Annotated in this window: 106 protein-coding genes, 4 pseudogenes and 3 riboswitches; of the genes and pseudogenes, 35 read left to right on the top strand and 75 right to left on the bottom strand. The window is 34.5% G+C overall.

What is annotated here, in order from left to right; translation table 11 throughout:
• Positions 1–650 precede the first annotated feature (650 nt).
• From NKG37_RS16060 to NKG37_RS16015, 10 genes are all read right to left on the bottom strand, one after another.
• Entirely contained in the window at positions 651–926 is a 276-nt protein-coding gene (locus tag NKG37_RS16060; protein WP_016200985.1) for a YlbG family protein, read from the bottom strand.
• Positions 927–1,072: 146 nt separating this feature from the next.
• Positions 1,073–1,522: a YlbF/YmcA family competence regulator gene (locus NKG37_RS16055; protein ID WP_302183186.1), complete on the bottom strand. Its 450-nt coding sequence runs from the start codon at positions 1,520–1,522 to the stop codon at positions 1,073–1,075.
• Positions 1,523–1,598: 76 nt separating this feature from the next.
• Positions 1,599–2,021, bottom strand: a complete 423-nt coding sequence (locus NKG37_RS16050) for a hypothetical protein (protein WP_254414932.1) — start codon at positions 2,019–2,021, stop codon at positions 1,599–1,601.
• Positions 2,022–2,108: 87 nt separating this feature from the next.
• Complete coding sequence (locus NKG37_RS16045; RefSeq protein ID WP_016200982.1) at positions 2,109–2,348, bottom strand: YlbE-like family protein; 240 nt, start codon at positions 2,346–2,348, stop codon at positions 2,109–2,111.
• Between the two features lie 14 nt (positions 2,349–2,362).
• Complete coding sequence (locus tag NKG37_RS16040; RefSeq protein ID WP_254414931.1) at positions 2,363–2,782, bottom strand: YlbD family protein; 420 nt, start codon at positions 2,780–2,782, stop codon at positions 2,363–2,365.
• A 344-nt stretch (positions 2,783–3,126) separates the two neighbouring features.
• Positions 3,127–4,185: a CAP domain-containing protein gene (locus NKG37_RS16035; protein WP_254416406.1), complete on the bottom strand. Its 1,059-nt coding sequence runs from the start codon at positions 4,183–4,185 to the stop codon at positions 3,127–3,129.
• 204 nt (positions 4,186–4,389) lie between these two features.
• Positions 4,390–4,857 (bottom strand): DUF420 domain-containing protein, encoded by a 468-nt coding sequence (locus NKG37_RS16030; protein WP_016200979.1) that lies wholly within the window; start codon positions 4,855–4,857, stop codon positions 4,390–4,392.
• 208 nt (positions 4,858–5,065) lie between these two features.
• Complete coding sequence (cyoE, locus tag NKG37_RS16025; RefSeq protein ID WP_254414930.1) at positions 5,066–5,983, bottom strand: heme o synthase; 918 nt, start codon at positions 5,981–5,983, stop codon at positions 5,066–5,068.
• A gap of 581 nt (positions 5,984–6,564) precedes the next feature.
• Entirely contained in the window at positions 6,565–7,803 is a 1,239-nt protein-coding gene (locus tag NKG37_RS16020) for an FtsW/RodA/SpoVE family cell cycle protein (RefSeq protein WP_016200977.1), read from the bottom strand.
• 341 nt (positions 7,804–8,144) lie between these two features.
• Positions 8,145–8,426, bottom strand: a complete 282-nt coding sequence (locus NKG37_RS16015; RefSeq protein WP_016200976.1) for an Fpa/YlaN family protein — start codon at positions 8,424–8,426, stop codon at positions 8,145–8,147.
• A 261-nt stretch (positions 8,427–8,687) separates the two neighbouring features.
• Between NKG37_RS16015 and NKG37_RS16010 the strand changes: the two genes are divergently transcribed.
• A complete protein-coding gene (locus tag NKG37_RS16010) occupies positions 8,688–9,176 on the top strand; it encodes a peptidyl-prolyl cis-trans isomerase (RefSeq protein ID WP_169188334.1) in 489 nt (162 codons plus the stop codon).
• 61 nt (positions 9,177–9,237) lie between these two features.
• On the opposite strand, the gene NKG37_RS16005 is transcribed toward NKG37_RS16010, so the two are convergent.
• Positions 9,238–10,572, bottom strand: a complete 1,335-nt coding sequence (locus NKG37_RS16005) for a PhoH family protein (protein ID WP_224427507.1) — start codon at positions 10,570–10,572, stop codon at positions 9,238–9,240.
• A gap of 217 nt (positions 10,573–10,789) precedes the next feature.
• Here NKG37_RS16005 and NKG37_RS16000 point away from each other — a divergent pair, with 217 nt between their 5' ends.
• Positions 10,790–11,398, top strand: a complete 609-nt coding sequence (locus tag NKG37_RS16000; RefSeq protein ID WP_016200973.1) for a YhcN/YlaJ family sporulation lipoprotein — start codon at positions 10,790–10,792, stop codon at positions 11,396–11,398.
• A gap of 81 nt (positions 11,399–11,479) precedes the next feature.
• A complete protein-coding gene (locus NKG37_RS15995; protein ID WP_016200972.1) occupies positions 11,480–11,680 on the top strand; it encodes a YlaI family protein in 201 nt (66 codons plus the stop codon).
• 594 nt (positions 11,681–12,274) lie between these two features.
• On the opposite strand, the gene NKG37_RS15990 is transcribed toward NKG37_RS15995, so the two are convergent.
• Positions 12,275–12,424, bottom strand: a complete 150-nt coding sequence (locus NKG37_RS15990; RefSeq protein WP_254414929.1) for a hypothetical protein — start codon at positions 12,422–12,424, stop codon at positions 12,275–12,277.
• Positions 12,425–13,046: 622 nt separating this feature from the next.
• A complete protein-coding gene (typA, locus tag NKG37_RS15985) occupies positions 13,047–14,879 on the bottom strand; it encodes a translational GTPase TypA (RefSeq protein ID WP_016200971.1) in 1,833 nt (610 codons plus the stop codon).
• Positions 14,880–15,217: 338 nt separating this feature from the next.
• Between typA and NKG37_RS15980 the strand changes: the two genes are divergently transcribed.
• Positions 15,218–15,412 carry a hypothetical protein gene (locus NKG37_RS15980; protein WP_040342482.1) on the top strand — a complete coding sequence of 65 codons (195 nt, stop codon included), beginning with the start codon at positions 15,218–15,220 and terminating at the stop codon, positions 15,410–15,412.
• 13 nt (positions 15,413–15,425) lie between these two features.
• Here NKG37_RS15980 and NKG37_RS15975 read toward each other — a convergent pair whose 3' ends face one another.
• Both NKG37_RS15975 and NKG37_RS15970 read right to left on the bottom strand, forming a co-directional pair.
• Positions 15,426–16,226, bottom strand: a complete 801-nt coding sequence (locus tag NKG37_RS15975; RefSeq protein WP_040342485.1) for an inositol monophosphatase family protein — start codon at positions 16,224–16,226, stop codon at positions 15,426–15,428.
• A 220-nt stretch (positions 16,227–16,446) separates the two neighbouring features.
• The gene (locus tag NKG37_RS15970) at positions 16,447–16,641 is read right to left on the bottom strand and encodes a hypothetical protein (RefSeq protein ID WP_016200969.1); all 195 of its coding nucleotides are present in this window, start codon (positions 16,639–16,641) and stop codon (positions 16,447–16,449) included.
• A 262-nt stretch (positions 16,642–16,903) separates the two neighbouring features.
• On the opposite strand from NKG37_RS15970, the gene NKG37_RS15965 reads away from it, so the two are divergent.
• Entirely contained in the window at positions 16,904–17,524 is a 621-nt protein-coding gene (locus NKG37_RS15965; RefSeq protein ID WP_212118673.1) for a YktB family protein, read from the top strand.
• Between the two features lie 282 nt (positions 17,525–17,806).
• Here the strand turns inward: NKG37_RS15965 and NKG37_RS15960 are convergent, their stop codons facing one another.
• Together NKG37_RS15960 and NKG37_RS15955 are read right to left on the bottom strand one after the other, a co-directional pair.
• Positions 17,807–18,079, bottom strand: coding sequence for a UPF0223 family protein (locus NKG37_RS15960; protein WP_169188332.1), 273 nt, complete (start codon positions 18,077–18,079; stop codon positions 17,807–17,809).
• 204 nt (positions 18,080–18,283) lie between these two features.
• Positions 18,284–19,536 (bottom strand): annotated as a pseudogene (locus tag NKG37_RS15955) (ISLre2 family transposase).
• A 553-nt stretch (positions 19,537–20,089) separates the two neighbouring features.
• On the opposite strand from NKG37_RS15955, the gene NKG37_RS15950 reads away from it, so the two are divergent.
• Positions 20,090–21,559, top strand: a complete 1,470-nt coding sequence (locus NKG37_RS15950; protein WP_101730078.1) for an aminotransferase class I/II-fold pyridoxal phosphate-dependent enzyme — start codon at positions 20,090–20,092, stop codon at positions 21,557–21,559.
• Between the two features lie 114 nt (positions 21,560–21,673).
• On the top strand, positions 21,674–22,009 hold the full coding sequence (locus tag NKG37_RS15945) for a hypothetical protein (RefSeq protein ID WP_101730079.1): 336 nt from the start codon (positions 21,674–21,676) through the stop codon (positions 22,007–22,009).
• Positions 22,010–22,472: 463 nt separating this feature from the next.
• On the opposite strand, the gene NKG37_RS15940 is transcribed toward NKG37_RS15945, so the two are convergent.
• The 6 genes from NKG37_RS15940 to NKG37_RS15915 all read right to left on the bottom strand — a co-directional run bounded on the left by NKG37_RS15940 (position 22,473) and on the right by NKG37_RS15915 (position 29,251).
• Positions 22,473–22,718: a hypothetical protein gene (locus NKG37_RS15940; RefSeq protein ID WP_016200964.1), complete on the bottom strand. Its 246-nt coding sequence runs from the start codon at positions 22,716–22,718 to the stop codon at positions 22,473–22,475.
• Between the two features lie 209 nt (positions 22,719–22,927).
• On the bottom strand, positions 22,928–24,337 hold the full coding sequence (lpdA, locus tag NKG37_RS15935; protein WP_016200961.1) for a dihydrolipoyl dehydrogenase: 1,410 nt from the start codon (positions 24,335–24,337) through the stop codon (positions 22,928–22,930).
• Between the two features lie 4 nt (positions 24,338–24,341).
• The gene (locus NKG37_RS15930; RefSeq protein ID WP_016200960.1) at positions 24,342–25,619 is read right to left on the bottom strand and encodes a dihydrolipoamide acetyltransferase family protein; all 1,278 of its coding nucleotides are present in this window, start codon (positions 25,617–25,619) and stop codon (positions 24,342–24,344) included.
• Between the two features lie 90 nt (positions 25,620–25,709).
• Positions 25,710–26,687 carry an alpha-ketoacid dehydrogenase subunit beta gene (locus NKG37_RS15925; RefSeq protein WP_016200959.1) on the bottom strand — a complete coding sequence of 326 codons (978 nt, stop codon included), beginning with the start codon at positions 26,685–26,687 and terminating at the stop codon, positions 25,710–25,712.
• A gap of 3 nt (positions 26,688–26,690) precedes the next feature.
• A complete protein-coding gene (gene pdhA, locus NKG37_RS15920) occupies positions 26,691–27,806 on the bottom strand; it encodes a pyruvate dehydrogenase (acetyl-transferring) E1 component subunit alpha (RefSeq protein ID WP_016200958.1) in 1,116 nt (371 codons plus the stop codon).
• Positions 27,807–28,567: 761 nt separating this feature from the next.
• Positions 28,568–29,251, bottom strand: a complete 684-nt coding sequence (locus NKG37_RS15915) for a YkyA family protein (RefSeq protein ID WP_169188330.1) — start codon at positions 29,249–29,251, stop codon at positions 28,568–28,570.
• 524 nt (positions 29,252–29,775) lie between these two features.
• Here NKG37_RS15915 and def point away from each other — a divergent pair.
• The 3 genes from def (at position 29,776) to rnjA (ending at position 33,224) form a co-directional block, all read left to right on the top strand.
• A complete protein-coding gene (def, locus tag NKG37_RS15910; protein ID WP_016200956.1) occupies positions 29,776–30,330 on the top strand; it encodes a peptide deformylase in 555 nt (184 codons plus the stop codon).
• Between the two features lie 1,014 nt (positions 30,331–31,344).
• A complete protein-coding gene (locus NKG37_RS15905; protein WP_016200955.1) occupies positions 31,345–31,557 on the top strand; it encodes a DNA-dependent RNA polymerase subunit epsilon in 213 nt (70 codons plus the stop codon).
• Positions 31,557–33,224 carry a ribonuclease J1 gene (gene rnjA, locus NKG37_RS15900; protein ID WP_016200954.1) on the top strand — a complete coding sequence of 556 codons (1,668 nt, stop codon included), beginning with the start codon at positions 31,557–31,559 and terminating at the stop codon, positions 33,222–33,224. The genes NKG37_RS15905 and rnjA overlap by 1 nt, the downstream gene beginning before the upstream one ends.
• Positions 33,225–33,283: 59 nt before the next feature.
• On the opposite strand, the gene NKG37_RS15895 is transcribed toward rnjA, so the two are convergent.
• The gene (locus NKG37_RS15895; RefSeq protein ID WP_016200951.1) at positions 33,284–33,943 is read right to left on the bottom strand and encodes a potassium channel family protein; all 660 of its coding nucleotides are present in this window, start codon (positions 33,941–33,943) and stop codon (positions 33,284–33,286) included.
• A gap of 124 nt (positions 33,944–34,067) precedes the next feature.
• Positions 34,068–34,472 carry a TlpA family protein disulfide reductase gene (locus tag NKG37_RS15890; RefSeq protein ID WP_254414928.1) on the bottom strand — a complete coding sequence of 135 codons (405 nt, stop codon included), beginning with the start codon at positions 34,470–34,472 and terminating at the stop codon, positions 34,068–34,070.
• A gap of 169 nt (positions 34,473–34,641) precedes the next feature.
• Here NKG37_RS15890 and NKG37_RS15885 point away from each other — a divergent pair, with 169 nt between their 5' ends.
• Positions 34,642–35,493, top strand: a complete 852-nt coding sequence (locus NKG37_RS15885) for a mechanosensitive ion channel family protein (protein ID WP_016200949.1) — start codon at positions 34,642–34,644, stop codon at positions 35,491–35,493.
• Positions 35,494–35,908: 415 nt separating this feature from the next.
• Here the strand turns inward: NKG37_RS15885 and NKG37_RS15880 are convergent, their stop codons facing one another.
• The 5 genes from NKG37_RS15880 to NKG37_RS15860 all read right to left on the bottom strand — a co-directional run bounded on the left by NKG37_RS15880 (position 35,909) and on the right by NKG37_RS15860 (position 40,092).
• The gene (locus tag NKG37_RS15880) at positions 35,909–37,036 is read right to left on the bottom strand and encodes an N-acetyldiaminopimelate deacetylase (RefSeq protein WP_016200948.1); all 1,128 of its coding nucleotides are present in this window, start codon (positions 37,034–37,036) and stop codon (positions 35,909–35,911) included.
• A gap of 104 nt (positions 37,037–37,140) precedes the next feature.
• The gene (gene dapD, locus NKG37_RS15875) at positions 37,141–37,851 is read right to left on the bottom strand and encodes a 2,3,4,5-tetrahydropyridine-2,6-dicarboxylate N-acetyltransferase (protein WP_016200947.1); all 711 of its coding nucleotides are present in this window, start codon (positions 37,849–37,851) and stop codon (positions 37,141–37,143) included.
• A gap of 89 nt (positions 37,852–37,940) precedes the next feature.
• A complete protein-coding gene (locus tag NKG37_RS15870) occupies positions 37,941–38,843 on the bottom strand; it encodes a transcriptional regulator CcpC (RefSeq protein WP_101730083.1) in 903 nt (300 codons plus the stop codon).
• Positions 38,844–38,949: 106 nt separating this feature from the next.
• Positions 38,950–39,396, bottom strand: coding sequence for a cyclic-di-AMP-binding protein CbpB (gene cbpB / locus NKG37_RS15865; RefSeq protein ID WP_016200945.1), 447 nt, complete (start codon positions 39,394–39,396; stop codon positions 38,950–38,952).
• A gap of 459 nt (positions 39,397–39,855) precedes the next feature.
• Complete coding sequence (locus tag NKG37_RS15860; protein WP_016200943.1) at positions 39,856–40,092, bottom strand: YkuJ family protein; 237 nt, start codon at positions 40,090–40,092, stop codon at positions 39,856–39,858.
• Between the two features lie 378 nt (positions 40,093–40,470).
• Between NKG37_RS15860 and NKG37_RS15855 the strand changes: the two genes are divergently transcribed.
• Positions 40,471–40,710, top strand: coding sequence for a glutaredoxin family protein (locus NKG37_RS15855; protein WP_101730084.1), 240 nt, complete (start codon positions 40,471–40,473; stop codon positions 40,708–40,710).
• 98 nt (positions 40,711–40,808) lie between these two features.
• On the opposite strand, the gene NKG37_RS15850 is transcribed toward NKG37_RS15855, so the two are convergent.
• Together NKG37_RS15850 and NKG37_RS15845 are read right to left on the bottom strand one after the other, a co-directional pair.
• Complete coding sequence (locus NKG37_RS15850; RefSeq protein ID WP_254414927.1) at positions 40,809–41,423, bottom strand: DUF3993 domain-containing protein; 615 nt, start codon at positions 41,421–41,423, stop codon at positions 40,809–40,811.
• A 105-nt stretch (positions 41,424–41,528) separates the two neighbouring features.
• Positions 41,529–42,749 carry an EAL domain-containing protein gene (locus tag NKG37_RS15845; RefSeq protein WP_169188328.1) on the bottom strand — a complete coding sequence of 407 codons (1,221 nt, stop codon included), beginning with the start codon at positions 42,747–42,749 and terminating at the stop codon, positions 41,529–41,531.
• Between the two features lie 389 nt (positions 42,750–43,138).
• Between NKG37_RS15845 and NKG37_RS15840 the strand changes: the two genes are divergently transcribed.
• Positions 43,139–43,861 (top strand): C39 family peptidase, encoded by a 723-nt coding sequence (locus NKG37_RS15840; protein ID WP_101730087.1) that lies wholly within the window; start codon positions 43,139–43,141, stop codon positions 43,859–43,861.
• A gap of 323 nt (positions 43,862–44,184) precedes the next feature.
• Here NKG37_RS15840 and NKG37_RS15835 read toward each other — a convergent pair.
• A pseudogene (locus NKG37_RS15835) lies at positions 44,185–44,514 on the bottom strand (EAL domain-containing protein); the annotation flags it as partial.
• 87 nt (positions 44,515–44,601) lie between these two features.
• On the opposite strand from NKG37_RS15835, the pseudogene NKG37_RS15830 reads away from it, so the two are divergent.
• Positions 44,602–46,163, top strand: a pseudogene (locus tag NKG37_RS15830) (IS3 family transposase).
• A gap of 105 nt (positions 46,164–46,268) precedes the next feature.
• Here the strand turns inward: NKG37_RS15830 and NKG37_RS15825 are convergent.
• A complete protein-coding gene (locus tag NKG37_RS15825) occupies positions 46,269–48,083 on the bottom strand; it encodes a sensor domain-containing protein (RefSeq protein ID WP_254414926.1) in 1,815 nt (604 codons plus the stop codon).
• A 345-nt stretch (positions 48,084–48,428) separates the two neighbouring features.
• Here NKG37_RS15825 and NKG37_RS15820 point away from each other — a divergent pair, with 345 nt between their 5' ends.
• Positions 48,429–48,896 (top strand): YkyB family protein, encoded by a 468-nt coding sequence (locus NKG37_RS15820; RefSeq protein ID WP_101730088.1) that lies wholly within the window; start codon positions 48,429–48,431, stop codon positions 48,894–48,896.
• Between the two features lie 167 nt (positions 48,897–49,063).
• Here the strand turns inward: NKG37_RS15820 and NKG37_RS15815 are convergent, their stop codons facing one another.
• The 3 genes from NKG37_RS15815 to NKG37_RS15805 all read right to left on the bottom strand — a co-directional run bounded on the left by NKG37_RS15815 (position 49,064) and on the right by NKG37_RS15805 (position 52,193).
• On the bottom strand, positions 49,064–49,969 hold the full coding sequence (locus tag NKG37_RS15815; RefSeq protein WP_101730089.1) for a chemotaxis protein: 906 nt from the start codon (positions 49,967–49,969) through the stop codon (positions 49,064–49,066).
• Between the two features lie 253 nt (positions 49,970–50,222).
• Positions 50,223–51,524 (bottom strand): MFS transporter, encoded by a 1,302-nt coding sequence (locus NKG37_RS15810; RefSeq protein WP_101730090.1) that lies wholly within the window; start codon positions 51,522–51,524, stop codon positions 50,223–50,225.
• Between the two features lie 141 nt (positions 51,525–51,665).
• A complete protein-coding gene (locus NKG37_RS15805) occupies positions 51,666–52,193 on the bottom strand; it encodes an RDD family protein (RefSeq protein ID WP_101730091.1) in 528 nt (175 codons plus the stop codon).
• A 265-nt stretch (positions 52,194–52,458) separates the two neighbouring features.
• On the opposite strand from NKG37_RS15805, the gene NKG37_RS15800 reads away from it, so the two are divergent.
• Positions 52,459–52,650: a hypothetical protein gene (locus NKG37_RS15800; RefSeq protein ID WP_016200933.1), complete on the top strand. Its 192-nt coding sequence runs from the start codon at positions 52,459–52,461 to the stop codon at positions 52,648–52,650.
• 127 nt (positions 52,651–52,777) lie between these two features.
• The gene (locus NKG37_RS15795; protein WP_169188325.1) at positions 52,778–53,935 is read left to right on the top strand and encodes an aminotransferase A; all 1,158 of its coding nucleotides are present in this window, start codon (positions 52,778–52,780) and stop codon (positions 53,933–53,935) included.
• A gap of 48 nt (positions 53,936–53,983) precedes the next feature.
• Here the strand turns inward: NKG37_RS15795 and NKG37_RS15790 are convergent, their stop codons facing one another.
• From NKG37_RS15790 to NKG37_RS15775, 4 genes are all read right to left on the bottom strand, one after another.
• On the bottom strand, positions 53,984–54,862 hold the full coding sequence (locus NKG37_RS15790; RefSeq protein ID WP_254414925.1) for an NAD(P)-dependent oxidoreductase: 879 nt from the start codon (positions 54,860–54,862) through the stop codon (positions 53,984–53,986).
• A 167-nt stretch (positions 54,863–55,029) separates the two neighbouring features.
• The gene (locus NKG37_RS15785; RefSeq protein WP_169188323.1) at positions 55,030–57,675 is read right to left on the bottom strand and encodes a cation-translocating P-type ATPase; all 2,646 of its coding nucleotides are present in this window, start codon (positions 57,673–57,675) and stop codon (positions 55,030–55,032) included.
• A gap of 515 nt (positions 57,676–58,190) precedes the next feature.
• Positions 58,191–58,285, bottom strand: a riboswitch (yybP-ykoY riboswitch).
• Between the two features lie 313 nt (positions 58,286–58,598).
• Positions 58,599–60,317, bottom strand: coding sequence for a phosphoenolpyruvate--protein phosphotransferase (gene ptsP, locus NKG37_RS15780; protein WP_016200928.1), 1,719 nt, complete (start codon positions 60,315–60,317; stop codon positions 58,599–58,601).
• Positions 60,317–60,583 (bottom strand): phosphocarrier protein HPr, encoded by a 267-nt coding sequence (locus NKG37_RS15775; RefSeq protein ID WP_016200927.1) that lies wholly within the window; start codon positions 60,581–60,583, stop codon positions 60,317–60,319. The genes ptsP and NKG37_RS15775 overlap by 1 nt, the downstream gene beginning before the upstream one ends.
• A 742-nt stretch (positions 60,584–61,325) precedes the next feature.
• On the opposite strand from NKG37_RS15775, the gene NKG37_RS15770 reads away from it, so the two are divergent.
• Positions 61,326–61,694, top strand: a complete 369-nt coding sequence (locus NKG37_RS15770) for a PilZ domain-containing protein (RefSeq protein WP_016200926.1) — start codon at positions 61,326–61,328, stop codon at positions 61,692–61,694.
• Between the two features lie 91 nt (positions 61,695–61,785).
• On the opposite strand, the gene NKG37_RS15765 is transcribed toward NKG37_RS15770, so the two are convergent.
• Complete coding sequence (locus NKG37_RS15765) at positions 61,786–61,980, bottom strand: hypothetical protein (protein WP_169188321.1); 195 nt, start codon at positions 61,978–61,980, stop codon at positions 61,786–61,788.
• Between the two features lie 492 nt (positions 61,981–62,472).
• Between NKG37_RS15765 and NKG37_RS15760 the strand changes: the two genes are divergently transcribed.
• Positions 62,473–62,646: a YkvS family protein gene (locus NKG37_RS15760; RefSeq protein ID WP_065429081.1), complete on the top strand. Its 174-nt coding sequence runs from the start codon at positions 62,473–62,475 to the stop codon at positions 62,644–62,646.
• Between the two features lie 99 nt (positions 62,647–62,745).
• Here the strand turns inward: NKG37_RS15760 and NKG37_RS15755 are convergent, their stop codons facing one another.
• Positions 62,746–62,850, bottom strand: a complete 105-nt coding sequence (locus NKG37_RS15755) for a DUF6254 family protein (protein WP_220040981.1) — start codon at positions 62,848–62,850, stop codon at positions 62,746–62,748.
• Between the two features lie 210 nt (positions 62,851–63,060).
• Positions 63,061–63,144, top strand: a riboswitch (glycine riboswitch).
• Positions 63,145–63,281: 137 nt separating this feature from the next.
• Here NKG37_RS15755 and NKG37_RS15750 point away from each other — a divergent pair.
• A complete protein-coding gene (locus NKG37_RS15750; protein ID WP_016200923.1) occupies positions 63,282–63,560 on the top strand; it encodes an ACT domain-containing protein in 279 nt (92 codons plus the stop codon).
• 18 nt (positions 63,561–63,578) lie between these two features.
• Positions 63,579–64,940, top strand: a complete 1,362-nt coding sequence (locus NKG37_RS15745; protein ID WP_016200922.1) for a PFL family protein — start codon at positions 63,579–63,581, stop codon at positions 64,938–64,940.
• A gap of 227 nt (positions 64,941–65,167) precedes the next feature.
• Here NKG37_RS15745 and NKG37_RS15740 read toward each other — a convergent pair whose 3' ends face one another.
• Positions 65,168–66,199, bottom strand: coding sequence for a YkvI family membrane protein (locus NKG37_RS15740; protein ID WP_169188320.1), 1,032 nt, complete (start codon positions 66,197–66,199; stop codon positions 65,168–65,170).
• Positions 66,200–66,432: 233 nt separating this feature from the next.
• On the opposite strand from NKG37_RS15740, the gene NKG37_RS15735 reads away from it, so the two are divergent.
• Complete coding sequence (locus NKG37_RS15735; RefSeq protein WP_254414924.1) at positions 66,433–68,595, top strand: ATP-dependent Clp protease ATP-binding subunit; 2,163 nt, start codon at positions 66,433–66,435, stop codon at positions 68,593–68,595.
• A 44-nt stretch (positions 68,596–68,639) separates the two neighbouring features.
• Here NKG37_RS15735 and NKG37_RS15730 read toward each other — a convergent pair whose 3' ends face one another.
• On the bottom strand, positions 68,640–70,334 hold the full coding sequence (locus NKG37_RS15730; RefSeq protein ID WP_016200919.1) for a M3 family oligoendopeptidase: 1,695 nt from the start codon (positions 70,332–70,334) through the stop codon (positions 68,640–68,642).
• Positions 70,335–70,491: 157 nt separating this feature from the next.
• Positions 70,492–70,932: a MarR family winged helix-turn-helix transcriptional regulator gene (locus NKG37_RS15725; RefSeq protein ID WP_101730097.1), complete on the bottom strand. Its 441-nt coding sequence runs from the start codon at positions 70,930–70,932 to the stop codon at positions 70,492–70,494.
• A 307-nt stretch (positions 70,933–71,239) separates the two neighbouring features.
• Here NKG37_RS15725 and NKG37_RS15720 point away from each other — a divergent pair, with 307 nt between their 5' ends.
• Positions 71,240–72,727 (top strand): ATP-binding protein, encoded by a 1,488-nt coding sequence (locus NKG37_RS15720; RefSeq protein ID WP_254414923.1) that lies wholly within the window; start codon positions 71,240–71,242, stop codon positions 72,725–72,727.
• A gap of 238 nt (positions 72,728–72,965) precedes the next feature.
• Here NKG37_RS15720 and NKG37_RS15715 read toward each other — a convergent pair whose 3' ends face one another.
• On the bottom strand, positions 72,966–73,235 hold the full coding sequence (locus NKG37_RS15715; protein WP_254414922.1) for an aspartyl-phosphate phosphatase Spo0E family protein: 270 nt from the start codon (positions 73,233–73,235) through the stop codon (positions 72,966–72,968).
• A gap of 375 nt (positions 73,236–73,610) precedes the next feature.
• Positions 73,611–74,786 (bottom strand): pyridoxal phosphate-dependent aminotransferase, encoded by a 1,176-nt coding sequence (locus NKG37_RS15710; protein ID WP_169188316.1) that lies wholly within the window; start codon positions 74,784–74,786, stop codon positions 73,611–73,613.
• A 211-nt stretch (positions 74,787–74,997) separates the two neighbouring features.
• Here NKG37_RS15710 and NKG37_RS15705 point away from each other — a divergent pair, with 211 nt between their 5' ends.
• On the top strand, positions 74,998–75,783 hold the full coding sequence (locus NKG37_RS15705) for a carbon-nitrogen family hydrolase (protein ID WP_254414921.1): 786 nt from the start codon (positions 74,998–75,000) through the stop codon (positions 75,781–75,783).
• Positions 75,784–76,292: 509 nt separating this feature from the next.
• Here NKG37_RS15705 and NKG37_RS15700 read toward each other — a convergent pair.
• Both NKG37_RS15700 and NKG37_RS15695 read right to left on the bottom strand, forming a co-directional pair.
• Positions 76,293–76,865, bottom strand: coding sequence for a DUF2087 domain-containing protein (locus NKG37_RS15700; RefSeq protein ID WP_016200913.1), 573 nt, complete (start codon positions 76,863–76,865; stop codon positions 76,293–76,295).
• Between the two features lie 271 nt (positions 76,866–77,136).
• The gene (locus NKG37_RS15695; protein WP_254414920.1) at positions 77,137–79,011 is read right to left on the bottom strand and encodes an ATP-binding protein; all 1,875 of its coding nucleotides are present in this window, start codon (positions 79,009–79,011) and stop codon (positions 77,137–77,139) included.
• 393 nt (positions 79,012–79,404) lie between these two features.
• Here NKG37_RS15695 and NKG37_RS15690 point away from each other — a divergent pair, with 393 nt between their 5' ends.
• On the top strand, positions 79,405–80,430 hold the full coding sequence (locus NKG37_RS15690) for an acyltransferase family protein (RefSeq protein ID WP_169188315.1): 1,026 nt from the start codon (positions 79,405–79,407) through the stop codon (positions 80,428–80,430).
• 44 nt (positions 80,431–80,474) lie between these two features.
• Here NKG37_RS15690 and NKG37_RS15685 read toward each other — a convergent pair whose 3' ends face one another.
• The 3 genes from NKG37_RS15685 to NKG37_RS15675 all read right to left on the bottom strand — a co-directional run bounded on the left by NKG37_RS15685 (position 80,475) and on the right by NKG37_RS15675 (position 82,528).
• Entirely contained in the window at positions 80,475–80,621 is a 147-nt protein-coding gene (locus NKG37_RS15685) for a hypothetical protein (RefSeq protein WP_169188314.1), read from the bottom strand.
• 1 nt (position 80,622) lies between these two features.
• A complete protein-coding gene (locus NKG37_RS15680) occupies positions 80,623–80,781 on the bottom strand; it encodes a hypothetical protein (protein ID WP_016200909.1) in 159 nt (52 codons plus the stop codon).
• Positions 80,782–81,172: 391 nt separating this feature from the next.
• Positions 81,173–82,528 carry a TrkH family potassium uptake protein gene (locus NKG37_RS15675; protein WP_101730102.1) on the bottom strand — a complete coding sequence of 452 codons (1,356 nt, stop codon included), beginning with the start codon at positions 82,526–82,528 and terminating at the stop codon, positions 81,173–81,175.
• Between the two features lie 377 nt (positions 82,529–82,905).
• On the opposite strand from NKG37_RS15675, the gene NKG37_RS15670 reads away from it, so the two are divergent.
• The gene (locus tag NKG37_RS15670; protein WP_016200907.1) at positions 82,906–83,100 is read left to right on the top strand and encodes an alpha/beta-type small acid-soluble spore protein; all 195 of its coding nucleotides are present in this window, start codon (positions 82,906–82,908) and stop codon (positions 83,098–83,100) included.
• A gap of 488 nt (positions 83,101–83,588) precedes the next feature.
• Here NKG37_RS15670 and NKG37_RS15665 read toward each other — a convergent pair whose 3' ends face one another.
• From NKG37_RS15665 to NKG37_RS15620, 10 genes and pseudogenes are all read right to left on the bottom strand, one after another.
• On the bottom strand, positions 83,589–84,362 hold the full coding sequence (locus NKG37_RS15665) for a TerC family protein (RefSeq protein WP_016200906.1): 774 nt from the start codon (positions 84,360–84,362) through the stop codon (positions 83,589–83,591).
• Between the two features lie 124 nt (positions 84,363–84,486).
• A riboswitch (yybP-ykoY riboswitch) is annotated at positions 84,487–84,581 on the bottom strand.
• 140 nt (positions 84,582–84,721) lie between these two features.
• Positions 84,722–85,193, bottom strand: a pseudogene (locus NKG37_RS15660) (hypothetical protein).
• Positions 85,194–85,404: 211 nt separating this feature from the next.
• Positions 85,405–86,520, bottom strand: coding sequence for an IS4 family transposase (locus tag NKG37_RS15655; protein WP_100525938.1), 1,116 nt, complete (start codon positions 86,518–86,520; stop codon positions 85,405–85,407).
• Positions 86,521–86,827: 307 nt separating this feature from the next.
• Positions 86,828–87,289, bottom strand: coding sequence for an IS200/IS605 family transposase (gene tnpA / locus NKG37_RS15650; protein WP_098796075.1), 462 nt, complete (start codon positions 87,287–87,289; stop codon positions 86,828–86,830).
• A gap of 180 nt (positions 87,290–87,469) precedes the next feature.
• Complete coding sequence (locus NKG37_RS15645) at positions 87,470–88,249, bottom strand: amino acid ABC transporter ATP-binding protein (RefSeq protein ID WP_016200904.1); 780 nt, start codon at positions 88,247–88,249, stop codon at positions 87,470–87,472.
• Positions 88,250–88,265: 16 nt separating this feature from the next.
• Positions 88,266–89,465, bottom strand: coding sequence for an amino acid ABC transporter permease (locus tag NKG37_RS15640; RefSeq protein ID WP_101730105.1), 1,200 nt, complete (start codon positions 89,463–89,465; stop codon positions 88,266–88,268).
• A gap of 8 nt (positions 89,466–89,473) precedes the next feature.
• Positions 89,474–90,640 (bottom strand): amino acid ABC transporter permease, encoded by a 1,167-nt coding sequence (locus NKG37_RS15635; RefSeq protein WP_040342448.1) that lies wholly within the window; start codon positions 90,638–90,640, stop codon positions 89,474–89,476.
• Positions 90,641–90,750: 110 nt separating this feature from the next.
• Positions 90,751–91,824, bottom strand: a complete 1,074-nt coding sequence (locus NKG37_RS15630; protein ID WP_169188313.1) for an amino acid ABC transporter substrate-binding protein — start codon at positions 91,822–91,824, stop codon at positions 90,751–90,753.
• A gap of 625 nt (positions 91,825–92,449) precedes the next feature.
• The gene (locus NKG37_RS15625) at positions 92,450–94,030 is read right to left on the bottom strand and encodes a peptide chain release factor 3 (protein WP_016200900.1); all 1,581 of its coding nucleotides are present in this window, start codon (positions 94,028–94,030) and stop codon (positions 92,450–92,452) included.
• Positions 94,031–94,232: 202 nt separating this feature from the next.
• Entirely contained in the window at positions 94,233–94,949 is a 717-nt protein-coding gene (locus NKG37_RS15620; RefSeq protein ID WP_169188312.1) for an NAD-dependent deacylase, read from the bottom strand.
• 290 nt (positions 94,950–95,239) lie between these two features.
• Between NKG37_RS15620 and NKG37_RS15615 the strand changes: the two genes are divergently transcribed.
• Positions 95,240–96,028, top strand: coding sequence for a TatD family hydrolase (locus NKG37_RS15615; protein WP_169188311.1), 789 nt, complete (start codon positions 95,240–95,242; stop codon positions 96,026–96,028).
• A gap of 32 nt (positions 96,029–96,060) precedes the next feature.
• Here the strand turns inward: NKG37_RS15615 and NKG37_RS15610 are convergent, their stop codons facing one another.
• The 3 genes from NKG37_RS15610 to NKG37_RS15600 all read right to left on the bottom strand — a co-directional run bounded on the left by NKG37_RS15610 (position 96,061) and on the right by NKG37_RS15600 (position 97,164).
• Positions 96,061–96,189, bottom strand: coding sequence for a YjcZ family sporulation protein (locus tag NKG37_RS15610; RefSeq protein ID WP_101730108.1), 129 nt, complete (start codon positions 96,187–96,189; stop codon positions 96,061–96,063).
• 38 nt (positions 96,190–96,227) lie between these two features.
• Entirely contained in the window at positions 96,228–96,332 is a 105-nt protein-coding gene (locus tag NKG37_RS15605) for a YjcZ family sporulation protein (RefSeq protein ID WP_081836530.1), read from the bottom strand.
• 295 nt (positions 96,333–96,627) lie between these two features.
• Positions 96,628–97,164 carry a GbsR/MarR family transcriptional regulator gene (locus NKG37_RS15600; RefSeq protein WP_101730109.1) on the bottom strand — a complete coding sequence of 179 codons (537 nt, stop codon included), beginning with the start codon at positions 97,162–97,164 and terminating at the stop codon, positions 96,628–96,630.
• Between the two features lie 329 nt (positions 97,165–97,493).
• Here NKG37_RS15600 and NKG37_RS15595 point away from each other — a divergent pair, with 329 nt between their 5' ends.
• The 4 genes from NKG37_RS15595 to NKG37_RS15580 are packed head-to-tail and all read left to right on the top strand — an operon-like array spanning position 97,494 to position 101,549.
• Positions 97,494–98,732 carry a quaternary amine ABC transporter ATP-binding protein gene (locus tag NKG37_RS15595; RefSeq protein WP_254414919.1) on the top strand — a complete coding sequence of 413 codons (1,239 nt, stop codon included), beginning with the start codon at positions 97,494–97,496 and terminating at the stop codon, positions 98,730–98,732.
• On the top strand, positions 98,732–99,577 hold the full coding sequence (locus NKG37_RS15590; protein ID WP_224427996.1) for an ABC transporter permease: 846 nt from the start codon (positions 98,732–98,734) through the stop codon (positions 99,575–99,577). Before NKG37_RS15595 ends, NKG37_RS15590 begins: the two co-directional genes overlap by 1 nt.
• Position 99,578: 1 nt before the next feature.
• Entirely contained in the window at positions 99,579–100,460 is an 882-nt protein-coding gene (locus tag NKG37_RS15585) for a glycine betaine ABC transporter substrate-binding protein (protein WP_101730110.1), read from the top strand.
• Between the two features lie 18 nt (positions 100,461–100,478).
• Positions 100,479–101,549 (top strand): MFS transporter, encoded by a 1,071-nt coding sequence (locus NKG37_RS15580; RefSeq protein WP_254414918.1) that lies wholly within the window; start codon positions 100,479–100,481, stop codon positions 101,547–101,549.
• 263 nt (positions 101,550–101,812) lie between these two features.
• On the opposite strand, the gene NKG37_RS15575 is transcribed toward NKG37_RS15580, so the two are convergent.
• The 3 genes from NKG37_RS15575 to NKG37_RS15565 all read right to left on the bottom strand — a co-directional run bounded on the left by NKG37_RS15575 (position 101,813) and on the right by NKG37_RS15565 (position 104,582).
• Entirely contained in the window at positions 101,813–102,310 is a 498-nt protein-coding gene (locus tag NKG37_RS15575) for a heme-binding protein (protein ID WP_169188308.1), read from the bottom strand.
• Between the two features lie 205 nt (positions 102,311–102,515).
• Positions 102,516–104,033 (bottom strand): flotillin lipid rafts scaffold protein FloT, encoded by a 1,518-nt coding sequence (locus NKG37_RS15570; RefSeq protein ID WP_254414917.1) that lies wholly within the window; start codon positions 104,031–104,033, stop codon positions 102,516–102,518.
• Between the two features lie 27 nt (positions 104,034–104,060).
• A complete protein-coding gene (locus NKG37_RS15565; RefSeq protein WP_051993802.1) occupies positions 104,061–104,582 on the bottom strand; it encodes an NfeD family membrane protein in 522 nt (173 codons plus the stop codon).
• Positions 104,583–105,129: 547 nt separating this feature from the next.
• On the opposite strand from NKG37_RS15565, the gene NKG37_RS15560 reads away from it, so the two are divergent.
• Complete coding sequence (locus NKG37_RS15560) at positions 105,130–105,456, top strand: hypothetical protein (protein ID WP_016200887.1); 327 nt, start codon at positions 105,130–105,132, stop codon at positions 105,454–105,456.
• Between the two features lie 200 nt (positions 105,457–105,656).
• Here the strand turns inward: NKG37_RS15560 and tnpA (NKG37_RS15555) are convergent, their stop codons facing one another.
• The 4 genes from tnpA (NKG37_RS15555) to NKG37_RS15540 form a co-directional block, all read right to left on the bottom strand.
• Positions 105,657–106,124 carry an IS200/IS605 family transposase gene (gene tnpA, locus NKG37_RS15555; RefSeq protein ID WP_100525941.1) on the bottom strand — a complete coding sequence of 156 codons (468 nt, stop codon included), beginning with the start codon at positions 106,122–106,124 and terminating at the stop codon, positions 105,657–105,659.
• Between the two features lie 204 nt (positions 106,125–106,328).
• Entirely contained in the window at positions 106,329–107,105 is a 777-nt protein-coding gene (locus NKG37_RS15550) for a Cof-type HAD-IIB family hydrolase (RefSeq protein ID WP_169188307.1), read from the bottom strand.
• Positions 107,106–107,128: 23 nt separating this feature from the next.
• Positions 107,129–107,917 (bottom strand): ABC transporter ATP-binding protein, encoded by a 789-nt coding sequence (locus tag NKG37_RS15545; RefSeq protein WP_016200886.1) that lies wholly within the window; start codon positions 107,915–107,917, stop codon positions 107,129–107,131.
• A 551-nt stretch (positions 107,918–108,468) separates the two neighbouring features.
• A complete protein-coding gene (locus NKG37_RS15540; RefSeq protein WP_016200885.1) occupies positions 108,469–108,735 on the bottom strand; it encodes a phosphocarrier protein HPr in 267 nt (88 codons plus the stop codon).
• Positions 108,736–108,982: 247 nt separating this feature from the next.
• Here NKG37_RS15540 and NKG37_RS15535 point away from each other — a divergent pair, with 247 nt between their 5' ends.
• Entirely contained in the window at positions 108,983–110,098 is a 1,116-nt protein-coding gene (locus tag NKG37_RS15535; RefSeq protein WP_169187985.1) for an IS4 family transposase, read from the top strand.
• A gap of 371 nt (positions 110,099–110,469) precedes the next feature.
• On the opposite strand, the gene NKG37_RS15530 is transcribed toward NKG37_RS15535, so the two are convergent.
• Together NKG37_RS15530 and NKG37_RS15525 are read right to left on the bottom strand one after the other, a co-directional pair.
• Entirely contained in the window at positions 110,470–111,183 is a 714-nt protein-coding gene (locus NKG37_RS15530) for a gamma-glutamyl-gamma-aminobutyrate hydrolase family protein (RefSeq protein ID WP_169188306.1), read from the bottom strand.
• A gap of 176 nt (positions 111,184–111,359) precedes the next feature.
• Positions 111,360–112,916, bottom strand: coding sequence for a bifunctional metallophosphatase/5'-nucleotidase (locus NKG37_RS15525; protein ID WP_016200883.1), 1,557 nt, complete (start codon positions 112,914–112,916; stop codon positions 111,360–111,362).
• Between the two features lie 256 nt (positions 112,917–113,172).
• Here NKG37_RS15525 and NKG37_RS15520 point away from each other — a divergent pair, with 256 nt between their 5' ends.
• Both NKG37_RS15520 and NKG37_RS15515 read left to right on the top strand, forming a co-directional pair.
• On the top strand, positions 113,173–114,135 hold the full coding sequence (locus NKG37_RS15520; protein WP_169188305.1) for a D-2-hydroxyacid dehydrogenase: 963 nt from the start codon (positions 113,173–113,175) through the stop codon (positions 114,133–114,135).
• Between the two features lie 659 nt (positions 114,136–114,794).
• Positions 114,795–115,142, top strand: coding sequence for a hypothetical protein (locus NKG37_RS15515; protein WP_254414916.1), 348 nt, complete (start codon positions 114,795–114,797; stop codon positions 115,140–115,142).
• The last annotated feature ends 201 nt before the right edge of the window (positions 115,143–115,343 follow it).

Raw genomic sequence — 115,343 nt, 5'->3', positions numbered from 1 at the left:
CCTTGATGGGGATAATGTAATTAACAGCATCTATTCGAGGATGTTGTTGCCAACCGCGGAGAAGACTTACGTTTCCCCATAAGTTCTTCCTCCGGTTTCTCCTCTCCCTTTACCTTCTTTCCTTATGAAAATAAGGATGTGGAAGGAGCCTGCAGGTACATGCCTGCAGGCTTTTTTTGATTTGCACTTCCTTTTTCACATAAAAAAACAGTATCTATGAATGATTTAGTGGAAAAGCGATACTCCAACAAATTTCATCAAAAATACTGTTTTTATTTATCGGCTCATAAAGGAAACTTCCATGAGTCGGGGGTTCTTCATCTCCCCACTCATGGTTACTTGAACCAATCGGACCTTTACGGACAGTTGCTCTCCCACCTATCTTCCTCGTATTTTCATAAGCTTGAGGGGGAGGCTTACTGGCCGTTAAGAGTGGGATAAAGTGAAACTTCTATCAGTGGGGGGTTCCTTCCTCCCCCACTGATAGTTAGTTGAACCAATCGGACCTTTACGGACAGTTGTTCTCCCACCTATCTTCCTCGTATTTTCATAAGCTTGAGGGGGAGGCTTACTGGCCGTTAAGAGTGGGATAAACTCAGGCTATTTCTTACCAAGCACTGATAATCATGAAATAGAAACTACTCTCTTAATTAAATCCCCATTTTATAATCGTATTCTTTCGCTTTATCTGGTCGCGAATTTTCAAATTCCATCTTTAAAAATGGCTTATAAGACGGCTCTACTTTTTTAACAAAAGAATGAGCATCAATTTTTTCCATTATGCTTTCTACATCACTTTGATTCGTGTAGAGCACAACATATTTTAACTTTTTGGAAATAAAATGAACATTCCCATATCTTCTTAACATTTTTGCTTGTTTTAGTGAAAATAACCAAACAATAATTCCCTGCCGTTGCCCTAGCATAATTTAACCCCTTTAAATTCCATTATTTATCATCATAGCATAGGCAAAGAAAATAGAAAAGCTAGAATCAGCATTTATGGCCAAACTAGTAATCGATGCTAGTAAAAAAGCAATGATCGTAAATTCGATCATTGCTTTTTAGTATATTATGCAGAACAACTACAGCTTCCACCACTTCCACAACCACCAGAAGAACAACCAGAAAGTTCATCAAAAAATGGATTACCTGTTGGGACTTTAATAAAAGTAGAAACAGAACGTCCGATAATGACACTAACATCGTCTAGGAGCTTTTGTAAACCATTCTCCGCTACTTTAAATGCTGCTACATTATCATCTAAATCCATATCGCGTTTAAGCTGTCTAATGTCCATCATCACTTTTTTGTATTCAGGATGGTATTTTCCAAAACGCTGAACTTCTTCATATAATTCTTTCATTTGGTTAAAAGAATGAATTTTTTGCTGTGTTTCCTTATTTGAATGTAGATTGGACAAACAAATACGGTATTGTTCTGCAACATCTGACTCTAGTATCATTTCTGCAATCTCTTCTGCTTCCTCTTGAATAAGGAATATTTCAGTTGTCGCAAGCACGTATTCGCTCACCTCCAACTCTTATTTTACATGAAAGATAAAAGAAAGAAAAGGTTTGCGTTTTCCTTTTTCCACTCTATTCTTTAATCATTATTGGAAATGCCTTTTTATATTTCGTTGTTTCGTTAGCAACATCAACTATGGATAGATTGATCGTATGTTTTCCTGGTTTTAGTCCTTCGATTACAAATGCCGCCGAAGAATATTCTTTTTTTGCACCGTCAACCTCTACTATTACTTTTCCTAATTTTCCGTTACTGTCTTCTCTGAACGAATAATCCTTTACTCTACATTCAACGAACACTTTGTTTCCTTTTACAATATGATGAACATCCATATTATCTTTTCCTGTATAGGATAAGGAGGCTTGTACAGCCGCATTAGTTGGGATTAAATAATTCGCTTCTTTTTTTGGTTTTACTTCTGGATCAGGTATATCGTTTCCACACCCAGCAAAAAGAAGAAAAGCAGGAATACAAATCAATCGAATTTTTTTCACTGTAAACACTCCTAGTAATTAATGAATTTTCTTTTAGTATTACCATTCATGTTTTTTTTACTCTAAGTATCAGTTATTACAGTATGATTAAGATTGAGCATTCATTGCTTGAAACATGCTAACCATCATCGAAGCCATTTGGACACCATTTGAAAACTTTTGTACATGATCTGGAATGGTTTTCTTATAATAATGGAGTGAGGCAATCTCAAAGGCTTCTAATTGATTCGGATTTCTGCTTAATTGTCTATACCATTGTGGCTGTTCCCGGATAAATTGTTGCAATTCTGAATTTTGCGCAATATATTCTTTTATACTTTGTCTCATATTATCCCCCTATTTTAATCTTGTCTAAATGAAAATGGGCCAGAAGGTTTTTGTTCTGTTGACGCAGAAGATCCGCTTGAACCACTATTCGGGGCAAATTGAAAAATGACTCCTTGTATTGTTCCTAAAGCCTGATTTAAATTTGCTAAATAGCCCTGAATTTGATTTTGATCCATATTTTTTAATGTATCAACGATATTAGACATCCAGACAGTTCGATTAGATGATGTCTCTTCCTCCTTTTTTGTGGAGTTTATCGTACTACCATCTAATAATCCTTCCCATCTCGCATCATTTGGACCTAATAAATACCAATCTTCATATAATTCCTGCAAAGTCACCTTCCCACTTCTCGCTTCTTTCAATACGTTAGGATTTTCTTTTACAAATGCTTTAAATTCTTCTACAGAAGGATGAAGTTTTTTATTAGCCATTATTAATTCACCTCTAATTTGATACATCTGCCTATGTTACTGTATGATAGCACGATAATAAATGTGCATTTTCCTTTCAAAATTCCCTCTGTGGTCTAAATGAGGCAAGTGTAAGGATAGATAAAGTGAAACTTCCATCAGTGGGGGTTTTCCTTCATCCCCCACTGATGGTTAGTTGAACCAATCGGACCTTTACGGACAGTTGATCTCCCACCTATCTTCCTCCTATACTCATAAGCTTTGGGGGAATCTTACTGTCCATTAAGAGTGGGATAAATTCTGTCAAAAAAAAAACTGCCAACCACTCCTTTACTGAGTTTGTCGACAGTTATGTGTATATCCCATTACCATTTTTCAATAAAATTCTGCGTATAATATTTATCAAATACCCCTACCCCAAGATGAGTAAATTTGTCATTTAATAAACATTCACGATGACCTTTGCTGTTTAGCCAACCTTCCATTACAGATGGTGCATCTGAATAACCTGCTGCGATATTCTCTCCAGCAACTTGATAAAATACATCTCCTGCTTTTAGACGATCCTCTAAATCTCCATACTTCTCAGAAGTATGGGAAAAGTCTTCTGTATCAAACATATCCTTACTATGACCTAAAGCTACCTCAGCAGTAGGTTGATCCCATTCCACAGTGTTGAGTTGAAATCTTTTTCTTAACACATTCGTCATATCTAATATTTGTCGTTCATTGCCCTCTTGAATTGCTTCACTATCTTCCACACTATTCTGTGTCTCTAATAGTTCTCCTCGATAAACTAATTCGTATGGTCTTAAATGAAGTAATGTACGGGCATCCATATAGCGAATACTTGATAAAGTACCGTTAAATTTATCAAAGTATAGCTGTGCATAATAATCGCCAATTTGAATCAATGGACGGTTATTTATTTCATCCTCTGATAACTCAAATCGATAGGAGGAGTTTTCATAATTAAAACTAATATTTGTTTCAATTGGCGTCATCGTATAAATCTCTCCAACTTCTTGTCCAATTTTATAAGGAGTAATATTCACTGAGTTGCCAATTGCGTAAACAGTAACGACTTTATCCTCTAGGATTCCAACTTGAAAATACTTAGAGTCATCCTTATTGTAAATCCACCAATCATATTCATATGCAGATGGATCAATTCTAGCTGGTTCTCCGTATTTCTTTTTTAGTTCACTTGTACTTTTACCGATTAAAGTTCCCAAACCTTCTTTAGGAACTGAAAGAACTTGCGTATTTTCCTTCGCTTCTTTGAGATTATCCTCCACTTTTGTAGGATTATCACCATTTTCAACTAGTACATCTGGCTGATTATTGTCATCTGTTATACTAAAATAGAATCCAATCGCTGATAACACTGCAATAATTACAACAGTTCTTAATAAAATTTTCAGAGGATTCCCCCCTCTCTAGCATTGTTTCTATTAATATATGTGGCTTTCTTACTAAATAGTATAACTTACTTTAAATAATTTTAATAGAATAAGTATTTTTTCAATTATGTAAAGTAAGTTAATTTTTAAAGCAATCCATCTCCTCAATAAAAGTGCAATAAAAAAATGCTTCTATTTTTTGTAGAAGCATTTTTCCTTTTCCTATTAAAAGCCTAATATTGCTTTTATAACAGATGTTGTTTCGCCACCATGGTAGAAAACATAAAGCAGTAAATAAACTGCTGTTCCTGTAATGGCTGTAATAAACCAGATAATACTTGTCATTGGACCTAACTTTCGATGCTTTGCATACTGTTTCTTATACCCTGTATACAACATGATAATCCCTAATACAGCACCTATTGTTGCCAAAGTGATATGAAAGATCAGAAAAATGGTATAGTAGATTTTAATATCATCAGGTCCACCGAAAGAAGTGTTACCAATAAAAATCGTTCTTGAAGCGTAAATGATGAAAAAGATTACTGCAAAAATTGCTGCAAAAAGCATGACGGTCTGATGCTCTTTTCTTTTTCTTTTCTTAATTAATCCCCAACCAATTGCTACAAAAATGGCACTTAAAATGATAAATGAAGTACTAATTGTTGGCAAAATCGGTAATGTAAATTCCATTAAACTACCCACTCCATAAAGTATTTACCTCTTTGTTTAACAAACTCCCAAATTCCCTTTAAATAAGGTTGTTTTCGTAAAGTTTGCTGCTAGTAACCCGCAGCCGGAATACACTTCGCTTTCCACTTATAAAAAAGTAACAACCTTTAATAAATTCTAAATCAAACATTATTCTCCTCGAAATGTTCTCCCCTTATGATAATTCCTTTTAGAATAATGTAAATACTACCATTGAAACAAATAGAACCGTTAAATATTGGATGGAATAAATAAACATCGCTGTAGCCCATTTATATTCATCTTGTTTTTTGCTTGCACGAATTCCTGTAATAACCCAACCGATATTTAGTAAAGTTCCTAATATTAAAAATGGAATACCGATTTGGTATAACAAAAATGGCAGTGGAAATAATGCGACAATCCATATATACGTATGTTTTTTTGTTACTTCAAACCCTTTAACAACAGGAAGCATTGGAATCCCTGCTGCACGGTACTCTTCCACTCTTCGAATTGCTAACGAGTAAAAATGCGGAGGCTGCCAAACAAACATAATTAAAAACAAGCTCCAAGCCATTACATGAAGTCCAGGATCAATTGCAGCCCATCCAATTAGTGGTGGAACGGCTCCTGAAAAACTTCCAATAACGGTATTTGATACAAGTCGACGCTTCGACCACATTGTATATATCACAACATAGCTAAATGCACCTACTAAAGCAATAACTGTTGCGGTAATGGTAGTTAATAATAAAAATAGTGTTCCAATTAACAGAAAGCCAAAACCTAAAACAGCAACTCTTACAGGCTTTACTTTCCCTGTTACGGTCGGCCTTGCCTTCGTTCTTTCCATTAATGGATCAATATCACGATCTATAAAATTATTTAACACACAGGAACCGGCAATAATCAACCCTGAACCTATCAATGTATATAATACAGTGTCAATTTGCTCTAAAAACTTAACATCTGTGAAAACTATTGCAAGCCAGATACCGGTAAATACAGTGATTAAGTTTGAATTCACGATTCCTATTTTAATTAATGCGAGAAAATCCTTCCAGGCAGTTGTTTCTGATTGTTTATTTGTCAATTTGGCTTCAGGATAAACGCGAGAATTAGCCATTTGATCATGTCTCCCCTTTCCAATACACAGTAAAAAATATACTACTATATAAAAATCCGTTCATTTCCATTGTGTCATTATTCACATTTAACAATATAGCAATGTTAAAAAAGACTCTTTTGCTATTAAAACATATTTCCACTAATATTTCTCTCTTTTTTCCCAAAAAACTTCAGTTGTCACATTATTGGTAAACATTAACATTATAAACACCTTCTTCGAAAGCGTTTTAAAAAGAAAAAGACACTCTACTTATTATAGCTTTTTTTCGCAAGGAAGCAAATGAATCAACCTGTTTTCTAAACCTTCTTATCTTTAGAACATACTAAAAAAAGATAGCACCTTTTTCGGTGCTATCTTTTTTTAGACTGTAGACAAATCCTTGAATTTTAGATATAGAGGTTTGTCTATAGTATATTTATTAGTTCCTTTGAATAGAGATGTTGCTTTCCGCTTCAGGGGTTCGCTTTCCGTGGGGCTCGCGCTGAGCCCACAGGAGTCTCACCCCTTCCACTCCAAGCAACGCATGAAATTTCAATTTGAGTTTCCAAAAATCTTTTTGTCGACAAACTGCTCTTTTATTAAAAATTTCGGTTTGGACGTACAAAAGTCGAAGTAGATTGCTTCTGCTCTGGAACATCCGGAACACCTTCTTCTTTTGGTTTATAAACTCTTTCATATTTAACAAACATCGAAACATTAACTAAAATTCCCATTCCAATTGATAATTGCAATAAGGACGATCCCCCATAACTAATGAAAGGTAACGGGACACCAGTCAGCGGAATTAATCCAGAAACCCCACCAATATTAATAAAAGCTTGTATTCCGATCATACTGGAGATGCCGATTGCTAATAAGCTCCCAAAAGGATCTTTGCACTTTAAGCCTGTATAAATCCCTCGTAAAACAATATAACTTAGCCCCACTACTACAAAGCCTACCCCAAAAATACCTAATTCTTCAGCAATTACTGCCATTATAAAATCGGTGTGACCATCTGTTAAATAACCTAATTTTTGTACACCTTGTCCCAAGCCTACCCCTTTAAGACCACCAGAGCCAATAGCAATAAGCGAGTTACTCATATGATAACCAGATTCTTGCACGACTTCTTCTGCAAATGGAGAATCTAGAAAAACAAAAATTCTCGCCATTTGCTTTTCTGTAAAGATGCTTTTACCAGCTAACTGCATGATGAAAACTAATAATAACAGAAATGATAGACCAATCAGCATTAACTTCGATAAATTTTTCCAGTTCATTCCTGAACAAAGAATAACGGTTGCACCAATCATAAAAATGATGGCAGCTGTTCCAAAATCCGGCTGAATAGTAACTAACGCACAAACAATAACCAAATAGGCTAGTGGAGGGACAACTCCCCTATTAAATTCATTGATATACGACTGCTTTTTAGAATAAATAGCCGATAAATAAATAATAACAGCTAATTTAACGAACTCCGCTGGCTGAAGACTTGCTGTCCCAATCTTATACCAGCTTTGCGCATTTCCATAAACACTACCAAACAAAAAGATTCCACTTAAAAACATAATAGAGCCAAATACCATTGGGACTAATATTTTATTACTTAATAAAGCTTTATACGGAAAAATTGCTACAACAATAAAGGCGATTCCCGCAACTAATATATATTTAAATTGCCTCTTATAAAAAAAATCGCTACTATCTTCTCCATAATATTGAACTGCCGAAACCATACTAGCACTATAAATCATAATTAACCCAAATAAAATTAATAGTACCATTGCTATAATCAGTGTATAATCATACGATTTTAATATCTTCTTTACCATTCAACCGCATCCCTTATTCAATCTCCTCATTTAGAGTATTCGTTGTCTCTTATCTATTTCCTGCTGAAAAGGATAACTTCCGTTCATTCTCTTAAAATATTGGGCAATTTTCTACTAAATTTCCGCTAAATATCAAGTTCGTTATTTATCCGGTGGGGAAGAAACAATACTTATCGTTTCCCAAGGCATTGTAGTACCGCCTTGCTCCGATCAAAAAACAACTATGGAAACAGACAATTATAATAATTAGGCGTATTCGTATGTACTTCCCTTATTTTAAAATAATACACCTAACCACTAAAAAAACTCAAACAATGACTGCTTTTGTTTGAGTTTACTTTTTATTTTCTTATAGATGCTTCATGCAAAATCGATAATTCCTTTTCCAACTCATCTAAAATTTTCTTACCAACTTGTTCTTCTACTAATCCTAATCGAATAGCAAAATCTATCTCTTTAGACAATCCATACATTTGCGTATCCAATACCTCTTCATATAGAGGACATTGTGGCATTGTTAAATTATCCATCTGAACTTTAATTAGTTTTAATATTTTTTCAGCATCTGCTTTCAATAACTCATTTGCTTTTTCTTTATGATTAATAATCATTTCAGAAGTCAATCCTATCCCCCCGTTTCCGAGCGCTTATCCTATCTATAAAGTTTAAACTCAACCTAGAAAAATTGCAAGAACAATCCCCATGAAAAATCCAAATAGTTTTTGTTCTAGCATTCAAAATGACAGAAAGAAAAGAAAAGACTATACTTAAAATAACATCGTTTTCGTCTGCTAGTAAAATTAGTTACTTAAAATAATTTTGATGTTATTAATTTGCAGATTTTTTCTACAAACAAAACAAAGTACATAAGGAGGAATCTTTAAATGAATAGTATTATTCAAGTTACCGGACTGGTGAATTTTCCGATTACTATCGATCCGACTGTATGGATATTTGATGATCGCAAACAAACTGCTGATACCGTATTTGCACCAGTTGAAGTGAAAGATGAATTAGAAGCGTATACAAAAGAAGCCTCCAAGCACTGGGATCAAGAAATTACAGAAGGTGCAAAAGTTCCAGAGCAGTCTACAAAAACCTATCAAAAAGTAGAAATGCTCACTGGAACCTTCTATATGTCCTTAGCACCATTTATAAAAAATGCGGAACCGAAGAAAGATGCAACAACTCTTTTAGTCACAATGGCTAATGAAGAATACGCCATTCCTTTAGAAGAAATCGACTCGATCTTCTTATTATTTTGCATAAAAGGAAAACCACTTACAGAAGATGGTCCAGTACATATTTATGACAATAGAAAAGACAAAGAACAAACTCCGATAAAAAATGTGCAAGCATTTAAAATTACATAATTCGAAACATACGCCATCCCAGCATTGCTAGGATGGCGTATATTAATTAATTAGACTAAGACTAGAGAAGATCTGCTGCTAACTGTGCTAAAGAAGATCGTTCTCCTTTTACTAATTTTACGTGACCCGCAATTGGCTGATCTTTGAATCGCTCTACTACATAGCTTAACCCATTATTAAAGGCATCTAAATATGGATGATCAATTTGTTCTGGGTCTCCCATAAGAACAATCTTACTACCTTCTCCTACCCTCGTTAAGATCGTTTTCACTTCATGTTTCGTTAAATTTTGTGCTTCGTCAATAATAATAAATTGATCAGGAATACTGCGACCTCTAATATAAGTTAATGCCTCCACTTCAATTGATCCCATACCAGCAAGAATTGCTTCTAATTCTCCAGGCTTTTTTGTATTAAACAAATACTCGAGATTATCAAAGATTGGCTGCATCCATGGCCTTAATTTTTCTTCCTTTTCTCCCGGAAGAAAACCTAAATCCTTTCCCATTGGGACGATTGGCCTTGCTACTAATAATTTTTTATAATCTCCAAAATCCTCTGTTTGCATCAATCCAGATGCTAACGCCAATAATGTTTTCCCCGTTCCGGCTTTTCCAATTAGCGTAACTAAAGGCATGTCTTTCTTTAATAACATTTCAATCGCCATTGTTTGCTGAACATTTCTTGGGCGAATTCCCCAAATATGCTCATGATCGAATACTAATTTTTTTACATATTTCCTTGATGGATCCACTATTGCTAATGCAGACGAAGAAGAACCTAACACATCCTTTAAGATCAGAAACTGATTTGGGTAATAAATCCCATTGCCAATTTCTCCAATAGGGAGCTGTCCATTCTCATAAAAGCGATTTAAAACATCAATGGTTACTTGTACATCCATAAAACCAGTATACAAATGATCATTTTCAACTACTCGATCACTTAAGAAATCCTCACTCACCAGACCTATCGCATCTGCTTTTACACGTACGAGCGTATCTTTACTTACTAAGATAACGGTTCGTCCATTTTCTTTTTTGCTTTCTTCTATTGATAAGTTTTTTGCTACTGCTAATATACGATTATCATTTGTCTTTTCCACAAATATTTCTTGAAGCTCATGAAAAGAACGGTGATTCAGTTCAATTCGTAAAGTTCCACCATTCTCCAAAGGAATTTTATCGTGCAACTTTCCTGTTTCTCTTAAGTTATCGATCAATCTAGATATTTGTCTTGCGTTCCTTCCGATTTCATCCATGTACCGTTTTTTGCTGTCTACCTCTTCTAAAGCTACTGCTGGAATTACTACATCATTGTCACTAAAAGAAAAAATAGAATAAGGATCCTGTAACAAGACATTTGTATCCAATACGTAAATTTTACTCAAACCGATGCCCCCTGCTCTAAAACGTCATATATTGCTGCACTATCCGTGTAACGGAAAGAACCTTGGTAAAATATATGTTTTATCGCATAAAGATAGAAGATATTTTGCACAATAAAGAAAGAGGAACCGTAAAAAAACATAAAAATGCTCATTTCCACCTACAAATTAGGTGAAAATGCACACTTTTAGAAGTTATTCTTCAATATCAAAGGAGGTAATATTTGTGAAAAAAGGATATTTATTAATTTTATTCCTTTTTCTTCTTTCTGGATGTACAAATAATAACGTGGAAAATAGCCAACAATCTGAGAATAGAGAAAATCCCCCTCATGTAACGAATGTTAAAAATTCTACTATACAAGAGGTGGACCGTAAGACTGGCCAGGATATCGCGAAAAGACTCGTTACTCTTGCCACAAGCATTGAGAATGTCAATGATGCCACAGCAGTAGTAATCGGTAGATATGCGCTTGTAGGAGTGGACATCAATGCAGACTTAGATCGTTCTGAAGTAGGCTCGATTAAATACGCAGTTGCTGAAAGCTTAAAAAATGACCCAGACGGAGCAAATGCAATTATTATTGCAGATCCAGATCTCAATGCAAGACTTAAAGAGATTGGCGAAGATATTCAAAATGGGAAACCGATTCAAGGAATATTCAATGAATTAGCTGATATTAGCGGAAGACTCATTCCTGAGATACCAGCAGATATGATTAAGAATGAGCCTGATAGAGATCTCAAAAATCCAAACGAAAATTTAAATAATGAAGAAGAAAAAGAACTGAAAAAAGATCAAGATGAACAATCAAATAATCATATAAGAGATTAAAATTCGATTTTTTATGCGATTATATATTATAATGTGCCTATAATCCATTTTATCGAACTTATATGATTAGAGGTGCAGCTATTGAAAGTTAAATGTGTGATATGTGATAAAATTGAAGATATAGACGAAAACTCCTTTCAGGCAAAACGTCTGCGAAATCGACCGATTCATACGTATATGTGTAAAGAGTGTGAAGATAGAATTGCTGAGAATACTAAGAAAAGAATCGATTCTGGCAACTTCGTCCTTTATCAAAACAAAACACAGGAAGATGATTGGTAAACAAAGAAAATATATAGGTAAAAAGGGGCTGGGACATAAGTATTCCAGCCAAGGATAATTCCGAACAATTATACGAAGATGCTAATGAATGTTCCGTATAATTGTTCGGGCTTTTATTTGTTTTTCAAAGGATGTTTCCATGAAGTTTGGTGCGATTCCCCGCAGCCGGAATACACTTCGCTTTCCATGGGGCTCGCGCTGAGCCGCTTCGGCCTGTGGCCTGCAGGGTCTCAGACTGTCTCGCTAATCCCATAGGAGTCTTCGTGTATTCCGGCTGCTCTGTTTTTCCAACTAATTATATTTCCTCTTGTAAAAAGTATGCGAAAGCAGCCGCTATTTACTAGCTATATTAGAAATTGTTCGTCTTTACAGAGTATCTATTTAGTTATGTCCCATCCTCTTTTATGTAGGCTTGGCAATTAACGGCATCATTAATTCAGGCGCTAGTTCTTCGCTTTTAATGACCATGGCTGTTAATCGCATATCTGTTTTCGATTTGCCTCGAACATAACCCTCTCCATTAACATTTTCCTACTCACAATGCTAAATGTGGAGTCATCTCCTGCATGAACACCACTTTTTACTCTTACAATGCTAAATGTGGGGTTCATCTCCTGTATGAACACCACTTTTTACTTTCACAATGCTAAATGTGGAGTCATCTCCTGCATGAACACCACTTTTTACTCTTACAATGCTAAATGTGGAGTCATCCCCTGCATGAACACCACTTTTTACTCTCACAATGCTAAATGTGGGGTTCATCCCCTGTATGAACGCCACTTTTTACTTTCACAATGCTAAATGTGGGGTTCATCTCCTGTATGAACGCCACTTTTTACTCTCACAATGCCAAATGTGGGGTCCATCTCCTGTATGAACACCACTTTTTACTCTCCCAATGCCAAATGTGGGGTTCATCTCCTGTATGAACACCACTTTTTACTCTCACAATGCTAAATGTGGGGTTCATCTCCTGTATGAACGCCACTTTTTACTCTCACAATGCCAAATGTGGGGTTCATCTCCTGTATGAACGCCACTTTTTACTCTCACAATGCCAAATGTGGCTTTCATCTCCTGTATGAACGCCACTTTTTACTCTCACAATGCCAAATGTGGGGTTCATCTCCTGTATGAACGCCACTTTTTACTCTCACAATGCCAAATGTGGCTTTCATCTCCAGTTTCCAATATGAATGCCTTTTTCCAACTTGCTTGCGGTCACTAAGGACGCTTCTCTGTTCCCTTTTCACTTGGTTTTCCTGTTTACGGTCAATGATAAAAATTCTCAGTCATATCCCCCAACATCCCACTATTCAAAACACAAAAAGAAGCCATCAAAAGATGACTCCTTTGCCTTCTATTATTCAGCAGTTTTTTTCTTCTTTTCTGCTCTTTCACGTTCTGATTTATTTAAGATTTTTTTGCGTAAACGAATAGATTCAGGAGTTACTTCACAATACTCATCATCATTCAAGTATTCTAAAGATTCTTCCAACGTCATAATTCTAGGTTTTTTCATTGTTGCTGTTTGGTCTTTGTTTGCTGAACGGATGTTTGTTGCTTGTTTTACTTTTGTGATATTAACAGTAATGTCATTTTCACGAGTATGTTCACCAACAATCATACCTTCGTAAATTTCAGTTCCAGATTCTACAAAGATAATTCCACGGTCTTCTACTTGCATTATTCCATAAGTAGAAGATTTTCCAGATTCCATACTTACTAATACACCTTGACGACGTCCACCGACTTGACCTGAAGCCATTGGTTGGTAGCTGTCGAATGTATGGTTGATGATACCATATCCACGAGTTAACGTTAAGAACTCAGTTGTATAACCAATTAATCCACGAGCTGGTACGTTAAAGATTAAACGAACTTGTCCGTTACCATTGTTGATCATATCTAACATTTCGCCTTTACGGGCACCGATTGATTCCATTACAGAACCTGTATGTTCTTCTGGAACATCGATTTGTACACGTTCAATTGGCTCACAACGAACACCGTCGATTGTTTTTACGATAACTTCTGGTTTTGAAACTTGAAGTTCATAGCCTTCACGACGCATATTTTCAATTAAGATAGATAAGTGAAGCTCTCCACGTCCAGAAACAGTCCAAGCATCTGGAGAATCTGTATTTTCTACACGTAAGCTTACATCTGTTTCTAATTGCGCGCGTAATCTTTCTTCAATTTTTCTTGAAGTTAAATATTTACCCTCTTTACCTGCGAAAGGAGAGTTATTAACTAAGAATGTCATTTGAAGAGTTGGCTCATCAATACGTAAAACTGGAAGTGCCTCTTGATGATCAAACGGACATACCGTTTCACCAACGTTAATATCTTCCATTCCTGATACTGCGATTAAATCACCAGCATATGCTTCTTCTATTTCTTGACGTTTTAATCCGAAGAAACCAAAGATTTTTGAAACACGGAATTGTTTAACAGTTCCATCTAGTTTCATTAAAGCTACTTGTTGACCAACTTTCATCGTACCGCGGAATACACGCCCGATCCCAATTCTTCCAACATAGTCATTGTAATCTAGAAGAGCTACTTGGAATTGTAAAGGTTCTTCACGATTATCAACAGGTGCAGGAATATGATCAACGATTGAATCATATAATGATTGCATGTTTTCATCTTGTTTTTCAGGGTCTAAGCTAGCAGTTCCATTAATAGCTGATGCATAAATAACTGGGAATTCTAGTTGCTCTTCTGATGCGTCCAACTCAATAAATAAGTCTAAAACTTCATCAATTACTTCAGCAGGACGAGCAAAGTCACGGTCAATCTTGTTAACAACAACAATTGGTGTTAAATTTTGCTCTAAAGCTTTTTTCAATACGAAACGTGTTTGTGGCATACACCCTTCATACGCATCTACCACTAGTAAAACACCATCTACCATTTTCATGATACGTTCTACTTCACCACCGAAGTCAGCATGTCCTGGTGTATCTAGAATGTTAATACGTTTATCTTTATATTGAATAGCAGTATTTTTCGCTAATATTGTTATTCCACGTTCTCTTTCTAAATCATTAGAATCCATTGCACGTTCTTCTACATGTTCGTTCGTACGGAATGTGCCGGATTGTTTTAACAGCTGGTCAACCAAAGTCGTTTTACCGTGGTCAACGTGAGCAATAATAGCAATGTTACGAATATCTTCTCTAATTTTCAAAAATTTCACTCCTACCTAAATATGTCTATCTGGATTCAACTTATTTTTTAATAATATTATAACTGAGTCATTATATCACATAAATTCACAGAAACCTAAATCCTTTTAAAAAAATAACAAATGTAAACGTTATTTTAACAAAATAATCTATTTAAGCATAAAATTTATTCTTATAAATAACAATTTCTTTACATTATGTCTGTTCTTTCCATTCCCATCCATAGTATGATAGAAATGAATGAACAAAGTTAAAAAACCCACATCGATTGCTGTGGGGTTTAAATATATCATACGCTATTATTTCCGATTAATATACAACATAATAAAGGAAGATAAACATGAATTTTGAAAAATATCCACTTTTTTACTATAACGTTTATGGAATTTCTAGTTTCATTAGTATCGGAATATGTATTCTCGAAAAAACATTAGCTGGTACACTTATTTGTTTTTTTCTCTTTTGCGGCATTTGGTTCCTTCGATCGCACAAGAAAAAGAAATTACAACGTGTGATCGATAAACAGCCTTCTTAAATCTTAACCTACTTTACCAATTTCCATCCTTTAAATACTTTTGAAGAATTTCATCATGCAATCCAGGTTTTGATGCAAAAAAGGATTGTTGTGTTAGTAAATCGAGCGGTTCATTTCTTAAGGTTGTTACCTTCCCGCCAAGTTCTTCGACCATTATCTTACCTGCAGCATAGTCCCATGGTGATAATCTTAAGGTTAGATAAGCATCCATTCGTCCAGCAGCAATATATGCTAACTCTAAACAAGCAGATCCAAATGATCTTGTCCCCCTAGACTCTTTTACAAGTGGTTCTAGAATAGTTGGATCAATTCGTTTGTTTTTTGTAACCCATGTGGCATTCAACCCAACAATAGCTTCTTCAACTGCGGTGTTCTTTAAAGGTAATAGTTCAATATCATTCATAAAAACACCATTCCCCTTTTGAACATGGTACAACTCATCTGCGACTACATCATATATTAAGCCAATTTTTCCTATACCATTCTCATAAATTCCGATCGAGATAGCAAAGTCCCGCTGCATGTGTACAAAATTCATCGTTCCGTCAATAGGATCAATAATCCAAACAATCCCTTTTAAATCTTCTAAGGATTTGCTAATTCCCTCTTCCCCTAAAATACGATGAGAGGGAAATACTTCACTGATTTTATTTATCAGAAATTCTTCTGTACCTTTATCTATTTGTGTGACTAAATCATTTTTATTGGATTTTGTTTGAATAATGAGCTCGGACGAAAAAGACTTGATGATTCTTTCGCCTGCCTCTTTTATCCATTCTTTTGCATACTTATCGATTTCAAGCCAATTTGCCATTTTCTCACCCTTCTTTACATTCTTTTTTCCAACACTTCTTTTATTATAGCTTATAGAATTGCTTATCATCCTTCAAGAATAATGAAAGTAAAAATCATTTCTTACACTATAGTATCATAAAGCCCGAACTAGCTGAACGCAAAATCATGTAGCTGGCTCTATAGGAAGTAATTCTAATTCCTATAGAGCCAGCTACATGATTAACCAATTACTTATTTAATTATAATGCATTAAGTCTTAGAAGTTCCTGCCTAATTCTTTCTAGCTTTTGTTTACTTAATTTTTTTTGTTTTTCATTCTTTTCATTGATTGCATCGAATAAGGTAGCCAACTCATAATCCATTTCTAGACGAAGAACAGCCTTTTTTTCCTTTTCCACTTCCAGTTTCTTCGCTAAATTCATTAATTGTTTCACTGACAGTACACCCCTTTCATCGACTTGCATTTCTGTTGATTTCTTATATATTATGTGGAAACCAATTAGCTTGCTCCTTTTTTGTGCGATAACCTAGTTAAACCCTTATTTCTTCATAATATTATTTATGTATGCTACAATATTTTCGAAAAGCACATCTAAAGAAGAAAAATTCAGGTAAGTGACTAAATAGCTTACTTGATTTTATATACACTATTTACCCGCAAACAATCGAGATAAACAAAAAAGGAGATAAGAAATAATGTCGTTTACTGGTTTTACACAAAAAGATTTTGATACATTTACGATTGAAGGACTAGATTCACGAATGGAAGCAATCCAGGAAAGAATTCAGCCAAAATTCCACGAAATTGGTTCTGAGCTTTCAGAGCAGCTTTCAGGGAAACTTGGAATGGAAATGTTTCTACATATCGCTAAACACGCAAGACGTACTGTTAATCCACCAAAAGACACGTGGCTTGCTATCGCAAGCAATAAACGAGGATATAAACAGCATCCACATTTCCAAGTTGGGTTATTTGATGACCATGTTTTTATTTGGTTAGCTTATATATATGAACTTCCAAAAAAGAAAGAAATTGCAGAAGGCTTTTTAGCCAATTACGAGCTCTTGCATTCTACCCTGCCAAAGGATTATTTTCTTTCCATGGATCATATGAAAAAAGAAGCCGTTAAAATTGGAGAAGCTGATTTAGAGGCAGCTTTAACGAGATTCCGTGATGTGAAAAAAGCTGAATTTTTGGTAGGTCAGCAAATCCCTGCTGATGATCCTATTCTATCGAATGGAGAGGCATTCCTCTCATTAGTTGAAAAAACTTATGATACATTACTTCCAATTTATAAATTATCGTTAGAGTATTAAATCTGACAAGCACTATAGTTTCAGATTTAATGGTACAAATACAAAAACCTTGGGAAAATCCCCAAGGTTTTTGTCATAATTAATAAAAGATTTTTTTGTCGCAGGTTTTTTCTCTCATGTCATTGCTAAATGGTGAAACTAACTGTCTTTTTCACGCCACGTTGTTAAACATTCAAGTGAGAATGCAAATCTCTTTATACAAATACTAGTATTATCTACAAAAAACATACCACTTTATAATCTCCATTAAACGGAGAACTACTTCTGCAGATAGCTTTTTCCTTATACCATCTTTATTCTACTAGCATCTGAAGCTTCTTTTGCTTTTTTTATTGTTCGATAAGTAGAATAACCACTTACCTCTTCAAATTCATCACATACCTTCTTCTCTTGTGCTTTCCCTGGCACAATTTTTTTAAAGGCACGGTATTGTTCCATTAATTCAGCCTTATCTATCCCTTTTTCGTAGGCTTTCTCAATGCTTTCAAAAAATTTAACGACGGTAATTATTTCATCTGTTGACCAATCGATATCGATCGGATATTGATAATCCATTATTCCACATCCTATAGTTTTGAAATTTTCCAGATGAAACTATTGTAATTTAAGTTGTTAAGAATGTAAAACTCGTCTGAAAACATGATTGAGTCAAGTTTTTGTGGGAGTTTTTTTAGCTCCCTTTTTTATAAAGTAAAACCTCTAAGTTTGTATCCGCTTTCCAATTGGTTTTGTTCTTCCAACTGTTGATTCTCTCATTTTTTAAAAACCTTTTAATCCCTGTAAGGCAAAGTGAACGGGTTTTCCAATCGCTTGATTTAAGTATGGCATGTTCTGACGCACGGTTTCTGTTACTAATTTTGTGGGTATTTTTCTTTTCGCTCGATGCTCTTTCTTTGATTTTTCCGTGGCTTTTTCCCATTTCCCATATATCGTTTGGATGGATAGGTCATCCTTCAATCCAATCCACAAGCGCGCCATGCTCATGACCCCTTTTTTGCTCCAGGCTCTTCCATTCTTTAATCGTTTGGCTAATTGATTCATCATCGCCTCTGCACTTCCCATTGGACGATACGCTGTCGTGTCCACACCTTTTTCCTGTAACCAACTACGGTAATCTTTTATGGTTTCCTGATGATGCGTTAAAAAGGCAAGGAAATGCTCTAGTTTTTCTTCTTTTTCTGGTGTATCCATTGTTCCTACTGCGCTATTCAACTCTAGAAGTAATGTTTCTACCTGGTAGTTTCTTAACGCTCTTTTCACGTAGCGGTATCGAGGATAGCTCTTCATTAGTTGCTTCATCGAACGAGCGACATGAAAACGGCGCGTTCCCGAAAATACTCCCGACATGCCGTTATCCAGCCTGCTCCATCACCATTAATAATAAGCAAGGTTTGGGTAGGATCATACGCATAATGATTCTGTAAGAACGTTTCAAAGGCTTCCCAAAAGGGTTCTTTTCCTTCATAAAGAAAATGCCTTTTATTTCGGAGCCTGATTCGCTTTCCGTTTTCTTTCCATCCCTCGTGTACAGCGGCGAATTTCAACTCCCATCCACGCTTTTTCTTTTCTTGACTCTTCACATATAATCCATCTACTTCGACAAACAATACCTTTTGAAAAGGGCGTTTTTCCTTAGCGGGAAGTACGCTTGTTTGAAGAAGATGTTGCCGTAATGCTTCGTGGCTCATCGCCGAATAGCCTAAAAATTGTTCGAACGTTTCCACCGCCTTTCGATAGGAGGAGCCATTCGTCGCTAGTTCTAGCCCCCATTCTTCTAGTAGCGGACTAAATCCCTTATTCCCCTGAAACTGTAAATAGTGATCTAATAGACAAATATATTTTTTAGTCACACGATCAAAATAATAATTACGCTTCAGCTCCACAGCTCCAAACGCTGTATCTAATCGTATTTCTCGTTTATCACGTAAAGCAAATCTTCTTTTGTCTCGTTGCTGAGCAATCTCTAGATCCCAATTTTCTAATGTTTGAATAAGGATTTCTTGAAACGTCATTTGTAGTGTTCGAAATAAAGTTTTTTCCAATTCTTTTAATGATGGCATTTTTATGTTACATTGATTCATGAGAGCCTCTCCTTTTCGTATTTTTCGCCAAATTCTACTTTACAAAAGGATGCTCTCTTTTTTAATGCTTAATTTTTTCCAGCTACCGCGCTTTCGCTTGGTGGCCTTTTTGTCTAGTTGGGGGACTCGTCCCCCAACTAGACAAAAAGGATATTTATTCTCCCACAAACATTTTACTCATACTGAAAACATCTACTTTATTCCCTAACTAAAAGTTAAGAAACGCAAAAAAAGAACATAAAAAAATAATTCTTTTCTTTATAGTAGAAACTAATTGTATGCAAAGAAAATAAAAAATGCTATAATTCTTTTGTTTTATGATTTTTATATTTTGTAATTAGGGTAATAACTAGTAAACAGTAGTTAATTTAAAGACAATACAGCGACAAATGGTACGATAAAATTTCTATTTCTACATAAGAAATTTCAATAAAGTTCGCTAAAGTATGCATAAAAATACTAAATAAAGAGGTGTGGTAATAAATTGTCACAACACGAAACACCGTTATACCACGGATTATTGGAACATGTTAAAAAGGATCCGATTCAATTTCATATACCCGGGCATAAAAAAGGGAATGGAATGGATCCTGAATTTAGAAACTTTATCGGAGAAAACGCCCTTTCGATAGACCTTATTAATATTGGTCCACTTGATGATCTTCATTATCCAAAAGGGATGATTAAACACGCCCAGCAACTTGCTGCTGAAGCGTTTGGAGCAGATCATACTTTCTTTTCCGTTCAAGGCACAAGTGGTGCTATCATGACAATGATCATGAGTGTTTGTGGCCCAGGAGATAAAATCATTGTTCCAAGAAATGTTCATAAATCGGTTATGTCTGCCATTATATTTGCTGGAGCGATTCCAATTTTTATCCACCCAGAAGTAGATAAAAATCTTGGTATTTCTCACGGCATCACGATTGAGTCTGTTCAGCATGCTTTAGACCTTCATCCAGATGCGAAAGGGCTATTAGTCATTAACCCAACTTATTTTGGCATTTCAGCTGATTTAAAAACGATTGTTGATCTAGCTCATTCATATGATATTCCTGTTTTGGTTGATGAAGCGCATGGTGTTCATATTCATTTCCACGAGGATTTGCCTATGTCTGCGATGCAAGCAGGTGCAGATATAGCGGCAACAAGTGTACACAAACTTGGCGGTTCAATGACTCAGAGTTCCATTTTAAATATGAGAGGCGACCTAATTAGTTACAAGCGCGTTCAATCTATTTTAAGTATGTTGACAACAACTAGCACTTCCTATCTCTTGCTGGCTTCCCTCGATGTTGCGAGAAAGCGTCTTGCGACAGAGGGAAAAGAGCTGATTGATAAAACGATTAATCTTGCGCAATATATTCGCAGACAGATTAATGACATTGAACACTTATACTGTGTCGGAGAAGAAATTCTAGAATCAGATTCTGCTTTTGATTATGATCCAACTAAATTGATTATTTCTGTAAAAGACTTAGGATTGACCGGTCATGATGCAGAAGAATGGCTTCGTCAAAACTATCGAATCGAAGTAGAGATGTCTGATTTGTATAATATCCTGTGCATTATTACACCTGGTGATTCAGAAAAAGAAGCCAATATTCTAATTGATTCCTTAAAAGCACTTGCGGAAGAAAGAAAGGATAAAGCCTCTAAAGTAGAGGCAAGAGTGATGTTGCCAAATATCCCTCTTCTAGCTCTGACACCCAGAGATGCTTTCTATTCGGAAACAGAGTTAATAAATTTTGACGATTCAGTAGGAAGAGTGATCGCAGAATTCATTATGGTGTACCCGCCAGGAATCCCTATTTTCATCCCTGGCGAGATTATCACTGAAGATAACCTTGCCTATATAAAACGAAATATGGAAGCAGGATTGCCTGTTCAAGGGCCTGAGGATTACGATTTCAAAAAGCTTCGTGTTATTAAAGAACATCGTGCGATAAGATAATAAGTTACATGGGGCAGGAATACCACTTTAAAGGTATTCCTGTCTTCTATTTGGAAATAAATGAATAATAACCATCTATCTTCTTTAGGTAAGGAAAGATTGGAGTTTTATTTTTTGAAAAAATATATTGTTATTACGATTATTAGTTTGCTAATTAGTCTGGCAACACCGTTTATCTTTAAAAATTACGTCGAACATAAACCAGAGCAAATAGAACAATCTTTTCGCTTTGGAGGTCCAGTGCCATTTGCGGAACAACAAAAGCTGTTACCAGCTTCAACGAATGCATATCCTTTAGAAATTTCATTCGAGTCTCCGTTTCAAACAAAAACTATATTTCATCCAGTTTCGTTTATTTTTAGCTTTCTTGTATTCTTCTTATTAGTTCTATCAATCTTTACCATTCTTAAAAGCTATTTTGGGAAAATACCAACAAAGCGGAGACAATAAGTACTTGCGTGGTTTTGATTCTATTAAAAAAATGCCTTTGTTTATACAATGGCATTTTTTATGCTGTACTTTGTTTGTGTTTCAAGGAAATGGCAATTGATTAAGGGAAAACTCTTCTCTATTCCCTTTTCGCTTCTATTAATAGTTTAACGGTAACAGAGAACTCTTCTCTATTCCCTTTTCACTTCTATTCATGGTCTAACGGTAACAGAGAGCTCTTCTCTATCCCCTTTTTGCTCCCATTCATAGCACAGCGGTAACAGAAAGCTCTTCTCTCTTCCCTTTTTGCTCCCATTCATAGCACAACGGTAACAGAGAGCTCTTCTCTATCCCTTTTCGCTTCCATTCATAGCACAACGGTAACAGAGAACTTGCTTTCTTCTTCTTTTCCCAAGTATGTAAGTCCAAATAATACAGAGAAAAGGCTTATTTAGGTCCATCATTGTTGGTTATATCGTTTCTTTTAGACTACAGATATGATTGTCATAATTAAATGAAAAGAACCATAAATAGATAAGCTGATCATTGTGGCCAGCATGGTTTTTCTTGTTGATTTTATGATAGAATTTCCAATTATAATAGCTAAATAAAAAAACACTCCAAACATAAACACCTTATAAAGAATTAAGTCATGTCTTGATAACCATTCAATTATCGAAAAGCCGCTCCAAATGATTAGTTGAAATAAAATTGCCGTATAAATCTTCAAGAAAAACCACCACCCTTCCTCAAACTTAACGCTTAATACTAGTATATGTATCAATCTTTTGTTTTATTTTATAATTATTTTCTTCAAAAAAACAGTAATATGGCTGGATGAAATTTAGCCAACTATATGAAAAAAGTATAAATTAAGAGTTTTCCTTCCTTTTTAAAGGCAAAAAAAAGAAGCCCTCATTCGAGGACTTCTTTTGATTATTAACGCAAGATATGAATTGGGTTACCCATTGCAACTTCAGCTGCTTCCATTGTTACCTCACCTAAAGTTGGATGAGCATGGATAGTCATAGCTAAATCTTCTGCTGTCATTCCAGCTTCAATTGCTAAGCCTAGTTCAGCGATCATATCAGATGCACTTGGACCAGCGATTTGAGCACCGATAACAAGACCATCTTCTTTACGTGTAACAAGCTTTAAGAAACCTTCAGCATCGTTAAGTGCTAAAGCACGACCGTTTGCTGCAAATGGGAATTTAGCAGCTTTTGCTTCAATTCCAGCTTCTTTAGCTGTAGCTTCTGTGTGACCAACTGTTGCTAATTCTGGCTCAGAGAATACAACTGCAGGAATTCCTAAATAGTCGATTTCTGAGTTATGTCCAGCGATAACCTCAGCAGCAATTTTACCTTCATAAGAAGCTTTATGTGCTAATGGAGGACCAGAAATAACATCACCGATAGCAAAGATATTACTTACAGAAGTACGGCATTGTTTGTCTGTTTTAATGATTCCGCGTTCGCCTAGTTCCACACCAACTTGTTCTAAACCAAGTTCGTCTGTATTAGGTTTTCTACCAACCATTACGAATACATAATCAGCTTCAACTGATTTTTCTTCGCCTTTAACTTCATATTTAACAACAACTCCAGTGTCCGTTTCTTCAACACCTTTAGCCATTGCTTTTGTAATGATTTCAGCGCCTTTTTTCTTTAAGTTACGAGTAACTAATGAAGACATTTGTTTCTCGAAACCACCAAGAATTTCATCAGCACCTTCAAGGATTGTTACTTGTGTACCAAAGTTAGCGTAAGCTCCACCTAATTCAGTACCTACATATCCTCCACCGATCACAACGATTTTCTCTGGAATTTCTTGAAGTGCAAGAGCACCAGTTGAATCAAGAACTCGTTTAGAGAATTTGAAAGTTGGGATTTCGATAGGACGAGATCCTGTTGCGATAATTGCATTTTTAAAAGTATAAGTTTGAGATGATTTTTCATCCATTACTTTTAATGTGTTAGCATCTACAAAATATGCTTCACCATATGCAATATCAACTTTGTTTCCTTTTAAAAGTCCTTCTACACCACCAGTAAGCTTTTTAACAACACTGTCTTTCCAAGCTTGAACTTTTGTGAAGTCAACTTTTACATTTTCAGTTGTAATACCCATGTCTGCAGAATGTGCAGCATGCTCATAACGGTGTCCAGCAGAGATTAAAGCTTTAGAAGGAATACATCCAACATTTAAGCAAACTCCACCTAATACGTTTTTCTCAACGATTGTAACTTTTTGTCCTAACTGTGCTGCGCGAATTGCTGCAACATATCCACCAGGACCTGCACCAATGACTATAGTATCTGTTTCAATAGGAAAATCTCCAACTACCATGTTCTTACGCCTCCATTAACAATAGTTCTGGATCGTTCAATAAACGCTTAATATGATTCATTGCATTTTGAGCAGTAGCTCCGTCGATCATTCTGTGGTCAAAGCTTAAAGAAAGTGCTAATACTGGAGCAGCAACAATTTCTCCATCTTTAACGATAGCCTTTTCCGCAATTCGACCAATACCTAAAATAGCAACTTCAGGATGGTTAATTACCGGAGTAAACCATTGTCCACCAGCAGATCCAATGTTAGAAATTGTGCAAGATGCACCTTTCATTTCAGCTGGAGCTAATTTACCGTCTCTTGCTTTAACAGCTAGTTCATTAATTTCATTAGAGATGTTAAAGATACCTTTGCGATCAGCATTTTTAACAACAGGAACTAATAAGCCTTTTTCTGTATCAGCAGCAATACCGATATTGTAGTAATGCTTATGAACGATTTCACTTGTCGCATCATCTAATGATGTGTTTAAAGCAGGGAATTCTTTTAATGCACTTGTTAAAGCTTTTACTACGTAAGGTAAGAATGTTAATTTAATACCTTTTGCTGCAGCAACTTCTTTATACTTCTTACGATGTGCAACTAATTTAGACACTTCTACTTCATCCATTAATGTTACGTGAGGAGCAGTGTGCTTAGAGTTTACCATTGCTTTTGCAATAGCTTTTCTGATTCCGCTCATTTTCTCACGAGTTTCTGGGAAGTCTCCTTCTGGAATAGCAAGTGGTTTAGGTGCTTCCGTTGCAGTTTCTGTTGGAGCAGCTTCTGCAGCAGGTTGACTAGCAGGTGCAGCACCACCGTTTAAGTGTGCATCAATATCTTCTTTAGAAATACGTCCGTTTTTACCAGAACCAGAAACAAGTTGAATTTCTACCCCTTTATCACGTGCATATTTACGTACAGAAGGCATTGCGATGATGCGTTTGCTTGGATCAACATCCGCTTCTTGCGCTTTGCTTTCTTCAACAGCTTCTGGTTTTGCTTCTTCAGCAGCTGGAGCTTCATCACTATGGTCACCTTTGAATTGAAGGTTTTCGTAGCCAGGAGCGTCGAATGTAATTAATACATCACCAACGATAGCAACTGTTCCTTCTTCTACTAAAACTTCTTCTACTGTACCTTCAACTGGAGAAGGAATTTCAACTACTGCTTTATCATTTTGAACTTCACATAATACATCATCTTCTTGAACTTTATCGCCTGGTTTAACAAACCATTTTACGATTTCGCCTTCGTGAATACCTTCACCGATGTCAGGCAATCTAAATTGAAAAGCCAATGTGACAACCTCCTAATAATTCTTATGAAAAAATTTTCTTCTTTAACTAACTTTTCTTCTAATTGTCATGCAAATTTTGTTCGGTACTAATTAGAAAGTTAGAACTTTTTTAGCTGTTTCAATAATATCTTTAAAGTTTGGAAGCCATACAGTTTCTGCTTGTGTAAATGCAAATACAGTATCAGGTGCAGTTACACGTAAAACTGGAGCTTCTAAGCTTAGAATTGCACGATCATTGATTTCTGCAACAACATTAGCTGCAATACCAGCTTGTTTTTGTGCTTCTTGAACTACAATAGCTCTTCCTGTTTTTTCAACAGAACCAATGATTGTTTCGATATCTAGTGGGCTAACTGTACGTAAGTCAACTACTTCCACTGAGTATCCTTCTTTTTCTAATTCTTCTGCTGCTTTAATAGACTCTTGAACCATTGCTCCATAAGTAATGATAGAAAGGTCTTTACCTTCACGTTTAACATCCGCTTTTCCAAGAGGAATAGTGTACTCTTCTTCTGGAACTTCTTGACGGAATGAACGGTATAATTTCATATGCTCTAAGAAGATAACAGGATCGTTATCACGAATAGCAGAAATTAAAAGTCCTTTAGCATCGTAAGGAGTTGATGGAATAACAACTTTAAGACCTGGTTGTTGTGCCATTAATCCTTCCAAGCTGTCCGCATGAAGTTCAGGAGTATGAACTCCACCACCAAATGGTGAACGAATTGTTACTGGTGAATTATAACGGCCACCTGAACGATAACGCATACGAGCCATTTGTCCAGAAATACTATCCATTACTTCATAAACAAAACCAAAGAATTGAATTTCAGGTACTGGACGGTAACCTTGAAGTCCTAAACCGATTGCTAAACCGCCAATTCCAGATTCAGCTAATGGAGTATCAAATACACGATCTTCACTGAATTCTTTTTGAAGACCTTCTGTCGCACGGAATACACCGCCGTTTACACCTACGTCTTCTCCAAATACTAATACGTTTGGATCATTACGTAATTCTGTGCGTAACGCATCAGTGATTGCTTGAATCATAGTCATTTGCGCCATGGCTTACTTCGACTCCTTTGCTGCATAAATTTCATATTGTTCTTTTAAGTTAGCTGGTAGCTCTTCATACATGATGTTCATTAAGTCAGTAACTTTTTGTTTTGGAGCTTCGTCAGCAATTTTGATTGCTTCTTTAATTTCTTCTTTAGCACGCTCGATTACTGCGTTTTCTTTTTCTTCATTCCAAATGCCTTTATTTTCAAGGAATTTACGGAAACGTACTAATGGATCTTTCTTTTCCCACTCGCTGTCAAGGTCAGCTGTACGGTAACGAGTTGGGTCATCCCCAGCCATTGTATGTGGACCATAACGGTAAGTTAAAGTTTCGATTAACGTTGGACCTTCTCCGTTGATTGCTCTTTCACGAGCTTCATGAACAGCAGCATATACTGCTAAAGCGTCCATACCATCTACTTGAATTCCAGGGATACCTGCAGCAACTGCTTTTTGAGCAATTGTTTTCGCAGCAGATTGTTTCTCAACTGGAGTTGAAATTGCAAAACGGTTGTTTTGAACAATGAAAATTGCAGGAGCTTTGAATGCACCAGCAAAGTTAATTCCTTCGTAGAAATCACCTTGTGAAGCACCACCGTCACCTGTATAAGTAATTGCAACAGATTTAGCACCACGTTTTTTCATTCCTAATGCTACACCAGCTGTTTGGATGTATTGTGCACCGATAATGATTTGTGGAGAAATCACGTTTACTCCTTCAGGAATTTGGTTTCCTTGGAAGTGACCACGTGAGAATAAGAATGCTTGAGATAAAGGAAGTCCGTGCCAGATAAGTTGTGGAACATCACGGTATCCTGGAAGAATGAAATCTTCTTTTTCTAATGCAAATTGTGAAGCTAATTGAGAAGCCTCTTGTCCTGCAGTAGGTGCATAGAAACCTAGACGACCTTGTCTGTTTAATGAAATAGAGCGTTGATCAAGAATACGTGTATATACCATACGAGTCATTAATTCTTGTAATTGCTCATCACTTAAATCAGGCATTGCAGATTCATTTACAACTTCGCCCTCTTCATTTAAAATCTGAAGTGTTTGAAATTGGTTTGCCACTTGTTCAAGCTGTGCTTGCACATCAAATTGTGCCTTCTTTGTTTTAGAAGCCATTAAAGCCACCCTTTCCTTTCATATTAAAAGACTTTTTCCTGTAAAAGCATTACATATTTACAATGTGTTTGAATGTGGTAAACATTCAGTTGGGTAACGCTTTCTATTACTTACAGCATATAACTCTAAGCAACAAAAAAAACCATACTAAAACAGTTTTCCACAAAATACGCAAGAAAAAACGTCTTATAAATTAATTCGGTTTCCGTATAGACTGTATCAATTATTTATATGTAAATATTAATACAACTGTTCAATACATTTATAAGTTTAATATACTTAAATATTATCCGTCAATCTTTAAGCTCTAAGTTTTTATTATTTTTTTACATGAAATTAATCCAACTGTATTATTTGCAATACAGTATCTGTATCATACAGATATTACTATTCGCAACTGTTTTATAATAATTTCTATCCTTGTCGAAAATTTGATTTTTCTATTAAGGATTAGGATCTCCTTCCTTATTTATTGTAAGGAAGCTTGTAACGATAAAGTACTATGAACGTTTTGCAGCTCCCCGCTCCATTTAATGTTTATCTCCAACAAAAAAGTCACAGAATAAAGTTTGTCCAAACAAGCAAAATTCATGCTTGTACAGACGTACTCTATTCTGTGACATTTATAAGGAAAACTAATCGGACCTTAGCACCTAACTTCCTCTATTTTCTGTAGCTTCTAGTTAGCATTACAGCCCGCTAAGAGGGGTAAATCTACAATTAGTATATAAAGACCTTAATCAAGACATAAAAAAACGACTTTATTTTTCTGCTTCCTCTTTACTCATTTTAATTTTTATTCCAGCTTCCTTATAGAAATCCACTTTTAATTCATTATATTTTTTCGTTAGTTCATTAAATTTTTGATTGTTATCATAAACCATTTCATACGTATCATTTATTTTTTTTACTTGTTTTTCTAAATCATCCATACTAACGTCTTCCTCTTTAAACATTTCATAAAGCTTTTTATCGCTATTCAGCCCTTCTATGTAATTAGCGTATAATTTATCATGTTCCTCATAGCGGGCCATCATTGTTTTATATAGCTCGTCTGCTTTTTCTTTTAACTGTTTTTCATCCTTTTTTTCTAAATCTTCCATTTCAGTTGTTATCGTTTCAAACTTTTCTTGGGACTGCTTTATACTTTCTGCTTCTTTATCCATATATTCTTTTCTTTTAGCAATGGATTCTAGAGCTTCATCCGATAATTTCGTAATTTCATCCATATCTTCTAAGCCGAGACTAATTATTTTAGAATAGATGTCTTGTTCTTTCTTCTCTAAGTTGACAAGAGGCTCTTGTTGCTCTTCAAAACCACTTTCGATCTCAACTACTTCTTCTAATTTTTCATACATTTTCTCACTCGGAGACTTAAAATTACACCCAGCAGCAATCATCACAAATAACAAGATTGTGCTAATAATTAAAGCATTTCGTTTCATCTGTTTCCTCCTCACTTTCTTATAACTATATCGATTCTTCTGTATTTTTACAATAAAGGTTGACCGTTTTTACTACTCATCTCAGCGTTGGTAAAAGCTAAATCGTACTAAATAATTAGTTTGTTCTCACTAGAAAAAATGAAATTATACCAGTATTGATTCCCCAATAATGAATTTTCACTCCCACTTAGTGAAGATCATTCTGAATACTTCTTACAACTTTTAAAAATAGTTTTATATAATAAACATATTAGCTTGTCCTGTAAAATATTATGGGTATATATAATTATCTTATTGCATAAAGTACTATTCTCTTTTATCCCACTTTTAACGAACAGTAATCTCCAGCCTCAAGCTGCGAAAAATCGAGAAAGCTAAGTGCTGAAATACTCTTGTAAAGGTCCGATAAATACAATCAACCATGATGGGGATGAGGTCCCTCCACTAATGGAAGTTTCTTTATTAACTTTTTATTCTTTCTCTGTTAGACTACTTTTATAGATAGAAACAAGGAAGTGATTATTTTGATAACAATGACAGATATTATTCGTGATGGCCATCCCACATTGAGAAAAGTGGCAACAGAAGTTAGCATGCCACCAACCGAGGAAGAAAAAGCCCTTTTAAAAAGCATGATGGAATATTTAATAAATAGTCAAGATCCCGAATTAGCGGAAAAATACGGTTTAAGAGGTGGAGTAGGCTTAGCAGCTCCCCAAATAAATATTTCAAAGCGGATGATTGCTGTTCATGTGAAAGATGAAAATGGCCAACAATACAGCTATGCTCTATTCAATCCTAAAATCATCAGCCATTCGATTGAAAAAGCTTATTTAACTACAGGAGAAGGCTGTCTTTCTGTAGATGAAACCATTCCAGGTTATGTACCAAGATATGCAAGAATTACATTAAAAGGAATTGATTTGGATGGCAAGGAAGTTAAATTACGTCTTAAAGGCTTGCCTGCTATCGTTTTTCAACATGAAATTGACCATTTAAACGGTGTTATGTTTTATGATCATATAAATGAAAATGAGCCTTTCCTTCCTATTGATAACGCAATCCCTGTAGAAAGATAAGTATAGTGTTTTCTTACTTTGATTATGGTTCGATTATAGAGAAATTATCGAGCCTCTCTTCTCTTCCTTGCTCCCAAAAATAAAAACACTTTCAAATAAAATTAGGAAAAAACATTTAACATTTTTAGCCTATTTTACAAATCCCAACATTATCCATGAGAATCTTACAAAAAAATTCATATACTATGAATATAAAAGGGTGTTTTCAAAATGTCGTAGAATATAGTTTAGTTTCTTTTGTTAAAAGCCTTATGAACGAACCATTCTATTGTTAGATAAATAAATGTAAAATCACCTTCAATTTTATAAGATTGGATCGGTAAAAACCCCATCTCAAAAAAACTATTTTTTTACAAAAAGAAATATAAAATGAGAAGATGACTTTACTTTGTACAAGAATGGTTTAAAATAGAACTAAGGAGATGATCCACTATGTTAAAGAAGCTAAGAAAAAAGCTTTTAAAACAGTGGAAAGATTTACTGCGTAAAAAATCAATAGCTTAAAAAATTGAAGGGTATTTTTATGGTCCGACCTATGCCACGTTTTGTTTAATATAGTGGTTATTATACCACTATATAATTCAAGCTTTGTGGTAATGAGTCTGACCTTTTATTTTAATAACGATTTCATAATAGGTCTAAGTACATAAACATACGTAATATTCAGTTTGTCGACAAACTGATTTTAAAAAAGTTAAATGGAATACTCATGCGTTGCTTGGAGTGGAAAGCAACCTCCCTCTTCAAAGGGATTAATAAATACCCTATATACAAACTTTTATTTCTAAAATTCAAGAGTTTGTCTACAGTCTAATATTATCGATGTTTATCAAACATAAATTATGGGTAAAAAACTTTTTCACAAAATCAACCTTTTCTAAATAAAATTTAAAAATTGATTTACTGAAAAAGAACCTTTCATATACCAATTGCTATTAAAAGAAAAAACATGAAAAACATGTTATTTTTTTATATAATTATTTTCAGATACAAATGATTAAGGAGCGAATTACCATGATATTCAAAGTATATTTTCAAGATTTAAAAACAGAGGTACCAGTAAGAGAAAAGACAAGAACTATTTATGTTAAAGGTCAATCTGAAAGAGATGTTAGAACAAAACTAGCAGAAAAACCATATAATATTGAGTTTATAACTCGTGTAGAAGGTGCATTCTTAGAATATGAACAACTAAATGAAGACTTTACAGTATTGGAGATTGAATAATGAAATTTGTAAAAAACGATCAAACTGCTGTATTTGCCCTGGGAGGACTAGGGGAAATCGGTAAAAATACCTATGGTGTCCAGTTTCAAGACGAGATTATTTTAATTGATGCTGGAATAAAATTTCCTGAGGACGAGCTTTTAGGAATTGACTATGTTATTCCTGACTATTCTTTTTTAGAGAAGAATGTAGACAAAATTAAAGGCTTATTTATCACGCACGGTCACGAAGACCATATTGGTGGTATTCCTTACCTTTTAAGACAAGTTAACATTCCTCTTTACGGAGGTAAATTAGCATTAGCTCTTGTTCGTAATAAACTAGAAGAGCATGGATTATTACGCCAAACTACTATGCACGAAATTCAAGAAGATGATGTTATTAAATTTAGAAAAACATCTGTTTCCTTCTTTAGAACGACACATAGTATTCCTGATTCTTATGGTATTGTTGTTAAAACTCCACCAGGAAACATTGTTCACACTGGAGACTTCAAATTTGATTTTACTCCAGTTGGCGAACCTGCAAACTTAACCAAAATGGCTGAGATTGGTAAAGAAGGAGTTTTGTGCTTATTATCAGACAGTACAAATAGTGAAGTGCCTAATTTTACAATGTCCGAGAAAAAAGTTGGAAAAAGTATTCATGATACGTTTATAAAAGCTGATGGTAGATTAATTTTTGCTACTTTCGCTTCCAATATTTATCGTTTACAGCAAGTAACAGACGCTGCTGTAGAATTCGGTCGTAAAATAGCTGTATTTGGACGAAGCATGGAGGCAGCTATTAATATTGGTTTAGAGCTCGGTTTTATTAAGGCTCCGAAGGAAACATTTGTGGATCCTCAACAAATTAATCGACTACCTGCTAATCAAGTAGTGATTTTATGTACAGGAAGCCAAGGGGAACCAATGGCTGCTTTATCAAGAATTGCTAATGGAACACATAGACAAATTCAAATTATCCCTGGAGATACTGTTGTATTCTCTTCTAATCCTGTACCAGGTAATACACTTAGTGTTAATAAAACTATCAATATGCTTTATCGTGCTGGCGCTGAGGTAATTCATGGACCACTTAACAATATTCACACTTCTGGTCACGGCGGACAGCAAGAACAAATGTTAATGCTTCGATTAATAAAGCCTAAATTCTTCATGCCAATCCACGGAGAATTTAGAATGCAAAAAACACACGCACAGACGGCTGTTGATTGCGGGGTAAAAGAGGAAAATTGCTTTATTATGGACAACGGTGAAGTATTGGCACTTTCAAGTGATACTGCACAAGTTGCGGGTAAAATCCCATCTGGAAATGTTTATATAGATGGCAGCGGAATTGGTGATATCGGTAATATCGTATTACGCGATCGTCGAATCCTTTCAGAAGAGGGCTTAGTAGTTGTTGTTGTAAGCATTAATATGAATGACTTCAAAATCGCTGCTGGACCTGACCTTATTTCTAGAGGATTTGTGTACATGCGTGAATCTGGCGATCTAATCAACGATGCACAGGCATTAATAAGTAAACATCTAAATAAAGTAATGGAACGTAAAACAACCCAATGGTCTGAAATAAAGAATGAGATTATTGATACCATTTCTCCATTCCTTTACGAAAAAACAAAAAGAAGACCAATGATCCTTCCTATCATTATGGAAGTTTAACGAATCAAAAAAAAGAGCTAGTTGTTCAGGTTAAAGAACAACTAGCTCTTTTTTATTTGTTAGGACATTACCTTTTTTTCAAAACGATTAATATCAGAATCAGCTCCAATAACAATTAGAATATCTTTTTCTCTTATTGGTTCTGATGCTTGAGGAGATACAATAATTTCCCTATCTCTTTTTATCGCTACTATAGTAATGCCATATCTTGCTCGAATATCTAAGTCAATAATGGATCGACCATCTAATTTATGACTTGCTTTAATCTCTACAATACTGTGCTCATCAGACAGTTCTAAATAATCAAGGACATTATTTGAAACAATATTATGAGCTATTCTCTTTCCCATATCTCTTTCTGGATGAACAACTGCATCTGCCCCTATTTTACTTAATACTTTCTCATGATAGTCATTTTGAGCTTTAACGGTAATATTTTTCACACCCAGTTCCTTTAACATCAAGGTTGTCAAAATACTCGCTTGAATATCCTCCCCTATCGCTACAATAACGTGGTCAAAATTACGGATTCCAAGACTTTTTAACACTGTTTCATCTACTGCATTCCCTACAACTGCATGTGAAACTAGATTTGCGTATTCATTTACTTTTTCTTCACTTTTATCAATAACCATTACATCCATACCTAATTCGGTCAATTCTTTGCAAATACTGCCGCCAAATCTTCCTAGGCCAATAACCGCAAATGCTCTTTTCACTATAAAATCCTCCAACAATCGTAAAAATTTCATATAAGTAAACGTCATTATTATAACATTAAATCGTTTGGTAAATATACACTCTCATCATTAAGTTTACAATTCCCTAAAGATAATCAATTTTCTACGGTATATCCTTAATTACACGGCTGATACGGGTATCTAACATTTTTAAATTAGTTCCACCAGCTTGGTAATAACGTAATGTCCCTTTTTTATCAAATAAATAGTAGGAAGGGACATATTCATTCGAAAAAGCCTTAGCTAATTGAAAGTCATGATCAACATAAATGGATTGTGTCATATTATACTGTTCCGCAGTCTTTTTTATCGATTCAATATCTAAATCATGCTCTGTTCTTGGAATATGCACAGAGATAATAGTAAGTATATCTTTATAAAGCTCTCTATATTGATTTAATTCTGGCAAAGCTCTTTTACAAAAATAGCAACTTACAGACAAAAAATGGAGTAAAGTTAGTCTATCCCTTCGTTCATCTGGCTGTTTTACTTCCCCATTTATCCACATTGTCGGCGCGCTCCATTTTGGAAAATGATCACCTATTTTCACAGATTAGTTACCTTCTTTCCTTACTAAAAACATTAGAATATAAAGCCAAGTTTATCAAATTTACAAGAGGGAATAAAAAGAAAAAACTTGATAACTTTATTTTTTCTAAAAAGGAGTATAACACAAAATGATTTATTTAAACGAACTAAGTACTTATATTCAAAACATTCATTGGGGAGAACTCCTTTTAGATACTTCCCTGTTGGCATTAAAAATACTCTTAATCTTACTAAGCTATCTTTTCATAAAAAAAATGGCAAAGAAGCTAATTAATAAATTGTTTGAAACCTATATTCAAAAGAACTCTATCTCTCAAGGAAGAGCCTTTACTTTAGAAAGCTTAACAAATAATCTAATTACCTATGTCTTATTTTTCATTCTTGTCATTACCATTCTTCAATTATTAGGAATAGACGCAACAGCAATATTAGCTGGTGCAGGTATTATTGGATTAGCAGTTGGTTTTGGCGCTCAAGGTTTAGTTAGTGACCTAGTCTCAGGATTTTTTATTCTATTAGAAAAACAATTAGATGTTGGGGAACTTGTAACGATAGGAGAGTTTTCAGGTACCGTTGAACAAGTCGGGCTTCGAACAACCCAAATTAGAGCTGGTGATGGAACGTTACACTTTATTCCGAATCGAGAAATAACACAGCTTAGTAATCATTCTCGCGGTGAAATGCAGGCTTTAGTGGATATAGATATATCTTTGTGTAACGATTTACCGAAAACAATGGAAATACTGAATCAAGTCTGCGAGCGTCTCGCCAAAGAAAACCCCGTTATCACCGATGGACCAAACGTAATCGGTATCCAAGACTTAGGACCAAGTACCATTACAATAAGAATCATCGCAAAAACGCAAAATATGGAGCAGTGGGGTATGGAGCGTCTCATTAGACAAGAATTAAAAATAGCTCTTGATGAAAATGGGATTCAATTTCCGGAAACACCCGTTCTTTTAGATAATAGTAATTAAAAAAGCTGGGACATAAGTATTCCAGCCAAAGATAAGCCTCAACAATTATACGAATATTGCAAAGGTTCGTATAATTGTTGAGGCTTTTTTATTCGTGTTAAAAAGGATGTTCTATGAAGTTTGTTGCTGTTACCCGCAGCCTGAATACACTTCGCTTTCCGTGGGGCTCGCGCTGAGCCTCCAGGGTCTCAGACTGTCTCGCTAATCCCACAGGAGTCTACGTGTATTCAGGCTGCTCCGATTTTCAAAATAATTATATTTTCCATTATAAAAACAACCATTTTTTAGAAAAGATCGTAATGGAACGAGTTGGTTTCGCTACTAAATGAGAGATTGTTCGTCTTTATCTATTATATATTTTGTTTTGTCCCATCCTCAAGTCTTCGCTTGTAATTAGCTTTTTTTAATAAGATAATTAATTTCCTTTTGTCATCAAATAAGCAGTCAATGCATTCACAGCTAATTGTATAGCATCTTCTTTCGGATCAAGCTTACTATGATGTAATCCATATGGAGAGTCCACACCAAGCCAAAACATAAACCCAGGGATATCTCTTAACATATAACCAAAATCTTCCCCTGTCATCGCTTCTTTACACTCAAATATAGTTGCTTCTGTTTCCTGCTCAACAAAGTCCATAAACTCTCTCGTTAACGGCTCGTTATTATACACTTGATAATAGCCACTTCCGAAATCAATTGTACACTCACAATCATAGCCAATTTCGATTCCCTTTACTAAGGATTGAACGCGGTTTTTGACTTTTTCCATCGCTTCACTAGAAAGAGTACGCATTGTCCCTTCCAGCCTCGCATTTTCAGCAATGACATTTTGAACAGTTCCACCTGTAATTTTTCCAATTGTTACAACGGCACTATCAAGTGGATCAATATTTCTTGAAACTACAGACTGAAGCTGGGAAACCAGACTGCATGCAGCAACCACCATATCATTGGTTAGATGTGGGTATGCAGCATGCCCTCCTTTCCCTTTTAAATCAATAAAAAGCTCAGAAGTATTAGCAAATAGTAGACCGGTCTTAATGGCAATTGTTCCTACTGGGTATTCTGGAGCGACATGAAGAGCCAAAATCATGTCAGGCATCCACTCTTTTAACTCTTGACTTTGTAGCATGGGCTCAGCTCCGCCTGGTCCCTCTTCAGCAGGCTGAAAAATAAATACTACATCATCTTTAAGAGGACTTTCTATTATATTAGCAAGCACCCCTAAAGCAATCGTCATATGAAAATCATGGCCACAAGCATGCATTTCCGTCGGATGTTCTGATAGGAAATCTAATCCGGTTTCCTCTATAATAGGCAAACCATCGATATCTGCACGATAACCAATTGTTTTTGTTGGATTGTGTCCATGAATTTTAACAATTATCCCTGTTCTCCACGTTTTAATTTCAACACGTTCAGTGGATAAATTTTGTATTACCCCAAGTAAATATTGCTGTGTTTTAAATTCTCTAAATCCAAGCTCTGGAATTCTATGCAAATCTCTGCGAATTTTGATTAAATCGATCTTATTCCCCATACAAATCCCTACTCTTCCTTCCATTCTCCAATTAACTTTCAAAGTGCGATTTTAATTTTTCTATAAGAAAAGCGTGGAACTTTCTCCACGCTTTTTACGAAAAATTATAGTTGACGTAACTCTTGCATAATTTCCGTTTTTGATTTTGTTTTATCATCTATTTCTTTCACGACACGCGCAGGAGCTCCTGCAACTAATGTGTTAGCTGGAACATCTTCTAATACAATCGCACCTGCAGCAACTACAGAACCTTTTCCAACTGTTACTCCTTCAACGATTACTGCATTTGCACCAACTAATACATCATCTTCAATGATTACTGGCTTTGCAGAAGGGGGCTCGATGACACCTGCTAATACAGCACCTGCACCAATATGACAGTTCTTTCCTACAGTAGCTCGTCCACCCATAATAACACCCATATCGATCATTGTGCCCTCACCAATTACAGCGCCAATATTAATAACAGCACCCATCATGATTACCGCATTGTCCCCAATATCCACTTGATCGCGAATGATAGCACCTGGCTCAATACGAGCTTTAATATTTTTCAAGTCCAATAAAGGAATAGCAGAGTTTCTGCGATCATTTTCAATCACATAATCTGTTACTTTATCCTTATTTCCTTCAATCACAGTTTGAATATCTGCCCATTCTCCGAAAATCACACCAGAATTATCGCTGATAAATGTTTGGATATTTTCCCCAAAATTGACTGCTGACAAATCACCTTTAACATATACCTTTACAGGTGTAGATTTTGTACTATTTTGAATAAATGAAATAATTTCATTTGCATCCATCATTTTCATTGTTAAAACCTCCATTATGTATATATACAACACTAAAAATTACTTTACCAAACAAAAGTGATGAAAACAAGCCATAATTATTAACTTTATCACCGGTCTATTTCTTTTCCCATTTTTTCTTCTTCTAGATACTCATTAACAATTTCTAAAAAAGCTTGTACTTGTTTTAATTGAAAAGTTGCTTCATAACCAATTAACCATGTTCCTCTTGTTATCGGTTCATTGTGCTCATTATATAACGGGATTCTAGATAGTGTCTCGTCTGCTTTTCTTAATGCAATCGAAGGCAAAATACTATAGCCAATCCCATTAAAAGAAAGTTGTTTACATGTTTCAATCTGATCTACTACAATTGTGTTATTTGGAGGCATCTGAAAGTTTCTGTGCCACCAAACTTGTATTTCTTCATAGTAGTTAGAATCACTTTTAAACTGAATAAATGGTCGATTAGTCAAAGCTATATCTTCTAACTTAGCAATTTCCCGATCCACTAAATAAAGAGGATCATCAAATAAATGCATTTTAACGCCTTTCCAATCAGCAACGCCTCTAACTATACCTATATGCATACTATCCTCAGAAAGAGATTTCATTATATCGCTGCTCCAACCAGTTACTAATGATATCTTTGCCTGAGGATAACGTTCAACAAATCTTTTTAACACTTCTGGAAGCCAATTCTGTCCAACAATACTTGCGACAGCAATTTTTAATGTTCCATACACTTCTTCTTTAAAAGCATGTATGGATTCTTTCACTTCTTCTTCTTTCTTAAGTGTTTCCATTGCAAATTTTGTTACTAATTCTCCTGCAGCGGTGAGGGATAGTCCTCGTTGCGACCTTATAAATAATGGTGTTCCCCAGTCTTTCTCAATATTTTGCAGTCTTTGAGAAAGAGCTGGTTGTGTGACAAAAAGTCTTTCAGCTGCTTTTCTCATATTCATTTCCTGAGAAAGAACCGTTAATAATTGTAATTCAGAAATGGTTGACATGACATTATCCTCATAAATAAAAATTATTATCAAAAGAGGGATACAACTCTAATGAAGAGGTAGACAAGAGCGGCAACAGTAGGTGAAGGAATAAAACGTGTTAAGATTAATTTTGATTGTTTTGATGCAAGTAAATATTAAGTCGCTTTAATATTGCCCTTCTTGTTAAAATCCCATCAAAATAGCCATCTTCCGTTTCCACACAAATAAAAGGATGGTCGACTAAATGTTTAATCGTATGTAATACAGAACTACTGCTCTTAACTCTTGGTATCACCGTATTCATAATTGTTTCCACTTTTATTTCTTCAAGCTTCTCAAATTCGATTCTTTCTAATCCTAATATGCTCTCCATAATAAGCGGTGTACTTACTAAACCATAGAGTTTATAATGAGCATCTAATACGGGTATTGCTGAGTATCCACTTTTTGTTAAGACTAGCAGAGCGTGTTCTAAACTATTTCCTATCTGGACATGTGCTACTCGCTCAGATGGAATTAATAAATCCTTTAAAGTGATGTTTAAAAACTCTTCGCTGTGCAAACTTATCATAGCCGAAAACTCCTCACAAAATATATTTATACTTTATTTTACCATAGTTTTCGGCTGAATGCTCTTTTAACCCTTACTCGTTTTTATATTCCTTACAACTAATTGACAATGTGGACATTGAAAAATCACATTCTGATTAGACTGTGCGGTAAGAACATTTTCCAATTTTTCTTGATGGGAACATTCTGGACAAGTAACTTCTGGCATCATGTTTATCACCTCATCTATTAGTATGGTTTACGAGTGCAGTTTCATGTAGAAAAAGTACATTTAAGCTATGTCGCTCCACTTTTCATCAACATTACTGTTTTTGCAGTTCATAATACTTCGCTTTATAGATAAAGTGAGCCTTCCATCAGTGGGGCTTTCCTTCATCCGACGGTTACTAGTTGCCTAACAAAAAAGCATCCTGCAAATATTAGGATATTTCCCAATTGCAGGATGCTTTTAATAAGTACTTTACTGAATTAAATCAAAAATCTCGATTGTAATCATATCAACATTATCAAATTGATATCTTTTTGGCTTTTCTTTGTCATTATATACTTCTAGTTCAAACGTTTCTGTTTTTGGATGAAATGTAACTTGACATTTTCTCTCTCCATTTACTTCAAAGAAACGTTGAGTTGGTTCTCCCCCAGTTGCCTGCTCTTGCAGATTTTTTAATCTTGTTAATATGCCTTGTAATTGTGACATGCTCTCTCTCCTTTCAAACAAACCTTGTGTTAACCATAGGTTTCACTATTAGCATGTTTCTATACACTTTCTTCGTTAAATTTAGTATAATTTGCCTCTTGTGTAAAATGCCAATACTAACAGAATAAAAGATTGTCGAGTGTTTGTCCAAGTAAAACTGAAAAAAACTTGTCGATTTTTTATTATTTATTTCATCTGAATATTCTCATTTTAACAACGTATATAAAAACAGCTTACGCAAAAACCAAATAAAAAAATAAAAGCAGTGAGTAAATACCGCTAAATAAAGGAGGCGAGTATCTTTTTCAGTTTTTAAAAATTGCATGATAAAAAATTTCTTTGTATGATTAAAAGAAGAAAAAATATAGGAGGAACTTTATGCATCAAATCACATTGTATACGCAACCAGACTGTCCCCCTTGTGAGTACTCTAAACTATTCTTAAAAGAACATGGCTTTGACTATGAAATAAAGGATATTCAAAGGGATTCTCGTGCTAAAAAAGAATTAATAAAGAAATATCAATCTTTTTCCACCCCTACATTTGTAATTGATGGAAATGTAATTTATGGATTTGACTTGGAAAAACTTAAGCTTGCGTTAAATCTTTCCTCATAAAGAAAACTACCCGTTAACGGTGGGAATATACGAATGAACCTCGCGGCGTACATGAAATCAGATAAAGTGCGCCCTTCCTCTCAATAAATCCCAAACTTCTACATTCTATTGATAGTTAAAACTTGAGATTGTTTATTCTTCTTCGAAATGTATGTAACTTGATTTTCGATTGAAAATAACGGCATATACACCAATGTGCTATAGTTTTCTTCCTTACTATTTAAAATGGATCTTACCTCTTTATCTGAAAGCATATTCGTTATAAGCCATCTGTCATTCAGCTTTCTTATTAGAATTCCTTCATAAGCCCCTTCGTATATTTTGTCTCCGAATACAATTGGTTCATAATACTCATATAGGAGAATACTATTTCTCTCTTTATCTATATCAATAGTGGTTTGTTCCGAGAACTGATAATATGGAAGATAGTATTTGCCAAATTCATTCCCAAATGTATAAAACTTTCCCTGTTCTCCAGTCAAGTTTTCATTTAGAAACAAATAGATGAAATTATCTGAAAAATAAGGTTCCAGTATTTCTTTCATCTCCTCCATCTCTCTCGCTTCTTTACTTAAAGATACTTGTGCCCTAAATGCTTTTTCTACAAAAGTAACTACTTCATTCCTACTTGTTAAATGGCTGGTGGCATGTATGGAATATGGATAAATGCTCCATACTGAAATAATCAATAAAATAAAGAAGCTTTTTTTCATCATATCCTCCCCTTCTCCGTTTGCGGATACCACTTAATTATTATTCCTAATACCCTTTCTCTACCTAATAAAACAAGCTGAAGAGAAAATCTCTTCAGCTTGTTTCTAATTAAGCAATAATTTCATACGATCAAGAAAATTATAGGATAGATCTATAAATAAATATTCTTTTGCATTCAAAGGATACGAATACGTTCTGACCGTTTCTCCTGTTTCAATATCACTATATAAATCAGATAAAATTCCTTTTTTTTCATTCCGCATCTTGATAATATTTTCTAAAAAATATGGTCGCCAACTCCAATTTTTGTTTGCATATTCAGGCTGAATAATCCAATCATTGTCATATTTAATAATATTCGCTGATTTCTGAAAGCCGTCTTCATCACATACATACATTCGAAAAGCCACATCAGTTAACTCAGCTGTAAGTAATTTCAAAAGCTCTTCGTAAGAAGAATATTTCTTATATTTGACGAGCAATACTTGTAATTGACCCTGAAACTTCTCTGTTAAATCAAAAATAGTTGAGAGTTTTTTCTTTTCTGAAATAATGAATTCATGAAACAGATTTTTCAACGTTTCTTTTCTAATATTACGATCGGTGAAACTCGCCTCGGGATAATGTAAATAATATCCTTGATAAAATCTCCCACCATTTTTCCAAGCAAATTGAAGCTGATAAACCATCTCGATATTTTCAAATAATAAGGTAGCACCAATTTTTCGAGCAAGCATAGACAAGGAATATAAAACATTTTGATAAGTATGCGAAGTGGAAGTAGATCGCAAAGCCAATAAATCAATTTTTAGAATATCAGGCGCTAACTCACTTATTCGATCAAGATAACTACTACTATCACTTCCCATTTTATCAATGGCAATCTTAATCCCATAAGTGCGATAGTAAATTAATAAATGATCTAAATGATAAAATTGTCCATGATAATTTCTCTCAGATATCTCAAGGACAATTCGATCAAGCTTGATTCCCTTCCCTTCATATTCCAATAATGTTTCTAAAAAACTTTCCCCATCGTCTTTCATTAGTATTTGTGCATCTCTATTGATAAAGAGCAAGACATCCTCATCAAGCGATAGCGCTTTATCCAATGCTTTTGTCAAAATTACTTGGTCAACTTCTAACTTATATTCATCTGGGATTCCTTCATCAAGAAAAAAGTCTCCAAGACTCTCCACTCCATCTGCCCCATTATATCTTCCTAACACTTCATATCCAATAACGCGATGTTCATCAGCACTAAAAATAGCTTGAAAATAAGGGATGACATTTTCTAAATCAGTCAAAATATCCAAAGCATCCATATTTTGATAGCCTCCCTTTTTAGAACGGCTAGCTCCTTTGCTTATTGCTTCTGATTTGAAATCATTATAATTTGATTGAATAATTTCTTTTCATTGGTTAAATGTCATTTTCTATGGTCAAATTCATTTGTTAGACAGTACGCAAAGGTTCTTCGCTTTGTTCTAAGATTAAAATAAACCTTATTATATCATATAAATTCTTGGTTATAAAAATAATGATAGAAAATTCTTTCTATTTTCTGATTAATTCAGCTTTTCTTCTCTTATAAGGTATTATTTTCGATAAGCTAACACGAAATAAACCTGTCTCCCTTGGTAATAATATGTCCTTATATTTTAGCGGAAACTTCGTATGATAAAATTAGGAGTTGGCAAGAAAGAGGTAGTATATGCAGTTGTTTAAACTATTACTTTTGCTCGCTCCCTTTTTTGGATCAGAGCAAACTTGGGAATATTTCCACATTGAAGACAACACAAAACCAAAAACAGAAGTAGTCAATCCAGTATTAAACTCAAATAAAAATATCCAGCTAGATGTTCCATTAATAAAACAAAATCCAGAATTACGCTATGGATGCGAAGTGACTAGTTTAACAATGGTCTTAAACTATGCTGGTGTTAAAGTAACGAAAATGGATCTTTATAAAAATATTCAAAAAGACTTAGATCCATTAGTGCGAAAAAATGGAGATATTATCAAATGGGGAGATCCATCAATTGGTTTTGTTGGCGACATGACGGGAAAAAATCCTGGATATGCCGTATTTGATAAACCAATGGAAGATCTAGTTAACAAATACCTTCCAGAAAGAGCTGTTAACTTAACAAATCATTCATTTCAAGCTATAGAAAGACATGTAGAAAATGGTTACCCCATTGTAGTTTGGACTACTGGTGATTATCGTTTACCTGATAGATGGGAATCATGGAAACATAATGGAAAGACCATTAAAACTCCATTGGATTTGCATGCTGTTGTTTTAGTTGGCTTCAATAATAATCATGTTTACTTAAACGATCCCTTATCAGGCAAGAAAAATGTAAAAGTGGAGAAAAAAACCTTCATTAAATCTTGGCATGCTTTAAAATCAAGAGCAATTAGTTATCGGTAAAGGTTAGAATATACATCTTATAAATAAACTCTACTACTCGCGTTGATTGTATTAAATACTCTTGTTTTTCTAGTAAATAAGGGAAGGGAAACCCTTTTTATTTCCGCGGAAATCAAGAATATAAAATGCAATCAACGCACTCTTTACTAAAACCTCGTACATTTTAAAAATTACAAAGGAAAAAAGGGAACTTCAAACTTAATTTTTAATGGATTGACTGACTAGTTTAAGTTATCACAAGCTTTCTTTCGTAACAGAAATGATATTTATCAATGATAATTTACTCTCTAATATAAGTTTATGATTCAAATCAACAAACATGTTTAGAATCCCCTAAGAAACTGTTCTGCAGCTTCGCATGTCAATGGCTTGGAATAATAATATCCTTGTGCTTTTTGGCAATTTGCCTTCTTTAAGAAATCTTCTTGCTCTTTATTTTCTACACCTTCTGCAATAACTTCCATTCCTAAATTTTGTCCTAAGTGAATAATAGTTGTCGTAATAGCAGCATCCTTAGCATTTGTAACAACATCTTTTACAAAAGACTGATCAATCTTTAAAACATCAATTGGAAATTGTTTAATATAGCTAAGCGAAGAATACCCAGTTCCAAAATCATCAACTGAAATAATAACACCTAACTCCTTTAATTTTCGTAGGATAGGAATCCCCCTCTGTTAGGATAGATGTCGTAGGGAACTTTAGTGTATAGTTTAAATCATACACGGAGGTTGATCGACATGAAAAGTAATAATGGTAAACGTTATACAAAGGAAGAGAAAGCATCAATTATTAAGAGAATGATGCCCCCCACTAATGAATCGGTTGGCCAATTAAGTGAAGAGTTGGGCATTACTGAACCCACGCTTTACAAGTGGAGAAAAGAGGCTAGATCATCTGGAAACCCCACACCCGGAGATGGACAAAGTTCTGAACACTGGAGCAGTGAAGATAAGTTTCTCATAGTTATGGAAACATACTCAATGAATGGTGCGGAGCTAGCGGAGTATTGTCGAAAAAAGGGACTTTATAAAGAACAGATTGACGCATGGCGAGATTCATGCCTTAATGCAAATGGGCGAGAATCTAGTCAAACAAAGCAGTTAAATCAAGAATTAAAAGAGGAGAAAAAGCGAGGAAAGGCATTAGAGAAAGATTTGCGTAAAAAAGAAAAAGCATTGGCAGAAGCTGCAGCCTTATTACTATTAAGAAAAAAGGCCCAAGCGATCTGGGGGGACCAAGAGGACGAATGATCAGCCCGTCAGATCGCGCACTAGCAGTAGAACTCATCCAAGAAGCAAACCAAAATGGTGCGCGATTAGCCCCGGCGTGTAAAGAATTGAACATTAGCGTTCGCACCTATGAACGCTGGATTTCAGAAGGTGGAATCAAGGAGGATCAACGCCCTATTGCGTTACGTCCAGAGCCAAAAAATAAATTAACGATAGAGGAAAAACAAGAGATACTGGAGGTTGTTAAAAAAGAGGAATTTGTAGACCTACCGCCTACTCAAATCGTGCCAAAATTAGCAGATCAATGCATTTATATCGCCTCCGAATCTAGCTTTTATAGAGTTCTTCGTGAGCATAAAATGCAAAATCATCGGGGAAGAAGCAAAAAGCCCGAGGGTAGATTACCAGAAAGTCATTTAGCAGTAGCCCCAAACCAGGTATGGACATGGGATATAACGTGGTTAAAAGGGCCGGTGAAAGGCTTGTTTTATCGACTCTACTTAATTATCGATATTTTTAGTAGAAAAATCGTAGGTTGGGAGATTTGGGAGTCAGAGGAGGCAAAACACGCTGAAGATTTAATGAAGAAGACGATTATTAGTGAAAAAATCCAAGGTAAACCACTCGTTTTACATTCCGATAATGGCAGTCCCATGAAAGCCGCAACATTTCAGGTATTACTTGAAAAATTAGGGATCCAAAGCTCTTATTCAAGACCAAGAGTAAGTAATGACAATCCCTATTCTGAAGCAATGTTTCGGACTCTGAAATATCGACCTGAATTCCCGTACAGAGGCTTTGAAACACTTGAGGCTGCACGTGAATGGGCATTAAGATTTGTGAATTGGTATAACTGTATACATTTACACAGTGGTATAAATTTTGTGACGCCAGAACAATGCCACACAGGTGCGCATATTGGGATACTGAAAAAGCGCAAAGAAGTTTATGAACTAGCGAAACAAAAGCATCCAGAACGTTGGACGCGCTCAACTAGAGACTGGAGTGCACATGATTCAGTGGCTTTAAACCCAATAAAGGACAAGATAGAAAAGGATGGAACAAAATAGCCCCACTGCGACTGAGCTTGAACTACCCATTCCCTTCTCATCAAAGAACAGAATGAATTCTGTTCTTTGATGAGAAGGCCACCAAGCAAAGCGCGGTAGTTACCCTTACGTTCTTACACTAGTAAACAAGTTAAATGCGACAACTATCTTGACAAACACCGGAATTGCTTCTTTAATATTCCCCATAAGTCCTTCTGTAATCTCGATTTCTAACATGGATGGCTTAATCTTAAACTTTTGAATAGAAGTACGAATTACTTCTATAAAATTAGGTTGCTGAAATTGCTTCGGAGAAATATTCACAGCTATTCGTACATCTTTATTATATAGTGCTTTCCAAACTTTTATCTGCTCACATGCTGTTTCAATTACCCAATTACCAATTGAAATAATGAGACCTGTATCTTCTGCAAGGGGGATAAAATCATTGGGAGCAACCACTCCTAAAGAGAGGCTTTCCCATCTTAATAGTGCCTCAAAGCTGTTAAATGTATAACCATTTAAATCAATTTGTGGCTGATAATATAATTTAAGTTCCTTTTTTTGGATCGCTTTTCGCAACTTTGTTTCTAATGATATTACATTGCTTAGACTTGAAGTCATATCAGAACGATAAAATTGATAATGCGCTTTGCCTCTTTCTTTTACACGAAATAGTGCTTCATCTGCATTCTTAATTACTGTTTCAATATTCTCACCATCATGTGGATACATACTTATTCCAATACTCGGACTTATATAGTATTCATGAGAATTTAAATAAAATGAATTAGCAAAACTTGAGATTATACGCTGAGCAAAGCTTGCTGTTTCCTGTCTATTTGTATTGGATAGGAGAATATTAAATTCGTCTCCTCCTTGTCGATACACATGACATCTATAATTTTTAAACTCTAATAACCTTTCTGCAACTTTTAAAAGAATTTGATCTCCAACAATATGGCCAAATGTATCGTTGATGTATTTAAACCGATCTAAATCAATAGTCATTAAAGCAAAAGCTACTTGCTCGGTTTCTGCTCTTTTAATTTCAAGATTTATATCTTCCATCAGCGCCCGTCTATTATAAAGACCAGTTAGCTGATCATGAAATGACATATAACGTATCTTTTCTGCTGTTTTGGTTCGTTCTGAAATATCTCTTAAGATAACATAAATACCTCTAGTTGCATGATTTACTTTAATTGGAACGAATTTCGTATGAACAGACATTTTGTTACCATTATGGCTTATTAGCTTACAATCGATAGATTGCGATGATTCCGTTAGTTTGCATTTTCTAAAGCTATCATAGAAAAGGGTATTTTCCTCATTTATTAGTTCATAAAGCGAAAAGATAGGTTGTTCTTCCTCGCTTCTCCCAATTAACTTTAAACCAGCTGGATTAATATCATGAATAACTCCATCTAAATCAACAGTAAAGACTGCATCTAAGTTATTTTCTATTAATGATCGATATCTTTGTTTGCTTTCATGCAGCTGTCGTTTTTCCATTATAGACTCTGTGATATCTCTCGTAATAGAAACAATGTACTTCACTTCATCTTGCTCATCCAAAATGGGTGTTAAAACAGATTCTGCATGAATAATCCCCCCATTTTCCGCCTTGATTTGATCTATATAACTATGATTTTGTTTTGTCTCACATACAATCGAATATTCCTGTTGCAATATAGCAGCCGTTTCCCCAGTTGAAACCTCTTGAAGCTTTTTTCCAATAAAGTCAATTGGTAATTTAGCAAATAACAATGCAGCTTCATTTACAAAAATATAGCGAAAAGTTTTCCCTTTTTCTACTTTCATAATAAAGACCATATCTTTTATATACATAAAAATAATTTCAAAAATGATATTCTCTATATTTGATTTGGATTGAGCTATCATGTTCTCACTTGTAATATTCTTGTTATATTTGTCCATCCATTTCATTCCTTACACGCAGCAATTATTATTTTGTTTTAGAAAACACCTTTTTTAAAAGATAAAATCGATTAAAAGTAAATTTCATTTCAACAAACTTCGGCACAATGGTAAGCACTCTTCACCATGCCTCTACTTTTCTTTTACTATTTTTATCGGCAACTGCATGGGATTCTGTACTTAAATAGATAAAAAATTATGTTTATTCTTGAAAGAGGCGTTAATCAATCTTCATTTGCTCCATTAACGAGGACATAGTAGAAAAGATATGCTCTTTTTATTCCCTTTCTTTCGCAAAAATAGTATAATTACTTGTACAAATCAATAGAAAGGAGAGTTAGGCGATTGAATAAGCAGCAAAAATATCCACCACCAATACAACTTACGGTTGAAAACCTTCTACAGGCAATATCTGTCGTAAATCGTCATGCAAAGACAGCACCAAACCCAAAATTCCTATATAAATTAAAACATGATAGTTTACATAAACTATTAGCAGAAGGCAAAGCAAAAAAAATTGGTCTACACTTCTCAAATAATCCAAGATATAGTCAACAACAATCAGATTTATTGATTGCATGTGAAAACTATACATTTCATTTACCTCCGACTAAAAAGGATTTTGAGGAATTGCCACATTTAGGATCTCTCAATCAAAGTGTTCGAAATCCCAAATCAACTCTTTCCTTAACACAATCAAAAAAACTTTTATCCACCTATACTGGGCTAAAAGAAGAGACATCACCAAATCAAACTACCCGCAAAAAGAAATACCAAAAACCTGTTTTTAAAAAGCTTGGTGAAAGTTATTAATATTGCTTTCACCATTCCGGCTGCTCTATTTTCCCGACTCCTTCATTTTTCCGATTAAAAACAACAATTCTTTAAAAAATAGCTGAACTAAAAAATAGCCGAACTAGTTCAACCTAGCTTGGCTATTTTTCTTCACATAATAATATTTTCTATTTGGTAGTAAGCTTTTATAAAATATTATTATCAATAATATGAATTAATTCATTAATTTCTGGTTTACTTACTTGAGCATTTGCTCCAACTACCTGTCCTTTATGTCTTAAATCATCTGTAATTAAAGAAGAGAATATAACAACAGGCAATTGTGCTAAGTTTGCATTATCTTTGACTACTTTTGTTAAATGATGCCCGTCCATTTGAGGCATTTCGATATCAGTAATCATCAATTGAGCAACTTCATCTACTGAATTACCTTCCTCCACTTTTTTCGTCAAATAGTTTAATGCTTCACGACCGTTTTCAAAAAATGTTATATGCTGAAATCCAGCTGCATTTAAAGTGTCTTCTAACAATTTTCTTAAAAGTGCAGAATCTTCCACGACAATTAGTTTCTTGTCACTTCTCTTTCTGTCTCCTAATTTTTTTACTTGCTGAACATTTATCCCAGATTCAGGGTTAATATCTACAACAATTTTCTCGAAATCAAGTAACAGAATCATCTCACCGTTTAATTTGACTACCCCAATAATTTGACTCTCCGTACCGTAATAAGTTTCGGATGGTTTTTCAATATTTTCCCATGATATACGATGAATCTGGGTTACATTATGGACATGGAAAATTATTTTTGTTTTATTAAATTCCGAAACAATATATTTATCTTTTTCCGGGGTTTCAGAAGGCGAATATCCTAAAACATTTGCAAGATTAACAACTGTTAAAACTTCCCCTCTTAGCTCCACAATTCCTTCTACATACGGGTGTGCATGTGGAATTGGAGTAATGGGAACTGGGTTAATAATTTCCTTCACTTTAATCACATTTATACCAAAGTGATTCTTTCCTACGCTAAACTCAACAATTTCTAATTCATTTGTGCCAGTTTCTAAAAGTATCCCTTTATCATTTTTCATATATTCTTGTCCTTTCGGCGTTTTAAAAAATTCATTCCGTTATGAAAATCGACTAACTAATATTATATACCTATCCTTTATATCGGATTTATTAGCTATTCTTAAAGTAGTTCGTCCAAATTTCTCATTTGATGGATTTTTTGCGGTATGTAAAAAGGCTGTTCATTTAAGTAATAATCATGCAAATTATCCTCCCTCTGACGGAACATTTACATTTTGTTTACTCTTATGAACAACCTAACTTATTTTCCTATCATTCTTCCTTCACACGTGCATGAATAACTAACCCGATAATAGTTAAGATAATTAACGATCCTAGTGCCATTCTACTTGCTGTATTTCCTAAATCAGCAAAAGCAAATGTAATAGTTCCATATAATAAAGGACCGAGAATAGAAGATACTTTACCAGAAAAGGCAAACAGCCCAAAAAATTGTCCTCGTTTTTCTTCTGGAGTAATTTCGACTATGTACGTTCTTGTCGTTACCCACATGCTACCTAATGCCACTCCAAATAGACTTCCAGCTACCCAGAATAACCCTTCATTCCAAGCAATCGTTGCAATGATCAGCGCAATAACTAATAAAATCCCTACATAGCGCACAGCTCGATAAGCTCCAATACTTTTCGTTATATATCCAAAAATAAAAGAACCAATAATACTTGCGATGGTGGACACAAGATAAAGAATAATAAACTTACCAGTACTAATACCAATAACCGCATTTGCATATACTGACATCATTGCAATAGTAGTAGCTAACGCATCATTGAGAAAAAAATAGGCAAGCATAAAAATAAAAATCTTCCGATAATTCTTCATTTGCTTAAAGGTTTCGAGTATTTCACGATATCCTGATAGAACAGATTGCTTTGGAACATTTTCCTTTGGTGTATCCTTTATGAAAATAAATAATGGCAAAGATAACAGCAAAAAAAGAATACCAGTTGGAATAAAAGATTGATTATATGCTCCATCGTCCATAAACAAATAAACAGATAGGCCGATAAGTGTTCCAAAATAACCTATTGCTACACCAAACCCAGAAATTAACGGAATCTGTTCTTTGGTTCCTAAATCAGAAATCATCGTATCATAAAACACCAGACTGGAATGATACGTAAATTTAGATAGTACAAAAAAAAGAATGACAAGTATTAAAGACATTGGGATTCCAAACATCATTTGTGTAAATGGAATAAACGAAAAAATCCCCATTGCAATCGTACCTATTACAGTTAGTAATGTTAAAATTACAATATACTTTTTCTTTTTTCCAGTTCTGTCCATCATTACACCAAATAAAGGCGTAAAAATGACTAATAGAAAACTTGCTAGTGCATTGGCATAGGAAATAAAAGTTGAGGCTATTTGTTTCTGTACTTCATCTGAACCTACGATTTCTTGCAAATATAAGGGGAAAAAGATTGTATTAATATTAGACGAAAAAATAGTATTAGCAGCATCATAGAGTGCCCACGAAAGTATTGGCAAAGAAAAATATAATGCCAATCCCTTTTTTTCTAGTTTAACTTTATTGGTTATCGGTTCCATCCGTTAAGCTCTCCTCTCCAATATCGGGTATGTTAAAACGCAATAACACCCTCTCGTTTGTCTGCTTCAGAACCTTTTGGTTATCCATCATGTTTGTGATCACCACTTCCATGATGGATTTTTTAACAGATGTGATCGGAATTATTTTTTGATTACAACTGAACCTACTATTAAATCATGTAATGCTTGTTTTTTCTCTGTAAATGCTGCAAGTATGAAACCAATTAACAAAATACTTGATAATAGACTAGAAACTAAGTATCTCCCTAAGCTTCTCCAGAAAGAAAGTCTCTTTCCATTTTTATCCGTTACCTTTAAGCCTAATAGTTTTTTTCCAATTGTAGCTTGCCATTTAGATGCATGAAACAGAGTATAGTAAAAAAGACTAAATATCATACATACGATCATCGTTCCAAAGAAAGCAAGCATCATAGGACCAGCGATTGATAAAATTTCAGCATCAGATAACGTATCTATACTCGTTGGATCAATCAATAATTCCTCAGGAACTTCCATTGAATTCACAAACAGAGCAAAGATAACATTCGAAAGAATTAGTAAAGGTATACCGAGAATGATACTATCGATTGCCCATGCCCCGAAACGAATCCAAAATCCAGCATATTGTGGATGCTTTTCATTTTCTTCTATTTGTATTGTTGTAACCATTTATTTTCCCCTCCTTCTAATATGATAATTGGTATTTATTCTCTAAACAACCTTTTTTATGAAACGTTTAGTAGATTTACAATTTTTAAACAAAGCTGTTTTCTAAAAATGTTCATAAAACGTTTAAATATTTTTTTCTATTTCGTGAAATATCTAACAAAGTCCTAGACGATTTTATACGATTGGCATATGCTAAAAGTGTAAGATGTGAATAAAGAAGTTAAGATATTTTTGTTAAATCACTTTAAGAGGGGACGAGTACACAATGAAGGGTACTGCAATTCTTTTTCACGATGATTTATCCGTCACATTTTTAGAAAATATCGATTTGGACACATGGAAAAAATCAGATGAAAAGAACCTTACAACCAAATCCATAGAGACTCATTCTGATCAATCATCCCATGAACAATTATTATTTATTGAAGAAGATGTTGATTGGGAGTATGGTTATTAAGAATATAATATTAAGCTTCGAGCAGGGAAAGATTTTTCAAGTACCTGCTCTTTTTATTTGTCTATGTATTTTCATTAATCATCGCTTTTGATATCATTATAGAATACGTTACGATAGGAGACTTAATATGGAACATTTAATCAATAAAAAAGTTAAAAATATTGAGATTTCTGGTATCAGAAAGTTCTCTAATATGGTTGCCGGAAAAGAAGGGATGATTTCTTTAACAATAGGTCAACCAGATTTTCCAACCCCTCTACATATTAAAGAAGCTGCTAAAACTTCCATTGATGAAAATTATACATCCTACACACATAACGCTGGAGATCTTGCTCTACGAAAAGCAGCATCACAGTTTGTAAATAAAAAATATAATCTTTCCTATGACCCTTCTACAGAAGTAATTGTCACAGTGGGAGCTAGTGAAGCAATTGACGTTACATTTCGGACTATCCTCGACCAAGATGTCGAAGTAATTCTTCCAGGACCAGTGTATCCTGGCTATGAGCCCATTATCCGTTTATGTGGTGCAACTCCTGTATATGCTGATATTCGTCATACTTCTTTTCGTTTTACAGCTGATGTTATAAAGAAATACATCACAGAAAAAACAAGATGTATTGTTCTACCCTATCCATCAAATCCTACAGGGGTTAGCCTTACGGAAAAAGAATTAATAGAAATAGCTGATCTAATTCGAGAAAAAGACATCTTTATTTTAGCCGATGAAATTTACAGCGAATTATTATACGATCAAGAGCATGTGTCTATTGCTCAATACCTTCGTGAACAAACGATTGTAATTAATGGACTATCTAAGTCACATAGTATGACTGGATGGAGAGTTGGTTTGTTATTTGCTCCAACAATCCTCAGTCAGCAAATAATAAAAGTTCATCAATATAATGTAACATGCGCTTCTTCTATCTCTCAAAGAGCTGCTTTAGAAGCATTAACTACCGGTATCGATGATGCCAAACCAATGAGAGATGATTATAGAGAGAGAAGAAAATATCTATATGATCGCTTATCTTCTATCGGCTTCGATATCGTTATGCCAGATGGTGCATTTTACTTTTTTATCAAAGTACCGACAGATCAAATGAATTCCTTTGATTTTTGTCTTGATTTAGTTAATAAAGTTAATTTAGCCGTTGTACCAGGAAGTGCTTTTTCCGAACTAGGAGAAGGATACTTCCGCATTTCGTTTGCGTATTCAATGGAAACATTGACTGAAGCATGTAATCGATTAGAGGAATATATAAAAAACTATCTAGAAAAATAAGAAAAACAGTTTCCATCTCTGCAAACATCAGAGGTGGAAGCTGTTTTTTTATCGATCCCAATATTTATATAAAGCCTGTGTGCCACTCTCATCTTCACCTTTTGCTGATAAATGACTATACAGTGTTTCAGCAAGTGATAGCCCTGGTGTCTCCATATTCATTCCTTCTGCCTCTTCCAGCGCAATTCTCATATCTTTAATAAAATGCTTGATATAGAATCCTGGCTCAAAATCACCTTTAATCATTCTTGGCGCTAAATTACTCAAAGAGAAACTGCCTGCGGTTCCACTTGTAATGCTCTGTAGAACTTTTTCTGGATCTAATCCTGCTTTCTTTGCATACACAATCGCTTCTGTTACACCAATCATATTCGAAGCAATTGCTATTTGGTTGCACATTTTTGTATGTTGGCCAGCTCCTGCTGGTCCTTGGTAAACAATGTTGGTTCCAAGCATTTCAAATATTGACTGAAGTTCTTTAAAAACAGCCTCGTCTCCTCCAACCATAATCGATAATTTTGCATCTCTTGCACCCACATCTCCACCACTAACAGGTGCATCTAAGGTATAGATATTTTTCTTTTTCGCTTCCTCATATATTCTTTTCGCAAGGCTCGGAGTAGATGTCGTCATATCTATTAGATATGTATTTTCTCTTGCATTTTTAACTAAACCAAGTTCACCTAAATATACTTCCTCAACATCTTTTGGATACCCAATAATTGTTATGATTACATTGGCTTTAGAAGCGATTTCATGCGGACTATCGGCCCAATCCGCTCCTTCTGCTATAAGATCAGACGCCTTTTCTTTTGTACGATTATGTACAATAACAGGATAACCTGCATGCAATAAATGTCTTGCCATACTTTTCCCCATAACACCTGTACCAATAAAGCCAATCGTCGTTGTTTCTTTTGCCAACATATTTTGCTTCCTCTCCTTTTTACAATGTTGCCATCCATTAACATTGTTTTTCTTTATAGTATCACGAAAACTTTTTTGATTGTGTTAAATGGTTGTCTATTTTAAAAAAACTATCTAGAATATACTCTCTAAACAATTCGATCGCATATTTCCAGATAGTTTTTTCTTTATTTACGTAATAACTTCACCATAATCACTTTCATTATTTCCATCCCAATCACAGCAGCAATTGCTAATCCTGTTGCTATTAACCATTCATGTAAACCAAATGAAGGAGGGATAGCGAACACTTCTCTAGCGAATGGCAAAATAGTGATTAGATATAGGAAGAAACATATTCCCACTGCTCCTAAAACATATTTATTGGAAAATAAGCCGACACCAATAATCGTTTGTGTACTAGATCTAGCAGCAAAAGTTTGCAATGACCGCGAAAGAATTAATGTGGTGAAAGCCATAGCTACTCCTAATTCATCGGAATGCTGCAAACCGATATAATGGGCAATGATTACTGCTACACCAATCAAAATCCCTCTTGTAACGACTGCACGAAGCGTTCCTCCTGCAAAGATTCCTTCTTTGACATCTCTTGGTTTGCGCTTCATTACTCCTGGCTCTGATTTCTCCATCCCAAGAGCAATAGCAGGTAAAGAATCATTAACTAAGTTTATAAATAACAGCTGTAAAGCCGTAAATGGATTTGCCCAACCAGCAATGACTGCAAACAATATAGCAATTATTGCCCCAAAATTCCCTGCAAACAAGTACCCAATTGATTTTTTGATATTGTCAAAAACAGTTCTTCCTACTCCAACTGCATTAACGATTGACACGAAATTATCATCTGTAAGAATCATATCAGCTGAATCTTTGGCAACATCTGTACCACTTCCCATTGCAATACCAATATCAGCCTGTTTTAATGCTGGAGCATCATTGACACCATCACCAGTCATCGCAACAATTCGATTTTTCTTTTGCCATGCTCTAACAATTCTTATTTTATTTTCTGGCGAGACACGAGCATAAACAGAAATGCTTTCTAATTTTTGATCTAGCTCTTCTTCTGATAATGCATCTAATTCTTGACCAGTTAACGCAATATCATTTTCTTGCATTAATCCAATTTTACGCCCAATTGCTTGGGCAGTTGTTTTATGGTCTCCAGTGATCATAACTGTTCGAATACCAGCATCTTTCGTTTGCTCTATCGATGCGTATACGGCATCTCGCGGCGGATCCATCATTGCTGTTAAACCAACAAGGATTATTTCAGACTCATCCTCTTCCGTTATAGTTGTCTTATCCTGCGGCACATGTTTATATCCATATGCAAGAACCCTTAATGCTTGATTTGAAAAATCCTCATTAGCCCCCTGCAGTTTCTTTAACCATTCATTTGTAAACGGTTCTTCCTTTTCATTAACCAATATTTTTGTCGCCCGATTAAACATAACATCTGGGCCGCCTTTTATGAGCATTAGACGTTGGTTATCAATCGTATTAATAGTAGACATTAACTTTCGATCTGAATCAAAAGGCAGTTCCGCTTCTCTCGGATATCGAGAGCGTACCTCTTCATAATTCCTTTTGCCATCATTATAAAAGTTAATAAGCGCAACTTCTGTTGGATCTCCCACTTCTCTATTTTCTTTATTTATATATGAATCATTACAAAGTACTGCAATATTTAACAAAAGTTTTTCCGAATGGTTCCACTGAAAAGGATCCGGTGGCAAGTGCTCCCTTTCCCCTTCTGGAATAAAATAATCCGTTACGGTCATTTTATTTTGTGTCAAAGTCCCTGTCTTATCTGTACATATAACACTGGTCGATCCTAATGTTTCGACTGCAGGTAACTTTCGAATAATCGCACTTTGCTTTGCCATTTTATTCGTTCCAACCGATAGAACTATAGTAACAATAGAAGATAATGCTTCTGGAATGGCTGCTACTGCTACAGCAACTGCGAATAATAACGCATTAAGAATGGAAGTCGTAACGTCAACCGTTTCATCTCCTAACCATATTCTTAACGCTTGGATAGCAAAGATCAGAACAGATAAAATAAGAATTCCTACTCCTAATTTTTTACTGAAATCTGCAAGTTTTTGCTGTAAAGGTGTTTGCTTCTCTTCTGCTGTGTTAAGCATATCAGCAATTTTACCAATTTCGGTTTTTTCTCCAGTTCCTGTTACGACGAAAGTACCTCGACCATACACGACTAGGGAACTGCTATAAACCATATTGATACGATCACCAAGCGCAGAATCCTCCGTAATCACTTTTTCTTGTTTCTCTATTGCTTCTGATTCTCCTGTTAACATCCCTTCATTAACTTTTAAAGAACCACTTTCCAAAATCCGCCCATCTGCTGGAACATAATCACCAGCTTCTAGAAAAACGATATCTCCTGGTACTAACTCTCTTGCAGGAATCGTGCTATTTGTATTATCACGTCTTACTTTTGCTTCAGGAGCACTCATACTTCGCAGCGCATCTAGTGAACTTTCAGCTTTTTTAGTTTGAATGACACTAATTACAGAATTTAGCAATAAAACTAAAAAAATGATGAGTGATTCTACAAACTTCCCCATAATTAATTGAATAACAATTACTACTAACAACACAATAACCATAGGATCTTTAAATGTTTCTAAAAAGAGCTTCCATGTTGGTACTTTTTCTTTATCTTTCAGCTCGTTATATCCTTCTTTTTCCAAAAGACTCTTTACCTTATCTGTTGATAATCCTTGTTCAGATGACTGTAAATCCTTTAATACGACATCTTTTTCCTTTTGATAAAATTCCACTTGGCTTTATTCATCTCCTTTAATTTCAGGTTTAACAATCTTAGATTTCATCTTTCTCATTATGCACATCTATGTAACCTGAAATATTTTTCTGACAAATTCACTTTTCCTATCTTTCCTTACCCCTTCCCAATATTAACGTCCACGAAACCTCGTTATTCAGTAGTATGGGGTGATTAATTACGAATGTATATATTTTTCCTCTTTGCAGACTTTTCATGTATGTAATTTCATATTAGAGCAGCTATAATAATCATCGGCTACTTAAAAGAACTTTACAACTATTGTTCTTCCCTTAAAAAGGATAACAAGTATGAAAAGATTAAACGTGCTGAATCTTAGCATAATAATTGGTGGTAATAATCTTTCTATAAGCAATTATACTTAAGTAAAAACACCTACAAAACTACGCCAGTCCCCCCCTCCTTTCATTACTATTTGTACACTTCCTCCTATCGGCTTTTGCTTCTTGATACGCAAAAAAGACCTTTGCCAAATAGGCAAAGGTCTTGCTAAGCATAAATATGCCAACAAAGCCGATGGCATCTGCCATGAACTGACGACTTTGTTTTAGGTACTATCCTAAAAGCTACTCCCCTTTGAGTAAGTATACATTATTAATATTATAAATAATTATATACAATTTTTAAAATTTTGCCAACCTTTTTGTTATATGGCTATCAATTCAACTCAATAAGTCACTTATATCACTAATGCAGTAGTCATAAATGTTAAATCGAAATTACTAATGTAACTATCTCTCTTCCATAACCAGGTTTTTTATCATACACAACAAAAAAACTGACTAGAATCATCTAGTCAGTTCAAATAAGGGGAAAATGAGAATAGCGTTAAGCTAACTTGTAAAAAGAGCTTATGCTATTTTTATTTATACCCACTATTTTAAAGGATAAACCTCTTTTTTATGAAAGTTTTGCAGCAGCCTTTACTGCTTCCATAACTTCTTCAGTTGTAGACATTTGTAGTGCTTTTTCCGCTAATTCTTCCATTTCTGCTTTAGAAAGATTTAGAATTTGCGATCTAGCTTTTAAGATAGATGTAGCACTCATCGAGAATTCATCTAAGCCTAATCCTAATAATAAAGGAATTGCTGTTTCATCTCCTGCCATCTCTCCACACATACCTGCCCATTTTCCTTCTTTATGCGCTGCATCAATAACCATTTTAACAAGACGCAAAATAGAAGGATTGTATGGTTGATAAAGGTAAGATACGCGTTCGTTCATACGATCTGCAGCCATTGTGTATTGAATCAAGTCATTTGTTCCAATACTGAAGAAGTCAACTTCTTTAGCAAACTGATCTGCAAGCACCGCTGTAGAGGGAATTTCTACCATAATACCTAGCTCAATTTTTTCCGCAACTTTAACGCCTTCCGATGTTAAGTTAGCTTTCTCTTCTTCTAAAAGAGCTTTAGCTGCACGGAATTCGTTTAGAGTAGCAATCATAGGGAACATGATTTTTAAATTTCCATATGAGCTTGCACGTAACAACGCTCTTAATTGCGTACGGAAAATATCTTGCTCCTCTAAGCAAAGACGAATAGCACGGAAACCTAAGAACGGATTCATTTCCTTTGGAAGATCTAAATATGGTAATTCTTTATCTCCACCAATATCTAATGTACGTACAACAACTGGCTTTCCTTTCATTCCTTCAAGGACAGCTTTGTATGACTCAAATTGCTCATCTTCTGTAGGAAGTTGGTCTCTGCCCATGTATAAGAATTCTGTACGATATAAACCAACTGCTTCTGCACCATTATTAGTTACACCTTCTAAATCGTTTGGTGTACCAATATTTGCTGCAAGTTCCACATGAACGCCGTCTGAACTTACTGTTTGTTCATTCACTAGTTTTGCCCATTCTGCTTTTTGTTGCTCATATTGTTCAGCAGTCTGTTTATAGCTTTCCACTACTTCAGGTGTTGGATTAATATGGATTTCTCCCTTTAATCCATCAACAATTACTAAATCGCCATTATTAATTTCTTCTGTCGCTTTTTTTGTACCAACAACAGCAGGAATTTCTAAAGAACGAGCCATAATTGCTGAGTGAGATGTTCTACCACCAATATCAGTTGTGAAGCCTTTAACAAATTGACGGTTAAGTTGTGCAGTATCAGATGGTGTTAAGTCCTCTGCTACTACGATTACTTCTTCTGAAATCATACTTGGGTTTACCAAATGTACACCTAAAAGATGAGACATTACACGTTTAGTCACGTCACGAATATCTGCTGCTCTTTCTTGCATATATTCATTATCCATTGATTCAAACATTGTAATAAACATGTCTGTAGTTTCTTTTAATGCGAATTCAGCATTGACTAGGTCTGTTTTAATTTTATCTTCAATAGGTGCAATTAATTCTGGATCACTTAATACTAATAAATGCGCTTCAAAAATCGCAGCTTTATCCGCACCAAGCTCTTTATTAGCTTTTTCACGGATAGCTTCTAATTCTGACTTTGCTTTTGATAAAGCTTCTTGAAAACGAGAAATTTCATTTTCTGCATTTTCTACGCTAGTCTTTTCAAAAGAAAGGTCTGGTTCCACTAAACGATAAGCTTTTGCAATGGCTATTCCACTAGATGCAGCAATTCCTTGTAAAAAACTCATTATTCTGCTAAACCTTCTTTATTTAAAGTTTCTTGTAATCCATTAATTGCTTCTTGCTCATCATTACCTTCAGCAATAATTTTAATATCAGCACCTTGAGCAATACCTAATGACATTACACCCATAATTGATTTAAGATTAACTTTTTTCTCTTTATATTCTAATTGAATATCTGAATCGAACTTGCTAGCAGCTTGTACTAAAAGAGTTGCTGGTCTTGCATGAATTCCTGTATCTGCAATAACTTTAAATTGTTTTTCTACCATAATAAAATCATTCTCCTTTATCGATTAAGTTATTAAGATGTTAACAATAAGCTAAACTTTTCAAACTTAAACAACCTTTAATATAAACCAACAATTGTTTATCATAAATAATATATAATTTATATATTACAATTGTAAACCGAAAGCTATGTATTTTGTCGAAAAAATTAATTGTCTATGTACACAAACTTCCTTTACAACCATTTATAGCATCTTCTAAAAAGATGAAAACATGTAAAAATCATGTTTAAAATAGGCAGGTAATTTAAGTTTTTGAAAAAGACATCTCAAATGAAAGAATAGCATTTCTTTCTTGCATAGACAATCAAAATTTACTAAACGACAAAAAATAGTTAACTTTATGGGGAAATTTAGTGAATTTTATCGTATTTTACTGTTATTTCCTGTTTTATAAATTCCCAAAGTAGTTAACTTTTATACAGTTAACTGTTATGGTCACTTCTCATTCGAACACCTAATTATTGTAACAATTCCGTCAAAGATTAGAATAGAAACCAATTGGACAACGAAAAATATATTGCATTATTTAGTTAAACAAGCTTAAATATTATTAAAACTTTTAAGTATAAATTTCCAGTTATTAAGTCCAATACTTCTTTTATGTCGAAATATTTTTGTCTGAATTATCGCCATTAACAACGCCTATAATGAATCCCTAAATCCTAATGATTGAAAACAACAAAAAGATTTAACAGGATAATAGATAAAAGTGAGGGAATTTATGAGATACAAACGAAATGAAGCTTTTCGCTACCAATTAAATGATTCTATAGAAGCTGTACTAACATTAAAAATTGATGCAGATACACTCTCTAGTAAAGGACATGTCCTAATAGATAACATAAGTCCTAATGGTCTAAGATTTCGTTCCGCATATGACTTACCAGTTGGTGATACACGTTTACTCCTGCAACTTCAATTTACTTTAAATGAAAACGAAATAATGATGCCTGGTCATATTACTTGGAAGAAAAAAATGGGAAATCAATTTGAATATGGATATGAAGGAACGGGAGACAATAATGCTAAACAGAAGATAATTAGCGGTCTTAAGGAACTTTCTCGAATGGAGAACAAAGAGCAGGAGTAAAAAATAATCATCATACACCAATTTTAAAACCTCGCCTCCTATCTGAAGTATTCACTTAGATAGGAGGCGAGGTTTTAAGTAAATTCTTCACTTAACTTCTTGGTTCATCCATGTATTTATAAGTAACATCTCCACCAATTTCTGCTATACCTTTATAATGCTTAAAGTCTTCCCTTTTAACTAATTCAGTTCGAAACGTGAGGAAGTCCTCTTTTTTCACACGATAGCTTTCTATTTCTCTTTTCATTAATTGGTCTAATATTTCCTCTGCCAATTCTTTATTCATTCCACTCACCTATTTTCCTTTCCATCATTTTTTGTCCATATTTTAAGTGATTCTTTTATTTAAAGCAAAGAATTCTACCTATTTCCTTTTTCTATTACTATTTTTTGATATTATTATGTATAATTCTACTAATTATGTTATAATATCATCTAATATCAGAAAAGTGTAAGCATTTTAATGATCGCAGATAATCGGAAAATAGTTTATTCTGTAAATATATTTCTTGCACCCCTTTCTTTTTTATTATTAAAAATACATAATTTTCGTTTAACAGCATTCCCCTTCATTTCCTTTTGAGAAGTGGAAATAACTTTAAAATAACAAACCAACTAAAACCTATTTCAAAAAAGTAAATGATACACATTTTATTTGCAGTTTCATAGTATATATATAATAAGATTACTATACTGCTATTTTTACGAATAAGTTCTAAATAGTGCAAACTATAATCAGAATTTATATAAAATTTGGAATGATGAGGAGAGATTGTGAGTGAAAAGAGCCGAGGTTGGAAATATTATTGAATTCAGAGGATTACAAGGAATCGTGGAAAAAGTAAATGAAAATTCAGTTATTGTAGATTTAACTTATATGAACAACTACCGCGATCTTGAACTAGAGCAAAGAACCGTTGTTAATCATAAAAATTATCGCATCATTAAATAAATGTTAAACATACAAAAAGAAGTCACATGAGGATTTACTCCTTTTATTGACTTCTTTTTTGTATGCGCTTTATCGATATCATATATTATAAGGAAGAAACTATTCCTCCGCTAATTCTTTTTTCGTTTTGACTTTTCCATGCGGCTTTTGTTTTTGCTTACGTACAGTCCATTCTCTTTCTTTTTCTCTTTGTGCCTTTGACAATTATATCACCTCCATCCTTTCCATTTTATAATAAACAGTATTTTATTTTTTATCCTATCCTTTTAAACATTTGACTGATCGTTTCATCTAACATTTATTAACTCACCATGGACAAATATTCTGTTGACCACATGAAAAAAAACTGTTAACATCACATTATATTTCTTAAATAATTCGCATGCTATGAATGTTATGGATCAAACTATAACAGGAGCAGCTTCTGGAGAGACCGTTTCCTATAAGAAACGGCACCGAAGGATTCACAATCTCAGGTAAAAGGACAGAAGGTTAACCAATACATACTTATGATGTCCTGGTTCTTCTTACCCTTTGAAACAGATTGGTGTATCCAATCTGTTTTTTTGTATACATTTTAGTGAAGTTAATTATTTAAGAACCGTAACTAAATTAGGAAAACATGAGGTGAAATAATGGTTCAACAGCGTCGTGCAGTCGTTAGTGTAGTCGGAAAAGATCAAATTGGCATTATCAGTAGGGTTACTACCATTCTTTCTAATAATCACATCAATATTCTAGATATCAGTCAAACCATTCTTCAAGATTTTTTTACAATGATGATGTTAGTAGATATTACGGAAAAAGAAAACTTAGATACCTTAACAAAACAGTTTGATGAATTAAGTGAACAGCTTCATTTAAAAATAAATATCCAATTAGAAGACATTTTTCAATCCATGCATCGTGTCTAAGGAAAGTAGGTCTGTATAATGAAAATTGCATTAAATGAAATGATGGAAACGATCAACATGGTACAAATGGAGAACCTTGATATTCGTACTGTGACGATGGGAATCAGTTTATATGATTGCGCAGATTCAGATTTTCAAAAATTAAATGAATCTGTTTATAAAAAAATCACTACATATGCAAGCAAATTAACAGCAGTAGCAAAAGCTGTAGAAAAAGAATATGGAATTCCTATTATTAATAAGCGTATTTCTATTACTCCAATAGCTGAAATTCTCGGAAATAGTACGGTAGAACAAGCAGTTACTTTAGCAAAAACACTCGATAAAGCAGCAAAAGATTTAAATGTAGATTTTATTGGAGGTTACTCCGCTTTAGTTCATAAAGGTATTTCTAAAGGTGACCAAACATTATTAGACGCCCTTCCAGAAGCTCTTTCCGTCACAGAACGAGTATGTGCATCTGTATCTGTTGCTACGACTAGAACAGGAATTAATATGGATGCTGTAAAACAAATGGGAGAAATCATCAAAAAGGCAGCAGAAAATACGAAGGATCAAAATGGTTTAGCCTGTGCTAAGCTAGTTGTCTTCTGTAATCCCGTTGAAGATAACCCATTTATGGCTGGTGCCTTCCATGGTGCTGGAGAAGGTGAGGTAGTCATAAATGTAGGTGTTAGTGGGCCTGGGGTTGTTTTAAGCGCATTGAAAAAATATCCTGATGCAGATTTGGGCGAAGTATCTGAAATCATCAAAAAGACAACCTTTAAGATTACTCGCGCTGGTGAATTAATCGGTCGTGTTGTTGCTGAACGTTTAAACGTTCCATTCGGTATCATGGATCTTTCCCTTGCTCCGACAAATGCAATTAATGATAGTGTAGCAGAAATATTAGAAGAAATTGGATTAGAGCGTGTGGGAACACATGGTACAATCGCTGCGCTAGCTTTAATGAACGACGCTGTAAAAAAAGGTGGTGCCATGGCAAGTAGCTATGTTGGTGGATTAAGTGGTGCTTTCATTCCAGTAAGCGAAGATAATGGAATGATTAAAGGCATTCTAGACAATAGCTTAACTCTTTCCAAATTAGAAGCAATGACTTGTGTATGCTCTGTTGGACTTGATATGATTGCACTTACTGGAGATGCTACAGCTGCTACCTTATCAGCGATAATTGCAGATGAAGCAGCAATCGGGATGATTAATAAGAAGACAACAGCAGTCCGTGTCATTCCTGTTCCTGGTAAAAAAGAAGGAGAAATTGTAGAATTTGGCGGACTATTAGGTCGAGCACCTGTAATGGGGGTTAACCCATTTAGCTCAGCTAAACTTATTGACCGTGGTGGACGTATCCCTTCTCCACTTCAGGCGTTAATTAACTAACCGGAAAGAAAACCACCATCAGTGTGGTTTTTTCCTGTTCCCCACTGATGGTTAGTTGCACTTATCGGACGTTGACGGCAGAGTTACTATACCTACTTCCCTCGATTTTCTGTGGTTTGTGGGTTTGGCTCTTACTTCCCGTTAAAAGTGAGATAAATAATACTAGACAAATAAGTATCCCTGTTCTTTAAGATACAGTCAGGGATACTTATTTGTCTTTACTAATATTATTTTGGAATTGGTTTTATCCATAAGAACAATAAAAACACTAAGCTAATATAACCAAATATGGGATATAAAAAAGACAATAAAGTACCATACTGTACAAAACTAATTAGATAAGACACCGTGATAATTCCCCCAATTAAAACCATACTCGGTAAAGGAATAAAGCTACGCATCTGCCTTTCTAACCCATAAATATTTCCAATTACAGAACTAAATATTTCTCCATAAATTACTAAAATATAAACCCATGAAAGCTGCGGAGCTAAATTTTTCATAATGACTGCCATCGGAATAGAATAAAGAGAAACATCCCCAAGCATAATCAGAGAAAAATGACTGGAAATTAGAATCACCATCAAAGCAATCCCACCTAAAATGCCTCCCCATTTAGCTACTTCTTCATCCCCTATTTCAGAGGCAGCAGGTACTAACACCGCAATGGCTAACGCTAAGTTTAAGGCAGTATACGAAAATGGAGAACTAAGTGTTTTCCAAGTAATTGGCTCCATTTGAAAAATCTCTCCCAAAAAGCCTGGCAATGAAACAGAAAGAAAAAAGAGAATAAAACTAAAACTAATCATAATTGGAACAACAAAAGTGTTTACTGCAAATAGACCTTTTGTTCCAACCATCATTACAATTAAGGAAAGTCCAATAGTAAAAATAACTCCAACTGTTTTATTTAAACCGAGCTGCTCCTCAAATACGGCTCCAGCTCCTGAAAACATGACTGCACAAACTCCTATTAGCATAAGTAATAATAGAAAGTTAATAATCGTTCCTACCAAATTGCCAAATAAATAGATGGTAAATTCTTGATAAGAAGAAGCCTTTATTCTGACAGAAATGCGCATTAGCTTCGCCCCAAAATACGCAAAAATAAATCCACTTAAAAGGATTCCTAGCAGACCGATAAATCCATATTGTGAAAAAAAGACTACTATTTCTCTTCCTGTTGCAAAACCAGCACCAACAACAGTACCTACATAAACTGCTGCAAGCTGAATTGCTGCACTCCATTTATTTTTCACATATTTCCCTCCCTACATCAACTATATGTGGAAATGGACAAACAATGACGAGCTTTTTACCAATTAAAAAATAAATTTTAAGTGAGACATTTTGTACCAATTAAGCACACTTGTTTTCCAAAAAAAACCACAAATATTTTTAAGCAAAAAACTTGAAAGTCAAAAATGGTCAAAGTATAATCATACTTACAAAAGGTCAATATTAGTCAAATTCAAAAGGAGGATATTTATTTATGAAATGTGAAATTTGCCAACAAAACAGTGCGACAATCAGTCTACGATTTGTTTTAAACAATATGGAAAGCACAATGAATCTTTGTCACGCTTGCTATCAAAAAGAAAAGCACAAAATTGCAGCACAAAGCGGCCAAATGTTTTTCCAACCTTCCCCTTTTGATGAGTTATTTCAATCATTTAACCAATCAAATCCACTAGGGGGAGCTAATGCTGCAAAAGAAGCTCCTTTTACTTCTAATAATAAAAAGTCTGGCATTCTCGATAATCACGGGAAAAACTTAAACCAAATGGCTAACGCTGGTTTGATAGACCCTGTTATCGGCAGAGAAAATGAGATTGAACGTATAATCGAAATTTTAAATAGAAGAAATAAAAATAATCCGGTTTTAATTGGGGAACCTGGTGTCGGAAAAACAGCGATAGCAGAAGGATTAGCGCTTAAAATTATAGAAGGTAAGGTACCAAAAAAATTACAAAATAAAGAAATTTACTTGTTAGATGTGGCTTCTCTTGTTTCAAACACTGGGATTCGCGGCCAATTTGAAGAAAAAATGAAACAAGTAATCCAAGAAGTACAAGCTAGAAAAAATGTTATTGTCTTTATAGATGAAATTCACCAACTAGTTGGGGCAGGATCTGCCGAAGGATCAATGGATGCAGGCAATATTCTAAAACCAGCATTAGCGCGTGGGGAACTGCATATTATCGGAGCAACTACCATTAAGGAATATCGTCAAATCGAAAAAGATGCAGCATTGGAGCGAAGATTCCAGCCAGTACAAGTAAGTGAGCCTTCTGTTGAAGCAACCCTTTCTATTTTGAACGGCATTAAGGATAAATATGAGAAGTTCCATGAAGTTACCTACACAGAGGATGCAATCAAAGCATGTGCCGAACTATCTCATCGTTATATTCAAGATCGCTTCTTACCAGATAAGGCAATTGACTTAATGGATGAAGCTGGTTCTAAAATGAATCTTTCTTCTAATTATCAAAATACAGATGCAATTGAAAATCGCCTTGCAATGATTGCTAGTGAAAAAGAACAAGCATTAAAAGAAGAAAATTATGAATTAGCTGCAGAATTACGCAAAGAAGAACAGCAGCTTGAAAAAGCCTTAAATGAACCTAATAAAGACGACAAACCGATAGTAGACGCAACTCTTATCCAACAATTAATCGAAAAGAAAACAGGTATTCCTGTTGGGAAATTACAGGAAGATGAACAGCAAAAGATGAAGTATTTAAGCGAGCGTTTAGCTGCAAAAGTAATTGGACAAGACGAAGCTGTCCGAAAAGTGGGTAAAGCCATTAAACGTAGTAGAGCTGGACTTAAATCGAAAACTAGACCAATCGGTAGCTTCCTATTCGTCGGTCCTACTGGAGTTGGGAAAACAGAGCTTACAAAAACACTTGCAGAAGAATTATTCGGCAGCAAAGAAAGTATGATTCGTCTAGACATGAGTGAATATATGGAAAAACATAGTATTAGTAAAATCATTGGTTCTCCTCCAGGATATGTCGGTCACGAAGAAGCAGGACAGTTAACGGAAAAAGTTAGAAGAAATCCATACAGCATTATCTTGCTAGATGAAATCGAGAAAGCTCATCCTGATATTCAATCTATTTTCCTGCAAATTTTGGAAGATGGACGTTTAACAGATAGCCAAGGTCGTACTGTAAGCTTCAAAGATTCTGTCATTATTATGACAAGTAACGCTAGTGTCGCTCATAAGCATAAAGTAGTTGGTTTTGGACAAAATGATGCAATGGAAGAAAGTAATCTATTGCAAACATTGGGAAACTTTTTCAAACCAGAATTCCTTAACCGCTTTGATGCAATTATCGAGTTTACAACATTAGCAAAAGAACACTTACTTCGTATTACCGACTTATTATTAGAAGAACTTGCTCAAAACTTGGAAGAACAAAACATTACTTTACAAGTTGATGATTCTGCTAAAGAAAAAATCGTGGAACTTGGAACACATCCAAGCTTCGGTGCTCGTCCATTAAGAAGAGTAATCCAAGAACATTTAGAGGATCAACTAGCAGATGTTATTTTGGAAGATCCAACTGTAAAAGAATTAGTAGCAGTTCTAGAGGATGGACAAATTACGATAAAATCAGTTCAAGCCCAATCTATCTCTAATAAATAATCAACAAGAAAAACGTGGGGAAATTATCCCACGTTTTTCTTGTTTTATAAACTGCGATCATCAACAGAGTTTAACCATTCATCAATAACGCCTACAACAGACTCCACACAGCCCTCTTCAAAAGGAGAAATTAAATTAGCTGCTTTAACCAGTTCTGTAAATGGCATACTTCCTCCTAATTCGCAAAGCTTCACATAATCTGCCCAAGCCTCTTCTTGGTTTTCTCTTGAGCGTTTCCAAAATTGAAAAGCACATATTTGCGCTAATGTATAATCAATATAATAGAATGGTGAATTATAAATATGCCCTTGTTTTTGCCAAAAACCGCCATTCTCTAAATACTCATTTCCATCATAATCAAGATGCGGACTATATTTTTTCTCAATATTTCTCCATGCTTGCTTTCTTTCTTTTGGAGTAGCAGTTGGATTTTCATATACCCAATGTTGGAATTCATCGACTGATACACCATATGGAAGGAATAATAACGCTGAACTTAAATGCGAAAACTTATACTTCTCTACGTCTTCTTTGAAGAATAATTCCATCCATGGCCATGTAAAGAATTCCATACTCATGGAATGAATTTCAGCCGCTTCATACGTTGGCCAATAATATTCTGGAATATCAAAGCTTCCACTCGAATAAACCTGGAATGCATGACCAGCTTCATGTGTTAAAACATCAATATCACCTGATGTTCCATTAAAGTTTGAAAAAATAAATGGTGCCTTATAATTTTCAATGAAAGTACAGTATCCACCGCCAGCTTTCCCTTTTTTAGCGACTAAATCCATTAATTCAGTTTCTCTCAAGTAAGAGAAAAAAGCCCCTGTTTCTTTTGATAGTTCATTGTACATCTTTTGACCATTTTCAACAATCCATGCTGGATCTCCTTTAGGAGTTGCATTTCCAGTTAAAAATTCTAATGGCTCATCATAAAACTTTAAGGAATCTACACCTATTCTCTCTTTTTGTCTTTCTTTTAATTTGGTTGCAAGTGGGACGATATGTTCCTCCACTTGTTTTCTAAAAGCTGCAACCAATTCTGCGTTATAATCTGTTCGATACATACGATAGTAACCCAGCTCAACGAAATTTTGATACCCTAGCTTACTAGCAATTTCTGTACGGATCTTTACCATATCATCATATATTCTATCTAGCTGCTCTTCATTTTCACGAAAAAAAGCGAAACGTGCTTCACTTGCAGCCTTTCTTGTTTCCCGGTCTTTTGACTCTGTAAATGGCTGTAGTTGTGCAAGCGTTCTTTCTTCACCATCAAACAGAATCTTTGCAGAGGCAACAAGCTTAGTATATTCTGTCGATAGTTTATTTTCTTTCTGAAGCAGTTCTACTACATCTTCAGAGAATACTTTTAATTGTGCTTCTGCCAACGCAAACAATTGTTTGCCCCATTTTTCTTCTAATTGCTCTTTAAATTTTGATTGGACAAGTGCTTGATAATATTTAGTAATAAGACCTTCTACTTTAGGTGAAACTTCATCGATATAATCTTGTTCTTGTTGATAAAATTCATCATTTGTATCAACAGAATGGCGAATATAACATAAATTAAACATAGTTGAAATATCATTTCTTAGCTCGTTTATTTTTTCAATCGCTGTAATTTGCTGCTGAACATGTTCTGATTGATGAAAATCAACTAATATTTCATTTATTTTGGTTGTAAATTCCTCTATATCTGGTCTTTTGTATGTAAATTCCGAAAATTCCATTCCGATACCTCCTATATATTACTAAGCTTGCTTTCCTCATTATACATGAAAACCAGTGCGACAAATACAAAAAAGCGAATATTCATAATGGAAGAATTAATTATTTCAAAATAAATCTTTCCCCATAAATAATCGCTTTAATCTAAATTTCTTTGATTTAATTTTTCCCGACAGATAACCCAACTCTCTTTATTAATCCAATAGCTATGTCTTTTTCTTCAGGTGATAATTCAGACATAATTTCGTGAATTCTTTGTTCATGATTTGGGAAAATGCCTTCAATCAGCCGTTTACCTTTATCTGTAATTTGAGCAAATGTAACTCGTCTATCTGTTGGACAAGCAACTCTTTTCAAATAGCCCTTTTCTTCTAATTTATCAACAACATAAGTGATACTTCCACTTGCTAACAAAATCTTTCCGCCAATTTGCTGTAGTGGTTGATCCCCTTTATGGTATAACAATTCTAACACGGCAAACTCTGTTGGGTTCAAGCCGTTTGCCGTAATTAATTTATTTACATTTTCATTTATAGCGCGATAAGCTCGCGACATTACAATATATAATTTTAGTGATTGATCAATATCTTTTTTTGCCATCTATAAACTTCCCTTATTAGTATAATACATATCTCGAATTAAAATAAATTATATTATTCCCCATCGCTTTTGTCAATTTCCAAATAGAATCCATCTTATTTTTAGGCTGTTTTTCTCAATAAGAAAAACAATTAGTGGGAAAAATAGAGCAGCCAGAATACACGTAGACTCCTTCTGGCTTCGGGTATAGCAACAAACTTTACGAAAACAGTCTATTTTTAATGGGTAGGTTCCCTTGATTGAGCTTTCCCTTTTTCATGTTATAATTAAGTTTATATAATGGCATTACTTTATGGAGAATCTATTGATGAAAATAAATACAAAAAAAAAGCTTTTATATTTTGCAATTGTCATCGTTCCTATCATTATTACGAGTATTCTATTTTTTAACTATCAAATAAACAAAGAAGAGACAAATAATAAGACTCACGCAGAATGGGTAGCTTCCATACACCAAAGACAATGGGACTCTTATATAAACAAAATTGTTTCTACTTTAAATATTCTAAGCCTTTCGATTCAAACAAACATCGATTCACCAGAAGAAATAGATCAATTACTAAGAAAAGTATTTACGAATGAGCGGATTTATGGTGGTTTATTCTTGCTTGATAACAACGGAAAAACGATCGCTGGTGTCAATGATACATATGACTCCATTGATATTTCTGATGAGGATTATATAGTAGAAGTTGTTAATTCGAAAGATTTAGTAATCTCAAATAAAGAAGAGGTATTAAGTAACGGCCAGAAGGTTATCGGTATTGCAATGCCTATTGTAAATCAACATAATCGTTTAGACTCAATTATAACCGCTTATCTCCGTGTTGATTATTTAATAAATATAACGAAAATGCTATCTTCTGAAGAGAATATTGCGATTATGAATGATCAAAAGGAACGTATCCTTTATATAAATGAGGGTGCGACTATCGGTGAAAATGTTATTAGTACACCGATTGACCGCCTGCCTTGGACCATTGTTGTCGAATTAGCAGAACCGAATATATGGAACATTGTAAAATCGAAAATATGGATACTTCTTTTCTTTATAGTAATCTTCCATCTATTTTATATGATTATAGTCCTCTACTACCAGAGAAAAACAAGAGAAGAAGAAGCAAAACAGAATGAAATTCAAAAATTAGAGCTAGTTGGCAATTTAGCTGCAAGTTCTGCTCATGAAATTAGGAATCCTCTAACAGGAATTAAAGGATTAATCCAACTATTAAGTGAGAAATACCAAGACCAACAAGATCAGCTTTATTTTTCTATAATCCAAAAGGAAATAATGCGAATAAACGAAATTGTAAGCCAATTCCTTATTTTAGGAAAACCAACCGCACAAATAAAAGACAAAATGAATATAAAATCGATTATTGCAGAACTTAATCCATTAATTATTTCTGAGGCAAATTTATATAATGTTAAATATATAGAAAAAATTCCAGAACAAGATATATACATCCTCGGGATTGCCGATCAAATGAAACAAGTGCTACTAAATCTAACAAAAAATGCACTTGAAGCGATGGAAAATGGTGGTCAGCTAGAACTTTCTGTCCAACGTATTCATTCAAACGTCATGATTACAATCATCGATAATGGAATTGGGATGTCCAGCCAACAGTTAAAGAAAATTTTTGAGCCATTCCATACTTCGAAGGAAACAGGCACTGGCCTAGGACTCGTTGTATGTAAAAGAATTATTGAATCATTCAATGGTGAAATTCATATATCCAGTAGAGAAAAGAAAGGAACAAAAGTAAATATCATCTTACCTATAATGGAATGATAGCTTGTCTTTACGCTTCTTGCATAATAAATGCATTCATCTTCTGATTATTCTCCAAAAAATGGAGGCTAAAAAGCTTATGAACAAGAGAAGCGTATTTTTTTATCAAAATAGTGGATATAATATTGTGTGGAAAACGGGGTGCTTAAATATTTTATTATAGAAGGGCATTGATTTAGATGAAATATTATTAAGGTAATTCCTGCCATTACCCTTCACCGTAATTTAGTTTTTATATTTATCTATATGCAACCTCGGAATAATTTTTCCGTTTATATCGATTAGCATTAGACCAAAATATTCGAGTATTTTTAAATTGTCGTTTTATTTGTTTTCTTTTTTCACTTTCGTGGCGAAATACAAGCTGATATTCATAGATTAGTTCATCTAATTCTTGACTTAATCTGATTGTCTCCTCATCGATTGTTCCGCGTTCTTTCGCTGTTTTAATCATTACCTCCCTCTTATCTTGAATTTCAAATAATAATTCTGTCTTCTTACAATACACCTTGCTTCCTCCTAATCAAATTCCAATACTTACAAACAATTCATTATTGTTTACTTGATGAATTATTACAATAAAACAAATAAAAGTAAATAGATTCGCAATATTAGACATTTTTTTGAATCAAAATAGGTAATTAGACTCACTAAACCTTGATAACCATACTGTTTTTCGACAAGAACAATGATGAAAACAGTCGAAAAACACATCACAATAAAGTAAGCGCTTTCATATTAGTTATATTAACCTATTAGTTACTGTATATATGAAAGAAAATTCCACTCCCATGATTTTTCTACTTATTCTAGTGTTAAGAGCGAAAAATAATAAGGATTGAACAGAGTTAGAAATCCATTCAATCCTTTTATCTAGAAGCAATTAATTAAAAATCGGAAGCTCTTTTAATCTGTCAATTGCCTCTTGTAATCTATCTTCTTCTGTTAATAGACCTATTCGAACATAGCCTTCACCAAATTGACCAAATCCTGAGCCTGGAGCCATTGCAATATGGACTGTCTCTAATAAATAATCACTAAACTCCTGTGAGGTAAATCCATCTGGTACTTTTAGCCAAGCAAAGAATGAACCTTCCGGGGCATTGACTTTCCATCCGATTTCATTGAGTCCTTTTATTAATACATTTCGTCTTCGTTCATAAAGCTCATTCATCTCTCTAACACAATTTTGAGAGTCAGTTAATGCTGTATAGGCAGCTTCTTGTATTGCGCCAAATAGACTTACATATAAATGGTCTTGATAAAGATTGATAGCAGAAACGACACTACTATTTCCAACCGCAAATGCAACTCTCCAGCCAGCCATGTTAAAAGTCTTGGATAAAGTATAAATTTCGACACCAATATCCTTTGCTCCCTCTAGCTGTAAAAAGCTAAGAGGTTTTTTCTGATCGAAACCAATCGCTCCATATGCAAAATCATGAACAACGCATATATCATGTTGTTTACTTAAAGAAATCGTTTCAGCAAAGAATTCTTTTGTGGCAATTGCTCCTGTTGGATTGTTGGGATAATTTAAGAACATTAATTTTGCTTTCTCTAATTCATGTTCTTCTATCTCCTTATAATTTGGTAAAAAATTATTCTCTTCTCGTAATGGCATCATAACAGTCTCAGCTTTTGCTAAAGCAATCCCAGATAGATAGTCGGGATAACCAGGGTCTGGAACCATCACTGTTTCACCTGGATTTAGTAAACAAACTGGTATCTCTACTAAACCAGCCTTTCCGCCAAATAAAATAGCAACCTCTGATTCAGGATCTAAATCAACATCGTATTCTTTTTTGTAAAATTGAGAAACAGCCTTCTTTAAATGAGAGTATCCTCTAAACGGTGAATACTTATGATTAGTCGGTTGTTCTGCTGCAACTTGCAAACTTTTAATAATGTGAGAAGGTGTTGGTTGATCTGGATTACCTTGGCCTAAATTAATCACATCATGCCCTTTTTCGATATAGCTATTAACTTTTGTAACTAATGAAGCAAAAAATTGTTCTGGTAAATTTTTCAATAACTGAGATTGTTCATATTTCTTCATGTACACACACCTTCTTAAGCGTTAAAAATATTCCAATTACTTTAAACATGGATGAATCAGACACAAAGAAAGACAGTTCCATGTTGGATTTAAATAAATAATCGTTTAATAATTCGCTTTTTTATGATATAACGAAATTAATATAATAATTGGATTTTTTGTTGTTTATCATTATAACGGAAATCATGGAAGATGAATAGAGGTGTAAGATTTGAAATTTAGAATTAGACTAATTCAGATGGATATCGCATTTGGGAAGCCTGAAGATAATTTTAAACAAGTAGAAGAAAAAATAGCAGCTGCTTGCAAAGAAAATTGTGATATTATTGTTCTGCCTGAGCTATGGTCAACTGGCTATGACTTAACAAGACTTCTTGCTATTGCTGATAAACACGCAAAAAGTACGATCTCCTTTTTAAAAGAATTAGCTCTGAAACATCAAGTCCATATTGTTGGTGGATCTATTGCAAATAATAAAGGAAACGGCATCTATAATTCCCTTATTGTTATAGATAAATCTGGCGAAGTTATTCATGAATATGATAAGCTTCACCTTTTTCAGCTAATGGATGAACATTTATACTTAAAAAGTGGGACATCAAGTGGACTATTTTCTTTAGAGAACAGTACCTTTGCAAGTATGATTTGCTACGATATCCGTTTTCCTGAATGGATAAGAGCTCATACAACAAAAGGAGCAGAGGCAATCTTTGTTGTTGCAGAATGGCCAAAGCCCAGACTAGCACATTGGAAAAGTTTATTGATTGCTCGTGCCATTGAAAATCAATGCTATGTCATCGCTTGTAATCGTGTTGGAGCAGACCCTGATAATATCTTTGCAGGACATAGTATGGTAATAGATCCATGGGGAGAAATCGTTGCAGAAGCTGGTGAAATAGAAGAAATTCTATCTGCTGCGATTGATTTAGAAAAAGTTACAGAGTTTCGCAAAACAATTCCGATTTTTGCTGATCGAAAACCAGAATATTATCAATGATTTTAATAGCAGTATATAAAGCTGGGACATAAGTATTTTCAACCAAATAACCCCGAACGATTATACGTACATGCTAAGTGAAAAGTTCGTATAATTGTTTGGGGTTTTATTCATTTAAGAAAGACGGTTTGTAGTGATCACCCGCAGACTGAATACACTTCGCTTTCCATGGGGCGAGCGCCAAGCCTTCTCGTTCCTGCGAGGTCTTGGACTTTCTCGCAGCTCCCATAGGAGTCTACTTGTATTCAGGCTGCTTTGTATTTCCTACTCATTATATTTTCTTTAAAAAAATGATGGAACGAAATAACCTTTAAAAACGGAGTGAAATGGAGCGGAGGACACTCAACTCCTGCGGGAAGTAGAGCAAAACCTAAGACCCCATAGGCTTAGGTTGCTCCCCGGCGCATAGAGTGTCTGTAGCATAATGGAACGAGTTGGTTTCGCTACTAAATGAGAGATTGTTCGTCTTTATCTATTATATATTTTGTTCTGTCCCAGCTTCTCTCTTTTTACTTCGCCCACATTTCCTCAGGATTAAGTTCATATATATTATTTTCTCTATACATAAAATGATTGATGATAAACTCTCGTCTAATTGTTGCATAGTCGTCGAAATATTGTTTTATATATTCATTTATTTCTTTTTCTTCATATTTTCTGCCAAATTCTATCCCCTTCAGCATGTATTTAAAGACGACTAACTTCTTCTTTCTCTGAGAAGGAATATTTTTAAGCCGACCTTCTTTCGTAAAGAAGTTTTCCACAATTTTTGCTTGTTCCTCATTGGTAACTGCCATAACACTCTCCTCCATTCCTATTGCTAGATTTCTTAAGGAATCTGTTTGTTGTAAAATAACTGATTTGTTTAAGAAAAAATAAATCGTATTCTTATCTCTTCTTTCATAAACTACATTTATTTCCCGCATTTTTTTTAAATGATGGGTAATAGTTGGTGCTGATAAACCTAGTTTTTCTGCTAATGCTTGGCCATTCCATGGTTTATTTGCTAATAAGGAGATAATTCTTACTCTTGTTGGATCTCCCATCATTTTATGAAAAGCAACCAACTTGTCTAATTGCATATATCCACCTACTTTGATTAATATCTAATTAGATATTAATCAAAGTAGGTGGGCGAGTCAAGATAAATTTTGAAATTTTATTAGCGTACGTGATACTTTTTTCTTCAATACTAATTTCTTTCAAAAATTTTCCACTTCAGGTTAATAGTGTGGTGATAACGGACTGCAAACAAAAAAGGGCCCAAGTAAGCCCATTCTTTTTAACCAATACCTATTACTTTTTTCTATTAAAAAACCCTCTTTAAATCAAGGGCTAAAAATAATGATTCCTTTAGTCCTCTGATTCCCGCCTTATAGGGAGATGAATATGAAAAATCGTCCCTATTCCTAGTTCAGAATCAACTATTACTTTTCCTTGATGGTCTTCAATTATTTGATAGGATACGAGTAACCCTAAGCCAGTCCCTTTGTCTTTCGTAGTATAAAAGGGCTCTCCGATTCTCGCTAGTTTTTCTTTACTCATCCCCTCTCCATTATCACGAATTGCTATATGAAAGCAATCCTCTTTACATTCAATAGATATTGCTATTTCACCGCCATCTTCTAATACTTCGATTGCATTTTTAATAATATTTATAAATACCTGTTTCAGTTGATTCGGTTCACAATAAATTGTCGGAAGTTCTTCGCTATACATTTTTGTAATTTGAACATTTTGTAATACTGCTTGGGCATGAAGTAATTCAATGGTATCATTCATAATTTGTCTTACATCGCGTTTAACATATTGGACAGCTTGTGGTTTTGCGAGTAATAAAAATTCATTAATAATAGATTCTATCCTCGTTAACTCGGATTTTATTACAGAAAAATACATTTCATTTTCCTGTGAAGCGACCCCATCTTCTAATAATTGTATAAATCCCTTTAACGCTGTCATTGGATTGCGAATTTCATGGGCTATTCCCGCTGCCAATTCTCCTACAACATTTAACGTAGATGACTTCCTGAGCTGTTCTTCTAAAACGGCATTTTCAGTAATATCACGTAATGTAGTTATACTTAATCCTGAATAGATATTAAATTTATTTCGATATTCAAACTGAGTATACTCTCGATTATCAAGAAATTTCACCGTATAAAGGCCTTGATTTTGTCCATCTTTTTTCAGCTTTAATAACTTCGGTTTTATATCTTCCCCTATCGTTTTAGCAGAAGGCAAATATGATAATAAATTTGAACCGATTAAACTCTCTTTGTTTTCATTAAGCAAACGTTCGGCTGCTTTATTCATATCAATTATTGTATAGTTCTGATCCCAAAGAATTATCCCATCAAACACTTCTTCAAAAATATTTTCAAACATTACCTTGCTTTCTCTTAGTTCCTCTTCCATTTTATAACGCTCCGTAACATTACGGAAAATACTCATATTTAACCCTTCTACCGAATGAAGCTTTGTTGTAAATTCTAATATTTTTTTCTGTCCATTTGGCATCAAAAACATTAATTCTTCCCGATTTGATTTCTTATAGTATAAGCTCATAACCATCTCTGCATAGCGAGAATCCTTTTTATAAATAAAATCACTAATTTTTGATTTCAATAGTTTTTCTTCAGAACTTTCAAAAATTTTAAGCGCTGATGAATTTGCTGCAATAATTTGCCCTGTTTCTTTCCATAAAACAATACCATCAAGCGCCTCTGTAAAAAAATCATTGTAAAGTTTGCGAGTCTCTTCTTTTTCTCTTTCCTTTTCAAATTTCTCCGTTATCTTTCCGATTATTGTAAAGAAACCCAATTTATTAGGCAATTGGCTAGTCTGCGTTTCAAAATAATGTTTTCGACCATGAATAGTTAATGGTAAAACATTTCGAATTAGACCTGATTTGGTTTTTATATGATTAAGATGGTCCCTTATCATAGAACGGTCTTCCTGTTGCAGAAAATGTGTTATGTTCCTATTAACCACTTGATTTATATTCACGTTAAAGTAATCACAAAGACATGTATTAATATCTCGAATGACCCCATTATCATCAAAAATAATTAATCCTACATTTATAGTTTGGAAAGCAATTATTCTCCTATCCCATATTCGATTCTGTTCTTCTAGTTTTTTCTTTAGAAGTGTATTTTCTTTTTCCACTTCATTCAGCTTCATTTGTAATTGTCGATATTCTTCTGAATAGGATATACTATCCATTTATTTGGATACCCCCTTTTCAAACGTAGTGTTTACATTATTCTACATTATTCTTGAATTTCCTTTCCTTCTGAAAAAATAATGGAATTTGCAAAAATAGTATTACTGCATTATCTTCATTCGAAACAAATATCCTGCCAAAAACTATTTGTCTTTTTCTTCCTTTCCCTCCTATCATTTCAGTGATTTCCAAAAAAATTTAAACAAATTTAAAGGTGTACCTGTTATTATAAATAAGATTTTTTGTTTCAACTTTTTTCGTGTACATTTCATTTTTGTAATAAACAGAAGTTATTTAGTTAACAGATCAACTACATGGGATTAAAACTAGTGAATTTGTGTTATATATAGTTAGTGAAATAGATGATATTTCATTCATGAAAGGATGAGTTTATGAAACAGCGGGATTACTACTTTGATAATGCAAAATTTCTTTTGATTTTTTTCGTTGTCTTCGGTCATTTTATCCAATCATTTATAAATGACAATCAAAATATTTATACATTATATAAGGTAATATATACTTTCCATATGCCAGCATTTATTCTTATTTCCGGATTTTTCGCAAAAGGAATAGCGGAAAAGGGTTATATAAAGAAATATGCAAAAAAACTAATCATTCCCTATCTTATCTTTCAGCTTGTATACAGCATTTTTTATTATTTTCTTTATGGAAAGTCGACTTTTGCGATTGAGCCTTTGACTCCCCATTGGTCCTTATGGTTCTTAATCAGTTTGTTTTTTTGGAACATCTTTTTACTAGCATATGTTAAATTAAAACCGTTACACGGAATTATACTATCCCTTCTATTGGGATTAGCTATTGGAATGGTCGACTGGACGTCAAGTTATTTAAGCTTAACGCGAACATTTGTCTTCTTTCCTTTATTCTTAATAGGTTTTTATATGAAAAAAGAGCATTTCGATTTTGTAAAAACAAGAAAAGCCACAATAAGTGCTATGATAATTTTCGCTCTTGTTTTTATCGGATTCCATTTATTCCCATCTATTAATTATCAATGGTTATTTGGCTCAAAATCATATGAAGCATTAGGGGAAGGTTACTTGATTGGAATGGCTATTCGGTTATTTTTTTATGTATTAAGCTTTCTGATGATTTTCTGTTTTTTCGCTTGCGTGCCTAAAAAGGAGTATTTTTTTACTAAATTCGGTAAATCTACGTTATATGTATATTTATTACATGGTTTCTTTATCCGTCTCTTTAGACAAAGTGATTTACCAGATATTTTTGAATCACCACAATCGTATGCCATGATTGTAATTGTGTCATTCTTTATTACCATATTACTTTCAAGTAATATCATCATTTCGTTAACACAGCCAATAATTGAATTAAGAAGCTCAAAATTCAAAAAACTTTGCGCGAGAGTACATCAATCCGTACAAACAAATCGATAATTTAGGTTCCCATCAGCAAACCAAATATACTGATGGGAATTTTTTTATTTCTTTTTACTTGCTCCCTTTACTTTATCCTTCGTCAACCCGCCTGTATCATAAAATTTACTTGCATTAATATCGCCAAATTCTTGGCCAAATTCTACATTTGAAGTTTCTGCCTGTTTACGATCCTTTACTTTTTTTACCATTTTATTGTCCCTCTCTTCCATGCTTTGAATTTCTATTAGCACCTTTAATTGGGTTTTCTCCCCTGCTAAATTCAGCAGAAAATTCTGTTTCCTGCCTATTTTTCTTCGGTGTTTTACTATATTTCTCAACACTATTGAATTCAGCCTTCCGCTTAGCCATTTTTATCACCTTTCCTTTCACTATTACATTTTTATTATCCTCACGCTAAAAAAAGATATGCTTCCCTACTTTTGTAAAAAACAAAAAATGGAGTGTGTTAACAGACACAACTCCATCAGACTGTAGACAAACTCCTGAATTTTAGATATAGAGGTTTGTCTATATTATATTTATTAGTCCCTTTGAATAGGGATGTTGCTTTCCGTGGGGCTCGCGCTGAGCCGCTTCGGCTTTTAGCCTGCAGGGTCTCAGACTGTCTCGCTAATCCCACAGGAGTCTCACCCCTTCCACTCCAAGCAACGCATGAAAATTCCATTTAAGTTTCTAAAAATCTGTTTGTCGACAAACTGATCGAGTGAGTCAACAAACACAACTCCATTACTTCATTTGATTACCCAATAATAATTCGTTCTTTTGGATAATGGAAATTATCTTTTTTCTCTTTTCCACCAATTATATAGATGAAAGAAGTTAAGCCAATTCTTCCAATGAACATTAGCAGCATAATGACACACTTACCAAAACTAGATAATTCTGGTGTCAACCCTAATGAGAGCCCGGTTGTTCCGAAAGCGGAACAAACTTCGAAAAGGATAGCAATAAGGGGAGCTTTCTCTGATATTGACAAGGCAATAACAGCGATAAGACAAATTCCAGTCGCAAATATCGTTACAACCAATGATTTAATAATATCTTCTTCATGAATTTCTCTTTTAAATATTTTTATATGACGATTGCCATTAGCATAATGATAAATAAATAAAATATTCAATGCAAAAGTTGTCGTTCTAATCCCTCCACCAACTGAACTTGGGGAAGCACCAATAAACATAAGGAAACAAAATATTAGCAAGGTTGGCATAGAGAACTCGTTTAATTCCATTGTTGCTAACCCCCCACTTCGCGTCGAGGTGGAATGAAAAAACGCATTAAAGAATATTTGATGCCAGCTCATTCCAGCATAATAATTTCCCCATTCTAATACAATAATCATGATTGTTCCGAATAGTAAAAGGAAAACAAAAGTAATAGTTGTTAACTTTGTAAATAAAGAAAACTTTAGATGCATATTTCCAGCTTTCGGAAAAAGATAATTTTTCACTTCTATTAGTACAGGGAATCCAATTGCTCCTAATGTAATAAGGATAATATTAACTAGCTGTACAAAATAATCATCCTTAAATGGAGTAAGAGATTGCCCCGTTAAATCCAATCCACCATTAGTAGTGGCACTAACAGCGGCAAAGGTTCCTTGTAAAAATGATTCTGTCCAATTAGGATAATAATTATGGAATTGCAAAGTAAGTATAATAGCACCTAAAATTTCAATGATAAGAATGATTTTGAAAATCTCTCTAATTAAATTAACAAGACCTGATAAATTAGACTGATTGTGATCAATCATAATTAATTGTCTTTCTCTTAATCCTATCTTCCTGCGAAAAATCATCCAAAAAAATGTACCTATTGCCATTACACCAATTCCGCCAAATTGTAAAACAAGCATTAATATTATGATACCAAAAGTACTATATGTTTCAGCGATATTAATTACAGTTAGTCCCGTTACACTTACTGCAGTAACCGCAGTAAATAACGTATCCATAAATGAAACCGTTACTCCGGCTTTATGTACCCCTGGTAAACTTAACAATAAAACAGAAATGCTAACTGCTAAAATATAATAGCTAGTAATCATTTGCGCAGGAGTTAGGTTTTGTAGGACTAACTTAAGTTTCTTGCCCATTAAAAAACAATTCCTTTCTTCAAAGCTACATAATAAAGCGTTTTTTATTATGCCTTTTTTTATATATGAATAATTACCAGTATAAGTTATCTATCCCTGCCCATACAACCAAATATTTTAATGTTTATGTATCTTTTAAATCATAGTAGCTAATATATAGGAAGAAAATGCCCAAGCTAAAGAACTTACTACAAATACATTGAAGCATGTTATACTTCCAATACATCCTATTTTCTCCCATACACACAAACTTTACCACTAATGAACATGAAATAAATCCATATATTATTAATACAGAATCATTTATCATTTCTATTAACACAACGCAATGAATTTGATAAATAATGACTGTACTATATAATTAGGAGGAAAACAAAATGGCTTCTAGAAATAAATTATTAGTTCCAGGAATTGAACAATATTTAGATAGTGTTAAATACGAAATCGCTCAAGAATTTGGAGTAAACCTAGGTTCTGATACCGTTTCCCGTTCAAACGGTTCTGTTGGAGGAGAAATTACAAAAAGACTTGTTCAACAGGCCCAAGCAGAGCTATCTGGAAAAACACATTAAGCTAAAACGTAAAGTTTGTTGAAAATGAAAGTAACCCCATCTTTACTTTCCAGGGGGCTAAACTTAAGCCACCTCGTAACGTCTGTGTACACTTTCTGTACAAACTATAAAGGCTGGAACATAAGTATTCCAGCCAAAGATAAACCCGAACAATTATACGAACATTGCAAAGGTTCGTGTAATTGTTCGGGCTTTTTTTATTCGATTAAAAAGGATTTTCTATGAAGTTTGTTGCTGTTACCAGCAGCCTAAATACACTTCGTTTTCCGCGGGGCTCGCGCTGAGCCTCCTCAGCTCTTCTCCGGTTTCTCAGACTGTGCTAATCCCACAGGAATCTACTTGTATTCAGGCTGCTCCGTTTTCCAAATAATTATATTTCCCATTATACAAACAACCATTTTTTAGAAGAAAACGTTTAAAAACGAAGTGAAATGGGGCGGATGAGCCTTATATATTTTTGTTTTGCCCCAGTCTCTTCTTTTTGTCTATTATGCATTGCTCTCTTTTGCTTTAACCGCTTCTTTATTAGAAAAGAAATATCCGCCAACTGCGATTGCGACTAATACAAACCAGAATATTCCTTTCCATATTTTTGATTCTGGAAAATGCTCATCTAAGAATCCAACAGATGGATGTGCTAATGTAAAGACTGCTAATTTAACACCAACCCAACCTACAATTAAAAATGCTGCTGTTTCAAGAGACGGACGGGAATGAAGTAATTTAACAAACCAGTTAGCAGCAAAACGCATGATGATTAAGCCAATTAATCCCCCAAGGAACATTACTAAGAATTGCCCACCATCAATTCCACCTAGCGTAAACCAATTTGTTTTCGGTAAAGTAATCGCAAGTGCAACTGCAGCTAGCATGGAATCAATCGCAAAAGCGATGTCTGCTAATTCAACTTTTAAAACAGTCATCCAAAAACCAGATTTTTTCTTTGACTTTTCCCCTTTATCTTCTTCATTCTTCTTCGCATACTTTCCATAAATATTATGCACCGCAATAAAGAGAAGATATAGTGCGCCTATCGCCTGCACTTGCCATACGTCTACTAAAAAAGAAATCATGAATAAAGTAGCAAAACGGAAGACAAATGCACCTAATAATCCGTAGAAAAGCGCCTTTTTTTGTTGCTCTACTGGTAAGTGTTTAACCATAACGGCCATTACAACCGCATTATCTGCTGCAAGTAACCCTTCTAATACAATTAGAATAAGTAAAACCCAGCCATACTCTAGTAACATGCTTGCATCCAATAATATTTCCCCCTTTTAGGTGTTTATTTGTATACTCCCTATTAGCAGGTTTTGCTACGCCTCTCGTTATTATGTACAAAAGTGCGCAAAAAAGACCTTTGCCAAATAGGCAAAGGTCTTGCTAAGCACTAATATGCCAACAAAGCCGATGGCATATGCCATGAACTGACGACTTTGTTTTAGGTATCAACCTAAAAGCTACTCCCCTTTGAGTAGTATACAAATATTAATATGTATTAATTATATACAATATTAAACTATTTGCCAATGGTTTTTTATTTATTTTTTTATTTTACTGAAATTTCCCTTAACCATTATTTCAACATCTCACTTTTTTTCTTTATCACCTTATTGAACAACTATGACATATTCTTCTTCCTTCGAAAATAAATTAAACAATACTTTACTGCATGACCACATATGATACCAGGTATCAAAAAAACCATCGGCAAGAATACAGGACCTAACAACACACCAAATAACTTCAACTTCGTCGAATAAAAAACGCCTACTGTTACAAAATATGCACAAAATACAAATGGTAAGAAAGCATATTCATTGTCTGTTTCCATTACTTCCTTATACGCGTCCCACATTGCAAACATATATAAACACGGATAAAACAATATCCATTGAAAATCCATAATATCAATCGCCTCTTGGATATTGCCGCAAAAACTTAGCATGATTGCTAAATTAAAATTACTTTTCGCATTTGAACTCTAAAATAACAAACAATGTTCCTTTCCAATATTTTTTCAATAATAACTGACTAAAACCTGGAAGTGCGATACTCCACATTATTGCTTCAAGTCTACTTAGGCCCTTCATTGGAATCACCATCTATTTTTCTATACCTACTGTTACATTTTTAGCGAAATAGTGATATTTTATCACTAGTGTTGCATAAATGTTGTTAGAATATTCAGTTTAAATATGTCCCCTGTTAAGAGCCAAAAAAGTAAATACCCAACTAAAGGTGGATCCATCCATTTGGAAATTTTTTTACAATTAGACTTAAGAGACGACGACAATTTGTTTATTAAGGAATGGTTTTTCCTTCAATCTTTCGAAGCCAAATATGTGCTGGTTTCCACAAAGCTGCCCGTAAATATCGGCTAATTTGTAGGGTTTTTCGTTTACTTTTTGTCTCGATTTGTGCGAGAACATGCAGGCAAAAAACAATAAGTGCGATAAACACTTGATTCTGAATTGCCCATTCGCTTTGGCCGTAAAACTTTTTGATATGGAGATGTTGTTTAATCCATTTGAAAAATAACTCAATCGCCCAGCGTGATTTATACATCTTTGAGATTTCTTCAGCACTTAAATCAAAACGATTTGTGATTAAATGAAGCTCATTTCCTTTTGAATCAATCACTTTTAGAAGACGAAAGTAATTTTCGGCACGGTTTTGCGTCGTACCAATCAACACCATTTGATCCGACAAAACAGATGTATTCTCGGGTAGTTTAAAATCGTAAACCTCCCGTATGACTGCGTTTTTTCGCAGCCTAGAAAGGAAAAAGTAGCCGTCATCTGTCATCCGATCAAAGCGTTCGTAGTCTAAGTAACCACGGTCAAACACATACATACATTCCTTGTCATCAACCATTACTTCAAGCTGACCGCGGTCATGTTCTTTGGCCGTTGTCATAATGGCCTTTTCGGGATAGGATATACCTTTTTCCATAAACACAAGGCGTAAGTGCAATTTAACACCCGCTTTTGTTTTGCGGAATTTTGCCCATTTATGATTAGTCAAATTGAGAGGCAATGTGCTTGAATCAATGATTTTTAATGGCATCACAAGTTTCGTGTTGTGCGTTTTGGCATGAATTTGTGAAACTAAATCAAGGAAAAGCTTTTGGAATAAGTCTGGATTCATGCCATTTAAACGGCGTGAGAGTTGGGAAATACTGATAGAATCAAGATCAATGCCCTTTTGCAGTTGATCATCGAAAAGACAATCGCTCAGCGCATGCAGACTTTCGACTTCTTCTAGCTGCGCAAAAAGTAATAATTTTAGAAATGACTCTGTCGTTAGTTTTTTCGTATAGAAATCTAATTTCAACGTTTTCACGTTTTCTTCAAATAATTGAAGATTTATTGGTGAAAACCATTGTCCAAATGAAGTTTTTCGTGTAATCTTGTCCATGCGATAGTCCTTTTTAGTGGATTTGGACGGGTTACCACCTAACTTATCCATTATAAAGGACTTTTTCTTTGCATAAAATGATAAAATTGAACATTTCAAGTATTTTTAATAGTTAAATTAAATTAACGCAACACTAGTGATATTTTATACAAAATGAATTGTTATATATTTACAAATCAAAACCACCAGTGTGAACTGGTGGTTTGCTCTGCGGCTGAAATCCTCTCTTACCGGCCTTGGCCTTAAAGGCCCACTGAAAGGGTTTCCCTTTTGCACCACATTCTCTCACCAATTCTAAAGAATTCCGTTATTTCTTCTTATTTTTTTCTCCTGTAAACGGATCAAACTCTTCGAACAATGTTAACTGGTCAGCTCGGTAGTCTTCTACCAGCTGATTTCGAATGTATTCTTGTATTTGCTTTTTGTTTCGGCCTACGGTATCAACATAGAAGCCACGACACCAAAATTTACGATTTCCATATCGGTACTTTAAATTGGCATGTCTATCGAAAATCATGAGACTACTTTTTCCTTTCAAGTAACCCATGAACTGAGACACACTTAATTTTGGTGGGATACTTACTAACATATGAATGTGGTCAGGACAAGCATTGGCTTCATGAATGACAACACCCTTTCGTTCACACAAATCCCGGATAATTTGTCCAATACTCTTTTTGTATTTCCCATAAATAATTTGTCTTCTGTACTTTGGTGCAAATACGATGTGATACTTACAATTCCATGTCGTGTGTGCTAAACTATTCATGTCCTTCAAGGGGCATACCTCCTTCTATGGCGAGTTAAAGTGGTCGGGAAACCAACTTTATCCTACCATTTGAAGGGGGGTTTTTTAATACCACGCTTGAAGCTCTTTAGAACCCCCGGCATAGCCAGGGGTTTTCGAAACCACACAAACCAAACAAAAAAAGAGCCAATGGCTCTTTTTTTAAAGTATCTGAGATAGGAATGCTTTAGTCCGTTCATGCTTTGGATTATCAAATATTTCTTCCGGTTTCCCCATTTCTACAATTTCTCCTTTATCAAATAGAATAATACGATCCGCTACTTGTCTCGCAAATCCCATTTCATGTGTTACTACTAGCATGGTCATACCTGATTCTGCTAAAGTTTTCATAACATCCAATACTTCTTTTACCATTTCAGGATCAAGCGCAGAAGTAGGTTCATCAAATAGCATAATTTTCGGCTGCATTGCTAGTGCTCTTGCTATTGCCACACGCTGCTGTTGTCCACCTGACAATTGTCCTGGATATTTATTTGCTTGCTCTGGAATTCCGACTCTTTCTAGCAACTCTTTTGCAATTTGTTCTGCTTTTGCCTTTTTCCACTTTCTTACCCAAATTGGTGCTAAAGAAATATTTTTGAGAATGGTCATATGAGGAAATAAATTAAATGATTGGAACACCATCCCCGTTTCTTTGCGAATTTCCTCAATATTTTTCAGATCATCTGTCAATGCAATATTATCAACAACTATTTCCCCTTTTTGAAATTCTTCTAAGGCATTAATAGTTCGAATAAATGTGGATTTACCAGACCCTGAAGGTCCTAAAATAACAATTACTTCTCCTTGTTTTACTGTTAAATCTACATCCTTTAATACATGGTGATCCCCATACCATTTATTCAATTTCTTTACTTTAATAATATCTTCTCTCTCATTTAAAGGCGTTGTTAATTTATCTACACCAAACACACTTTCCATTCTCTCATTCTCCTTTCTATCTCGTTCCTACTCCAAGTGATTTTTCGATATGTTTACTTACATGTGACATTAAGAAGCAGAAAATGAAGTACATAAACGCAATAACAATATATAACTCCATATATTTCCCTAGATATGCCGGATTCGCAGCGATTTTTTTCCCCATGCCAAGAAAATCAGCTAATCCAATTACAGCAACTAAGGAAGTATCTTTAAATACGGAAATAAATTGCCCCACCATTGCAGGAATCACTGCTTTTAAAGCCTGTGGTAATACAATAAAAACCATCAATTTAAAATTACTCAATCCAAGTGCTTGAGCTGCTTCAAATTGTCCTCTCGGAACGGATTGCAAGCCTCCCCGAATATTTTCTGCTAAATATGCTGCACTAAATAGAGTAAAGGCAATCATTGCACGAACAACATTATCTAATTGAATCCCCCCAAGGAACATTGGCAATAATAGCTGTGCAATAAATAACACCATAATAAGTGGCATCCCACGGATCAACTCAATATAGAGAATACAAAAGTATTTTATAAGAGGCAGCTTACTTCTTCTTCCCACTGCAAGCAGCAAACCTAGTGGAAAAGAGCATATAATGGCTACAGAGGCGATGACTAAAGTTAATAAGAATCCACCCCATATATTTGTTTTAACCGGCTCTAATACTCCGAATCCATTAATAATAGAAAGAGTGATTGGAATAAATAAAATCCATAATGCGAGCATGGGAACTTTTACTTTCGGCACATATTTTCCAACAAAGTAAAAAAGAATAATCGCTGCAACATTTGAAAATAAATATATCTTCGATTCTACTTCTGTATATGGAAGAATTCCAAATACGATGAAAAGTACACTAAGACTAATTGCTACATGACCGATAATCCCTCTCCATGCCCCCCAGGTAGTGCCTAACAGTACAGATAGCAATAACAAGGCCACCCATAATCTCCATATTTCCTCCATTGGAAACTGTCCAACAAACAGCAGTCTTAAGTTATCCGTAACCACTCCCCATTCACTAGTGAGTAAAAACTTACCTACTTTTGTTAGTAAATATATAGTGAACATTAGTGTGATAATGGTCACTATAGCGTTTTTCCAATCCTTGAACAAATTATTTTTTAGCCATAATTGTAGTTTCTTTTGACTATTTAACTTTTTCGACTCCATAACTGGTTCTGTATTATTAAGTTGTATATTATCCATTTACTTCCCTACCTTTCTACCAGCTGGAATTTTTTGTTGAAAAGATTCATTAACAGGGATGTAGTTAAGCTAAACAATAAATAAACAGAAATTACAATTAATAATGTTTCTAACGTATGTCCTGTTTGGTTAATGATTGTATTTCCGATTCCAACAATGTCTTGATACGCTACAGCCATGGCTAAACTTGAGTTTTTTATTAAATTTAAATATTGGCTTGTCAATGGCGGAATAATGATTCTAATCGCCTGCGGAAAAATAATTAAACGAAGTGCTGTATGACTTTTAAAGCCGAGCGCTTTTGCCGCTTCCGTCTGTCCTTTTGGAACGCCCATAATTCCAGCACGGACAATTTCTGAGATAAATGTTGACGTATAAATCGTTAGTGCAACTAACACAGACATAAATCCGATAGATAATGACGTTCCACCATCGAATGAATTTCCATTAAACACAGGAACTGAAAAACCAAGTGGTCCATTTCCTAAAATAAAATAGGTAATAATCGCTGCAACCATTATAAATCCGATGCTCGAAATGAGCGGATATGTAGATTTTCCGGATTCAAATGATATTTTTGTTAATTTTCTAAATAAAAACACACTTCCTACAACTAGGAGAATGAGGACAATCATCCAAATAATTGTATTATCTTGCAATGTAAACCATGGAATAGACGCACCTCTGTTGGAAAAATAAAAAGGTCCCATCGATAGTGCCTCTTGAATTTTTGGCATTGGTAAAAAAACGGCAAAGTTCCAAATGAAAATCTGAACCAATAATGGCGTATTTCTAAAAACTTCCACATAAACTGTTGCTACTTTACTCACTAGCCAGTTATTTGATAACCTAGCAATTCCTACTATTACTCCAATGATACTTGCTAAAATGATGCCAAAGATAGAAACCTTAAATGTATTTAATAAACCAACTAATAAAGCTCTTTTATACGGATCATCTGGTGTATAACTAATAATGGACTCAGCAATTGGGAATGATGCCTTTAAGTTTAAATAATCTAATCCCAGTGTCAATCCTATCTGCTCTAGACCTGATATCACATTTCTTATCATGAAAGAAATGACAATTCCTACTATAATAACGAAGATAATTTGGCTAATAATCGGTATAATTTTTCTGTTTCTCCAAAGAGGAGTCGATGTTGTCTTTTTCATTTCCACTATATTCTCACCTCTCACTTAAAAGAATAGGGGGTATCTCAAAAGAGTATGACACTTCGGTTTTTGAGAACCCCCCTATTTTTTAAATTATCAATTAATTAATATTAACGGAATGGGATAGAGTACAATAATCCGCCATCACTATACAACGCATTTTGTGCACGCTCTAATTTAAACACTGTATCTGGTCCTAGGTTACGCTCATAAATTTCCCCATAGTTACCAACTTGTTTAATAACTTGGTAAGCAAAATCATTAGATAAACCTAATTGTTCACCAAGATTCCCCTCTACCCCTAGAAGACGTTGAATTTCTGGATTGTCACTAGTTAAGAAATCATCGACATTTTGCGAAGTGATTCCAAATTCTTCAGCTTGAATAGTTGCAAATACAATCCAAGATACTGCATCAGCCCATTTCTCATCTCCATCTTTAACAGCTGGAGCTAAAGGTTCTTTTGATAATGTTTCATCCAAAATAATATGTGCATCCGGATCTTGCAAAGTAGACTGACGAGAAACTAATCCTGACTTATCTGTTGTCCATGCATCGATAGATCCTTGCTCATATGCTGCAATAACAGCATCTGCATTATCAAATGTTTGGGCTGTATAATTAACTCCAGCAGCTTTCATTTGATCTGCCAAGTTCAATTCTGTAGTCGTACCTGTTTCAACTCCAATTGTTTTTCCTTCTAAATCTTTTAATGTTTTGATTCCACTATCTTTTGGTACCATAATGCCCTGACCGTCATAAAAAGTTACTGGAGCAAAACTTAAACCTACCTCTGCATCACGGTTTGTTGTCCAAGTTGTGTTACGAACTAATACATCTACTTCACCAGATTGAACAGCTGTAAAGCGATCAGTAGCTGATAAAGGTCTAAATTCAATTTTCGTAGCATCTCCAAGTACTCCTGCTGCAATAGCTTTAGCAAAATCAACATCAAAACCAGTGTTTTTACCATCTGATCCTATGTATCCAAAGCCAGGAAGTGCATCATTGACGCCTGCTTTTAACGTTCCTCTATCTTTAATTGTTTCTAGTAAACTTTTAGAAGAACTTGATTTTGCACCACTTGTGCTTCCTCCCTCTGATGATGACTTACTTGAACAGCCAGCTAAAGCAAGTACAAGCACTAATAGAATACTAAAAGTAAGCGACAAACTTTTTTTCATGCATTTATCCCCCTATATCTTGTTTTTTATGATACTATCAGACTCTATTGAATGAATATTCAATCTATTTAACTCGTAAGAATACTCTTATTAAATGTAAGATAGTATCATATTCGTTAAAAAGTTAACAAGTTATATATATTAACATTTGTTTGTTAACTTTTATAACAACTTGTTTTTATTATACCTATTTTTTTTCTAATTACAAATAGTTTTTTGAAAACTTTTAATTTTTATAAGTTTTCAACGTTTCTATATGTATTTAGAAACACAAAAACCTTATATATCAGTTATTCGGCTACCGAAAGACTTTCTTTTGAATGTTACTCTTTCAGTATCTCTCACCGATTTTAAAAGAAAATTTTATGAAATAACTAAATTTGTATACAATTAAGCTATTTCAACATAATAAATTCTTTCCCTTTTTTATAAACACTTGTCTTCCCTTCCCCTTTTCTCTATTCTAATGTTCAAAAACCTGACACGTTTTTAACATTTTTACATGTTTATTCAATCTAAAATTCTTCAGAAAACTGCTATTATCTAAAAAAAGAGACTGTTTCACAAATGGATATCTCTTGAGAAAACAGAAGATATCCATTTGAAACAATCTCTTTTTTACTATCTATTCTTGCTCATCCATCGGATTATATAATTTAACTTCTGGATTTTTATCTTGGAACCATCTTAAGGCAAATTCATTTTCAAATAAAAATGCTTTTTTACCGAAACGATCTTCCACTAATAAACTTCTCCCGCTTGAAAGATTTTCATTCACTTCTTCGTCCACTAACCAACGGGCAATTTTGGAACCTACATGCTCCATAATAACTTCCACATTGTATTCATTTCTCATACGATGTTCAAACACTTCAAATTGTAGTTGACCAACTGCTCCAAGAAGATAATCTTCTGTTTTGACAGTCTTATACAATTGAATCGCTCCTTCTTGCACGAGCTGCTGTATTCCTTTATGGAAATGTTTTTGTTTCATTACATTTTTGGCTGTTACCTTTACAAATAGCTCTGGCGTAAATTGAGGTAACTTTTCATATTGAAATGCATTCTTACTAACTGTTAACGTATCTCCAATCTGATAAAAACCTGGATCATATAGCCCGATAATATCACCGCTAACTGCTTCATTAACGGTACTTCGATCATCTGCCATAAATTGAGTAGACTGTGCTAATTTCACTTGCTTCCCGGTTCTTGGCAGATTTACTGTCATCCCTCTTTCAAATTTCCCAGAACAAATCCGTAAAAAAGCAATACGATCACGGTGAGCCGGATTCATATTTGCTTGGATTTTAAAAATAAATCCAGAAAACTCCTCAGACAAAGGATCTATCTCTCCCATGCTAGATTTTCTTGCTTGTGGAGATGGGGCAAATTGCAAGTATGTTTCTAAAAACGTTTGAACACCAAAATTGCTTAAAGCACTCCCAAAAAATACTGGCGTTAGATCCCCATTATTTATTTTCTCCTCAGAAAATTCGTTTCCAGCTTCATTTAAAAGCATGATTTCTTCTAAAGTTTGATCATATAAGGAATCCTGTTTAATTGAATGATCGCCTTCGATCTCTCCATCTTCATTTAGCGGGATATATTTTTCCGTATCTTCTACACGGAACTGCTCAATTCGTTTATAAAAACGGTCATAAATTCCTAAAAATTCTTTTCCCATTCCGATTGGCCAATTCATTGGATAGGACTCAATCCCCATTACTTCTTCCAATTCCGCTAGTAATTCAAGAGGCGGCTTTCCTTGGCGATCCAATTTATTTATAAATGTAAAAATAGGAATACCTCTCATTTTACACACTTTAAATAGCTTTAATGTTTGTTCCTCTATCCCTTTAGCTGAATCGATGATCATCACAGCACTATCCACTGCAGTAAGCGTACGATAAGTATCTTCACTAAAGTCTTGGTGTCCTGGTGTATCCAGAATATTCACTCGTGCATTTTGGTAGTCAAATTGCATCACACTTGATGTAACGGAAATCCCTCTTTGCTTTTCTATCTCCATCCAGTCACTTGTTGCATATTTTCCTGTTTTCTTCCCTTTTACTGTTCCAGCATCCCTAATAGCGCCACCGAAAAGTAAAAGTTTTTCCGTTAATGTCGTTTTTCCGGCATCCGGATGGGAAATAATCGCAAAGGTGCGACGAGATAGTACATCCTGTTTAAAATTCTTTGACATGTTACGTTCCTCTCTTTTTACGCTTTCAAATTTAGTCCATTCCCTTATATTATCTCGATATATCAAAGTTTGCAATGGGTTTAAATGTATTCCCCTCGTTTTATTTCAGCTATTTTCCCTATTTTTTAAAAGTAGCTGTAAGTATACTTTGTTATTTTTTATCCCGATAAACATAGGACAGCTTTATTTCTAAAAGCTTAAATTAAGCTAGCTTAAAGTTTATATCCTCCAATACTTTCCCAATCGATTGGTGAATAACGAAATCAGCTAGCCCATCCATTTCTGTTGGTTCTTTATTAACAATAATCAGCTTTGCTCCTGTTTGTTTCGCCAACAATGGAAATTGATTTGCTGGTGAAACGGATAAAGAGGATCCTAATACTAAAAAGACATCAGACTTAATTGCCGCTTCCTCGGCTGTTAAAAATGGCTGTTCTGGAAGCATCTCGCCAAAAAGAACAATGGAAGGTCTTAAGACTCCCCCACAATCACATGAATAATTTTCATGTAAGTATTCTTCACTGTGATAACTTTTTCCGCATGTTTCACAATGAATCTTTTTTAAAGTTCCATGCAATTCTGCAACATTATCATTCCCTGCTTCTTGATGGAATCCATCAACATTTTGGGTTATGATTTGCTTTAAAAGCCCGTTTCTTTCCCATTCAGAAAGAATATAATGGCCTTGATGCGGTTTAAATTCATGTATTCCTTGAACTCGTTGGCGATAAAAGTTTATAAATTCTTGGACATGATTATTTAAAGCATCTGTAGATGAGAGATACTGTTTCTTTTCTGCTGTCCATAGCCCAGTATTAGCTGATCTAAAATCAGGTAACCCACTCTCTGTCGACATTCCTGCACCAGTAAAAACAACCAAATAATTAGCAGACTTAACTAATTGAACAAATGGATCCATCCAAAATTCCCCCTCACACTTCGTTATCCATTCATTTTAGCAAACCCTAGAAGCTACTCAAAATGAATGTGCTCTTGCTTGGAAATTATCCCATTCTTAACGAGCATAAGTCTTCCACTGATGGAAGTTTTCTTTATCTCGTACAGATATTTTTTATAATTCATTCTGTTATAATAAAGATAATTTCAACAGGGATGACCATGTTATTTTAATGAAGCGGGATAAAGAGAATACTATGAGGCTACAAATATCTCCACTCCTTTCCTTATACTACAAAAAAGGTGATGTAAATGAACCAAATTATAGATGCCCATATTCATATTGACCAGTACAATCGAGACGAAATCAGCCAGTTTTTTAAAGAAGAAACATTAATTGCTGCTATCTCTGTCTCTATGAATTTAGATTCATGTAAACAAACAGAAAAATTAAGCAAAGAGTTCGACTTTATTAAAGCAGCCTATGGTTATCATCCAGAACAATCATTACCTTCTGATACATCTATATCCAATTTATTTGCATGGATTGAAGCAAACCAGAGTAGCGCTATTGCCCTTGGCGAGATCGGCTTACCTCATTATATAAGGAGAAAAGATCCATCTTCTATTCCTTTACAACCTTATATTGAAATCCTCGAGCAATTTATTGTATTAGCAAAAAAATTAAAAAAACCTATTGTTCTTCATAGTATTTATGAAGAAGCTGATATTGTCATTAATCTACTTGAAAAGCATAGCTTTTCAAATGCTCATTTTCATTGGTTTAAAGGAAGCCCAAAAACAATTGAACAGATGATAAGAAATAATTATTATATTTCCCTTACACCTGATTTTTTATATAAGGAAAAAACTCAACAGCTCGCGAATTTATACCCGATTGAAAAAATAATGGTAGAAACGGATGGACCTTGGCCATTCGATGGGCCGTTTATTTATCAAAAAACTGTTCCAACTATGATTCATGCTATTATTCATGCTTTAGCAACATTGAAAAAATATACATTATCAGACATGTATGAGCAAATCTTATGTAATACGAAAAGATTTTATTCTATTTCTATCCCCCAAAAAAGAGACTGACTCTACGAATCAGTCTCCATTATTTCATTATTTTACCATTTGAAGCAAGCTGCACCTACAATGATTAAAAGAATGAACAAAACGACGATTAAAGCGAAACCTCCGCCGTAACCTACACCACCATAGCCATAGCTTGGATATCCATAACCATATCCGTACATTCTATTTCCTCCTCTTAATTTCTGTTAGTTACGGATTATTAAAATCCGCCGTAACCCCAAGAAGCACCAATAATCACCAATAAGATAAACAATACTACTAAAAGAGCGAAACCTCCGCCGTAACCTACTCCAACTTCACCCATGAATAAAAACCTCCTTTTTTTGATTCCATATATCCTATTCAAGAATCTAAAATGTGCGATAGACAAATGCACATTTTTTAGGTTTTTTAACTAGTTCAGCTTATCAAGTATAGGCTGTTAATTAATACTTTGTTGTTTTTTTACGTTGTATCAGTTTCATTTCATTATGGTCCATTCCATTTTCATTTTAGAAACAAATCAAACTATATACAATTCAGCTAATCCAAATACAAAAGGTGTCATTCTTTATGGTTTAAACAACAAACCTTAAAGAATGACACCTTCATCCAAACTTTTATTCTTCTTTTTTTGGAATTAAATTAAAAATTTCATGGGATTCTAAGCTATCTACAAAACGATCAAGCCAATCATAATAATTAAGAGCATAGTGTAATTTCTCTAAATCTTTTTCCCCATCTTTTATTACATCCTCAGAAACCCCGTCTTTATTTAATAACGCTTTAATTTCATTCATAGACTTTTCAATCGCATAAACATTTTCAGTAATTGCTAATCTCCATTTAATCGTAAAAAAATCGATAAACGTTTGATACCAATCTTCTTCCGCACTATATAAATCTTTTCGAACACCTTTTCGCCATACTTTATCAACCATTTTTAATTCAAGCAATGTTCGAACCGATGTACTCATACTGGTTTTACTCATCCCCAGCTCTTCTTTCATTTCGTCAAGAGTCATTGGGTTTTGCTGAAATAATAACATTCCATATAATCTGCCAATTGATTCCGTTACACCATATAAATCCATGTTTTGAGCTACAGAATCAATCACTCTCTCTCGAGCAATATTTAACTGCTCTCTATCCGTCATTTATCATTCACATCCATATTATATGTTTACTTATCCATTGTAATAATGATTATTTCAATAATCAAGATGAACTCTAATGATTAACTAATAATTGATTATCTTTTTATAGATTAACATGAATGAAAAAAAAGTAAAGAAGCGTTCTTTATAGTATATGGTAGCATATGGGCGAATTTTTAAGAATAAAGCCACTACAGTTCGTTCAGTTTTTTCTGTACGTTCAGAATGAATGTTTTTAACTGATTATACAGTTTGTAATGTTTTTTTATACCCTTTATACTATATAAGGGCTCGGTTTACAGAGTCGTTAGAAATAAAGAGGTGAAAAAATGGAAAGTATGGCAAAATTGAAAATCGAAAACGTCACAAAGATTTTCGGAAAAAACACAAAAAAAGCGATTCAGCTATTAAATAATGGTGAATCTAAAAAAGATATTCTCAAAAAAACAGGAGCAACAGTCGGCGTAAATAAGGCTAGTTTTGAAGTAAATCCTAGTGAGATTTTCGTAATTATGGGGCTTTCAGGTAGTGGTAAATCAACATTAGTCCGCATGTTCAATCGTCTAATTGATCCTACAATCGGAAATATTTATATTGATGGGAAAGACATTGTCAGTATGTCTAAGGAGGAACTACGCAAGGTTCGAAGAGAAAAAATAAGCATGGTCTTTCAAAAATTTGCTTTACTTCCACATCGAACAATCTTAGAAAATGCTGAATTTGGTTTAGAAATTCAAGGTGTAGATAAGACAGCAAGAAAAGAGCGTGCACTTGAATCACTTAAACTAGTTGGTTTATCCGGTTATGAAAACCAATACCCCGACCAATTGAGTGGTGGGATGCAACAAAGAGTTGGTCTTGCTCGTGCTTTAGCAAATGACCCCGATATCCTATTAATGGATGAAGCGTTTAGTGCACTCGATCCTCTTATTCGCAAAGATATGCAGGATGAGTTATTAGATCTACAATCTAATATGGAAAAGACAATCATCTTTATTACACATGATTTAGATGAAGCATTGAGAATTGGCGATCGTATCGCTCTAATGAAAGATGGCTCGATTGTACAAGTCGGAACTCCTGAAGAGATTTTAATGAATCCTTCAAACGATTATGTAGAACGATTTGTAGAAGATGTTGATTTATCGAAGGTATTAACTGCAAATCACATTATGAAACGAGCAGAAGCAGTAACCATTGAAAAAGGTCCACGTGTTGCATTGCAAATGATGAAAAAATTAGGAATTTCAAGTATCTATGTTGTTAATAAGCGCAGAGAACTGCTCGGAGCAATTACCGCAGATGATGCACGTGTTGCTGCTGAAAAAAATGAAGGTATTGAAACGATTCTTCAAAAAGATGTAATTACCGTTACAGGTGATACGTTATTATCTGATCTATTTGATAAAGTTTCAACTGCGATCATACCGGTTGCTGTTATAGACGAACAAAATAGATTAAAAGGAATTCTTGTAAGAGGTGCGGTTATTGGTGCACTGGCTGGAAATAATGAGCTTATTAATACTCCACCTACCGAAGAAGCAGTACTAGTTGGGGGGAATGTATAATGAATAATCTATTTCCTAAACTGCCTGTTGCAGACTGGATTGATTCCTTCGTTGACTGGCTAACGACAACCTTTGAAGTATTATTTGATGGAGTAACTGCAGTACTAGAATTTGTTGTAAATATATTAGTAGCCTTCTTTGGATTTATTCCTCCTATTCTATTAATCATTTTATTAGCATTACTGGCTTGGAAATTAGCGAATAAAAAGATTGCACTATTTACTCTAATAGGTTTATTACTTGTAGATAATTTAGGTTATTGGGAACCAATGATTGATACATTAGCTCTTGTACTTTCTTCTGTATTTATCTCCATAGTAATCGGTATCCCACTAGGTATTTGGGCTTCACAAAATAGCACTGTACGCAATATTGTTATTCCAATATTAGACTTTATGCAAACAATGCCAGCCTTTGTATATCTTATTCCCGCTATTTTCTTTTTTAGTATTGGTGTAGTACCGGGGGTTGTTGCATCTGTTATTTTTGCTATGCCGCCTACTATTCGCTTAACTATTCTTGGAATTCAACAAGTTCCTAGTGATATTACAGAAGCTACAGAGAGTTTTGGTAGTACGACTTCTCAAAAATTAATAAAAGTTCAATTACCACTTGCAATGCCAACAATACTTGCTGGTATTAATCAAAGCATCATGCTTGCGCTATCAATGGTAGTTATTGCTGCAATGGTTGGTGCACCTGGACTTGGTGCAGATGTTTATCGTGCTGTAACCCAGATTCAAATTGGACGCGGGTTTGAAGCAGGTATTTCTATTGTAGTACTTGCAATCATTTTAGATAGAATTACCCAAAATGTGGGTACGAAAAAAAAGGGGGCAAAATAATATGAAAAAAATAACAACTATACTAGGAGCAATCACACTCTCTCTAGGTTTAGCTGCTTGTAGTTCAAGTAGTGTAAATAACGAGAATGCCACTATTGGCGAAAAGGTAGATTATGAGATTATCGGTATTGATCCAGGAGCTGGATTAATGAAAGCAACTAGCCAAGCAATTAGTGACTATGAGCTAAGTGATTGGAAATTAGTTGAAGGATCAAGTGCAGCAATGACCGCTGCTCTAAAAAAAGCTTATAATAAAGAAGAACCAATTATTGTAACAGGCTGGACTCCACACTGGATGTTCGCTGCATACGATTTAAAATACTTAGAAGATCCAAAAGGGTCTTTTGGTGAAGATGAAAACATTCATTCTATTGCTCGTAATGGACTAAAAGAAGATATGCCAGAAGCATACAAGGTATTAGATAATTTCCATTGGACAACAGAAGATATGGGCGTTGTCATGATGGACATATACGATGGAGAATCTCCTGAAAAAGCAGCAGAAAGCTGGGTAAAAGAGAATGCTGATAAAGTTAGCGAATGGACAGAAGGTGTCGACAGTGTTGATGGAGATAAAATTAAAATCGGCTATGTTGCATGGGATAGTGAGATCGCAAGTACAAACGTTATCGGTAAAGTATTAACAGATTTAGGTTATGATGTAACATTAAGCCAAGTAGAAGCAGGTCCAATGTGGACAGGTGTTGCAGATGGCAGTTTAGATGCGCATATTGCTGGTTGGTTACCGATTACCCATGAAGACTATGCAAGCAAATTCGAAGGAAAATTCGAAGATCTAGGTCCAAACTTAGAAGGAACAAAATTAGGGCTTGTCGTGCCAAGTTATATGGATATTGATTCTATTGAAGATTTAAAAGAATAATAGAATTCGCAACATGAGATGAGAAAAAGAAGAATGCTGCTTAGACAAGTAGCATTCTTCTTTTTCTTTTGGGGAGCAAAAAAAATCATGCTTATTGGCTTAATTGCCTATTTAGCATTTTCTATTCCATTTATGCTTTTTGCCTTACCATCTGAAAACTATTTAGCCATTTTACTGTTATATATGGGTAGAGGGTTAGGATATCCGCTATTCTGCTATTCTTTTTTAGTGTGGCTAACCATTGATGTTGATGTCAGCATCCAAGGCAGAGCAACCTCCTATTTTTGGATATGCTATAATTTAGGTTTTACCATTATCGGCCCAGTTTTTGCGGTTCAGCTTATCCCGTTCATCGGTGAAACTGCTTTCATATGGGTAGGAATCGTTCTTTCCATTGTAGGCAGCTTATTAGCTCTTTTTCTCACAAAGAAAAAGTTTATCATTAAAGAAAGAGATACAACCCCATTGGTAGAAATAAAAGAAGGAATTTTAATCATGTTTAAAAGACCTAGAATTGGTACCGCTGTTATTGTGAAGACAATTAATGGCCTTGGCACCTATGGCTTCGTTGTTGTATTACCAGTGTTTCTTATTAATAAAGGTTATAGTATGGCAGAATGGTCAACCATTTGGGGAGCAACTTTTATATCTAATCAGATATTTAATGTTATTTTTGGCTATTTAGGGGACAAAATCGGTTTCAGAAAAACGATCCAACTTTTTGGAGGAACTTTAACAGGCGTCGCCACCATCGCTGTTTATCTCGTCCCACAATTATTTGGATATAATTACTGGTTATTCTTCTTAGCAATGTGTTTTTGGGGTGCTGGACTAGCAGGTTTTGTTCCCATGTCGCCCCTTGTTCCACTAATGGCACCAGATAACAAGGGAGCAGCAAACTCAGCTGTTAACTTTGGGTCAGGATTAGGAAATTTTGTTGGCCCTGCTCTAGTTTCTTTACTTGTTGTCTTTGGTACTGGAGCTGTTATGTATACAATGGCTGCATTATATTTAATAAGTGTTATCTTAACAGCCTTCTTAAAAACACCAGATGAACTACATCAACCGCTGAAAGATGAAGCAGCCTAGATAAGCGCTATGCTGGTTGCTTAAAGAAATACAAAGTTCTTCCCATTCTCTCAAAACCTTGCATGTGGCGCACTTCATTCTTGGTTTTGGGAGAATTTCTTTTAAGAAAGATAGAATTTCTCATGAAGCAGAGGGTTTAAATTCTTTCCCATCCTCTATATCGAAGTCTGACTTTCATCCCAAAAAAGGCAGTCACATAAAATAGCTAATTCCCGAAGTAGCTATTTTTATGTAATCTACCTTAAAGTTCTATTAAATTTTCCTTATTTTTCACTAGAATACAGATCAAACTCCAACTCTTCTTGTTCCTGTCGTAACATTTTTATTGCATTTACACACAACATATGATCCTCTTCCATTGTTAAACCGGAAACAGTTAAACAGCCCTCATAGCCATTTCCCATCACCCTAACAGGAAAGCCACCGCCAGCAAGAGCATATTCCTCTCGATTTAAGCCATTTGTTTGATAGTATTCTTCCTCATTTTCGTTATACTCCAAACGAATTAACATGGAGCTTTTTTCATGGTGGTATACTACATTCCTTTTTCGGCGAATCCAACATTCATTTTCATAAGAAGTATTTTTCCCCGCTAAGAAAAATAGCTCCCTTTTTCCTTTGTATATCGAAATACAAATCTTACTTGCATCCTCTCCCGCAAGTTCTACCACTCTTTGTGCTAATAAAAATGAATCATCAATATTAAATGTAATTAGTTGCGCTTCTTTTTCATGTTCCATTACCTCTAGTTTTGTAAACATTTTTTTCATCTCCTCTTTAATCTTTTTTTTGATATTAATTCCCTCAATTTCATGTTATCGCTTTCATATTAATTGAAAATAGGAAATTAGTTAATCTATTTTCTTGCTATTAAATTGATCTTTTTTAACACTAATCATCCGAATACTTTGCTTCAGTACTCTTACAACCAAAAAACCCGATAGCTATTAGCTACCGGGTTTTGAACTATTCAGCTGATTTATTACTTAAATTATCATTCAACTCATTAATACTCTGACGAATATTCCCTTTACCTGATAAATTTTCAAGTAATTCTTTAACATCAATTCCTGCTGAAGCCTTTAAGGATTCTTGCATCGTTGACATTAAGTTCGTTGCATAGCCAGTTACTTTATTAGCTCCCCCATTACTGCCATCACTTCCTGTATCAACAACAGTAATCTTATCGATATTAGCTAATGGACTAGCCACTTGTTTTGCATATTCAGGTAACATTTCAAGCACCATATCCAAGATTGCCGCTTGGCCGTATTGTGCATATGCTTCTGCGATTTTGCGTTTTGCTTCTGCTTCTGCCAAACCTTTTAAGCGGATGATTTCTGCTTCTGTTTCCCCTTTTGCTTTTTCTGCTTCCGCTTTCGCTAAACCATCTACACGCACTTTTTCTGCTTCCGCTTTCGCTTGTGACTCAATGCGGTATTGGTTCGCATCTGCTTCAGCAATTTCACGGCGTTTGTTCGCTTCAGCAGCCTGTTCCATCGCATAGCGATCGGCGTCGGCTTTCTTTTTAACCTCTGAATCATACTGCTTCTCTCTTCTGAGAATTTCTTTTTCTTCTAATTCAATTTGTTTCTGTCTTTCAATAATCTTAATTTGCATTTCTTGTTCTGTAACTTCCTGCTTAGAACGAGCACTTTCTAAATCGTACGTTTGGTCAGCACGTGCTTTCGCAATATCTTGATCTCTTCTATAGTCAGCAATTTTCATTTGATTTTCTTTTTCTGCTTCAGCAATTTCCGTTGCTCTTTCTAACTCGGCCTTTTTAGCTTCTTTATCCGCTTCGGCTTTTTTGATTCTTGTTTCTTTATCTGCTTCAGCAGTAGCAATGTCTGCATCTCGTTTTACTTGAGCAATTCGTGGCTTACCAAGTGATTCTAAATATCCATTTTTATCTCTTACATCTTTAATCGTAAAGGAAACGATGATTAGACCCATCTTCGCTAAATCGTGTGAAGCAACTCTTTGTACTTCTTGTGAAAACTTATCTCTATTTTTATAAATTTCTTCTACTGTCATACTACCGAGAATGGAACGTAAATGTCCTTCTAGTACTTCTCTTGCTTCGTTTTCACGATCTTGTTTTGTTTTTCCTAAAAACTGTTCAGCTGCAGTAGCGATTTCCCCAATGGAACCACCAATTTTAATAATCGCTGTACCGTCCGCCATTACTGGAACACCTTGTTCTGTATATACTTCCGGTGTAGAAACATCTAATTTACTAGATAACAAACTTAGAGGTTCTGATTGCTGGAAAACTGGGAGAATAAATGCCCCTCCCCCTCTAATAATTTTTATTTTATTTCCTGATTCATCGACATGAACATTTTTAGAACCTAAATAACTTCCTGTTACAATTAGCGCTTCGTCCGGTCCTGCTGTCTTATACTTTGCCACAAAAATACTAATAAGTGCGATTAGTAAAAATACTACGATTGCTATTACAATATAAATCTCAATTGCCATCCATTTTTCCTCCTCTAGTATGCTTTTCTATATACCGTCCTTACGAACAACATAGGCAACATTCTCTTTAATCTCTACTACAACCGTTTCTTCACCAAATCTAATTTCTTCATTATAAAAACTTGCTGCAGTCTTTGGTATATTCCCACTGATGCTCTCAATCAAAATTTCCCCAAAGCCATCTTTCGGAATTGCAGTTATGACTTTGCCAATTCTTCCTTTTAATGATTCATCATTGTAAACTAATGATTCCTCTGCATTGGCAAGAGGGATAAAAACAAAAAAGTGTAAACAGCTTGAAATAATAAGTGCGATTACTGCTGAAATGGAAAGAATAATAATGCTATTGATATTAGAGTACTTCTCCATAATATAACCACTTGCTGATAAGATCGTGAAAAAAGCAAGGATTAAGGTTGGGTTAAATACACCAACATCTCCACCAAATAAATCTGATAGTAATAATGTTAATATGACACATATTCCCGAACCAATTAAAACAGTTAAATAAATGGAGGGAAGATCAAAGCCGAATAATTCCATAAACATCATTCACTTTCTAAAAATTTAATTTTGCTATGTATTCACTGAATCAATCCTCCTTCGTTTTATTTCTTACCATACATACGGCTTAAAATAAGAAAGGTTTCAAGAATCTTTAGAAAAAATAAAGAAAACTTCCATCAGTGTTTTTTTGCTTATTCCAATGATGATTAGTAAAAGCGGGATAAACCTAATTTATATTCCTATTGTAAAGAACTTACATAGAGAAATAAAGACCACATAGTGTCTTTGGGAAAATTACTAATACGTTTTCACCAATTGGTTTCATTCAAAAAAGAAATGCCGTTTCTAAAAATATTGTTGTTTTTCAAGAGACAGGTAAGTCTCACGGAAGCTGGAGTGTGTTTAGGCTACAGGCAATACATACAAAGTTTTCAAATACATCCACCATTAATTTTCTCATAAAATTTCGTCATCTTTAAGAATTTGTTTCATATCATAATTTAAGGGGAATTTCATATATATCAACTTAATTTTTTGTATATGCCATTGTTACCGTTTGAGCAATAAATCTTAATGAAAAGGTGATATTGTGGAGGAGCATACGAAACGTACAGATAAATATGTGGAAAAGAAAAATAGTATTGGGAAAAAAGTTATGTATTTTTTAGGTTCTATCCTACTGCTTAGCACCATTTTTGGAGGCTATATTTTCTCAGATAAATATTTTGCTAGTGAGCCTAAAACAGGAAAAGAAGAATTTGGGGAAAAAGTAGTTATAACTTTGCCAACCGGTAAAAAAGTGTATACCTACGAAAATCTAATTGTGGAAGAAGACGGCAAACTACTGTATAAAGGGGAACGCAATACAATTGATTTATCAGGTGGAGTTGTCGTATATGAAGATTGGAAAGATTAAAAGAATCTTTGTTGTAAAGTGACTTTAATATGTTGGTTCATACTACCAGTACATACTGGTTTAAATCAAAACCACCAGTGTGAACTGGTGGTTTGCTCTGCGGCTAAAAGCCTCTCTTACCGGCCTCGGCCTTAAAGGCCCACTGAAAAGGTTTCCCTTCTGCACCACATTCACTCACCAATTCTAAAGAATTTCTTTATTTACTTCCGATTTTTCTCACCCGTGAACGGATCGAATTCTTCGAACAACGTTAGCTGATCAGCCATATAATCTTCTTTCAGCTGATTTCTTATATATTCTTGTATTTGTTTCTTATTTCTCCCCACGGTATCAACGTAGAAACCACGACACCAAAATTTACGATTCCCATAGCGATATTTCAAATTCGCATGTCGATCAAATATCATCAGGCTACTTTTTCCTTTTAGGTAACCCATGAACTGCGATACACTTAATTTTGGTGGAATACTAACCAACATATGGATATGATCCGGACAGGCATTTGCTTCATGTATAATGACACCTTTTCTTTCACATAGCTCTCTTATGATTTGTCCTATACTCTTTTTGTATTTGCCATAAATAATTTGCCTTCTGTATTTTGGGGCAAAGACTATGTGATACTTACAATTCCATGTTGTATGTGCTAAACTGTTCATGTCCTTCATAAGGGCATACCTCCTTCTTGCGTGAGATAAAGTGGTCGGGAAACCAACTTTATCCTACCATGAAAGGAGGTTTTTTTGTTACCTCGCTATAAGCTCTCCGGAACCCCCGGCATAGCCAGGGGTTTTCGAAACCATCAATAAAGCTGTCAAAACAGATGTTTTGACAGCTTATTTGTATGTATCCTGCACTCTCCTAAACTTCCTCTACTCTAGGAGGCCTATTTTTTTTAATCCATAAGCAATTCCGCCTTCGTCCACATGTTTTGTGACAAATTTAGCATATGGTTTAATATTTTCATGAGCATTTCCCATAGCTATTCCCATCCCTACATAAGAAAGCATTTCTTTATCATTTAACCCATCTCCAAATGCCACTGCTTCCTTTGGATCTATATTTAGGATATTTAAGATTTGTGCTATCCCTGCTGCTTTTGAACCACCTGTTGGAATAACGTCCGTTGATAAAGGATGCCAACGAACAAAATGAATATTGGAAAATGACTCTTCATACAATTTCTCTTCTTTCCCTTCACAAAAAAGCAAGCATTGATATATATCTGCTTCCTTCCAAAAATCTTTTCGATAAGATGGAGCATTTAATTTTAAGGACTGAAAGGATTCAATAACATGCGCATGTTCTTCATGATTTGCGCAGCATTCCTTACTCCCTTGGAAAACTAATGGATGATTATTTTTTAATGCCATATCTTCTAACGCTTTTAGTGTTTCAACAGGGATCGGTTTTCTATAAACTTCTTCTGCCTCATGCACAACATATGATCCATTAAAAGAAATATAGGATGATAAACCAAGATCTGCTAAAATATCTGAAAAGAAATAAGGCGCTCTACCAGTTGCTAATACAACCGGAATATGACGCTTCTTTAATTCCTTAATAGCTAATTTTGCATCATTCGGAATGTTTTTCTCTCCGTTTACTAATGTTCCGTCAATATCAATAAATACAATTTTATAAGTCAATATTCTGCTCCTTTGTCTCGTTCTCAGTTCTCAATCAATGAGCTTCTTCTAGCCAATAGTGGACGTTCATTATTCCAAATAATTTCTACTGGTAATGAAAAAAAGCTGCTCATATTCTTACTTGTCAACATTTCTTTTGTGTATCCTGAGGAAAATTCCTCTCCTTCTTTCAATAGAAAGGTATGAGAAAACACTGGTAATATTTCTTCTACATGATGCGTAACGTAAATGATGCTGCTATTTTCATTTACTAACTCGGAAATAGTGTCCAGTAATTGTTCTCTTGCTAAAAAATCTAAACCAGTTGCTGGCTCATCTAATATAATAAGCTCAGGATTTACCATTAAGGCTCTTCCAATAAGTATACGTTGCCGCTCACCTTGAGACAAGCTATTATATGGTCTGTCAGCGTAAGATAAACTACCTAACTTACCCATTATTTCAATCGCTTTGTTCCTAATTTCTGGTGTTGGTGACTCATATAAGCCAATCGAAGCATAGGCTCCACTAAGCACAATTTCAAATGCACTGTCTGATTCATATAAGTTTTGCTGCAGTCGATTTGATACTAGTCCAATTTTCCGCCTCAAGGCTCCTCCTAACTCCGCTTTACCGAACACCTTTCCTAGCACTTCCATTCTTCCGACTGTTGGATGATAATAGGCACAAATCATATTTAATAAAGCTGTTTTTCCCGCACCGTTAAGACCATATAGAATCCAATTTTCTCCTTTATTAATCTCCCAATTAATATTTTGCAGAATCCATTGGCCATTTCTTTTTAAGCCAACATCTTTTATTTGAACGATCATGCCACTCCCCCCTATTCTTTATATATTTTACTAAAAATTCTTACAATATGTACAGGAGGAATAACTGGACTGACCTATTTGTATTACTATTCATTTTAATTTCACCTACAAAGTCATCTATAACACAGCAACTGCCGCAAAAAATAAAGGCTGTTTTCGCAAAGTTTGTTGCTAGAAGTATTTCTATCTAAAAGTTTTTACCTATTACGAAAACAACGATCTTTAGAAAACAGACAAAATAAAAAAGATCTGACTTTTTTCTTCATGGAATCATTCAAAGAATATTCTTCTTAAATGATTCCATTCTGCTTTAAGCCAAATCTTTATAAGAATAACTACAATTATAAAATGAAACTAACACTGTTGATCTCCCACCCATTTTACTCGTATTCTCATAAGCTTACACTTGAGTCTTACTGTCCGTTAAGAGTAGGATAAATGCTTACTTCCTGTTTACAATATCATTATCTCTGTTTATGTAACCGCTTTAATTACAGTGCAAAAAAATATTAATGAGAGTGGCCCCCATTTAAGAGGGTCATAAACAAAGATTAACCAACTAATCCTTCTTTTTTAAGGACAGCTTCTACACCGTCAACTGCTTCTACTTCATCTTCACCAGTTGCAGAAATAGTAATTTCTCCACCTTTAGGTACACCTAGTGACATTACGCCCATAATAGACTTTAAGTTCACTGATTTTCCTTTGAAAGAAATTTGCATATCAGATTTGAATTTGCTAGCAGTGCTTACTAATAATGTTGCTGGTCTAGCATGAATACCAGTTTCATCAATTACAGTAAAAGTTTTTTCGCTCATTGTTATACCTCCTAAAAAATTGTCTTACCATATTATTTTAGCTGATTTTAGGAGTTAATACTAACTTTTTTTTCATCTTTTTCTGTTTTCACTTATTTCTTTATCTTCACTAGTGTTGCATTAATTTAAATTCACTATTAAAAATACTCAAAATGTTCAATATTATTATTTTGCGCAAAGAAAAAGTCCTTTATAATGGATTAGTCAGGTGGTAACCCGTCCAAATCCACTAAAAAAGGACCATCACATGGACAAGATTACACGAAAAACTTCATTTGGACAATGGTTTTCACCTATAAATCTTCAATTATTTGAAGAAAACGTGAAAACGATGAAATTAGATTACTATACGAAAAAATTAACGACAGAGTCATTTCTAAAATTACTACTTTTTGCGCAGCTACAAGAAATTGAAAGTCTGCATGCGCTGGGTGATTGTCTTTTCGATGACCAGCTTCAAAAAGGGATAGACCTTGATTCTATTAGTATTTCTCAGTTGTCACGGCGGTTAAACGGCATAAACCCTGATCTATTTCAAAGGCTTTTCCTTGATTTAGTGTCACAAATTCATGCCAAAACGCATTACACGAAACTCGTGATGCCGTTAAAAATCATTGATTCAAGCACATTGCCACTTAATTTGACCAATCATAAATGGGCTAAATTCCGCAAAACAAAAGCAGGTGTAAAGTTACATTTGCGCCTTGTGTTTATGGAAAAGGGTATATCCTATCCTGAAAAGGCCGTTATGACAACGGCAAAAGAACATGACCGTGGTCAGCTTGAAATCATGGTGGATGACAAGGAATGCATGTATGTGTTTGACCGTGGTTATCTAGACTACGAGCGCTTTGATCGCATGACTGATGATGGCTACTTCTTTCTTTCACGGCTACGCAAAAATGCAGTCATACGGAACGTTTACGATTTTAAGCTACCCAAGGATACAGCTGTTTTATCAGACCAAATGGTGTTGATAGGTACGACTCAAAACCGTGCTGAAAATTACTTTCGGCTTCTAAAAGTGATGGACTCAAAAGGAAATGAACTTCATTTAATTACAAATCGTTTTGATTTAAGCGCCGAAGAAATTTCAGAAATGTATAAATCACGGTGGGCAATTGAGCTGTTTTTTAAATGGATCAAACAACATCTCAGCATCAAAAAGTTCTACGGTCAAAGCGAATGGGCGATTCAAAATCAAGTATTTATCGCACTAATTGTTTTTTGCCTACATGTTCTCGTGCAAATCGAGACCAGAAGCAAGCGAAAAACCTTACAGATTAGCCGTTATCTAAGGGCTGCATTGTGGAAACCAGCGAATGTTTGGCTTCGAAAGATTGAAGGAAAAGCCATCCCTTAAATATGCAAATTGTCGTCGTTGCAAAAGTCTAATTGTAAATAAATTTCCAAATGGATGAGGCCACCTTTGATTGGGTATTTACTTTTTTGCCTCTAAACAGGGAAGGTGAGTAAACTGAAAATTATGACACTATTTATGCAACACTAGTGCTTTATCTTATATGGTTAAAAAGCTTCTATTATTAAGCCCTTATTAATGTATCCTGTTAGATTTTCCTATTTTATCCCACTCTTAACGGACAGTAAGACTCCCCCCTCAAGCTTATGAGTATACGAGGAAGATAGGTGGGAGGTCAACTGTCCGTAAAGGTCCGATTGGTTCAACTAACCATCAGTGGGAGAGGAAGGAAAAAACCCCCACTGATGGAAGTTTCACTTTATACTTTTTATAAATTCGGCAAAAATTCGATTCATTTTTTCATTAGTAGAGGCCATAGATTCAGGATGCCATTGAATTCCCAATAAAAAATGAGGATAATTTTTATGTTCTACCGCTTCAATAATACCATCACTGCTAGTTGCAACGACTTCTAAATCTTCAGCTAAACTATCAATTGCTTGATGATGAAGACTATTTACTCTTGTTTTTCCCTCTCCAATAATTGCTGCTAATTTACTGTTCTCTTTAATTGATACAAAATGGGAATCCAAGCTTCTGCTCACAGACTGGGTATGTTTAATACTATCAGGTAATTGAGAGGGGATATCCTGAATAAGTGTTCCTCCTAAAGCAACATTTAAAATTTGAATTCCTCTACAAATTGCTAGTATCGGTTTATTCGTTTCCATCGCTCTTTTAATTATTTGTAACTCTACTTGATCTCGCAAAAGAATTGTATCTCCAATGTTTCGATGCGGATCTTCTCCGAACAAGATGGGATCAACATCTTCTCCACCGCTTAAAAGAACCGCATCACAAAGATCCACCATTTCGATAGACAATGCCTCCTCCACAAATGGAAGGATAATCGGTAATCCACCATTTGCCGCAATTGTATTTTGATAGTCATGATGAACATAGGTACCTTCCATAAATTTATTTTTAAAAATGTATGCACCCGTTATCCCTATTATCGGTTTGCTCAACGATCTCCATCCCCTAACACCATTTAATTTTTTTAATATTAACAATATTAAAAAGGAAATATAAGAACTTGTCAATGAACTTTAGGAAAAGAAAAAATCAGCTATTATCAATACACATTCTAGTCAAAGATAATAACTGATTTTTTCAATTATAATTCTTTAGAAACGTTATTGCTTTACCAAATAACTTTCCAGTTATGATTACAAGTAGCAGAAACGATTCTTCTCTCCATAATATAATTAGCAATCAATTCAGAAGCATCAAATTGAACCTCTCGAACAACAGGTTTATTTTTAAACATTAAAAAATTTCCACCGCCTCCTGCTCGATAGTTATTCATTACAACTTCATAAATCGCTTCTTCGTTTATTGGCATGCCATCAAAATTTAATAGAATGACTCTTTGTCCTATTGGTTTAGATAAATCAAGTATATATTCAATCCCTTCCCACATATCATAGTTGTAATGCTGAGGCTTTGGATACACAAAAGAAGGATTAACTATCGGCTCGCCTTCATCATTTAAGGCAAAATATTTGGCGCTTTGTTCTAACGCGTCACGAATATCTTTTCCTGTTAATGCAAGTACTTTAAATGTATTAGGATAAATATAATTTGATACAATATCTCTCATCGTTACATTTGGTTTAAATCCTGGCGAGGCATTATTAAAAAGGGCAGTATTGCTGATTTTCACTTTCGCTACATCCATTTGCACTTTATTAAGAAATTCGATAAGTGGATTGTCTCCTAAGCGAATTGTCATTGGATCTGTTACTAACATATCCCCATCAATATGACCAATTGGCGTATCTAACCATTCTTGGGTACTTTCTTCATATTCCTTTGCTAATAGAAGAATATTCTTGTCTGCTTCTACTTCTGCTACGGATAATAATTCAGAGCTTTTCTCGATTACTTCCCCTTTATCATCTAATACCAATGTAATTTTGCCCACAAATTTACCATTATTGCTTGGTTGAATGATTTCTGTACCATTTATATTCCCAGTTAATTCTCGATGTTGATGACCAGTTAATAGGACATCTACTCCATCTATTTGTTTACAAATGGTATATCCTAGATTCTCCCTAGTCAATACCTCTGTCGGCTCACCTGTTTCAAGATTCCGTTCAAAGCCACCATGATAAGAGATGATAAGAACATCTGGCTGCTCTTCCTCCTTAATGAGATTGACCCATTCTTTCGCACTATCAAAAGCATCATAAAATTGAAGTCCTTTAATATTATGCGGATTTTCCCAATTCGGAATATAATGGGTTGTTATACCTAGGATAGCAATCTTAAAGTCATTTATCGTTTTAATCATATAAGGAGTTCCCAAAAATGGATTTTTCGTTTTTTCTTCCACAATATTGGCACATAGCCAGGGGAAATTCGATTCTTCGACTGCGCTTTTTAAAATAGGTAAGCCATAATTAAATTCATGATTTCCAATAACAGCCGCATCATATTTTAATTCATTTAAGATAGTGATCATTGGATTTTTTTTGTCTGCTAAAAAATTTACATAATGATAAGTTAACGGTGTTCCTTGTATTAGATCGCCATTGTCTATTACAATCGTATTTGGATTTTTGGCTCTTTCATTTGCTATAACAGTAGCAACTTTTCCTAAGCCTACAGCAGACGACGTATTATCTCCATAATTCAATGGGAAGATATTTCCATGAATATCACTCGTCAATAAAATAATTACTTCTGTATTCAAAACTTCATCTCCTGTTATCAATAATTCATCATTTCTACATGTATCATTATTTTACTAATAGCAATTCGTACCAAATAATAGCATTAATATTATAGCAAGTTCATTCTTTAATAACTACCGATAATACTTCTATTTCCTAACCAACTCTTTAGTTTTCATGTGTGTTTTAATGAAAATAATCAAAATCATTACAATTATCACATATTTTGATACAATAGAAATTAGAAAATTTTACGATAAAGGAGTGTTCCCCTAAATGAATAAAAGAAAAATATTGATTACCCATTCTCTTCATCCTTCCCTTTTGGAAAAAATTCAGTCAGCATTTTCAGACTGGCAAATCATTCATGCATTAAAACCGGATGATTGGGAAAACCATTTAATCGATTCCGAAATTATTGTTGGCTGGAAAAGCAGCTTTAATTTACAAACCATATTACAAAATGACCAACTGAAATGGATCCAAACATGGAGTGCAGGTGTAAATTCACTCCCATTAAATCAATTGCAGAAAAAAAATATTTATATTACAAGCGCAAATGGCGTACATAGCTATCCTATATCCGAAACAATTTTTGCACTCTTACTAGGATTTACAAGAAATATCCATGCCTATGTTCGAAATCAACTAGTCAAAAAGTGGGACGGAACAGATATTAAATTAGAAGCGCATAAAAAAACAATTGGCATTATCGGCGTAGGAGCAATTGGGCTTGAAACAGCTAAAATTGCTAAAGCATTTGATATGCATATTATCGGTGTAAGAAATTCACGTAAGCCTACCGACTATGTAGATGAATTATATACTTCAGATCAATTGAATGAAGTGCTTCCTCTCTGTGATTATGTAGTGGTCACACTTCCTTTAACAGATGATACGTACCATCTATTTCAAAAAGAGCAATTTAACCAAATGAAAAAATCTGCCTTTTTTATCAACATTGGGCGTGGCGAAATAGTGAAAGAGGAAGATTTAATCTCAGCCTTAAAAAGCGGTGAGATTTTAGGAGCAGGATTAGATGTATTTGAAACAGAACCATTAGAGCAATCAAGCCCATTATGGGAATTGGATAACGTTATTATAACTCCACATACATCTGGTTCTACAGAACATTATAATAGTAGAGTTATAGAAGATATTTTGCTGGTTAACGCAAACCACTATTTAAAAGAAGAACCATTGCCGATTAATTTGGTGGACTACCAAAAAGGTTATTAACCTGCTCTTTTATACAAAAAAAAGGCTGGGACATACGTATTCCAGCCAAGGATAAATCCGAACAATTATACGAAGGTGCTGATGAAAGTTCCGTATAATTGTTTGGTTTTTTATTTGTTTTTAAAAGGAGGTTTCCATGAAGTTTAGTGCGGTTCCCCGCAGCCGGAATGCACTTCGCTTTCCGTGGGGCTCGCGCTGATGAGCCTCCACACTCCGGGGTCTCAGACTGTCTCGCTAATCTCACAGGAGTCTACGTGTATTCCAGCTGCTCTGTTTTCCCAACTAATCATATTTCCTCTTGTAAAAAGTATGCGAAAGCAGCCACTATTTACTAGCTAAATTAGAAAGTGTTCGTCTTTACAGAGTCTCTATTTAGTTATGTCCCAACCTTTTTATTTAAGTAGTTCAATTTCAATGGAGAAATGTTCTTAAACTAACACAGCAGGATTATGGAACGGAAGAAGTTTTAGTTTAATTTGCTGTTAGAGATTAAGTCTCAGGACTTATATAAAAATTGAACGAGAGGCTCAAGATTCTATATAAGGAAAATGATAAATTATTTGAAGTAGAGATACTGATTATTTTAGTGAGTATAAAAATATCACTTCTATTTTGAAAGTGGTGCAAAATATTGGAGAATCAGAAAGGGGATACATTAGATGAAAAAAGCAAAATATCAATTAACAGATTCAACCGCAACTAGAAAGTTACAAATTACTATTGTTTTATGCTCCATTATTTTTACCATTGGTACAGCTATCCATAATTTTGTTATTATTAATCCGCCGTTAATTGAAACAATGATGCAAATGGCAGGTGGAGCTGACCCTGCTGGTGCTGCATCAGGATTTACATTTGGTTTTAGAATTGTTGGATGTTTATACATTATAGGTAATGCGTTAGGTATATTCGCTTTAAATAGCCGTTCAAGAATTTTATGGTGGGTTATATTAGTGGTAAATATCACTCAAGCTACTGGACCTATTATGATACCTTCATCAATGTGAACAACAGTTAACGACGTTTATGGTGTGTTAGGGATTTTACCAAGTGCGATTACGGATGGTGGAGCGATTATCTTATCTTTAGTAATGATTATTTCTATGCTCAAATTTCGTACGATTTGGGCACAGAAACCCGCTTAAATTAAAGAGTTTTTTAGTTGAAGAATAAAATAGAAAGATCTAAAAAACGCTTGGAGTTAGACC

Origin of the sequence: Niallia sp. RD1, from assembly GCF_024219955.1 — a bacterium.
Classification (GTDB): Bacteria; Bacillota; Bacilli; order Bacillales; family Cytobacillaceae; genus Niallia; species Niallia alba.
This window is presented reverse-complemented; position numbering and strand designations above follow the sequence as displayed.

Excerpts from the sequence above, each read along its gene's own strand:
- NKG37_RS16060 (WP_016200985.1), bottom strand. The coding sequence starts at position 926 with ATGCTAGGGCAACGGCAGGGAATTATTGTTTGGTTATTTTCACTAAAA.
- NKG37_RS16045 (WP_016200982.1), bottom strand. The coding sequence starts at position 2,348 with ATGAGACAAAGTATAAAAGAATATATTGCGCAAAATTCAGAATTGCAA.
- NKG37_RS16040 (WP_254414931.1), bottom strand. The coding sequence starts at position 2,782 with ATGGCTAATAAAAAACTTCATCCTTCTGTAGAAGAATTTAAAGCATTT.
- NKG37_RS16030 (WP_016200979.1), bottom strand. The coding sequence starts at position 4,857 with ATGGAATTTACATTACCGATTTTGCCAACAATTAGTACTTCATTTATC.
- cyoE (WP_254414930.1), bottom strand. The coding sequence starts at position 5,983 with ATGGCTAATTCTCGCGTTTATCCTGAAGCCAAATTGACAAATAAACAA.
- NKG37_RS16020 (WP_016200977.1), bottom strand. The coding sequence starts at position 7,803 with ATGGTAAAGAAGATATTAAAATCGTATGATTATACACTGATTATAGCA.
- NKG37_RS16010 (WP_169188334.1), top strand. The coding sequence starts at position 8,688 with ATGAATAGTATTATTCAAGTTACCGGACTGGTGAATTTTCCGATTACT.
- NKG37_RS15980 (WP_040342482.1), top strand. The coding sequence starts at position 15,218 with ATGAATTTTGAAAAATATCCACTTTTTTACTATAACGTTTATGGAATT.
- NKG37_RS15975 (WP_040342485.1), bottom strand. The coding sequence starts at position 16,226 with ATGGCAAATTGGCTTGAAATCGATAAGTATGCAAAAGAATGGATAAAA.
- NKG37_RS15965 (WP_212118673.1), top strand. The coding sequence starts at position 16,904 with ATGTCGTTTACTGGTTTTACACAAAAAGATTTTGATACATTTACGATT.
- NKG37_RS15960 (WP_169188332.1), bottom strand. The coding sequence starts at position 18,079 with ATGGATTATCAATATCCGATCGATATCGATTGGTCAACAGATGAAATA.
- lpdA (WP_016200961.1), bottom strand. The coding sequence starts at position 24,337 with ATGGTAGTTGGAGATTTTCCTATTGAAACAGATACTATAGTCATTGGT.
- NKG37_RS15925 (WP_016200959.1), bottom strand. The coding sequence starts at position 26,687 with ATGGCGCAAATGACTATGATTCAAGCAATCACTGATGCGTTACGCACA.
- pdhA (WP_016200958.1), bottom strand. The coding sequence starts at position 27,806 with ATGGCTTCTAAAACAAAGAAGGCACAATTTGATGTGCAAGCACAGCTT.
- NKG37_RS15915 (WP_169188330.1), bottom strand. The coding sequence starts at position 29,251 with ATGAAACGAAATGCTTTAATTATTAGCACAATCTTGTTATTTGTGATG.
- NKG37_RS15905 (WP_016200955.1), top strand. The coding sequence starts at position 31,345 with ATGATATTCAAAGTATATTTTCAAGATTTAAAAACAGAGGTACCAGTA.
- rnjA (WP_016200954.1), top strand. The coding sequence starts at position 31,557 with ATGAAATTTGTAAAAAACGATCAAACTGCTGTATTTGCCCTGGGAGGA.
- NKG37_RS15890 (WP_254414928.1), bottom strand. The coding sequence starts at position 34,472 with ATGTGGATAAATGGGGAAGTAAAACAGCCAGATGAACGAAGGGATAGA.
- NKG37_RS15885 (WP_016200949.1), top strand. The coding sequence starts at position 34,642 with ATGATTTATTTAAACGAACTAAGTACTTATATTCAAAACATTCATTGG.
- NKG37_RS15880 (WP_016200948.1), bottom strand. The coding sequence starts at position 37,036 with ATGGGGAATAAGATCGATTTAATCAAAATTCGCAGAGATTTGCATAGA.
- dapD (WP_016200947.1), bottom strand. The coding sequence starts at position 37,851 with ATGAAAATGATGGATGCAAATGAAATTATTTCATTTATTCAAAATAGT.
- NKG37_RS15870 (WP_101730083.1), bottom strand. The coding sequence starts at position 38,843 with ATGTCAACCATTTCTGAATTACAATTATTAACGGTTCTTTCTCAGGAA.
- cbpB (WP_016200945.1), bottom strand. The coding sequence starts at position 39,396 with ATGATAAGTTTGCACAGCGAAGAGTTTTTAAACATCACTTTAAAGGAT.
- NKG37_RS15860 (WP_016200943.1), bottom strand. The coding sequence starts at position 40,092 with ATGTCACAATTACAAGGCATATTAACAAGATTAAAAAATCTGCAAGAG.
- NKG37_RS15855 (WP_101730084.1), top strand. The coding sequence starts at position 40,471 with ATGCATCAAATCACATTGTATACGCAACCAGACTGTCCCCCTTGTGAG.
- NKG37_RS15850 (WP_254414927.1), bottom strand. The coding sequence starts at position 41,423 with ATGAAAAAAAGCTTCTTTATTTTATTGATTATTTCAGTATGGAGCATT.
- NKG37_RS15845 (WP_169188328.1), bottom strand. The coding sequence starts at position 42,749 with ATGGATGCTTTGGATATTTTGACTGATTTAGAAAATGTCATCCCTTAT.
- NKG37_RS15840 (WP_101730087.1), top strand. The coding sequence starts at position 43,139 with ATGCAGTTGTTTAAACTATTACTTTTGCTCGCTCCCTTTTTTGGATCA.
- NKG37_RS15825 (WP_254414926.1), bottom strand. The coding sequence starts at position 48,083 with ATGGACAAATATAACAAGAATATTACAAGTGAGAACATGATAGCTCAA.
- NKG37_RS15815 (WP_101730089.1), bottom strand. The coding sequence starts at position 49,969 with ATGAAAAATGATAAAGGGATACTTTTAGAAACTGGCACAAATGAATTA.
- NKG37_RS15810 (WP_101730090.1), bottom strand. The coding sequence starts at position 51,524 with ATGGAACCGATAACCAATAAAGTTAAACTAGAAAAAAAGGGATTGGCA.
- NKG37_RS15805 (WP_101730091.1), bottom strand. The coding sequence starts at position 52,193 with ATGGTTACAACAATACAAATAGAAGAAAATGAAAAGCATCCACAATAT.
- NKG37_RS15800 (WP_016200933.1), top strand. The coding sequence starts at position 52,459 with ATGAAGGGTACTGCAATTCTTTTTCACGATGATTTATCCGTCACATTT.
- NKG37_RS15795 (WP_169188325.1), top strand. The coding sequence starts at position 52,778 with ATGGAACATTTAATCAATAAAAAAGTTAAAAATATTGAGATTTCTGGT.
- NKG37_RS15790 (WP_254414925.1), bottom strand. The coding sequence starts at position 54,862 with ATGTTGGCAAAAGAAACAACGACGATTGGCTTTATTGGTACAGGTGTT.
- ptsP (WP_016200928.1), bottom strand. The coding sequence starts at position 60,317 with ATGAGTTTTTTACAAGGAATTGCTGCATCTAGTGGAATAGCCATTGCA.
- NKG37_RS15775 (WP_016200927.1), bottom strand. The coding sequence starts at position 60,583 with ATGGTAGAAAAACAATTTAAAGTTATTGCAGATACAGGAATTCATGCA.
- NKG37_RS15770 (WP_016200926.1), top strand. The coding sequence starts at position 61,326 with ATGAGATACAAACGAAATGAAGCTTTTCGCTACCAATTAAATGATTCT.
- NKG37_RS15765 (WP_169188321.1), bottom strand. The coding sequence starts at position 61,980 with ATGAATAAAGAATTGGCAGAGGAAATATTAGACCAATTAATGAAAAGA.
- NKG37_RS15750 (WP_016200923.1), top strand. The coding sequence starts at position 63,282 with ATGGTTCAACAGCGTCGTGCAGTCGTTAGTGTAGTCGGAAAAGATCAA.
- NKG37_RS15745 (WP_016200922.1), top strand. The coding sequence starts at position 63,579 with ATGAAAATTGCATTAAATGAAATGATGGAAACGATCAACATGGTACAA.
- NKG37_RS15735 (WP_254414924.1), top strand. The coding sequence starts at position 66,433 with ATGAAATGTGAAATTTGCCAACAAAACAGTGCGACAATCAGTCTACGA.
- NKG37_RS15730 (WP_016200919.1), bottom strand. The coding sequence starts at position 70,334 with ATGGAATTTTCGGAATTTACATACAAAAGACCAGATATAGAGGAATTT.
- NKG37_RS15725 (WP_101730097.1), bottom strand. The coding sequence starts at position 70,932 with ATGGCAAAAAAAGATATTGATCAATCACTAAAATTATATATTGTAATG.
- NKG37_RS15720 (WP_254414923.1), top strand. The coding sequence starts at position 71,240 with ATGAAAATAAATACAAAAAAAAAGCTTTTATATTTTGCAATTGTCATC.
- NKG37_RS15710 (WP_169188316.1), bottom strand. The coding sequence starts at position 74,786 with ATGAAGAAATATGAACAATCTCAGTTATTGAAAAATTTACCAGAACAA.
- NKG37_RS15700 (WP_016200913.1), bottom strand. The coding sequence starts at position 76,865 with ATGCAATTAGACAAGTTGGTTGCTTTTCATAAAATGATGGGAGATCCA.
- NKG37_RS15695 (WP_254414920.1), bottom strand. The coding sequence starts at position 79,011 with ATGGATAGTATATCCTATTCAGAAGAATATCGACAATTACAAATGAAG.
- NKG37_RS15690 (WP_169188315.1), top strand. The coding sequence starts at position 79,405 with ATGAAACAGCGGGATTACTACTTTGATAATGCAAAATTTCTTTTGATT.
- NKG37_RS15685 (WP_169188314.1), bottom strand. The coding sequence starts at position 80,621 with ATGGTAAAAAAAGTAAAGGATCGTAAACAGGCAGAAACTTCAAATGTA.
- NKG37_RS15680 (WP_016200909.1), bottom strand. The coding sequence starts at position 80,781 with ATGGCTAAGCGGAAGGCTGAATTCAATAGTGTTGAGAAATATAGTAAA.
- NKG37_RS15675 (WP_101730102.1), bottom strand. The coding sequence starts at position 82,528 with ATGGGCAAGAAACTTAAGTTAGTCCTACAAAACCTAACTCCTGCGCAA.
- NKG37_RS15670 (WP_016200907.1), top strand. The coding sequence starts at position 82,906 with ATGGCTTCTAGAAATAAATTATTAGTTCCAGGAATTGAACAATATTTA.
- NKG37_RS15655 (WP_100525938.1), bottom strand. The coding sequence starts at position 86,520 with ATGGACAAGATTACACGAAAAACTTCATTTGGACAATGGTTTTCACCA.
- tnpA (WP_098796075.1), bottom strand. The coding sequence starts at position 87,289 with ATGAATAGTTTAGCACACACGACATGGAATTGTAAGTATCACATCGTA.
- NKG37_RS15645 (WP_016200904.1), bottom strand. The coding sequence starts at position 88,249 with ATGGAAAGTGTGTTTGGTGTAGATAAATTAACAACGCCTTTAAATGAG.
- NKG37_RS15640 (WP_101730105.1), bottom strand. The coding sequence starts at position 89,465 with ATGGATAATATACAACTTAATAATACAGAACCAGTTATGGAGTCGAAA.
- NKG37_RS15635 (WP_040342448.1), bottom strand. The coding sequence starts at position 90,640 with ATGAAAAAGACAACATCGACTCCTCTTTGGAGAAACAGAAAAATTATA.
- NKG37_RS15630 (WP_169188313.1), bottom strand. The coding sequence starts at position 91,824 with ATGAAAAAAAGTTTGTCGCTTACTTTTAGTATTCTATTAGTGCTTGTA.
- NKG37_RS15625 (WP_016200900.1), bottom strand. The coding sequence starts at position 94,030 with ATGTCAAAGAATTTTAAACAGGATGTACTATCTCGTCGCACCTTTGCG.
- NKG37_RS15620 (WP_169188312.1), bottom strand. The coding sequence starts at position 94,949 with ATGGATCCATTTGTTCAATTAGTTAAGTCTGCTAATTATTTGGTTGTT.
- NKG37_RS15615 (WP_169188311.1), top strand. The coding sequence starts at position 95,240 with ATGAACCAAATTATAGATGCCCATATTCATATTGACCAGTACAATCGA.
- NKG37_RS15610 (WP_101730108.1), bottom strand. The coding sequence starts at position 96,189 with ATGTACGGATATGGTTATGGATATCCAAGCTATGGCTATGGTGGTGTA.
- NKG37_RS15605 (WP_081836530.1), bottom strand. The coding sequence starts at position 96,332 with ATGGGTGAAGTTGGAGTAGGTTACGGCGGAGGTTTCGCTCTTTTAGTA.
- NKG37_RS15600 (WP_101730109.1), bottom strand. The coding sequence starts at position 97,164 with ATGACGGATAGAGAGCAGTTAAATATTGCTCGAGAGAGAGTGATTGAT.
- NKG37_RS15595 (WP_254414919.1), top strand. The coding sequence starts at position 97,494 with ATGGAAAGTATGGCAAAATTGAAAATCGAAAACGTCACAAAGATTTTC.
- NKG37_RS15590 (WP_224427996.1), top strand. The coding sequence starts at position 98,732 with ATGAATAATCTATTTCCTAAACTGCCTGTTGCAGACTGGATTGATTCC.
- NKG37_RS15585 (WP_101730110.1), top strand. The coding sequence starts at position 99,579 with ATGAAAAAAATAACAACTATACTAGGAGCAATCACACTCTCTCTAGGT.
- NKG37_RS15580 (WP_254414918.1), top strand. The coding sequence starts at position 100,479 with ATGAGAAAAAGAAGAATGCTGCTTAGACAAGTAGCATTCTTCTTTTTC.
- NKG37_RS15575 (WP_169188308.1), bottom strand. The coding sequence starts at position 102,310 with ATGTTTACAAAACTAGAGGTAATGGAACATGAAAAAGAAGCGCAACTA.
- NKG37_RS15570 (WP_254414917.1), bottom strand. The coding sequence starts at position 104,033 with ATGGCAATTGAGATTTATATTGTAATAGCAATCGTAGTATTTTTACTA.
- NKG37_RS15565 (WP_051993802.1), bottom strand. The coding sequence starts at position 104,582 with ATGTTTATGGAATTATTCGGCTTTGATCTTCCCTCCATTTATTTAACT.
- tnpA (WP_100525941.1), bottom strand. The coding sequence starts at position 106,124 with ATGAAGGACATGAACAGTTTAGCACATACAACATGGAATTGTAAGTAT.
- NKG37_RS15545 (WP_016200886.1), bottom strand. The coding sequence starts at position 107,917 with ATGATCGTTCAAATAAAAGATGTTGGCTTAAAAAGAAATGGCCAATGG.
- NKG37_RS15540 (WP_016200885.1), bottom strand. The coding sequence starts at position 108,735 with ATGAGCGAAAAAACTTTTACTGTAATTGATGAAACTGGTATTCATGCT.
- NKG37_RS15535 (WP_169187985.1), top strand. The coding sequence starts at position 108,983 with ATGGACAAGATTACACGAAAAACTTCATTTGGACAATGGTTTTCACCT.
- NKG37_RS15520 (WP_169188305.1), top strand. The coding sequence starts at position 113,173 with ATGAATAAAAGAAAAATATTGATTACCCATTCTCTTCATCCTTCCCTT.
- NKG37_RS15515 (WP_254414916.1), top strand. The coding sequence starts at position 114,795 with ATGAAAAAAGCAAAATATCAATTAACAGATTCAACCGCAACTAGAAAG.